Annotated in this window: 122 protein-coding genes, 4 tRNA genes and 2 pseudogenes (2 of these 128 running past the window's edge); 52 read left to right on the top strand and 76 right to left on the bottom strand. The window is 39.8% G+C overall.

Going from position 1 to position 115,343, the window contains the following annotated elements; translation table 11 throughout:
* The 7 genes from PBV53_RS06410 to PBV53_RS06380 all read left to right on the top strand — a co-directional run.
* Window positions 1-1,764, top strand: the 3' portion of a protein-coding gene (locus PBV53_RS06410) for a FlaD/FlaE family flagellar protein (protein WP_270096327.1). The gene continues 177 nt to the left of window position 1, outside the view; only the last 1,764 of its 1,941 coding nucleotides appear in the window; its start codon lies beyond the left edge, outside the window; its stop codon occupies window positions 1,762-1,764.
* Window positions 1,754-2,314, top strand: coding sequence for a DUF7287 family protein (locus tag PBV53_RS06405; RefSeq protein WP_270096326.1), 561 nt, complete (start codon window positions 1,754-1,756; stop codon window positions 2,312-2,314). The genes PBV53_RS06410 and PBV53_RS06405 overlap by 11 nt, the downstream gene beginning before the upstream one ends.
* A 1-nt stretch (window position 2,315) precedes the next feature.
* A complete protein-coding gene (locus tag PBV53_RS06400; protein ID WP_270096325.1) occupies window positions 2,316-2,930 on the top strand; it encodes a DUF7288 family protein in 615 nt (204 codons plus the stop codon).
* 82 nt (window positions 2,931-3,012) lie between these two features.
* A complete protein-coding gene (locus PBV53_RS06395; RefSeq protein ID WP_270096324.1) occupies window positions 3,013-3,780 on the top strand; it encodes a hypothetical protein in 768 nt (255 codons plus the stop codon).
* Window positions 3,781-3,790: 10 nt separating this feature from the next.
* Complete coding sequence (locus PBV53_RS06390) at window positions 3,791-4,264, top strand: DUF7266 family protein (protein WP_270096323.1); 474 nt, start codon at window positions 3,791-3,793, stop codon at window positions 4,262-4,264.
* Window positions 4,265-4,285: 21 nt separating this feature from the next.
* Window positions 4,286-5,068 carry a DUF7289 family protein gene (locus PBV53_RS06385; protein ID WP_270096322.1) on the top strand — a complete coding sequence of 261 codons (783 nt, stop codon included), beginning with the start codon at window positions 4,286-4,288 and terminating at the stop codon, window positions 5,066-5,068.
* Between the two features lie 12 nt (window positions 5,069-5,080).
* The gene (locus tag PBV53_RS06380; RefSeq protein ID WP_270096321.1) at window positions 5,081-6,505 is read left to right on the top strand and encodes a DUF7289 family protein; all 1,425 of its coding nucleotides are present in this window, start codon (window positions 5,081-5,083) and stop codon (window positions 6,503-6,505) included.
* 90 nt (window positions 6,506-6,595) lie between these two features.
* On the opposite strand, the gene tnpB is transcribed toward PBV53_RS06380, so the two are convergent.
* The 3 genes from tnpB to PBV53_RS06365 all read right to left on the bottom strand — a co-directional run bounded on the left by tnpB (window position 6,596) and on the right by PBV53_RS06365 (window position 9,814).
* A complete protein-coding gene (tnpB, locus tag PBV53_RS06375; protein WP_270096320.1) occupies window positions 6,596-7,714 on the bottom strand; it encodes an IS200/IS605 family element RNA-guided endonuclease TnpB in 1,119 nt (372 codons plus the stop codon).
* A 357-nt stretch (window positions 7,715-8,071) separates the two neighbouring features.
* A complete protein-coding gene (locus PBV53_RS06370) occupies window positions 8,072-8,659 on the bottom strand; it encodes a glycerophosphoryl diester phosphodiesterase membrane domain-containing protein (RefSeq protein ID WP_270096319.1) in 588 nt (195 codons plus the stop codon).
* A gap of 69 nt (window positions 8,660-8,728) precedes the next feature.
* Window positions 8,729-9,814, bottom strand: a complete 1,086-nt coding sequence (locus PBV53_RS06365) for a mechanosensitive ion channel family protein (protein WP_270096318.1) — start codon at window positions 9,812-9,814, stop codon at window positions 8,729-8,731.
* Window positions 9,815-10,085: 271 nt separating this feature from the next.
* Here PBV53_RS06365 and PBV53_RS06360 point away from each other — a divergent pair, with 271 nt between their 5' ends.
* Window positions 10,086-10,409 (top strand): hypothetical protein, encoded by a 324-nt coding sequence (locus tag PBV53_RS06360; RefSeq protein ID WP_270096317.1) that lies wholly within the window; start codon window positions 10,086-10,088, stop codon window positions 10,407-10,409.
* A gap of 183 nt (window positions 10,410-10,592) precedes the next feature.
* Here the strand turns inward: PBV53_RS06360 and dut are convergent, their stop codons facing one another.
* Window positions 10,593-11,024, bottom strand: a complete 432-nt coding sequence (gene dut / locus PBV53_RS06355) for a dUTP diphosphatase (RefSeq protein WP_270096316.1) — start codon at window positions 11,022-11,024, stop codon at window positions 10,593-10,595.
* 32 nt (window positions 11,025-11,056) lie between these two features.
* Window positions 11,057-11,857: a dCTP deaminase/dUTPase family protein gene (locus tag PBV53_RS06350; protein ID WP_270096315.1), complete on the bottom strand. Its 801-nt coding sequence runs from the start codon at window positions 11,855-11,857 to the stop codon at window positions 11,057-11,059.
* 219 nt (window positions 11,858-12,076) lie between these two features.
* On the opposite strand from PBV53_RS06350, the gene htpX reads away from it, so the two are divergent.
* Together htpX and pspAB are read left to right on the top strand one after the other, a co-directional pair.
* Entirely contained in the window at window positions 12,077-12,961 is an 885-nt protein-coding gene (gene htpX / locus PBV53_RS06345) for a zinc metalloprotease HtpX (protein WP_374708514.1), read from the top strand.
* Window positions 12,961-13,533, top strand: coding sequence for a PspA-associated protein PspAB (pspAB, locus tag PBV53_RS06340; RefSeq protein WP_270096314.1), 573 nt, complete (start codon window positions 12,961-12,963; stop codon window positions 13,531-13,533). The genes htpX and pspAB overlap by 1 nt, the downstream gene beginning before the upstream one ends.
* 8 nt (window positions 13,534-13,541) lie before the next feature.
* Here the strand turns inward: pspAB and pspAA are convergent, their stop codons facing one another.
* Entirely contained in the window at window positions 13,542-13,820 is a 279-nt protein-coding gene (gene pspAA, locus PBV53_RS06335) for a PspA-associated protein PspAA (RefSeq protein ID WP_270096313.1), read from the bottom strand.
* Window positions 13,817-14,515 (bottom strand): PspA/IM30 family protein, encoded by a 699-nt coding sequence (locus PBV53_RS06330; RefSeq protein ID WP_270096312.1) that lies wholly within the window; start codon window positions 14,513-14,515, stop codon window positions 13,817-13,819. The genes pspAA and PBV53_RS06330 overlap by 4 nt, the downstream gene beginning before the upstream one ends.
* A 227-nt stretch (window positions 14,516-14,742) precedes the next feature.
* Between PBV53_RS06330 and PBV53_RS06325 the strand changes: the two genes are divergently transcribed.
* On the top strand, window positions 14,743-15,240 hold the full coding sequence (locus PBV53_RS06325) for a flavodoxin family protein (RefSeq protein ID WP_270096311.1): 498 nt from the start codon (window positions 14,743-14,745) through the stop codon (window positions 15,238-15,240).
* A gap of 63 nt (window positions 15,241-15,303) precedes the next feature.
* Window positions 15,304-15,498: a hypothetical protein gene (locus PBV53_RS06320; RefSeq protein ID WP_270096310.1), complete on the top strand. Its 195-nt coding sequence runs from the start codon at window positions 15,304-15,306 to the stop codon at window positions 15,496-15,498.
* Between the two features lie 247 nt (window positions 15,499-15,745).
* Here PBV53_RS06320 and PBV53_RS06315 read toward each other — a convergent pair.
* The 7 genes and pseudogenes from PBV53_RS06315 to PBV53_RS06285 form a co-directional block, all read right to left on the bottom strand.
* Window positions 15,746-15,817: transfer RNA gene (locus PBV53_RS06315), tRNA-Thr, on the bottom strand.
* 62 nt (window positions 15,818-15,879) lie between these two features.
* Window positions 15,880-16,401, bottom strand: coding sequence for a chorismate--pyruvate lyase family protein (locus PBV53_RS06310; RefSeq protein ID WP_270096309.1), 522 nt, complete (start codon window positions 16,399-16,401; stop codon window positions 15,880-15,882).
* Window positions 16,402-16,434: 33 nt separating this feature from the next.
* Complete coding sequence (locus PBV53_RS06305; RefSeq protein ID WP_270096308.1) at window positions 16,435-16,746, bottom strand: DUF5611 family protein; 312 nt, start codon at window positions 16,744-16,746, stop codon at window positions 16,435-16,437.
* Window positions 16,747-16,797: 51 nt separating this feature from the next.
* Window positions 16,798-17,013, bottom strand: a complete 216-nt coding sequence (locus PBV53_RS06300) for a sensor histidine kinase (protein ID WP_270096670.1) — start codon at window positions 17,011-17,013, stop codon at window positions 16,798-16,800.
* A gap of 38 nt (window positions 17,014-17,051) precedes the next feature.
* Window positions 17,052-17,831: pseudogene (locus PBV53_RS09655) on the bottom strand (PAS domain-containing sensor histidine kinase); the annotation flags it as partial.
* Between the two features lie 15 nt (window positions 17,832-17,846).
* A complete protein-coding gene (locus tag PBV53_RS06290; RefSeq protein WP_270096307.1) occupies window positions 17,847-18,482 on the bottom strand; it encodes a nitrogen regulation protein NR(II) in 636 nt (211 codons plus the stop codon).
* 421 nt (window positions 18,483-18,903) lie between these two features.
* Window positions 18,904-19,599 (bottom strand): radical SAM protein, encoded by a 696-nt coding sequence (locus PBV53_RS06285; RefSeq protein ID WP_270096306.1) that lies wholly within the window; start codon window positions 19,597-19,599, stop codon window positions 18,904-18,906.
* A gap of 158 nt (window positions 19,600-19,757) precedes the next feature.
* Here PBV53_RS06285 and PBV53_RS06280 point away from each other — a divergent pair, with 158 nt between their 5' ends.
* Window positions 19,758-20,060, top strand: coding sequence for a hypothetical protein (locus tag PBV53_RS06280; RefSeq protein ID WP_270096305.1), 303 nt, complete (start codon window positions 19,758-19,760; stop codon window positions 20,058-20,060).
* A 38-nt stretch (window positions 20,061-20,098) separates the two neighbouring features.
* Here the strand turns inward: PBV53_RS06280 and PBV53_RS06275 are convergent, their stop codons facing one another.
* From PBV53_RS06275 to ala, 9 genes are all read right to left on the bottom strand, one after another.
* Window positions 20,099-21,094 (bottom strand): methanogenesis marker 2 protein, encoded by a 996-nt coding sequence (locus PBV53_RS06275; RefSeq protein WP_270096304.1) that lies wholly within the window; start codon window positions 21,092-21,094, stop codon window positions 20,099-20,101.
* Window positions 21,095-21,134: 40 nt separating this feature from the next.
* A complete protein-coding gene (gene nifB / locus PBV53_RS06270) occupies window positions 21,135-22,025 on the bottom strand; it encodes a nitrogenase cofactor biosynthesis protein NifB (protein WP_270096669.1) in 891 nt (296 codons plus the stop codon).
* Window positions 22,026-22,152: 127 nt separating this feature from the next.
* Window positions 22,153-22,503 carry a 6-carboxytetrahydropterin synthase QueD gene (gene queD, locus PBV53_RS06265; RefSeq protein WP_270096303.1) on the bottom strand — a complete coding sequence of 117 codons (351 nt, stop codon included), beginning with the start codon at window positions 22,501-22,503 and terminating at the stop codon, window positions 22,153-22,155.
* Window positions 22,503-23,219, bottom strand: coding sequence for a 7-carboxy-7-deazaguanine synthase QueE (locus PBV53_RS06260; RefSeq protein ID WP_270096302.1), 717 nt, complete (start codon window positions 23,217-23,219; stop codon window positions 22,503-22,505). Before PBV53_RS06260 ends, queD begins: the two co-directional genes overlap by 1 nt.
* The gene (locus tag PBV53_RS06255) at window positions 23,219-23,776 is read right to left on the bottom strand and encodes a DUF366 family protein (protein ID WP_270096301.1); all 558 of its coding nucleotides are present in this window, start codon (window positions 23,774-23,776) and stop codon (window positions 23,219-23,221) included. The genes PBV53_RS06260 and PBV53_RS06255 overlap by 1 nt, the downstream gene beginning before the upstream one ends.
* A gap of 13 nt (window positions 23,777-23,789) precedes the next feature.
* Complete coding sequence (gene queC / locus PBV53_RS06250) at window positions 23,790-24,488, bottom strand: 7-cyano-7-deazaguanine synthase QueC (RefSeq protein WP_270096300.1); 699 nt, start codon at window positions 24,486-24,488, stop codon at window positions 23,790-23,792.
* Window positions 24,489-24,678: 190 nt separating this feature from the next.
* Window positions 24,679-24,828, bottom strand: coding sequence for a hypothetical protein (locus PBV53_RS06245; protein WP_270096299.1), 150 nt, complete (start codon window positions 24,826-24,828; stop codon window positions 24,679-24,681).
* A 12-nt stretch (window positions 24,829-24,840) separates the two neighbouring features.
* On the bottom strand, window positions 24,841-26,040 hold the full coding sequence (locus tag PBV53_RS06240) for a PKD domain-containing protein (protein WP_270096298.1): 1,200 nt from the start codon (window positions 26,038-26,040) through the stop codon (window positions 24,841-24,843).
* 255 nt (window positions 26,041-26,295) lie between these two features.
* Window positions 26,296-27,276: an alanine dehydrogenase gene (ala, locus tag PBV53_RS06235; RefSeq protein ID WP_270096297.1), complete on the bottom strand. Its 981-nt coding sequence runs from the start codon at window positions 27,274-27,276 to the stop codon at window positions 26,296-26,298.
* A gap of 319 nt (window positions 27,277-27,595) precedes the next feature.
* Between ala and PBV53_RS06230 the strand changes: the two genes are divergently transcribed.
* On the top strand, window positions 27,596-27,916 hold the full coding sequence (locus tag PBV53_RS06230; protein ID WP_270096296.1) for a DUF5658 family protein: 321 nt from the start codon (window positions 27,596-27,598) through the stop codon (window positions 27,914-27,916).
* Window positions 27,917-28,032: 116 nt separating this feature from the next.
* Here PBV53_RS06230 and PBV53_RS06225 read toward each other — a convergent pair whose 3' ends face one another.
* The gene (locus PBV53_RS06225; RefSeq protein WP_270096295.1) at window positions 28,033-28,452 is read right to left on the bottom strand and encodes a hypothetical protein; all 420 of its coding nucleotides are present in this window, start codon (window positions 28,450-28,452) and stop codon (window positions 28,033-28,035) included.
* Between the two features lie 291 nt (window positions 28,453-28,743).
* On the opposite strand from PBV53_RS06225, the gene mptN reads away from it, so the two are divergent.
* From mptN to truD, 4 genes are read left to right on the top strand one after another with little or no spacing between them, the layout of a single operon-like run.
* Window positions 28,744-29,670, top strand: coding sequence for a tetrahydromethanopterin:alpha-L-glutamate ligase (gene mptN / locus PBV53_RS06220; RefSeq protein WP_270096294.1), 927 nt, complete (start codon window positions 28,744-28,746; stop codon window positions 29,668-29,670).
* Between the two features lie 42 nt (window positions 29,671-29,712).
* Window positions 29,713-30,060, top strand: a complete 348-nt coding sequence (gene pth2, locus PBV53_RS06215; protein ID WP_011499344.1) for a peptidyl-tRNA hydrolase Pth2 — start codon at window positions 29,713-29,715, stop codon at window positions 30,058-30,060.
* Between the two features lie 15 nt (window positions 30,061-30,075).
* Entirely contained in the window at window positions 30,076-31,242 is a 1,167-nt protein-coding gene (locus PBV53_RS06210; protein WP_270096293.1) for a transglutaminase domain-containing protein, read from the top strand.
* An 11-nt stretch (window positions 31,243-31,253) separates the two neighbouring features.
* A complete protein-coding gene (gene truD / locus PBV53_RS06205) occupies window positions 31,254-32,573 on the top strand; it encodes a tRNA pseudouridine(13) synthase TruD (RefSeq protein WP_270096292.1) in 1,320 nt (439 codons plus the stop codon).
* Window positions 32,574-32,691: 118 nt separating this feature from the next.
* On the opposite strand, the gene pyrG is transcribed toward truD, so the two are convergent.
* The 5 genes from pyrG to PBV53_RS06185 all read right to left on the bottom strand — a co-directional run bounded on the left by pyrG (window position 32,692) and on the right by PBV53_RS06185 (window position 36,831).
* The gene (gene pyrG / locus PBV53_RS06200; RefSeq protein ID WP_270096291.1) at window positions 32,692-34,302 is read right to left on the bottom strand and encodes a glutamine hydrolyzing CTP synthase; all 1,611 of its coding nucleotides are present in this window, start codon (window positions 34,300-34,302) and stop codon (window positions 32,692-32,694) included.
* A gap of 250 nt (window positions 34,303-34,552) precedes the next feature.
* A complete protein-coding gene (locus tag PBV53_RS06195) occupies window positions 34,553-34,681 on the bottom strand; it encodes a hypothetical protein (protein WP_270096290.1) in 129 nt (42 codons plus the stop codon).
* An 18-nt stretch (window positions 34,682-34,699) separates the two neighbouring features.
* Window positions 34,700-34,864 (bottom strand): M48 metallopeptidase family protein, encoded by a 165-nt coding sequence (locus PBV53_RS09650; RefSeq protein WP_369123346.1) that lies wholly within the window; start codon window positions 34,862-34,864, stop codon window positions 34,700-34,702.
* Window positions 34,842-35,003, bottom strand: coding sequence for a hypothetical protein (locus PBV53_RS06190; RefSeq protein WP_270096289.1), 162 nt, complete (start codon window positions 35,001-35,003; stop codon window positions 34,842-34,844). The genes PBV53_RS09650 and PBV53_RS06190 overlap by 23 nt, the downstream gene beginning before the upstream one ends.
* A 1-nt stretch (window position 35,004) precedes the next feature.
* Window positions 35,005-36,831: an AAA family ATPase gene (locus tag PBV53_RS06185; protein ID WP_270096288.1), complete on the bottom strand. Its 1,827-nt coding sequence runs from the start codon at window positions 36,829-36,831 to the stop codon at window positions 35,005-35,007.
* A 138-nt stretch (window positions 36,832-36,969) separates the two neighbouring features.
* Between PBV53_RS06185 and PBV53_RS06180 the strand changes: the two genes are divergently transcribed.
* On the top strand, window positions 36,970-37,293 hold the full coding sequence (locus PBV53_RS06180) for a hypothetical protein (RefSeq protein ID WP_270096287.1): 324 nt from the start codon (window positions 36,970-36,972) through the stop codon (window positions 37,291-37,293).
* Window positions 37,294-37,435: 142 nt separating this feature from the next.
* Entirely contained in the window at window positions 37,436-39,424 is a 1,989-nt protein-coding gene (locus PBV53_RS06175) for a hypothetical protein (RefSeq protein WP_270096286.1), read from the top strand.
* Between the two features lie 84 nt (window positions 39,425-39,508).
* Here the strand turns inward: PBV53_RS06175 and PBV53_RS06170 are convergent, their stop codons facing one another.
* Window positions 39,509-39,661 carry a hypothetical protein gene (locus PBV53_RS06170; RefSeq protein WP_270096285.1) on the bottom strand — a complete coding sequence of 51 codons (153 nt, stop codon included), beginning with the start codon at window positions 39,659-39,661 and terminating at the stop codon, window positions 39,509-39,511.
* 390 nt (window positions 39,662-40,051) lie between these two features.
* Here PBV53_RS06170 and PBV53_RS06165 point away from each other — a divergent pair, with 390 nt between their 5' ends.
* The 7 genes from PBV53_RS06165 (at window position 40,052) to PBV53_RS06135 (ending at window position 51,595) form a co-directional block, all read left to right on the top strand.
* On the top strand, window positions 40,052-42,055 hold the full coding sequence (locus tag PBV53_RS06165; protein ID WP_270096284.1) for a type I restriction-modification system subunit M: 2,004 nt from the start codon (window positions 40,052-40,054) through the stop codon (window positions 42,053-42,055).
* Window positions 42,052-43,329 (top strand): restriction endonuclease subunit S, encoded by a 1,278-nt coding sequence (locus tag PBV53_RS06160; protein WP_270096283.1) that lies wholly within the window; start codon window positions 42,052-42,054, stop codon window positions 43,327-43,329. Before PBV53_RS06165 ends, PBV53_RS06160 begins: the two co-directional genes overlap by 4 nt.
* Window positions 43,326-45,122: a GmrSD restriction endonuclease domain-containing protein gene (locus PBV53_RS06155; protein WP_270096282.1), complete on the top strand. Its 1,797-nt coding sequence runs from the start codon at window positions 43,326-43,328 to the stop codon at window positions 45,120-45,122. Before PBV53_RS06160 ends, PBV53_RS06155 begins: the two co-directional genes overlap by 4 nt.
* Window positions 45,123-45,166: 44 nt before the next feature.
* The gene (locus PBV53_RS06150; RefSeq protein WP_270096281.1) at window positions 45,167-48,160 is read left to right on the top strand and encodes a type I restriction endonuclease subunit R; all 2,994 of its coding nucleotides are present in this window, start codon (window positions 45,167-45,169) and stop codon (window positions 48,158-48,160) included.
* A 45-nt stretch (window positions 48,161-48,205) separates the two neighbouring features.
* Window positions 48,206-48,664: a C2H2-type zinc finger protein gene (locus PBV53_RS06145; RefSeq protein WP_270096280.1), complete on the top strand. Its 459-nt coding sequence runs from the start codon at window positions 48,206-48,208 to the stop codon at window positions 48,662-48,664.
* A 42-nt stretch (window positions 48,665-48,706) separates the two neighbouring features.
* Window positions 48,707-49,267: a hypothetical protein gene (locus PBV53_RS06140; RefSeq protein ID WP_270096279.1), complete on the top strand. Its 561-nt coding sequence runs from the start codon at window positions 48,707-48,709 to the stop codon at window positions 49,265-49,267.
* Window positions 49,268-49,504: 237 nt separating this feature from the next.
* Window positions 49,505-51,595, top strand: coding sequence for a KAP family P-loop NTPase fold protein (locus tag PBV53_RS06135; RefSeq protein WP_270096278.1), 2,091 nt, complete (start codon window positions 49,505-49,507; stop codon window positions 51,593-51,595).
* Between the two features lie 8 nt (window positions 51,596-51,603).
* Here PBV53_RS06135 and PBV53_RS06130 read toward each other — a convergent pair whose 3' ends face one another.
* The gene (locus PBV53_RS06130; protein ID WP_270096277.1) at window positions 51,604-52,236 is read right to left on the bottom strand and encodes a recombinase family protein; all 633 of its coding nucleotides are present in this window, start codon (window positions 52,234-52,236) and stop codon (window positions 51,604-51,606) included.
* A gap of 244 nt (window positions 52,237-52,480) precedes the next feature.
* Here PBV53_RS06130 and PBV53_RS06125 point away from each other — a divergent pair, with 244 nt between their 5' ends.
* From PBV53_RS06125 to PBV53_RS06110, 4 genes are all read left to right on the top strand, one after another.
* Complete coding sequence (locus PBV53_RS06125; protein ID WP_270096276.1) at window positions 52,481-53,638, top strand: COG1361 family protein; 1,158 nt, start codon at window positions 52,481-52,483, stop codon at window positions 53,636-53,638.
* Between the two features lie 108 nt (window positions 53,639-53,746).
* Window positions 53,747-53,992 (top strand): hypothetical protein, encoded by a 246-nt coding sequence (locus PBV53_RS06120; protein WP_270096275.1) that lies wholly within the window; start codon window positions 53,747-53,749, stop codon window positions 53,990-53,992.
* A 339-nt stretch (window positions 53,993-54,331) separates the two neighbouring features.
* On the top strand, window positions 54,332-54,835 hold the full coding sequence (locus tag PBV53_RS06115; RefSeq protein ID WP_270096274.1) for a BglII/BstYI family type II restriction endonuclease: 504 nt from the start codon (window positions 54,332-54,334) through the stop codon (window positions 54,833-54,835).
* A 142-nt stretch (window positions 54,836-54,977) separates the two neighbouring features.
* Window positions 54,978-56,042 (top strand): C2H2-type zinc finger protein, encoded by a 1,065-nt coding sequence (locus tag PBV53_RS06110; protein ID WP_270096273.1) that lies wholly within the window; start codon window positions 54,978-54,980, stop codon window positions 56,040-56,042.
* A 29-nt stretch (window positions 56,043-56,071) separates the two neighbouring features.
* Here the strand turns inward: PBV53_RS06110 and PBV53_RS06105 are convergent, their stop codons facing one another.
* Both PBV53_RS06105 and PBV53_RS06100 read right to left on the bottom strand, forming a co-directional pair.
* The gene (locus PBV53_RS06105; RefSeq protein ID WP_270096272.1) at window positions 56,072-56,794 is read right to left on the bottom strand and encodes a hypothetical protein; all 723 of its coding nucleotides are present in this window, start codon (window positions 56,792-56,794) and stop codon (window positions 56,072-56,074) included.
* 354 nt (window positions 56,795-57,148) lie between these two features.
* Window positions 57,149-57,706, bottom strand: a complete 558-nt coding sequence (locus PBV53_RS06100) for an exonuclease/endonuclease/phosphatase family protein (protein ID WP_270096271.1) — start codon at window positions 57,704-57,706, stop codon at window positions 57,149-57,151.
* 308 nt (window positions 57,707-58,014) lie between these two features.
* On the opposite strand from PBV53_RS06100, the gene PBV53_RS06095 reads away from it, so the two are divergent.
* Together PBV53_RS06095 and PBV53_RS06090 are read left to right on the top strand one after the other, a co-directional pair.
* Window positions 58,015-58,611 (top strand): KwaA family protein, encoded by a 597-nt coding sequence (locus PBV53_RS06095; protein WP_270096270.1) that lies wholly within the window; start codon window positions 58,015-58,017, stop codon window positions 58,609-58,611.
* A 1-nt stretch (window position 58,612) separates the two neighbouring features.
* Window positions 58,613-59,626: a hypothetical protein gene (locus PBV53_RS06090; RefSeq protein WP_270096269.1), complete on the top strand. Its 1,014-nt coding sequence runs from the start codon at window positions 58,613-58,615 to the stop codon at window positions 59,624-59,626.
* 274 nt (window positions 59,627-59,900) lie between these two features.
* Here PBV53_RS06090 and PBV53_RS06085 read toward each other — a convergent pair whose 3' ends face one another.
* The 3 genes from PBV53_RS06085 to PBV53_RS06075 form a co-directional block, all read right to left on the bottom strand.
* Window positions 59,901-60,719, bottom strand: a complete 819-nt coding sequence (locus PBV53_RS06085) for a DUF8426 domain-containing protein (RefSeq protein ID WP_270096268.1) — start codon at window positions 60,717-60,719, stop codon at window positions 59,901-59,903.
* 8 nt (window positions 60,720-60,727) lie between these two features.
* Window positions 60,728-61,048, bottom strand: a complete 321-nt coding sequence (locus PBV53_RS06080) for a hypothetical protein (protein WP_270096267.1) — start codon at window positions 61,046-61,048, stop codon at window positions 60,728-60,730.
* 194 nt (window positions 61,049-61,242) lie between these two features.
* Entirely contained in the window at window positions 61,243-62,382 is a 1,140-nt protein-coding gene (locus PBV53_RS06075; protein ID WP_270096266.1) for a transglutaminase-like domain-containing protein, read from the bottom strand.
* A 655-nt stretch (window positions 62,383-63,037) separates the two neighbouring features.
* Between PBV53_RS06075 and PBV53_RS06070 the strand changes: the two genes are divergently transcribed.
* Window positions 63,038-63,946, top strand: a complete 909-nt coding sequence (locus PBV53_RS06070; RefSeq protein ID WP_270096265.1) for a hypothetical protein — start codon at window positions 63,038-63,040, stop codon at window positions 63,944-63,946.
* A 374-nt stretch (window positions 63,947-64,320) separates the two neighbouring features.
* Here PBV53_RS06070 and PBV53_RS06065 read toward each other — a convergent pair whose 3' ends face one another.
* The 6 genes from PBV53_RS06065 to PBV53_RS06040 form a co-directional block, all read right to left on the bottom strand.
* Window positions 64,321-64,788, bottom strand: a complete 468-nt coding sequence (locus tag PBV53_RS06065; protein WP_270096264.1) for a hypothetical protein — start codon at window positions 64,786-64,788, stop codon at window positions 64,321-64,323.
* Between the two features lie 712 nt (window positions 64,789-65,500).
* Window positions 65,501-68,413: a hypothetical protein gene (locus tag PBV53_RS06060; protein WP_270096263.1), complete on the bottom strand. Its 2,913-nt coding sequence runs from the start codon at window positions 68,411-68,413 to the stop codon at window positions 65,501-65,503.
* Window positions 68,414-68,854: 441 nt separating this feature from the next.
* Window positions 68,855-69,211, bottom strand: a complete 357-nt coding sequence (locus tag PBV53_RS06055) for a hypothetical protein (RefSeq protein ID WP_270096262.1) — start codon at window positions 69,209-69,211, stop codon at window positions 68,855-68,857.
* A 709-nt stretch (window positions 69,212-69,920) separates the two neighbouring features.
* Window positions 69,921-71,576, bottom strand: coding sequence for a site-specific integrase (locus PBV53_RS06050; RefSeq protein ID WP_270096261.1), 1,656 nt, complete (start codon window positions 71,574-71,576; stop codon window positions 69,921-69,923).
* Between the two features lie 71 nt (window positions 71,577-71,647).
* Window positions 71,648-72,322: a DUF7524 family protein gene (locus PBV53_RS06045; RefSeq protein ID WP_270096260.1), complete on the bottom strand. Its 675-nt coding sequence runs from the start codon at window positions 72,320-72,322 to the stop codon at window positions 71,648-71,650.
* Between the two features lie 20 nt (window positions 72,323-72,342).
* Entirely contained in the window at window positions 72,343-72,525 is a 183-nt protein-coding gene (locus PBV53_RS06040; RefSeq protein ID WP_270096259.1) for a methytransferase partner Trm112, read from the bottom strand.
* A 142-nt stretch (window positions 72,526-72,667) separates the two neighbouring features.
* Here PBV53_RS06040 and PBV53_RS06035 point away from each other — a divergent pair, with 142 nt between their 5' ends.
* A complete protein-coding gene (locus tag PBV53_RS06035; protein WP_270096258.1) occupies window positions 72,668-73,612 on the top strand; it encodes a nucleoside recognition domain-containing protein in 945 nt (314 codons plus the stop codon).
* Window positions 73,613-73,659: 47 nt separating this feature from the next.
* Here the strand turns inward: PBV53_RS06035 and PBV53_RS06030 are convergent, their stop codons facing one another.
* The 15 genes from PBV53_RS06030 to PBV53_RS05960 form a co-directional block, all read right to left on the bottom strand.
* On the bottom strand, window positions 73,660-74,010 hold the full coding sequence (locus tag PBV53_RS06030) for a F420H2 dehydrogenase subunit FpoO (RefSeq protein ID WP_270096257.1): 351 nt from the start codon (window positions 74,008-74,010) through the stop codon (window positions 73,660-73,662).
* Window positions 74,011-74,024: 14 nt separating this feature from the next.
* The gene (gene fpoN, locus PBV53_RS06025) at window positions 74,025-75,467 is read right to left on the bottom strand and encodes a F(420)H(2) dehydrogenase subunit N (protein ID WP_270096256.1); all 1,443 of its coding nucleotides are present in this window, start codon (window positions 75,465-75,467) and stop codon (window positions 74,025-74,027) included.
* Window positions 75,468-75,470: 3 nt separating this feature from the next.
* Complete coding sequence (gene fpoM / locus PBV53_RS06020; protein ID WP_270096255.1) at window positions 75,471-76,958, bottom strand: F(420)H(2) dehydrogenase subunit M; 1,488 nt, start codon at window positions 76,956-76,958, stop codon at window positions 75,471-75,473.
* Window positions 76,958-78,955 carry a F420H2 dehydrogenase subunit FpoL gene (gene fpoL, locus PBV53_RS06015; protein ID WP_270096254.1) on the bottom strand — a complete coding sequence of 666 codons (1,998 nt, stop codon included), beginning with the start codon at window positions 78,953-78,955 and terminating at the stop codon, window positions 76,958-76,960. Before fpoL ends, fpoM begins: the two co-directional genes overlap by 1 nt.
* A gap of 2 nt (window positions 78,956-78,957) precedes the next feature.
* Window positions 78,958-79,260, bottom strand: coding sequence for a F420H2 dehydrogenase subunit FpoK (gene fpoK / locus PBV53_RS06010; protein ID WP_270096253.1), 303 nt, complete (start codon window positions 79,258-79,260; stop codon window positions 78,958-78,960).
* Window positions 79,260-79,610, bottom strand: a complete 351-nt coding sequence (gene fpoJ, locus PBV53_RS06005) for a F420H2 dehydrogenase subunit FpoJ (protein ID WP_270096252.1) — start codon at window positions 79,608-79,610, stop codon at window positions 79,260-79,262. Before fpoJ ends, fpoK begins: the two co-directional genes overlap by 1 nt.
* Complete coding sequence (locus PBV53_RS06000; protein ID WP_305064592.1) at window positions 79,603-79,872, bottom strand: NADH-quinone oxidoreductase subunit J; 270 nt, start codon at window positions 79,870-79,872, stop codon at window positions 79,603-79,605. Before PBV53_RS06000 ends, fpoJ begins: the two co-directional genes overlap by 8 nt.
* Before the next feature lies 1 nt (window position 79,873).
* Window positions 79,874-80,281 carry a F420H2 dehydrogenase subunit FpoI gene (gene fpoI, locus PBV53_RS05995; RefSeq protein WP_270096251.1) on the bottom strand — a complete coding sequence of 136 codons (408 nt, stop codon included), beginning with the start codon at window positions 80,279-80,281 and terminating at the stop codon, window positions 79,874-79,876.
* Between the two features lie 4 nt (window positions 80,282-80,285).
* Window positions 80,286-81,320 carry a F420H2 dehydrogenase subunit FpoH gene (gene fpoH, locus PBV53_RS05990; protein ID WP_270096668.1) on the bottom strand — a complete coding sequence of 345 codons (1,035 nt, stop codon included), beginning with the start codon at window positions 81,318-81,320 and terminating at the stop codon, window positions 80,286-80,288.
* Between the two features lie 5 nt (window positions 81,321-81,325).
* Window positions 81,326-82,450, bottom strand: a complete 1,125-nt coding sequence (gene fpoD / locus PBV53_RS05985) for a F420H2 dehydrogenase subunit FpoD (RefSeq protein ID WP_270096250.1) — start codon at window positions 82,448-82,450, stop codon at window positions 81,326-81,328.
* 10 nt (window positions 82,451-82,460) lie between these two features.
* Window positions 82,461-82,937: a F420H2 dehydrogenase subunit FpoC gene (gene fpoC, locus PBV53_RS05980; protein WP_270096249.1), complete on the bottom strand. Its 477-nt coding sequence runs from the start codon at window positions 82,935-82,937 to the stop codon at window positions 82,461-82,463.
* A gap of 9 nt (window positions 82,938-82,946) precedes the next feature.
* Window positions 82,947-83,501: a F(420)H(2) dehydrogenase subunit B gene (gene fpoB / locus PBV53_RS05975; RefSeq protein WP_270096248.1), complete on the bottom strand. Its 555-nt coding sequence runs from the start codon at window positions 83,499-83,501 to the stop codon at window positions 82,947-82,949.
* A complete protein-coding gene (fpoA, locus tag PBV53_RS05970; RefSeq protein WP_011499360.1) occupies window positions 83,489-83,884 on the bottom strand; it encodes a F420H2 dehydrogenase subunit FpoA in 396 nt (131 codons plus the stop codon). Before fpoA ends, fpoB begins: the two co-directional genes overlap by 13 nt.
* A 244-nt stretch (window positions 83,885-84,128) precedes the next feature.
* Window positions 84,129-84,635 carry a hypothetical protein gene (locus PBV53_RS05965; protein ID WP_270096247.1) on the bottom strand — a complete coding sequence of 169 codons (507 nt, stop codon included), beginning with the start codon at window positions 84,633-84,635 and terminating at the stop codon, window positions 84,129-84,131.
* A 22-nt stretch (window positions 84,636-84,657) separates the two neighbouring features.
* Window positions 84,658-85,077 carry a DUF22 domain-containing protein gene (locus PBV53_RS05960; RefSeq protein ID WP_270096246.1) on the bottom strand — a complete coding sequence of 140 codons (420 nt, stop codon included), beginning with the start codon at window positions 85,075-85,077 and terminating at the stop codon, window positions 84,658-84,660.
* Window positions 85,078-85,351: 274 nt separating this feature from the next.
* Between PBV53_RS05960 and PBV53_RS05955 the strand changes: the two genes are divergently transcribed.
* From PBV53_RS05955 to cofC, 6 genes are all read left to right on the top strand, one after another.
* On the top strand, window positions 85,352-85,513 hold the full coding sequence (locus tag PBV53_RS05955; RefSeq protein ID WP_270096245.1) for a 4Fe-4S binding protein: 162 nt from the start codon (window positions 85,352-85,354) through the stop codon (window positions 85,511-85,513).
* The gene (locus PBV53_RS05950) at window positions 85,510-86,787 is read left to right on the top strand and encodes a phytoene desaturase family protein (RefSeq protein WP_270096244.1); all 1,278 of its coding nucleotides are present in this window, start codon (window positions 85,510-85,512) and stop codon (window positions 86,785-86,787) included. Before PBV53_RS05955 ends, PBV53_RS05950 begins: the two co-directional genes overlap by 4 nt.
* A 125-nt stretch (window positions 86,788-86,912) precedes the next feature.
* The gene (gene cofG, locus PBV53_RS05945; protein WP_270096243.1) at window positions 86,913-87,905 is read left to right on the top strand and encodes a 7,8-didemethyl-8-hydroxy-5-deazariboflavin synthase CofG; all 993 of its coding nucleotides are present in this window, start codon (window positions 86,913-86,915) and stop codon (window positions 87,903-87,905) included.
* Window positions 87,902-88,969 (top strand): 5-amino-6-(D-ribitylamino)uracil--L-tyrosine 4-hydroxyphenyl transferase CofH, encoded by a 1,068-nt coding sequence (gene cofH, locus PBV53_RS05940; RefSeq protein ID WP_270096242.1) that lies wholly within the window; start codon window positions 87,902-87,904, stop codon window positions 88,967-88,969. The genes cofG and cofH (PBV53_RS05940) overlap by 4 nt, the downstream gene beginning before the upstream one ends.
* A gap of 2 nt (window positions 88,970-88,971) precedes the next feature.
* Entirely contained in the window at window positions 88,972-90,042 is a 1,071-nt protein-coding gene (gene cofH, locus PBV53_RS05935) for a 5-amino-6-(D-ribitylamino)uracil--L-tyrosine 4-hydroxyphenyl transferase CofH (protein ID WP_270096241.1), read from the top strand.
* Window position 90,043: 1 nt separating this feature from the next.
* A complete protein-coding gene (cofC, locus tag PBV53_RS05930; RefSeq protein WP_270096240.1) occupies window positions 90,044-90,691 on the top strand; it encodes a 2-phospho-L-lactate guanylyltransferase in 648 nt (215 codons plus the stop codon).
* Here the strand turns inward: cofC and cutA are convergent.
* Window positions 90,668-90,946: a divalent-cation tolerance protein CutA gene (gene cutA / locus PBV53_RS05925; protein WP_270096239.1), complete on the bottom strand. Its 279-nt coding sequence runs from the start codon at window positions 90,944-90,946 to the stop codon at window positions 90,668-90,670. The genes cofC and cutA overlap by 24 nt on opposite strands.
* A gap of 356 nt (window positions 90,947-91,302) precedes the next feature.
* Between cutA and PBV53_RS05920 the strand changes: the two genes are divergently transcribed.
* Together PBV53_RS05920 and PBV53_RS05915 are read left to right on the top strand one after the other, a co-directional pair.
* Window positions 91,303-91,476: a 4Fe-4S binding protein gene (locus PBV53_RS05920; RefSeq protein WP_270096238.1), complete on the top strand. Its 174-nt coding sequence runs from the start codon at window positions 91,303-91,305 to the stop codon at window positions 91,474-91,476.
* Window positions 91,473-92,696, top strand: a complete 1,224-nt coding sequence (locus PBV53_RS05915; protein ID WP_270096237.1) for an NAD(P)/FAD-dependent oxidoreductase — start codon at window positions 91,473-91,475, stop codon at window positions 92,694-92,696. Before PBV53_RS05920 ends, PBV53_RS05915 begins: the two co-directional genes overlap by 4 nt.
* A 46-nt stretch (window positions 92,697-92,742) precedes the next feature.
* Here PBV53_RS05915 and PBV53_RS05910 read toward each other — a convergent pair whose 3' ends face one another.
* The 6 genes from PBV53_RS05910 to PBV53_RS05885 all read right to left on the bottom strand — a co-directional run bounded on the left by PBV53_RS05910 (window position 92,743) and on the right by PBV53_RS05885 (window position 99,986).
* Window positions 92,743-94,182, bottom strand: coding sequence for a TrkH family potassium uptake protein (locus PBV53_RS05910; protein ID WP_270096667.1), 1,440 nt, complete (start codon window positions 94,180-94,182; stop codon window positions 92,743-92,745).
* A 21-nt stretch (window positions 94,183-94,203) separates the two neighbouring features.
* Window positions 94,204-95,538, bottom strand: a complete 1,335-nt coding sequence (trkA, locus tag PBV53_RS05905) for a Trk system potassium transporter TrkA (RefSeq protein WP_270096236.1) — start codon at window positions 95,536-95,538, stop codon at window positions 94,204-94,206.
* A gap of 118 nt (window positions 95,539-95,656) precedes the next feature.
* Complete coding sequence (gene dnaJ / locus PBV53_RS05900) at window positions 95,657-96,838, bottom strand: molecular chaperone DnaJ (RefSeq protein ID WP_270096235.1); 1,182 nt, start codon at window positions 96,836-96,838, stop codon at window positions 95,657-95,659.
* 66 nt (window positions 96,839-96,904) lie between these two features.
* Entirely contained in the window at window positions 96,905-98,767 is a 1,863-nt protein-coding gene (gene dnaK, locus PBV53_RS05895) for a molecular chaperone DnaK (protein WP_270096234.1), read from the bottom strand.
* A 78-nt stretch (window positions 98,768-98,845) separates the two neighbouring features.
* Window positions 98,846-99,421: a nucleotide exchange factor GrpE gene (gene grpE / locus PBV53_RS05890; RefSeq protein WP_270096233.1), complete on the bottom strand. Its 576-nt coding sequence runs from the start codon at window positions 99,419-99,421 to the stop codon at window positions 98,846-98,848.
* Window positions 99,422-99,572: 151 nt separating this feature from the next.
* The gene (locus PBV53_RS05885) at window positions 99,573-99,986 is read right to left on the bottom strand and encodes a heat-shock protein (RefSeq protein WP_270096232.1); all 414 of its coding nucleotides are present in this window, start codon (window positions 99,984-99,986) and stop codon (window positions 99,573-99,575) included.
* Window positions 99,987-100,118: 132 nt separating this feature from the next.
* Here PBV53_RS05885 and PBV53_RS05880 point away from each other — a divergent pair, with 132 nt between their 5' ends.
* The 6 genes from PBV53_RS05880 (at window position 100,119) to PBV53_RS05855 (ending at window position 103,324) form a co-directional block, all read left to right on the top strand.
* Window positions 100,119-101,042: an ATP-grasp domain-containing protein gene (locus PBV53_RS05880; protein WP_270096231.1), complete on the top strand. Its 924-nt coding sequence runs from the start codon at window positions 100,119-100,121 to the stop codon at window positions 101,040-101,042.
* Window positions 101,039-102,016, top strand: a complete 978-nt coding sequence (locus tag PBV53_RS05875; RefSeq protein WP_270096230.1) for a hydantoinase/oxoprolinase family protein — start codon at window positions 101,039-101,041, stop codon at window positions 102,014-102,016. The genes PBV53_RS05880 and PBV53_RS05875 overlap by 4 nt, the downstream gene beginning before the upstream one ends.
* A gap of 15 nt (window positions 102,017-102,031) precedes the next feature.
* A complete protein-coding gene (locus PBV53_RS05870; RefSeq protein WP_270096229.1) occupies window positions 102,032-102,664 on the top strand; it encodes an amino acid kinase family protein in 633 nt (210 codons plus the stop codon).
* Window positions 102,665-102,768: 104 nt separating this feature from the next.
* Window positions 102,769-102,933, top strand: a complete 165-nt coding sequence (locus tag PBV53_RS05865) for an HVO_2753 family zinc finger protein (RefSeq protein WP_011499381.1) — start codon at window positions 102,769-102,771, stop codon at window positions 102,931-102,933.
* A gap of 9 nt (window positions 102,934-102,942) precedes the next feature.
* Window positions 102,943-103,212 (top strand): elongation factor 1-beta, encoded by a 270-nt coding sequence (locus PBV53_RS05860; protein ID WP_270096228.1) that lies wholly within the window; start codon window positions 102,943-102,945, stop codon window positions 103,210-103,212.
* Between the two features lie 41 nt (window positions 103,213-103,253).
* A tRNA-Ala gene (locus PBV53_RS05855) sits at window positions 103,254-103,324 on the top strand.
* A 56-nt stretch (window positions 103,325-103,380) separates the two neighbouring features.
* Here PBV53_RS05855 and thiI read toward each other — a convergent pair.
* Window positions 103,381-104,559: a tRNA uracil 4-sulfurtransferase ThiI gene (thiI, locus tag PBV53_RS05850; protein WP_270096227.1), complete on the bottom strand. Its 1,179-nt coding sequence runs from the start codon at window positions 104,557-104,559 to the stop codon at window positions 103,381-103,383.
* Between the two features lie 332 nt (window positions 104,560-104,891).
* On the opposite strand from thiI, the gene PBV53_RS05845 reads away from it, so the two are divergent.
* Window positions 104,892-105,029, top strand: a complete 138-nt coding sequence (locus PBV53_RS05845; protein WP_270096226.1) for a hypothetical protein — start codon at window positions 104,892-104,894, stop codon at window positions 105,027-105,029.
* A 9-nt stretch (window positions 105,030-105,038) separates the two neighbouring features.
* Window positions 105,039-105,206, top strand: a complete 168-nt coding sequence (locus PBV53_RS05840) for a hypothetical protein (protein ID WP_270096225.1) — start codon at window positions 105,039-105,041, stop codon at window positions 105,204-105,206.
* Here PBV53_RS05840 and PBV53_RS05835 read toward each other — a convergent pair.
* On the bottom strand, window positions 105,191-105,667 hold the full coding sequence (locus PBV53_RS05835) for a toprim domain-containing protein (RefSeq protein ID WP_270096224.1): 477 nt from the start codon (window positions 105,665-105,667) through the stop codon (window positions 105,191-105,193). The genes PBV53_RS05840 and PBV53_RS05835 overlap by 16 nt on opposite strands.
* A 143-nt stretch (window positions 105,668-105,810) precedes the next feature.
* Between PBV53_RS05835 and PBV53_RS05830 the strand changes: the two genes are divergently transcribed.
* Window positions 105,811-106,017, top strand: a complete 207-nt coding sequence (locus PBV53_RS05830; protein ID WP_270096223.1) for a hypothetical protein — start codon at window positions 105,811-105,813, stop codon at window positions 106,015-106,017.
* Between the two features lie 63 nt (window positions 106,018-106,080).
* On the opposite strand, the gene PBV53_RS05825 is transcribed toward PBV53_RS05830, so the two are convergent.
* The 10 genes and pseudogenes from PBV53_RS05825 to PBV53_RS05780 form a co-directional block, all read right to left on the bottom strand.
* Window positions 106,081-106,371 (bottom strand): acylphosphatase, encoded by a 291-nt coding sequence (locus PBV53_RS05825; RefSeq protein ID WP_270096222.1) that lies wholly within the window; start codon window positions 106,369-106,371, stop codon window positions 106,081-106,083.
* Window positions 106,372-106,393: 22 nt separating this feature from the next.
* Window positions 106,394-108,301, bottom strand: a complete 1,908-nt coding sequence (locus tag PBV53_RS05820) for a threonine--tRNA ligase (protein WP_270096221.1) — start codon at window positions 108,299-108,301, stop codon at window positions 106,394-106,396.
* A 300-nt stretch (window positions 108,302-108,601) separates the two neighbouring features.
* Window positions 108,602-108,922 (bottom strand): DUF6951 family protein, encoded by a 321-nt coding sequence (locus tag PBV53_RS05815; protein WP_270096220.1) that lies wholly within the window; start codon window positions 108,920-108,922, stop codon window positions 108,602-108,604.
* Window positions 108,923-109,030: 108 nt separating this feature from the next.
* Window positions 109,031-110,095: an AI-2E family transporter gene (locus PBV53_RS05810; RefSeq protein ID WP_270096219.1), complete on the bottom strand. Its 1,065-nt coding sequence runs from the start codon at window positions 110,093-110,095 to the stop codon at window positions 109,031-109,033.
* Window positions 110,096-110,183: 88 nt separating this feature from the next.
* Window positions 110,184-112,187, bottom strand: a complete 2,004-nt coding sequence (locus PBV53_RS05805; RefSeq protein ID WP_270096218.1) for a phosphoadenosine phosphosulfate reductase domain-containing protein — start codon at window positions 112,185-112,187, stop codon at window positions 110,184-110,186.
* A 110-nt stretch (window positions 112,188-112,297) separates the two neighbouring features.
* Window positions 112,298-113,659 (bottom strand): NADPH-dependent glutamate synthase, encoded by a 1,362-nt coding sequence (gene gltA / locus PBV53_RS05800; RefSeq protein WP_270096217.1) that lies wholly within the window; start codon window positions 113,657-113,659, stop codon window positions 112,298-112,300.
* The gene (locus PBV53_RS05795; protein WP_270096216.1) at window positions 113,650-114,501 is read right to left on the bottom strand and encodes a sulfide/dihydroorotate dehydrogenase-like FAD/NAD-binding protein; all 852 of its coding nucleotides are present in this window, start codon (window positions 114,499-114,501) and stop codon (window positions 113,650-113,652) included. The genes gltA and PBV53_RS05795 overlap by 10 nt, the downstream gene beginning before the upstream one ends.
* Window positions 114,502-114,724: 223 nt before the next feature.
* A tRNA-Asp gene (locus tag PBV53_RS05790) sits at window positions 114,725-114,797 on the bottom strand.
* A gap of 79 nt (window positions 114,798-114,876) precedes the next feature.
* Window positions 114,877-114,985: transfer RNA gene (locus PBV53_RS05785), tRNA-Tyr, on the bottom strand.
* A gap of 303 nt (window positions 114,986-115,288) precedes the next feature.
* Window positions 115,289-115,343 (bottom strand): annotated as a pseudogene (locus PBV53_RS05780) (methionine adenosyltransferase); it runs 1,152 nt beyond the window's last position.

The raw sequence follows: 115,343 nt of genomic DNA, 5'->3' as shown, positions 1-115,343 counted from the left end.
GGTCCGGATGTAACCGTACATCCGGCATTTCTTCCAAAGATGACATCAAATCCCACCGATGAAGATGATAATATAACCGCCATCACATCCTTTGAAAATGATGATGTCCACATCGATACGATAGAACAGAATGTATCGAACATAGCGGTCGTTGATGAGATCAAACCCACAGAGGAAAACCATGAAAGAGTGGACATTTCCAACAGAATATCAACAACCGAAAACGAAGCAAAAAAAGCACCTTTGCCACTATTCGAACCAGATATACCAGGCAATGATACAGCGCCATTCAATCCCAGCGAACACATCGGGATAGAAAAGCATTCCCATATGTCTGAAAAGACAAATCCTTCAAATAACATTACCCATAACAATTCTTCTTTTGGTGATAGATCTACTCAAGGACCATCAAACCCTATGCCCGACAAAAAAGGGAAGGGATTCTTATTTTCAATAACGAATACATTGAAAAGGATCACTCAAAAGAGAAAATTGATAGACAGAATGGAAGAACTAAAGCCAATTACACCTGAAAATGTAAATGGAGAGGAAACACATAGCCCATTCTCGGAAGAAGGTCATAGGACCATAGATCCTGGGAACAGGATCGAACATCCAATCACCACCACTGAAAATTTCCCTTTGGAAGATATAAGGACAGTAGTGCCAGTAGAGAACAACACTACAAATCCAAACATAAAACTTGATGAGTTCGAAATGCCCATTGATATGATGGAAAGTCCAGTCCTCGATGTTTCTTCAGAAGAAATGAAGGAAATGAAAAATGAACTCGCTGACTCAAGGCATTCTCAAGAGAATATTATTACTAACATCGATGAACTTGCCGGAACTATTGAGGAACTGAAAAGATCACTAAACATCATCCAAAATGAGAGTGAAGGTACAAATTCCAGTATTGATGTCAAGATCGATAGATCAACAGGTCACATCAACATGATCGAAGAACGATTGAGTGAACTGGAAGATACTCTGCAAAATATTCACGCTGATAATAGCGAACTTAAGACCGGACTTTCCTCCATTGAAGAGAACATTGCCGAACTTACAAGCTCACATACAGTAATACTCTCCCAGATACAGAAAATAACAGAATTCGGTAATTCAAGATCTGCAGAAATATTTGCAACGAACGACCGCATCGACAAAATGGAAGAGTCCCTAACATCACTTACCCAGATACAAAGTGAATCCCAAAAAAGTGTGCAAGAGTTAAGAAACGTGGCTTCTGACCTTATCAAGGGCTTAGAAAAGGCACACAATACAAACAAAGAGTTCAAAACTGATACCGATGAACAGAATGAACTTTTAAAAGATCAGCTGGAAGAACTAACTGATTATGTAGAAAATGAATTAAAAGCGATCGGAGCCAGAAGCTACAAAGGTAACGGCGCAAATGTTCAGCTGAACAACATTATTAAAAATTCCACAAATATGAAACTATGTATGGAATGGCTGGAATTCCTTATGGAACTCGTGGGATGTAATCACCTTTCAGACCTTCTTTCCTACTATGAAGAGCTGGGATGGATAAACGAAGATATACGAATTGAACTTCTCAGGTATGCAGAAGGGATCGATTACTATATTGAAAAATCCGATTGGAAACTCGCCCCTGATGACCATGTGAGATCCATATGGTTCATTGAACAGCTTGTAGGTCTTAAGGTAGATAAGAACAGGCTCTCTATTATAGATAAGGACATCAAAAAAGTGATAAAAGGTACAGAGATATATGGGATATGATCAACCGATTACCGGAGATCGTATTGAACACACAGACCGGATAAATGAAAGACCATTCAAACGATCAGGTAATAAACACCTGAGAACAGACAGGGCTCAGATAACTATTGATTATCTGATAGCAATTACCATATTCCTGTTTGCTGTCTTTTTTGTTTTCCAATACACCTCTGGTCTTTTCACCCCCTTCCAATCAGATTCAGATGAAGTCACACTCGTAGCAGATCGCGTTGCAACGTCGATAACAGAAATAGAATTAGCTTCCGGAGATATCAACACCCCGAATCTCGTAGACCAGAACAATACTGATACATTATTCTATTCTTTAACATATGATTATGAAGATACAGTATCAGATCTGGGATTAAGAGGAGGGTTCCAAAGCTATGAGCTCAACATAACCATGGCTAATAGCACATCTCTGATGTACATTGCTGGCAAACCATTACCAACTACCGGAAATATAGGACAGACCAAAAGAGTTGTCCTTCTTGAAGATATCGGATCCAGTAAAAGAGAAAATGCGATCCTTTCAGTTCGGGTGTGGTAAGGTGAGACACAGTAAAGGTCCCGACATAAAGGAAGATGAACAAGGCCAAATGCATACCCTTGAAGCTATCATGGCCGCCACTATAATGATCGCAGTACTCGTATTTGCTGTGCAGGCAACTGCCCTTACTCCACTTACATCTTCCACTGCAAACGCCCACATCGAATCACAGATACACACAATCGGGCAGGACATGTTAACAGTTCTTGACCACTCAGCGTATGGAACAAATTCATACCTGAAAGATCAAATCATCGATTGGAATGGCGATGAATACGTTTGGACTGCAACAAATTATCGTTCCAGAACAAATAGCAGTGATATTTTGACAGGTCCTTTAAAAGAAATGCTCGAACTTGTAGTGATCGAAAATGGAATTGCACACAATATAGAGTTCACTTTCAATACCGAAACAGGATCAAGCCAGACAATGCCTTTCATTTATAATGGTGATCCGTCCGACAATGCAGTGATAATTTCGAGAAAAGTACTGATCTCCAATACAGACATAGAAGATGCTGTCACCTTTGCATCAGATACCGGCATATCTGACATGGACAGCTCAACTGATTACTATAACATAATTGATGTTAAGCTCACCATGTGGCGTATGTGAAAAACGAAACGAGATGAAAAAGATGAAACATTGCGATGAATCCGGCCAAATATTGTTACTTGCAGCCTTTGCAATAGGTTTCATGATAGTAATATCAACAGTGATGCTGAACAACATAATATATGCAAGCAATATGGCATCTGAATCAAGCAACGACATAAACCATTTCGAGATATCGAACATTGCCCAGATCACGCAAGACGCATCAAATGCTGCCTATTATAACGCTACAACTGGCAACCAATTTGAGAATGATGTTTATTTCAATTATCTTGAAACTTATAGCCAGGAGATCTCAACCCTTTATGCTCATCGAGGTTTTTCATTATCCCTTGGAAACGGTACCCTTAATGATGCATACTTTACAAAAAATGGATTGATTACAGGAAGATCGAACTGGACGATCATAGATAACATTGACCAGACAAACAAATTTACAATAGAGATGGAGGATACAAGCAAACTTTCAAACTCTTCGGATCCCTTTGAGATACATGCCATAAACCAATCCGGTGTTCCGATCTGGAAAATGAAGCTGTACGATGATGGTAGCAATATCAATGTATCCGTGGACGATCAGACATACCCAATAGGGGCATCCAATAACAGTATTAACCTCAGCATAATTTATAACGATCCAGTTTTCCATTTTGCCACATCAACTACAGGTGAGACCTACAGGATCGATTATTTCAATTCAAGCAATGCCATGGGTCTGTATTCGATCACCGGAACTCTGGCCGATGGACGTGATTTTACCCGTGAAAGGTATAAAGTGATCAATACAACGATCAGCATCGCTTCAAGCAAGAACAGTATCAATGTATCCCTTCCAATTACCGTACCCTGAAGTGTGAAAAATGAAGCAGTTATATACAGACAATAAAGCAGTATCAACTTCAGTTGGATTCATACTTACATTTGTAATAACAATTATTACATTCATACTTGTCATGCAATCCTCATATGGCCTAATGGACCAGGCAGAGCATACAGTCATGCGCGAAGAATTTGAGATACATGGAAACAATATCGCACTTCAACTTACAAAGATCGACACAATGGTAGGTATCGTAAACAACGGCGGTGGAGAGATCGTTGAGCATCGATCAGAACTCATGGTACCAATAAAGATCGCAAATGAATATTATTATGTTGAATTCTCGAACCAGACCCGTGAGATCATATTCGAGTCCAATGAACGTTCTGAAACAAGAGTACAGGTTGCTTTCGACATTGAAAATACTAACATAATGTCCACAACATTGAGTAGTGCTTCAGGCGACCATTTCCTACTTTACAATAGCACCTCGAATGTGATCGAGATATACTGAAGAAAAAAAGGTACTGAGACAATGATACCAAAAAGGCTGTCCAATTCAGAAAATGCAGTGTCAGAGGTCATCGACGTAGTGTTCATACTCGGCATAATGTTCATTGCAATATCCCTAATTGGAACCTCAGGATATCCACTTCTTCAGAACATGCAAGAGAATGGTCACACAGAGAACATAAAACAAAGCTACATCGTTCTTTCAGAGAACATGAACAAAGTCGTTTTTGGCAATGCGCCTTCCCAATCAGTAGAACTGAAAATGTATGGAGGGGGAATATGGGTTACCGGAGATAGTGTCATCAACATAACCGTTCAAACATGGAACTCATCGCTCCTGCCCCCTGCAATCGAATCACAGTCATTTCAGCATCAAACAAGGGAAATACAGAATGAGTATGAGGGGACTCTTATTTCCTATGAGAATACAGGAGTCTGGGCCAAATATGAAAACGGAGCAACTGTGATAGTAAAAGAACCAGAATTTGTGTTCTCCGATAACACGCTGTTCATACCTTCCAGTACGATCTCCGGAGTTAGCGGTCATGCCGGAGAGGGACTTGTGCGTGCAGTTGCGGATGGTGGAGAATCTTCAGTATATAAGTACACAAATGTTTCCGCAGTGAATATCACCATAATGAGCCAGTACTACGATGGATGGGAAAAATATCTGAATAATACTTTTGGAATGAAAATTATTAGCAGGGATGAGAACAACAATACTATCCAAGTACGAAAAGATGATTATTTGGAGAACACTGATGTCTATATTCTGTATTCACCCCTGAGTGTCAGAATCGAATAAGGAGGAGAAAGGATGGAGAAGAACTGTAAGATACATGAATGCAACTTTGCTGCATCAGACGTTATCGGAGTACTGCTTATGTTCGCACTCACCATCGTTTCAATAAGTGCAATGCTTGTTTACAGTGTACCTATGATCTCTGACCTACAGGATGATGCACAGGCACAGAAAATAGAACAGGGTTTCACGATCCTGGACTCTCGTACCAGTAAAGTTGCCCTTGGGGAGTCACCCCTTCAGACAACATCAGTTTCACTCATAGGTGGAAGTATTAACGTGAACGATGATACTGTGGATGATAAAAGCAACATTCGAATTGTCATTACCAATCTAACTAACCCCGGCGCATCAGAGGATTTTAACTGCTCTTTTGGTACAATAGAATATACAAAAGATAACCAAAAGATAGCATATGAAGGTGGAGGAGTATGGTCTAAACATGAAGGTCGCGGAGGATCAGTTATGATCTCACCACCAGAATTCCATTACAACGGAGAAACACTCACCCTTCCAATAATGTCCATCACTGGCAGATCATCATCATCCGGCAACGGCGACATCAGTATTGCAGTTTCATCGGACAATAAACCTTCCATACTATTTCCTAACACCTCAATATCACCTTCAAGGAAAAATCCCATTAATTCAGATAAAGTATATATCTACATCAAGAGCCAGTATTATGACGCCTGGGCAGATTATGCTGATACAATGATCTACACAACTGCAACTCTCGACCATGAGAACACGACTGCGATCATCGAACTCGATGTCATGCCCCCAATGGGAACATCGACACTTACCAACATGCTAAAGGTCGGTGCAGTGAATGAATCAAACCCATTGCCAGTATATGATTTTTCCTTTTATCTTGAAGCAGAGAATTCCAATAATAATGGATTGAATCCTGCAAAATATGAGATAGGAGCAATATCCGGTACAAGGACACTCACATACAACCTTGCAAAAAAAGGTGGTGCAAATCAGCTTCAAGTCCATGTAACTTATAAGGATACAGCAGCTGGAGCTGACTATATTGAAGAATGGGAAGGAGTGGACGTTTACCCGGTAAGCAGTACTAAGGCAGACCAATATGCCACTGTAGATTACCTGGACCCTACATTCATGATGAGATATGTTCCTGGCACAAATGGTGCTACCCCTGACTTTTCATGGGGTCCTTCCGGACCCATAAGTGAACTTCCTGATGTTGAGATAAATAGTGGTAATGTTTCATTCTCGATGAACGACCTGACACAACATTACATGAAACTGATCACAAAGGATGGAGCGGTCATATTCGATATTGATGGTGGGAAGCAAGACCCTGTGGATTATGAGACATCAAAAATAACGATCAATTACGATGGAAGGCCCGGAGCTATCACTTTCCTGCACATTACCAGAAATGATATGGATGTTGCAATAACAGAGTGAACTACTCCACGCTTACGCATGGAGCTTCCTGCTTCATTCTTTGAACTATCGTTCACAAGTCCACAAGCTCTTCCCCTCGTTCCGAAGGTGTCAAATATTTAGTAGATTTTGATTTTGAAGTGCAAACTTCTTGATATTGATTGCGGCATTTATGTCCCTGTCATGTTCTGTATTACATTCAGGACAGCACCAATCTCGATCTTTCAAAGTCATTTTACCATTATGATATCCACAAACATTACATAATTTCGAAGATGGCTCAAATTGACCTATCTTCAATAGTGTATTTCCGTACCAATCAGCTTTATATTCGAGTTGTCGGAAAAACTCACTCCAAGAAACATCACTGATTGCTTGTGCAAGACAATGATTTTTTAACATACCTGAAACATTCAAGGATTCTACTGCAATTGCTTGGTTCTCGCTTATTAATTTAGAAGAAGTTTTGTGCAGGAAATCGTTTCTTTGGTTTCGGATTTTTTCATGAAGTTTTGCTACATTATGTCTGGCTTTATTTCGGTTCTTTGAACCACTTTGTTTCTTACTCATTCGTTTTTGTAAGATTTTCATCCTATCCATACTATTTCTAAGGTGTTTGGGATTGTCAATTTTTTCACCATTGGAAAGTATAGCGAAGTGAGTAAGTCCAACATCGATTCCTATTGTTGATTTATCATCGAAAAACTGTTTTTCAGGCACTACCTTTCCATCATCTACAAGAATACTGAGATAGTACTTTCCAGTAGGTGTTCTTGATAACGTAGCGGTTTTTAATTTACCTTCAAATTTCCTATGCAACTTTGCCTTTATTGGTTCCTTTATTTTTGGAAGTTTGATTGTATTAGTTTCAAAATCCACTGAATAATGTTGTGGTATCTGGAATGATTGTACGGGATTTTTCCTTGACTTGAAATTTGGGAAGCCTTTTTTCTCCCTGAAAAAACGAGTGAAAGCAGATTCGAGATTGATGAGTGTATTTAGTAATGATTGAGAATTGACTTCCTTCAACCAATCATTGTTTGGTTTCAAGTCATGGACAAGGCGGTGCTGTAATTCGAATCTCGACAAGTGTTGTTTATCAACTTCATACGCTTTATTTTTCTGCTCTAAAGCCCAATTATATGTAAACCTACATGCACCAATATGTTTTACAAGAATCTCGGTTTGAGATTCAGAGGGGCACAGTCGGTATTTGTAGGCTTTAAGCATCAATATACATCATGTTTTAACAATATATCAATGTTTTGTAAAATGAGGTTGTATGCGGATAGTACGGCTCCCATCTCCCACCTTACGGAAGGGGACTTCACGCCTTATAAGTTAAAAAAGAACCTAATATTGGAAGTGTGATGTGAATATCATTTCCAACACCTTTCCCACTTTCCATCCATATCTTTCCTTTATGACTAAAAGCATGTTTTCAGATTACAGACCGATACCAAAACCCCTTTTTACAAAAATATCTTTTTCCTTAGAGGCGTCTGGCGGTAATTTCCCATAAAACAATATGCAGAAACGAAATAAATTAAAAAAGATGAGGACATCGATATCCACATCTGTTAAAGATCACTGATTTTCATCATCCTGATCTGATACATCTGTATATTCAGCAGTATAATTGCCCTCAGACCCAAGGTAGGACTCAGCAGCTGCAACTAATGCAATTGTTATGATCGGAATGGTTACAAAGGATACGATGTAGGTAATTCCACCAATCGTACTGATGATAGCCACAATGATAAACAATACCAGACTATCCACAAAATTCTTCTTTGAAATATCTATACTTTCCTTTATTGCATCCATGGCGCCATAGTCCTTTATGACAAGCAGAGGGAAGGAATAGATAAGGAGAATTGAAAGGATCAAGCCTGGAAGTATCAGGAATATGTAGCCTATACCAATAAGGATAACAGAGACAAGCAAAAGGACCCAGCTTTTCACAAAACGATTGAAACCTTCGAACACATCATTGATCTCGACCTTTTCTCCCCTCAGACCTTTCACAGCCATATAAGTAAGACCATAGAATAGCGGAGCTATTGTCACAATGAAGATGGAACCGAATACCACGATGATCGTAGCTACGATAAAGGCAGCAACGTTGTCCTTGAAAGCGTTCCAGGATCTACTAAATATATCTTCATAATCCAAAATGTCACCTCAAAAATAGATTGGTTCCCACACATATATAATTTTGTTAATGAGGGAACTTATAGTGGATCATTCCGGCTTCAACAAGGTATATGTGGGAAATGGTATCCCGATACCTGCTTTTTTGAACTCTATGTCTATCAAGGTATTTACATCGTTGATGACACTGAACTTCTCGGAAGGATATTTTACCCAGAGTATCAAAGCAAAATCAAGACTGAAATCTCCATGATTATCAAAACGAACAGAGGGTTTCGGATCATCCAGAACGAGATCGATATCATTTCCGATCTTAAGCAGGACCTCCTTTACCTTTGAAACATCAGAGCCATATTCGACCCCTATCATTATTTTTACCATCATCTGTGGCTGGGGAGAAGTGTAGTTCACTATCTTGTTGTTCGCAATGATGCTATTCGGGATTATGATCATATTGTTGTAAAAATCAAGTATACGGGTACTTCTGATCCCTACTTCCTGTACGAGCCCTATCTGACCATCACCGATCTCGATACGATCTCCATTCTTGAACGGCTTGTCATAGTAGATGGAAAGACCACCAAAGAATTGGGATATGGCATCCTTTGCAGCAAAGGCAATGGCGATACCAACGATCCCGGCAGATGCAAAGAGAGGACCTACATTGATGCCCCATACCCCTTCGAGAACCATACCGATTCCGACAACTATGATGATGATATCAGACAACCCTTTTAGCAATGGCAGGAGCTCATCATCCATTTGGGTTTCCGTTTTCTGTACAAGTCCTGGGAAAACGTTGTCAAACAATATCTTGTTTATATTGACCAATGCAAATAGCCATATCAGAGCCAGAAGTGTCAGCAAGAGATTATTGATAACGATCAGGAAATACGCTCCAATACCCACTACGGAAAGGGCAAGAAATATCCCGAAGAATATCAACGTATAGTAGATCGGACGTTTTACAGCCTTGAGGACAAGATCATCGATCTTGAATCGGGTCTTTGCCGTGTAATGCAAAAGCACTTTTTTAAAAACGAGATCCACAGCGAAAGCAAGGATTATTGAGGAAATAATTATCAGTGCAGCCACAGCCAGTTTAGATCCAATTGTATCAAAAAGGGGTCCTGCCATCTGCTGGGCGTACAAGGATATGGTATTATTGATTTGCATAACAATGATACAATTGAAAAGAGACTATATATTTATATGGATACACCCTCCGGAACAACATTCCGCATTGTCTTAAGTATCTCTTTGCTTGTTGCAGCAGCCCTCTTATTTTAAACCGAAAAGTCTGGGGTGCTGCCCATGTGCAGCCACATAAATGAGCACAGATAAAATAGCTCCCACAAAGCATCATTAAAGATACGGGCTTGTGAATTCTTGAAGTAGCTATATTATATAATGATAGAACTAATAGCTCCATAGAGGATTGGACAAAATGTACACCGTATATATAAAAGCAGCTAAAGATGAAAATATCTTCACCCCTTGCAATGTCAATGTTGATGCCATCAAATACATCCATTGCATAGAGAACAAAGTTTTCCTGGCTCTAAATCCTGAAGACGTAGGGTCCATGATCTGCATATATGCCGGAAAGCCCATCAATGCAGAAGAACAGATCGATAACATCGTATCCCTCATTGCATCAGCAAAAGCAGAATCTGAAACATACGATATGCCAATCATACTTGACTTTTCAGAACAGATCGACCAGCCAAAGGCCACCATGATGCGTGGTCCCCGTGTTGTTGCAAAGTGAGATTCTATTTTTAGTTGTGCCAATGGCACAACTCTTTGTTATTAAATTGTCTTTTTGGGAACCTAGCTAAAGGTAAGTGATTTAAGGCGCCTTCCACTTTAGCGGCGCCAGACAATCACTTAAAGATTCATCAGAGTTATGAATTACATTCTATTGAAATTTTAAAGATGGATGTTACATCCATTAATAACCTGTAGAACCGAATCCACCTTCTCCTCTTTTTGTATCATTAATTTCATCCACATTAACGATATCAACCCTAAGTACTGGTTTTATTACCATTTGTGCAATTTTCATTCCTTCTTCAACTTTAAAGCGTTCTTTTCCATGATTGATGAGAATAACCCCAATTTCGCCCCTATACCCTTCATCTATGGTTCCAGGAGTGTTCAACACAGTTATTTTATGTTTAAGAGCTAGACCACTTCTAGGCCTTACCTGTGCTTCTGTATTTTCTGGCAATTCAATAATAATTCCAGTTTTTATTAGTGCTGTATCTCCGGGTTCAATTTCAACATTTTCAACCGAAAATAAATCAAGTCCGGCATCACCTGGATGAGCATATTCAGGTAATTTTGCTTTTTTGTTGATACATTTTATTTTTAATATATTCATAAAATTCACTCCAATGATTTTTTTTGGTTATGTTATAAATTATCGATAAATGAGAATGCTCTTGGTAACAGAAGAGTAAATAGGGCTAACATGAATAAAATATAGCTGCTTGTATCTGTTAGTTCATAAGTATTTTTAACATACACAAATATGATTATTGAAATACCAATTAAAACAGACTTAGCAATATATCCTACTGATGGATGATTATGCAATAAATTGATATGGAATTTATCTTCATAATTTTGCCGTTCTAGTTCTTTATATTGTATCGAATTAAGCATTTCACTTTCTAATTCGCCTTGCATTTTAATCCAATTGTTCTCTTCACTCCACTCATTGAATTTGTCGAGTTCTTCTTCTTTCAAAAGCTCAATTTGGCCAGGAGTATTGTCATGTCGCTTTTTGTTATCTGTCGGTGTATTTAAATAATGAAACATTAGTGAAACGAACGTACTTCCTACTTTCAATTTATATGGCTTACCTGAATGATTATGTATTGCTATTAAAGATAAACCTAAATACATAGGGTCTAAAGTCGTACCTATGTGCCCTAATCCCTTTGATACCATAGAAACTTTAGAGTGATAAGTGCCACCTATTTTATTTGATACATAGAGGGCTTCATTTGTGTAAATCAGTGCAGTATCATTTTCTGGAATGATAATAGTTTTTTCATCCTCACAAATATTATGACTTGTCGAAACAGACCATGCAAATTTGCTAGCTGTTAAATTAATAGTATTGTCATTGATGTTTTCACGTTTGAGAGGATGAATAAAAATATTTTTTCCAATTTCTTTCTTTAAATCTTTGATACTTAAAACTGACATGTTGCAGACCTTACCCCACATCATTTAAAATCTTTACTATTTCTGAATTTTCTACAAATCCCATCGACTTAAGCATAAGTTCCTTGGCAACTTTTACTACCAAACTACTCAAATACATTGCATATATTCATAAACTGTCAATTCCGTATAAGCATACTATAACATACATTTATGAATACGATGTAAACATATTTTATGTGAGGATAAGGAGTTATCAATTTGAAATGGAAACATGACAGGGGACTTGAGGTAAGGATGTTGTTGACACTGTTCCTGCTGGCGGCGGTGTACCTAGGATTTCTGGCTTTCCTGGTATATTCAGGTACGCCTCAGATGTTCATGGTGCTGTTCATAGGCGCATTCATGGGATTACAATACTATTACTCGGACAAGCTGGTGCTCTGGACCATGCATGCCAAGGTCGTTACTGCGCATGAAGAACCTGACCTTCACCAGACCATCACAAGATTATGTGCCATAGCGGACCTGCCAATGCCCAGGGTGGCAGTGGTGACCACCTCGATCCCAAATGCCTTTGCAACTGGACGAGGTCCCAAAAATGCGGTTGTTGCCGTGACCACAGGTCTGATGGACCAGCTTAACCAGGGTGAGCTTGAAGCTGTGCTTGCGCATGAGCTGAGCCATGTGAAGAACAGGGATATGGCCATACTGACCATAGCCAGTTTCATATCTACCTTGGCATTCTACATAGTAAGGTACAGTTTCTACTTTGGGGGCATGGGGGGTATGGGTGGCAGAAGGAAAGAATCAGGCGGTATCATTGCGATATGGATCGTCTCACTGCTGGTATGGGTCATAAGTTTCCTGCTGATACGCGCCCTTTCGAGATACAGGGAATTTGCGGCGGACAAGGGTTCTGCTGTCATCACAGGGCAGCCCTCCAACCTGGCATCTGCACTGACCAAGATAAGCGGGATCATGCCTCGTATTCCCAAGGATGATCTGAGGGAAGTGGAGGGCATGAACGCCTTTTTCATAATCCCGGCAGTCTCGGGTTCTTTCATGAACCTGTTATCGACCCACCCTTCCACAGAAAAAAGGATCGCAGCACTCGAAAAGATACAAAGGGAGCTTGAACTATAATGGGATTTAAAAGCATGTTCGATTCCCTGCTTGGCAGAAGCAAGTTGCCGGAATCGAATACGGACCGATTGTTCTCTATCTCGACAGCAGTCGTTACAATGGAAGTGAACCTGAACCTCCAGCCATCCGGTCAGGCAGGCATCTGTTTTAAGTCCATGTCCCTTTCCCAGTATGAGAACACCAGAAAGGAGATAGAAGACCTGTTAAGTTACAGCACAAAGGAAACAGGGACAAAGTATCACATCGAGAAGGATAAATACAACTTTCTCTGGGTGATGCTGGATGATAAGGATTTCGAGGACCTTGTCACAAACATACACATGATCAGCCAGACCCTGATAGAGCAGGGTTTTTCAGAACAGATCCTGTGCGCTGTTTATAGGTTTGAGAGCAAAGGACCGGTCTACTGGATATATAGTTTCAAGCAGGGTAACTACTATCCTTTCGTACCACTAAAGAAACAGGAAAGGGACAATTCCATGGAGTTGCGGCTCAAGTCCCTCATAGAGGGCGAGCTGCCAATTGAGAAAAATGTGGAGAAATGGTATCCCCTCTGGGGGATGCCATTCTAAATCTTTTTTTAATCTTCGAGCAGACCGCTTCCGGTAAAGATCTCCGTTGCTTCTTCCAGACTAAGGTCCTCAGGCGGAACGATGATGTTGGATTCCACAATACTTGAATCATCAATTGGCTTTCCATTTGACTTGACCACATTGATGAGCTTTAAAAGTTCAGTTCTGTAATCAGCTTCATTTCCCTTGCCTACAAGCTCCACTATCCTGTTATCAATGCTGTTGAGCTCATCGAACAGACTTCCAGGGACCTCATACTGCCCTTCACCCATTATCCTGATTATCATTTACCTTCCTCCTGCCTGAGTTTTGCCAGCTCCGTTTCGACATTCGATTCTGCACTGATCTTTGCAAGTTCCCTGTCAATGTCATCCCCACTGCTTGTGATATCATCAAGGGTCCCTGTATCAATGAGTTCATCAAGGGCAGAGGCACGTGCCTTCATATCTTCGGTCTTATTCTCTGCTCTCTCAACGGCAAGACCCACATCCGCCATCTCTTCACTGATACCTGATACTGATTCACTGATATTTACCTGGGCCTCAGCAGCTGTATATTGTGCCTTGATCGTCTCCTTCTTTGTCCTGAACACCTCTACTTTGGTTGAAAGACGTTTCTCAGCAGCCACAAGCTTATCTTGCTCCTTTCCAAGGTCCGCGATCTGCTGGTCAAGTCCCTGAGCCTGGACCTCCAGTGCTCCCTTGCGCTCAAGAGCAAGTCTTGCAAGATCTTCCCTGTCACTCTTGATGGCAGCTCTTGCCTGCCCTGCCAGTTTATCAATACTCTGCATCAGCTTTGAACGTTGTAGCTGAAGTCTTTTCTTTGAGGTTGCGACATCAGCCACCCCTCTTTTTACACCCTGTAACATTTCCAGTTGTTTCTCATAGGAATAATCAAGTGTCTCTCTGGGGTCCTCCATGCGATTGACGATCTTGTTCATCTTCGCTTTGAGGACGGTTTCCATCCTGTTAAATAGACTCATATTTTCCCTCCCATTATTATGTGCATGTTAGTCCACAGGACTAACTATCATATTGTTATTTGACACGTTTACTATTTCTAATTTTAGCTTCAGTGAATATTCGATACAATTCCAAAAAGAAGGTTATAATTTTGTACCGAAATTGAAAAAGTATATTTTACTAACCCTTGCCTATATAAATGTGTAGAGAGTAATTCTTATTGAAATAATAAGGAAGGTGGGATTACATGAAAACATTAGTAACATATTTTTCACAGACAGGAAACACAAAGAAGATAGCCGAAGCTATTTATGATGAGATTACCGGTGAAAAGGATATTAAAGAGATCAAGGACGTAAGCAATTTTGAAGGCTATGACCTTGTATTCGTAGGTTCTCCAGTAATGGAATTTAACATACCTCAGAAAGTTACAAATTTTATTTCAAAGAATGTGGCTGGTAAGAACATGGCATTCTTCATGACCCATGCTGCTCCTGAAGGATTTGAAGCCATACATTCATGGACTGGCTCCATCGAGGATTTTGCAGCTAGCGGAAATTACCTTGGTACATTCGAATGTCAGGGAGAACTTGCACAGCCTGTTATGGAAATGCTCGAAAAGTCCGATGACCCAGAGATGAAGGGTTTTGCTGCTATGGTGGCTCCTGGTAAGGGACAGCCTGACGAAGCTCATGTACAGAAGGCAAGGCAATTTGCAAAGGAAATTCAGGCAAAGGCACAGTGACCTTATATCTCTGATAATCTGCAATTCATGCGGATCCATAATTAAGAAAAGGGGATAGATAAGATGGCAGACCAAAAAAAAGCTCCCGTGTTCTGTGAGAAATATTGCCTAATATGCAAAGGAGCACGTTCAGGCAATGGCTTTTGCAAAGCACTTCAGAACCTTGAATTGAAGATAGTTGGGAAGAAAGGTTGTATCTGGGGTAAGGCAAGAACTGAATACTACGGTGTCACGCCCGATCAGCCAATTCCAAAATGAATATTAAAAAATAGAAGGCCATAAAGCCTTTTATTCTCTCCTTTTTCTACTTTTAATGTGTTTTCCAGGCACATACATTATAGTCTTCAGTATACTAAGGAGAATTCCTTTATAGATTTCAGAATAAGTCACATCCTCAATGCGTTTTTCGATAGCCTTGAGGCTTTTGTTGAAGTTACATAGAAAAATTTGTTTCACCTTCCTTGAACTTGTCAAGGCAGGTGAGGGATTTATACTGTAATTAGAAAGCCTCGGGCGTGATTTGAACACGCGACCTCGTCCTTACCAAGGACGCGCTATACCCCTAAGCCACCGAGGCATCATTATTAATGGGTACAACTCCCTGATACACAGAATCAAATATGAAGCTTTCGGTTGGGTTTATAAATCCCAGCGTTCATCCACTGGAAACCTCTCATTTATCCACATCATGGTACTGTTGTCATGTACTATGTGATAGGAGCGTGAAAGTACTCTGTTGATATCGAAAAGTGGGTCATTTTCGGTAATATTGATATTATCGAAATCCCTGCGGGTCTCAATGCCACTTTTCCTCAATATCTTGCCAATGGGTATATCTGCGCGCATCAGGTCCTGGCGTATATTTTCGGGCATCCTATCTATGGGAGACAGGGACAAGGCTCTCACAAAAGGAATATCGCCTGCAAGAAGGGTGACCAGACGATAGTTAACGTCTGACCCTTCAGGGACCTTCAACAGAGAAGACATCTCAGTATCCGCTTTAACGATATGCTGTGCTTCAGTGACCACTGAAACGTCCTTACGGGTCATTATCTCCAAAAGGAAAGTCACAGAGCCATCTGTACCGGCACATACCCTCAGGCATGTAGGGATGTCAAATGCCTTGAGATCCCTTAAGAATTCCGAATTAACGAATGTCACTACTGATCAATATCCGAACTTTTTTTAATATCATCACTTTGCAACTGCTTTCTTTGCCTGGTTACGGCGTTCCTTAGCAGTATATCCGGTCGCGATCAAAAGGAAATCCCGGAAACGTTTGTTCGTATCAAGGATAAGCTCATCGTCAACAGAAGAAACATCCATGTCCGTATCCACTACAAGCATCTTGCCATTCATAGAAACAGACAACTCCTTGATAACACCATACGAAACAGAGAGCTTATCGCCATCTCTCTTGATGTCAACTGGGAAACATTTGCCTACTTCTTCATAGATCCGTTCGATATCCGGAGAAAAACCACGTTTTAACTTATATTCCTGCATTGCAATCCCTTTCGTAAATACATTGAACACGAATAAATATTCCGGTGAGAATCAGCCTAATTTCTTCAAAGTCACCCAAAAAGCACATCCTTTTCCATCAGGATTGTCATCGACACCCACCTGACCCTTATGAAGTTCAGCAATCCTCTTAACAATTGCAAGCCCCAGACCCGCACCTTTGATATGATCACAATTAAACCTTGTGAACCTCTCAAACAAAAAGGGTTTGTCAGCATCAAGAACTCCAATACCATTGTCCCTGACCATCACTTTCCAATGATCACCAAGTTCCGCAACATCCAGCTCTACCCTGGAGCCTTCCGGACTAACTTTATCGCATTGGAAAGATAGTTGACAAACACCTTATCAACCATCGGATTCGCATAAGCATGACATTCCCCTTTAAAAATTAGCGAGACATCTATCGACTTCTTGCGTGAATACGGCTCAAGGTCCTCGATCACATTCTTCAAAATGGAAATAATATCAATCATCTTAAAGTCAATATCTTCGATCGACTCCAGCTTTGCATATTTCAATGAAGATTCAATGAGATCGATCATCTTAATGTTGCTTTTGCGGATCATCCGTACCGATCTTTCCATCACAGGATCATCTATTTTATTGGACAAGAACTTGGAATAACCCTTAATAATTCCAGCCGGATTCATCAGATCATGACTTAACATATCAACGAAAACATCCTTGGTATCATGCAGGCACTTCAACTCCTCATTGACACGTGACAAATGTTCAATACGTTTTCTATCGGACAGATCTCTGGAAGTAATAAGGACTACTGGTTTTTCCTCATGATCAATAAGCCTGCAATTGAGCTCGACAGGAATACATTTTCCATCTCTTGTATTGCAGCAAGACTCTAAAAGAACAGAATGGATATTATCGGAACTGTTCAGAACATCTATCGTTTCCATAATTGAGGCATCATCAAAAATTATAGAGTTATCCATACCAAGTAACTCGAAATACGAGTAGCCCAGCCCATCACATGCAACCTGATTGAGCTCCCATATCTTACCATCAAGATCAAGGATGATCATGGGATCAGTTGCTTTTTCGAAAAAGGTCTTGAACTTGAATTAGGTCTTGTTCACATACATAGTAGCAGACAGAACAAGTCCGTTCAGTTTTTCAGAATTTGCTTGTATCGCTTCGATCGCACGTATTCGTTCTTCATTGACCTCACCATCAAGGAGAAGATCAGTATATTTTTTGATCGAAGCTGAAGGACTCAGAGGATAACACTCTGACCGCTCACAAAAGACCTTATCAGAAGGAATAGGTTCGTGCTTTTCAAAGAACGCTACAGGATCATTGTATTTCATCTGCCCGGTTATATCATAGAAATAACCCACCCAGCCTTCATTATAAATATCAGACTTAATAGGATATAGTCGGTGTTCCAACCACCTGTGGACTGCACCTTTTTTTGGAGGTATGTGTAGAAATATCTTTTCACCTTTGCAAAGCTGACCGGTAACATTCGAATAACCGGAACTTACCCCGGATCCTGAGACCGAGGAAAGTATCTGGCATAGATCCATCCCAACAACAGGATCATTCTGCCCACATAGATCATGGATCAAGAAGTGATTTGCCCATTTTACCTTCAGATCACCATCTAATACGACCACACCGACTTTCAGGTGATCCAAAACATCACTGGTCAATAAGCTGTAGATGCATTCTATATGTTTTAATGCATCTGATTCCACCTTTTGACCTCCCAAATTATAATTAAAAGATATTAACTAACTGTTTATTTAAAATAAATAAATGCATCTTAATATTAAAACATATCCATTTAACTTTAAGTGTCATCCCTATGCACAAATTGTAGCATTTCATAGCCATAAATATATACCACACTCATTTACATTGAACAAATTTGATATTAATAACTACATATAACACCCCGGAGCACAACGTAAATAAATAAGAGATTACATATTATTACAATGAGTAAGGTTATATGATCGGTTCATACCGTACTAACACCAACCACCACAACAATTTTTTTTCCGTCGTTCAAAACCTTACTCATTCCTAAATCGATCTTATAAATGTCGATAAACATTATCACCCATTTTGATCAATTTTACACATCTCTTCGGAAACCTGTGGCCAGAACCAGCCTTATTTATCAAGGACCACTTTCCCATTTACACCCATCAGAATAACGTGGGGTACGACCAAAAGAGCCTTCTTTCCGATCTTTTCCATATCCACCCATCCAGGGACAGCACTGTCATAGTCTTGAAATGGAAGATCGAAATCGGGATTGCTCAGGAACTGATAGAACAGTACTTCAGAAGCACCCTCCATATATGGGAACAAAGAAGGTAAAGTAACAAGGTTCACATAACCTGGAATTACGCGCACCCATATACGCAACCACTTTTTGCGAGCGATCTCGAGGGAGGCTCTTAACAAGGTCACATATTTCTTAGTTCTCTCTTCAGACATGCCTGTCAGCTCCATAATAGCCTTCAAGTCATCAAGAGGTGCTTTCAATTCCAGGACAAAACCATGTACGTAAGGCAATGCTCCTTCCAGAACCTCAGGTTTCATCCCATTTGATTTTAACAGAACCTCTTTTCCAGCATCATTAAGTGCTTTTATGAGAGGAATAAGCTCTTTTTGCAATGTCGGCTCAGCCCCACCAAGGTGAACGGTCTTAGAATAGGACTTTTTGGCAAGATCGACCACTTCCTCCACAGACATTTCTTTGAAAGGCTGATGAATGTGAACACAATAAGGACATTTCATATTACAACCAAAAAATTCCACACGCATCATTCCATTAGAATCAGATATATCGACCAAACGCATCCATACCCTCCAGTTACAAGATTACCTACCTTGAATAGTAAGTTTTTCGGCAAAGAATATTAACCTATGTAACTACCCCCAGCCTTTCAGATAGGCATCACAGCGATTACTATTTATGCAGAACATGCCATCAATTCATTAGATCCAAGGTGACCATAATGCCAAAAAAACTAACAATTGAAGATCTCGAAAGAAGGAAAGAGAAGATAGAGATAGAAGAAGAACTTGGCGAAAAGCTTGAAGACCTTTATGACATCATAATGCCTCCGGGAACTCCATCTTACATAATGTATGATATGATCGAAGAGTTCGAACTGGAACCGGTCGAAAGGAAACTTACTGTCAACATCGTGGAATGTGACGAAAGGAACGTTATAGTCCTTAGAGGAAAACTCGAGGTCGTAAAGGAAGCAGAACAGTATTACTTCAAAGAGATGAAAGAATATATCAACTCAGACTGATCTAATAAAAGGAATGACCTGATGGCAGTGCCACAGAGTCATTCAACATCTTTTGCACTCAATTCAATTCCGGTTATAGTATCAGAGTTCAGGTCAAAGACAACTGCTTTTTGCTCACCCGAGTATATATCCACGAGACCCGAATCATTGATGCTTCCAACAACCGCTGCGGTTATACCGACCTCTTCAAAGATACGTATACATTCATCACAGTTCTCCGGTTTTGTGCTAATGACATAACCAGTAGCAGGGTATATCTTAAGCCATTGTTCAAGCTCAAGCTCGTCAGGGATCGGGATCATATTGAGGTCCACGGATGCACCTACCTTGCTGGTCTCACATAACATACCCAGAGTTCCGATAGTACCGGGATTGCTGATATCCTTTCCTGCGATCGCCAATTTCCTTTCAGCAATGGTCTGCATTACAAGGAAACGGTCACGAACTGTTTGAGCATCCTTGAAAGATGTGGTATCCCAGCTGTAAGGAGAATTTTTCCCAACCCGACCATCCATATCATAAGCAACTATTATCGAATCTCCGGGTTTTGCCATATCACTTCTGATGATACAGTCCTTTTTGGCGACTCCGATTATCGCGACCCCAAGGGAATTGTAAGGGGTGTCAGGGTGAATGTGACCACCCACCATGGGAACGCCGAACTTCTTCACGCCGTCCTTTATGCCCCGCATCATCTCTTTGCAGGCCTCCGTGTCACAAGAGGACATGACATTGACCATTGCAACTGGCCTTCCACCCATTGCGGAGATATCATTTACATTGACAACTACGGAAGTGTACCCTGTCCACCATTGGCTTTCCATTGCGATCTTGCCCCAGATAGCATCAGCAGCGAACAGGATCACCTCATCACCACCAGTATCTAAGACCGCAGCATCATCGCCAAAGTCAACGATCGTCTCGCCGTATTCACTGCGGACATCCTCGAACATATTCACGATATCAGCAATGGGCTTTTTACGGGTCACACCTTCAAAATTACAAAGTTTCACGGCTAATTGTTCAATATCCAATCGGATCCACCCTTAAATGTCCTTAAAAAAGAATGAAAGATCATTCACTGTGATCTTTCTTTTCGATCGACTCCATCTTAATGACGTTCCTGCGCTCTTCGCTCATCTGTGAAAGGTCCTTACCGATAAGACCGTAAGCATCAGACCTGCATTGGCGACAGTGCCTCATCTGCTGTACGTAAGGTTCACAGGAGTCCTGCATCTCTTTACGTACTTCATTGGATGGAGGTTCCATGTCCGCGAACTTTGCCTGACATATGAGAGGCATGATGTTCATGATGAAAACACCCATTTCGCGTATCTTCTTTGCAACCTCTATAATATGGTCTTTATTGATCTCCGGGATCAGGACGGTGTTCACCTTTATGACCATCCCTGCCTTAACAGCTTTCTCTATTCCTTCAAGCTGGTTGGCAATGAGGATCTCTGCAGCTTCAACGCCTGTGTAGTATTTGCCTTTGTAAGATATATGGTCAACTATCTGTGCCTGGATCTTAGGATCGATGGCATTAAGGGTCACAGTAAGTGTACTGACCCCTACCCTGAGTAGCTCGTCCATTTTCTCCGGCAGAGCAAGACCATTAGTACTAAGACAAAGAGTTACATCCGGGAACTCGTTCCTGATAAGTTCGAGGGTCTCAAAGGTCTCATCGTTAGCTAAAGGATCACCTGGACCTGCCACAGCTACCACCTTAATGAAAGGATGGTCTTTGAGAACCTGCCGAGTCTTTTCAAGGGCTTCCTGTGGAGTTAATATTTCACTTGTCACACCAGGGCGGCTTTCGTTCACACAATCGAACTTACGGTCACAATAGTTGCACTGTATATTGCATTTTGGAGCAACAGCCAAATGTATTCGGCCAAATTTATGCTGCGCGTTCTTATCATAACAAGGATGTTCTGAGATCTTACGCATAGTCTCTCGATCCATATCATTTACATCATGACATTCTTCAGTGATTTTATTTGTATCAGGCAAAATATGTCCTCCGGCAGTAATAAAGCATCTGAACTTAAATTAAGATTCTTAAAGATATAGATATAGGTTTTGGAATGTATCAGTCAAACCCATTCAATTCGCACCATTTTCCATGACCTTCCCATACCTTTACAGATACTGGAAGCCCAAGCTGCTCAAAAAGCTGACCATGCATGTGTTCACAGATATTTTCGGCACTTGGGAAAGGAAGAACGTCATTCAAGAGCTTATGGTCGTATGTTTTGAGGATCTCCTTTACGATCTTCTTAATAATGTAAAAATCCATGACCATTCCATTCTCTTGTTTCTCGCCTTCCAGAACTATCTCTATTTTATAGGTGTGACCGTGGACTATACCACAGGTCTCGTGTTCCGGCAAATAGTGTGCACTGTCAATGTATTCTATTATTCCAAGTCTCATTTTTGTCATTATAAACAACCCCACATTTTGTGTGTCTGAGGAATTATTAATGTATCCACTGAATCAAGCAGGTCTTTTTGCAATTGAAGCAAAAATTCAATGCCTGATGAAAAATGTTTTTGTGTTACCGGTTGAAGCACAACACAGGAAACATAGTCGGATATAGCATCCACCATCCTGTATACATCATCCGGAACAGTATCCTTTGTGACCACCAGTTTACAGAAACATTCCCTGTCCTTTGTCTGTCTGAGTGTTCTAAAACATTCGATGGTCTGTTCAAGATGTGTCACAAGGTCCTCACCTTCGAACTCATCTATGAGTTTAATGTCTCCTGAAACGTAAGAGACCTTATCTTTGATCTTTTCCGCCATATTAGGCAATGTCATATTCGATTCCAGATACAATGGATGAGGGATATCCATCTTGGAAATGAAATCCGCATGGAGAAGAGGTTCACCCCCAGTCAGGGAAACTGAATGGATATTGCCATAATTGCCAAGGAGTTCACTGACCTGAGAGATCACAAGAGGATTCGGGATGTTCTCAAAGCTGTTCGAACCCGGTGTTCTTTCAAACATGCAGACACTGGGGTCTACCGGTTCGGTATCACAATAGGAACAATTCAGATTGCATCCAATGAAACGCACGAATGCCTGCCTCACACCAACATGAGGACCTTCGCCCTGAACTGAACAGAATATCTCACTTATGGGAGCTTCCATCAGATCACATCCAAGGGCCTTGATTTTCGCAGGTCTTTTTCAATATCATGGATCTCAGCAACATATCGATCACCAATGTCAGCAAGTAAGCTTACTGCCCTGGCCTCATCGATACCGACATCAGTGAGGTTACCATAGAAATCATGGTAGACATTTATCCCAAAATGGATCTTCTGGGATACTGCCGAAGTGCTGGCAATCGATATCGTCAGTTTTTTGCCATTTACAAAAAGGTCATCCCCCTGACGGGTGGTAACGATACCATTAGCAAACAAAGATTCTGCAACAATTGAAGTAAAGAGCCGCTGTCTCGCATATACCAATTTAAGGTCAGTGGAATCGAAGTGCTCTATTAAGAAATGCAGCATATCCGTAGAATAGATGGAATCGCCCATCCTTTTGTCTTCAAGGTCTATCATATGTTCTATCTTGACATCGCATCCGCCTCTGAAGGCAACGATGGAATCATACTGAACACCTTTCAGGTTATACGCCCAGAGCGAAGATATCTGGCTGCCATCATAATGTACTTTTTCATCTAGAACGATACATTCCATTACAAACACCTTATCATTTTAAGTCAGCTCGTTTTTTAGTAAGAGGATCTTCGAACTCAGAGACCAGGAATGCACGCTTCCTCCTCATGCAACTTTCACAAACCCCACAAGGCACTTCAGCCCCATGGTAGCAGCTCCAGCTCCATTCAAGTGGTGCACCCAATTCCATTGCTTTGCGCACTATTGAGACCTTATCCATATCAATAAGTGGTGCGAGTACTTTTACACCGTTAGCAGTTGAATAGGAAAAACATTCATCCACTGCGTTCACGAACTCTTTGGAATTATCTGGAAATGTTTTTGCCTCTTCACCATTGAAGCCTGCGATGACATATTCACATCCATAGTTTTCAGCAAAGCTTGCTGCAATATTAATGAAGACCCCATTCCTGTTGGGCACCCAGACGTTCTTTGCAGAATCCACAGTGATGTTAGAAGCATCATCCACAATGTCTTCAATAGACAGTTCCGGAACATCAAGCTCCTTGTTCACAAGAGAGGTGTTCGTTATGGAACCAAGCCATTTCAGTGGAATGATCCTATGCTCGATATCATAGTGCTCACAGACAGCTCGGGAATTTTCGATCTCCTTTTCAACGGAGCGTTGACCATAATCGAATGTCAGTGCCATTACAACTTCATGGTCCTGTAATGCAATTGCAAGAGCGGCTACTGAATCAAGACCACTGCTCAGTAATAATATTGACCTCATGACAAAACTCCGAAATAATATATTATGCAGATATTACCTTAGTAATATCCCAGTATTATTTAAAGTTGCCGAGAATAAAAAATAGCAGCAGATCGATCCATGAAAACGTGATCATCAGACCATTAAAAAAGAGAAAATAGATTTTGTAAAAATATATTGAAACTAAATTTGAAAAAAGAAGGGAAAAGGATCAGCATGCCATCCTGACTGGGATGATCCCTGACTGGTCCACCATTGCGGATTCAAGACAGTGGATCGTACAATACTGCTCCTTCATGCGAGTATCATAAACGACCATCTCACCACCACAATTCTTACATTTTACTTTTACAAGTTCCATATCGTACCACCTTTATTTTTTTCTTTGAAAAAGGAACATCGATCCCAACACAATAAGCACAGGAAGTGCTATCGTTGGGAATTCAGGGACCTCTTCTGAAAAATATGATATAACCGTGTCAACCTTGACATCATTAACATTGAAATTGGTAGCTGTCAATGACACATCGTAAGTGCCTGAAGTATTGTACACATAAACAAACTCCGATGCATTGGAATCCTCAACCTCATCCCCATTCACATCCCAGGAAATGCTGGTAGCATTTTGGGAAAGATCAGTGAACATGACACTGAATGGGGGTACCCCGGAAGACACATTTGTAGTGAAATCAGCGATCACCACAAGCGATTGTAAAGAACTACCATAATAATGGCTTGGGTCACCATCCTGGATAGTTTCTTCACCGTAGGCATTTAGCCCATCAGTACCAGATTCTGCACTGACATAACCTATGTTCGAATACTGCCCTTCTGTAGAGACACCGGACTTGAAAAGGGTATGATTCTCACCAACGCCAAGGGTACCGATCGATCCAATATGCCCTTCAATGTCATCAGTCACATTAACAGAGGTCAATGCGATAGTACCAGTATTCGTAACCACATATGTCCAGTTAACCTCAGAACCGACCGGTATAATTGGACCCGTACCAGTATCTGCATCCTGTCCGTTAGTAAACTTCTCAATCGATATTGAAGGACCAACTTCAGAGATACTTACTGAGATATGGCCAACAATTGTCTTTGTATCACTGCCGTTTGTATTGGTTGCATTTATCGAGACATTATAGGTACCTGCTGAATTGTAAACATACACGAACTCAGAGGAGCTGGAATCTTCGATACCATCTCCATTAACGTCCCAGGAAATACTGGTAGCATTTGAGGAACGGTCAGTAAACTTAACGCTAAGAGGAACAGAACCAACTGTCACATTGGAAGCAAGATCAGCCACAGGTAGGATCGATGCAGTAACCGGACTCAATGGACTTGCAGGTTCTTGAGGAACATAGTCTCCATTTGACACCATAATAGGAAGAACTTCATCGACCTTTAATGTGGTTTTATTATACGACTCGGTGAAATTACTTTCATGACTGCCGCTACCCGGATTCTGCGGAAGTTCAGGAGGAACATTTGTGATTGTAGTGAAGCCACTCAAAAGTAAAGTGATAAACAATAAGAGTAACACAGGTATTATAACTGATTTCATATACACCACCAACAAACTATTTAATCGCTACTTAATTGCAGGGATAAAGATGAATAATATATAAATATATCTATATCAAACAATATAATTATAATTATAATGACATGCGTGGCTGCAATGTTTTTATTTCAAAAAAAAGGATGCGAAAAGCATCAGAATATATATTCACCAGGAATATTTAAATCGGCTTATCGTATAGAATAGATAATCAGCAATATATAATAGTGTAGAATTAACTGGCAGATATAACATATTTTAGAACATTGAAAGAGATCTACCCAATCCCCTTTCCTTTGCAGCATTATAAACGATAGTTGCAGTTGCAATATCCTGAATTGCAAGCCCAGTGGAATCAAAAACAGTAATTTCCGACTCATTCTCCCTGCCAGCTTTGACCCCGGCGATCACTTCCCCAATTTCAGCCCAGATGTCATCGGAGGTTATGACCCCATCTGACAAAGGAACATTCACTTCCCCTGAATGTGATGCCTGAACAATATCATCCACGACCACCTTTGCACGGGTCAGAAGCATCGGATCAAGTTCTTCTTTACCAGCAGCATCCGCACCTATGGCATTGATATGAGTGCCAGGTTTGACCCATTTGGACATAACGACCGGTTCTCTGACAGGGGTCACAGTAACAAGGATATCACAATCACAGACCTCCTCCACAGAAGATGCCACAATTATTTCAGCACCTATCTTTTGCATCATATCCCCCCTGAACCCTTCAGCCCGGTCCGTGCTTCTATCATAGGCTTTTACTTGATGAATATCAAAGACAAGAGAAAGTGCCATCAACTGGGTCTTTGCCTGATTTCCAGTACCAACGATACCTACAACATGTGAATCCTTACGCGCAAGATATTTTGCAGCAACCCCTCCGGCAGCACCAGTACGCAGATCAGTAAGATAGGTCCCATCCATCACCGCAAGAGGCTGACCGGTCTCTGTTGAGTTCAGGACTACCAGAGCCATCACCGAAGGCAGACCTTTAGAACGATTATCCGGGTGAACATTGACTATCTTCACACCCGTAACATCCTGCTCCTCAAGATAGGCAGGCATTGTTCGAAGGTCACCGTTGTGTTTATCAAAATACAGATAGGATTTAGGAGGCATTTGAACTTTCTTTCTACCATGTTGTTCAAATGCCTTTTCAACAGCTTCCATTACCGCAGAAAGCTCGAGAATCGATCTTACGTCATTCTGATCCAACCATAGAATATCCATGTTATATAACCCCAATAATTAAATGGCAGTGAAAGCTATAAACTTACTGGAGAATTTTTATTTCTCGGTTTTAACTATAATATGCATAATTGGCGTAATTATATGAGTATATTTATATTTTCAGTTTTTTTGAATGTAATAAGACATAAATAGAATTTGTAACATAGTTGATATATCCGACTAAATATCGGAAAGTGGTGTGGTTGATTACGGCATTAAACAATTAAGAGAAGAATTGAAACACGTTTTAGTAGAGATTCTACTCTCGATAATGGCAATACCCCCCGTAGCCAACAGGCTCTTTCCCGGAGGCAATGTTATGAGTAAGTTATTATCTTTCTTACATGACATCCGATACGTCCTTTTGTTCTACATAGTCGGGGATCTCCTGACCACATACATAGGAATAAATGGAGGACATGGGTTCGAATCGAATCCATTCCTTCCATCCTTTGGCCTGACCTTTCTATTAAAGCTCTTATACATATGCCTGTTAGGTATCCTCTACATCAGAACGCTTGAAAGACCGATCTTATGGAATTTCACAAGGCACACAATAGTATTGATCGGAATATTTGCCACAGTGAACAATATTATAGTCATTTATTATGGGTATTCACCCATTCAGCTGGTTATCTAATGGCAAAGGTCAAGTATTGAATTCACCAGAACGGGAATCGAACCTTTGACGCACTTCCTCAAAAACTCGGATTTTTGGTGTTAGCCATATCCCCGACTTACTATGCGTTGACCTCATTAATTTTTATTTGATGGTAAACGAGCTGGTTCAAAGGATTCATCATAAACATCTTTAAATTCCAATTGTTCAATTGCTGAGAATGAAATGATTTTTTCTTTTGTTTCTCGCACTACAAACTTCGCCTCACCACTAGGGCGAACACGCCCTCCTGTCCCACTTAGTGGGTAGTACAGGATATACTTACTTTCTCTATACCTTTCTTTAACATTTTTTAACTTAAATCCAGCAGGCAAAAGCATGACATCATCAATAGTGCCTTCGATTTCAAAATATTGGTTAATCAGTTCAGCATCATGATCTTTGCGTGGTTGTTTAAGCGAATGAGTGATTATTATAATCTCTTTACCTTTCATATCATTCCAATATTTGTAATATGAATAGACATCTTTGAAAATTCCAAAAATATCACCAAGCATTTAAAATCACTCCTTATTGTCCCATAATGTGAAATACATATTTGTTACTTGTTATTGCTGCCATATTCATGATATTTCGTCAAATTGTCTATTCTTAACTTATTATTTTGGATAGAAACACTGGGACCAATTTGTACTAATGGTCCTTTTATCCAAATATAGTATTATCCTTACCAAACATGGCGAAAGTATTACAGATTTAAACTTTTTGAGAATGGATACTTGAGAACTTTACATAAAGATCGATCACTTTGCGATATATTGATGTACTCATAAAAGAGATTTATTCCAATGAAACATATTGGAATCATCATCACGGACCAGAGCGATCCAACGGCTCAGGCATTTCAAAAAGGTTGTGAGTCTAACAATATAAGACCTCACATGATCGACCTTCGGAGAAGGAACGTCACCGTTGGAGAAAGTCTAAGTTCACAGATCACAGATATTGACCTTCAACAATTGGATGCGATAATAGTAAGAGATGTTGGAGCAGGGGCTTTTGATGGGGTTTCGTTCCGTTTCGATGTACTAAGGCAGCTGGAACAGGAAGGTGTGCTGATAGTGAATTCACCGGGATCGATACAGAGCGCTGCCAACAAGTATTATGCATCCAGCCTCATGGCAAAGGCAGGACTACCCATACCCAAAACAATGGTATTTCAGGACACAGGAGATGCATTGAAGGTCATTGACACGCTGGAAGATGCGGTGATCAAGCCTATTTTCGGATATAAGGGTAAAGACATTGTTCGAATAAAGGACGGAGCTATCATCAACAATGATGGAACCATAAATGACTCCGACTTGGAAGGGACGATCGATTCGATCCTTGAGCAGAGAGGAATGTTACACATACAGGAATATATTGTCAATCCGGGAAGGGACATACGTGCCTTCGTGGTCAATGGAAAAGTGATAGCATCGATATACAGGACTGCGCCGGAAGGTGCTTGGATCAATAATCTGAGCCAGGGTGGCAGCGAGTCCCGCTGCGAACTGTCCTCGCAACAGATAGAACTTTGCATAAAGGCTTCAAGATCAATAGGTACACACTTTGCAGGGGTCGATCTGATAGAGGACTTGAATGGGAACGATGACAGTGATAAAAGCCTGATACTGGAGATAAATGCCACACCTTCTGTGGCAGGCATTTATAAAGCATGGGGAATTAATGCTGCAGAATATATAGTCAGCGATATTAGCAGCGAGCTATAATAATGGAGATACCATATTCGTTGTTAACCGGAGAACTTTTAGATGGTAGAATATAAGCAGTGTATCATTATCAGGGATGACCTGAAACTTTCAAAGGGAAAGCTTGCAGTACAGGTAGCTCATGCTGCTGTATCTGCTGCAGAGTGGGCAAGCCGATCAGACCTTGAGAACTGGAAAGAAGGCGGACAAAAGAAAGTGGTCTTGCGTGTGGAGAAACTTCAGGACCTTTTCGAACTTAAAGAAAAGGCAAGACGGGAAGGATTATCTACCGCACTGATAACAGATGCCGGACTTACCGAGATAGCTCCCGGAACAGTTACCGTATTGGGCATCGGTCCTGCCAGAGCGGACTACATAGATAAGGTCACAGGTAACCTTAAACTGGTTTAAGAAAGAGGCTATAGAATGGTAGATGGTAGGTCATTGCTGACAGCATTGGCTACTGTAATGGTAGTTGTAATTGTTGCATTGTTCCTGACATTCACTTCCACCGTGGATATCACAGATGTAAAGGACCTGTCTATCAACAGTTTATTTACAGGAAATGGCAAGAATATTCTGGAGAACGGTGAACTGACCATCCCGACAGTGAATGGAGAACGTAGTACACCAATAGAGAATAAACCACATGCCAGCTCAACATTTTCACCGGGTTACGCAATATCTACATCTTATCAGCACACTGGACTTTACAAGGGAAGTACAGGGGTGGTTGACATCACGGTTGAGAATTCAGGAGAAACGACCCTTTTCATATACGAATACGGTATAGAGCCCTATGGCGGAAGTTTCAGGAGCTATTCCACAGGTTATACCATCGAACCGGGAGATGAAGAGCACATAGGGTTCATTTGCATAGATGTCCCAACAAATACAGATACTGTTGAGATGAAGATCGGACTGGGAATTCTTGCAAAAGGAAGCTCAGGTACATGGTACGATTACGGAACTGAGTTCTTCGAAGAGATAGAGATAGATATCGAGCCCATTCCACCAACTACCGATATAGAATACTTTTACAATACAGAACCATTCTTTACGGCTACCAATGACAAGATCGATCCACGCAACGAGGATGTTCGGGCAGTCGCTGCATCTGCAATTGCCATGTATCCGGGAGAATATAATGTTTACCAGCTCTGTGCTTTGTTCGATCATGTAAAGAACGATGTCAAATACATGAGCGATCCAAGGGGAAATGATTACTGGGCAACTCCAAATGAAACCCTTAAAGTTAAGGCCGGTGACTGCGATGATTCAGCGATCCTCCTTTCATCCCTTATTGAGGCCATTGGAGGTACGAGCCGGTTATATATCACCGACACCCATGTCTTTGCTACTGCATATATAGGAAAAGGTGAAGAGGCCTCGAAGATAACCGATGCTGTGAAAGATAAGTATGGTTGTATACCCGTATATTATGCCACCGATGAATATGGTTCCTGGCTTATAATGGACACAACATCAGGACTTTATGCAGGCGGTCTTTCTGCAGATGCCACGCCTTCCGCAGATGGCTGGAAGTTCACCGATACTGAAGAAGTAATTATCATCGACATAGTCCCCAAATAAAGGAGAGACACATGAATAACGTTCCAAATGTAGAAAAAAAGATAGGAATTGACCTATACACAACTAAAACTCCAGGTATTGGAGGTAAACTGCGCCAACAGACCGAGGACTTCGGGGTCATAGAGATCACGAACAGGGAAGAAGGTGCCGAAGGTAAATATCTGATAGTAGAACTTACAAAACGCAACTGGGAAACCCATCACCTTATCAGGGACCTGACACGAATATTAAGGATCAGCCAGAAACGTGTTGGTTTTGCAGGTACCAAGGACAAGAGAGCTGTGACAACTCAGAAGATCAGTATCTATGACATGGACGAGGAAGAACTACAAAATGTCCATCTTAAAGACACAGAGTTGAAGATACTGGGCCGATCAAATAAGAGTCTGGAACTTGGAGATCTGACCGGAAATGAGTTCATCATCACGGTAAGAGATATCGACATCGATGAGAATGAGCTTGAGAGCAGGCTTTCCCAGACCACTGCATCCATTAAAGAACAGGGCGGCGTACCTAACTTTTTCGGGATACAGCGCTTCGGTGCATTAAGACCCATCACGCATGTGGTCGGCGAATCAATTGTAAGAAATGATATTGAAAAAGCGGCACTGGCATATATTGCAGCATCATATCCCGATGAACCTGAAGATACACAACAAGTACGCGACCGCGTGTTCGAAACAAGGAACTACGTCGAAGGGCTGAAAGAATACCCTCTGCAATTAAGGTATGAACGTGCAATGATGCATCACCTTGTCTCCAGCCCTGAAGACTATGCAGGTTCTTTTGAGACACTGCCAGCAAACATCAGGAAGATGTTCGTCCATGCTTACCAGTCGTACATATATAACACCATAATATGTACCAGGATAAAGAAAGGATTACCTTTGAACCGTGCTGTCGTGGGAGATATAGTCTGTTTTAAGAACAAGGCAGGACTGCCTGACAAATCTAGAAATGAAAGGGTCACAGAAGACAATATCGATGGCATGAACAATCTTGTCAGAAGGAACAGGGCCTTTGTCACAGCACCTCTTATAGGACATAGCTCAGAACTTGCAGCTGGAGTTCCCGGAGAGATAGAGAGAGAGGCCATTGAGGAGTTGAACGTGCCCATAGAAGGTTTCAAGGTGCCTTCCATGGAAGAGCTGAGCTCAAAGGGATTGAGGCGAGAGATATTGTTATCAGCAGATCCGAAATACACCATCGGAGAGGATGAACTCAACGAAGGGAAATACAAGGTGACACTTGATTTCAGTCTCCCAAAGGGCAGTTACGCCACGACCATACTAAGAGAATATATGAAGGTCGAGCCTTTGAAGATGAGCTGAGCCTTGGCCCTAAAAGATAAAGAGCATTTCGAGAAGACAGAGATACATAAATAAATAGAATTGTAACACTGGTCAAAAAGTGTTACAAATAATATAATATGAAAGGAAGAAAGATCGCTTACTGATCTTTCATTTCTTTGCTCTTTTTAAGCATTGCATCCATAAAGGCCTTGAAGGGTGGGGAAGGTCTGCCAGGTCGGGATTTGAACTCCGGGTGGAATTGGGATGCGAAGTAGAAATCATTTGAAGGAACTTCTGCAATTTCCATCCTGTTCTTGTTCTTTCCGGAAAAGATCATGCCAGCTTCTTCGATCCTATCCACATAGTTAGGGTTTACTTCATACCTATGCCTATGGCGCTCGGTAATGACCGATTCGCCGTATATGGATTCAGCAAGGGAACCCTCCTTAAGAGTGGCCTCATAATCACCAAGACGCATGGTAGCTCCCATGTCCACCACATCCTCCTGTTCAGGCAACAGATCGATCACCGGATAAGGGGTGTTCTCATTGAACTCACTGCTATTTGCACCTTCGAGTCCAGCGACATTCCTTGCAAACTCTATGACAGCAAGCTGCATACCCAGACAAAGTCCAAGATACGGGATGTTGTTCTCACGGGCATACTGGATAGCAAGCATCTTTCCTTCGGTCCCACGTTCGCCAAATCCTCCGGGAACGAGAATTCCGTCAAAACCAGTCAATTTTTCGACCTCACTGGGATCGTCATCGAACGCTTCAGCATCGAACCAGGTTATATCGAAATTACAACCGGTTTCAATCGCTCCGTGTTTGAGGGATTCCACAATACTGATATATGAATCCTCGAGGTGTGTATATTTACCGACAATTGCCACATTCACTCTGCCCTTGCAATTGTTCATCCTCACGACCATCTCTTTCCATCTGGTGTCCTCGACCTCAAGTTTGGATTCGAGGAGTAGCTTCTTTAAGAGGAAATTGCTCATCCCCTCATTTTCAAGCTGGAGGGGCACTTCATAAATATCTGCAGAATCATGTGCACTAATGACAGCCTCTACAGGCACGTCACAGAAAAGAGCGATCTTGGACCGGGTACTTTCCGTAAGTGCTTTTTTGCCTCTTGCAACAATTACATGCGGGGTCAGACCCAGTTCCCTTAGTTCTTTAACAGAATGCTGTGTTGGCTTTGTTTTTTGGTCCCCTTGAGAGTCAATGGGTACCAGGGTCACATGAAGGAATGCAATATTCTCAGGTGATTCTTCCCTGTACATCTGCCTTACTGCTTCAAGGAAAGGCATACTTTCAATATCACCGACAGTTCCACCTACTTCAATAAGACAGACATCAGCACCACTTTTAGCAGCGATCCTCCTAATACGACCCTTGATCTCGTTCGTTATATGAGGGATGATCTGTACGGTCTTACCCAGGTATTCACCTTTTCGTTCCTTGTCAATGACCGTCTGATAGATCTTTCCAGTAGTTAGGTTGTGGTCCCTTGTGAGTTCAGTATCAAGGAACCTTTCATAATTACCCAGATCAAGATCGACCTCGCCCCCATCTTTAAGGACATAGACCTCACCGTGCTGGTAAGGACTCATTGTACCTGCATCAATATTGATGTAGGGGTCGATCTTTATTGCTGTTACCTTATAACCTTTGTTTTTCAGATTCCTGCCGACTGAAGCCGTTGTGATCCCTTTTCCAAGACCACTCATGACACCGCCGGTAACTATGATATATTTCATTTATGCTTTTCGGTACACATGATAGACATTCCCTTTATGGTGTACCTACTTCCTCCTGTGTGAATAGATGATTTTAACATGAGTACAATATCACACGATAATAAAAATGTACTGTCAAAAAAAGTAGAACCAGGAAGCTCATAAAATGTTAATCTAAGCTCATTGTAGAGATGCTATAATATCAAAATATAAATATATGTTACAGTATGAAATGTCTACTGTGTGGCTGTGAGATTAGCTCTCACGCACATCACATATTCCTAATCTTGTTCTTAGTTTCAGCAAATAGTAGATTATTTGCATCCATTTCTCTTTCAGCCCATGTTACTATTTTTTCAAGATAATAATGAAGCTTTTCTTTTAAAATTATTAATTTCACATACCTAAAAAATACTCATCAAACATTCAACATTTTCCCATTGACCCTCAACCATTCTTTCCTTATCTTATAATCTGGCAGAATGGTCTTAATGGAATTACAATATTTTTTTGAATGGTCTTTGTACTTCAAATGGCACATTTCATGAACAACCACATAATCAATAATGGATGTTTTTGCCATCACAATCTTCCAATTGAATCGCAATTAGTTCTTCTTGGGGCAGTTGCCCCATTCCCCCTTTCAAATCCTGAATATAAATCAATACTGACTCTTCTACAAGGGCATATTCATTCATCTGGATTTGGGGTTCATCAGGCATTTTATTCAACTTCTTTTATTTTAGCGTGTATGTTTGTAAGGAACTGAACGTATGTTGGATATTCATCTTTTAGTTGTCCAACAGATTTGCTTCTTATGTCATTAATTACTGTTTGTACAATATGTTTTTTCAAAACTGTAGGGTCATATTTAGATTCAGATTGTGTTCTTAATATTGCTTTTATCTGGCTCATAATGGGCTTATCTTTTGTAGGGGTGAAACTCAGTCCATACAGTCCATTCACAGAGCTAATAACAAGATTTTCTGGAAGAATATCTTCCATTTCTGCATCCCTTTTAGAAATATCAACAAAATCTTTTAACTCGAAAGAATTATCTGTAAATTCAGCATTAGCCACACGTATTGATTCTAATGCTCCTCTGCCAGCATTATCTGAATCTACTAAAACAAATCCATTGATAAACCTACTATGGAAAAAATTTACATATTTGGCAATTTCACCAGTACCTGTGGCTACTATTGTTTGAATTTTTGCAGGCTGGATTTCATCTTCAAATTTGTCTGTAAATATATCAAAAATATCTTTGTCCGTCCTTCCTTCTAATACCAAGATATTGGGTTGAATCAATTCAAAAATAGAAGTTCCTAATGCATTATATATAACTTCATCCTCAAGTGGATTTTTTGGGTCAACCTTTTTAATAACTGTTTTTGAGTTATCTTTTTTGACAGTATAATGTCTATCCAGATTCTTTTTGTCAACCATAAAAATGGAGTGTGAAGAAGCAAGAACAATATTCCTGATTCCAATTTGCATTAGTTCATCACGGAGACACTTGATGCTTCCAGGATGGAGACTTATTTCAGGTTCATCCAATAGAATTATATTATTCTTTAATTGTTTTGCCTTATTTTTTATTGATATAGAAAGTAGTATGGAGATAAATTGTTTGAAACCATCACTTCTTTGTTCCATACTGAATGTTTGGTTAGTGTTGTCTTTGTCTTCAACATAAATATCGCACAGATTGTTGCTTTCCATCCTTATTCCGATATTTATTGGATGGTCTGACCAAATTTCATTTATGTGGTCAGTAATGGCTTTAGACAAATCCCTTTCAACTTCTCTTCGAATATCAAAACTCGTTTGTATTCTAGCCACAATCTTTGCAATATCCTCTCCATTGTAACCAAACAATTGAAAAATATGCTTCAGTGGAATGGATGTATCTGGATTGTTTTTGAAATTTTCTAGGTTGATAGGATTGGTTATAAGATATTCATCGGAATATTTCCAATAGATGATTTGTGGAATTAATGTATCGATAGCTGCTTTTGCTTGCTCGTTCACAATTTTTTCAAGGTTAGTCCTATCAGCATAGTCAGCTACTCCCACTATCAACTTTCCAAGAAATGTCCCCCAATTTTCTTCATCATCTGGTTGTAGAATGTCTGAGACTCCTTTTGATTGATGAACGACATAACCTTCTTGCCGATGTGAATTTTCACCAAATTGAATTATTTTTTCAATATAATAAGGCTCAGATACATTGGTTAATCCTGTTGGCAAAGTAAGTGAAATATCATAAGAAGCTAGCTTCTTCTCTAGTTCGTCTTCTTTTGTTATTCCAAAAATATATCTCAAAATTATTGGTTTGCTCTTTTTTAATGCAGATTTATTACAATCATTATTGTATTCCACTTTTTTATCAGGTGATAGCAGAGCAATTGCTTTTAGTATGTTACTTTTCCCAGCTTCATTTATCCCAAAAAAGGAATGGAACTTACATCCTGCAATTTCTCTAATATCGATTTCAAGATGTTCAATGCTCCGATAATTTTCAATAATTATTTTCTTCAGTAACAATTAATTCACATCCACTCTGACTTTGCCTGTTAGTAAATCTTGCATGAGACCTTTTTTAAGTTCTTCCAGACCATACAAATATTTTTTTGTTGCTAACTGACCACAAAATTTAAGCTTAGTCCTAATATATTGTTGTACATGAATGGGAAAATATATTTAGATGACGAAAGAAAGTGTTATTTTTGTGGACGAACTGATGAAGACGGAAAAGACCTGTTCCACGTATTTAGTGAAAATGTGACTCAAACCGATTCTTTTGCTTTTTTTGATTTATGTGGCGTGTTCGAAATAAAGGAATATGACATTCAATTGTCTGATTTTATCAAAATGTATAGCCTCGAAAGAAGTGCATTTACGGATTTAAGTCCGTCTATGCAGGAGTCATCTATAACCATTTTCGCCTGCCCAGTATGTCTATCTGTTCTCCGGCAAATTGGTAGTTGTCAGGGAACGGTTGTTTAATCAATCGAGATTAAACTTTGATATCTTGTTTGGTTAGTTTTAGGGATATTTCTAAAACATATTTTATCTTTGTAAACGAATTAAAAAACAAAATGATTTTGAGTTGGTTCATACGAATAGCAAATCACAGAGAGAGCATCGAATGGATAGAATATTCTCATTCCTGAATATTTTGAAAATTATTTCAAATACGGATGGATTTAGGAACTGGATTAATCAGTATCATCAGATAGAAGAAGATTCTTTTTTGCTTGATGGATATAATTTCTTCATAGAAGTTGTTACAAGTGATTTACTTGAATCATTACATCTATCTTCCGCATTTGATTTAGAAGATGATATGACCTATTATAGGGCACAATTTGTTGGTGTCAACATAGATGACATACCTAATACAAGCGAAAAAACAGTTTTTATAAAGAATATATGGAACAACTTAAAGGAAATAGAAAATGCATCTTCCTGGGATGATATCAAGTGTTATTGGCAAAATAACCATGATTTTTTTTCAATATTTGATTCCATATATAGAAACAACATAATCTGCACCAAAGATATTGGTAAGGATTTGGTATTAAACGCAACAAGTATTTTTTACAATTATATTTTTTTGAATGATACGGAAAGAGGTAAACCTCATACATATCCTGCTTCAATTCTTAAAAACAAGATGTCTCCTGAACTAATGGAAAAAAGCTATTATGGCTACATTTTTTGTTTACAATATGTTTGGTATGTCTTATTGGGAGAAGAACAGTTTGAGATATGTTCCCTAACAGAACTACATCGAGCTTATGAGAAATTTTCAAAAAATGTAATAGAGGATTATGAACATGACCCATTTGGCATTGATTATAGTGATGCGGAATTATCAGCATTAATTAAATGGGAATCTATTGACTATTTTTTCCCCATTATTAAATCTGAGATTATTGAACCATTGGAGGATAATATTGGAATAAACTTGTCCAAAAATAGCATTTTAGTTTTGGATGGCACATTTAATAAAAAGGTGCTGAGCTTTCTGCTATCTCCAAAAAAGCTTTCTAATCCCGATTATATGAGCAGCAGTGACAATGAATCTAAAATTAAAAAATTAGATTCTTACTTCTTGTGGCAAATGTTTTTTAAAATGGACTGCAAACAGATTATTATCGATGGAGCTGCTGTATTTACTGATTTATTGATAGGTGCTGTAGAAAAAAACAAATATTACGAAGTTGAAGATAAAATTCAAATTCTTCGAATTAAGCATCCTTCTATAGATTTGGGTAGATTTGATTATAGCTATGCAATATTGATTGAAAGCTATTCTACTTTTAGTGACTATTCAGTATGGTATGCCTTCTTTGATTGTGCAACAGATTACTCAGGATTTGGAGGAAGTTTACAGCAGAACATTGAACTTTTCATTAATGAAAATTTAGAGAAAAATTTAATTGATGTAACTGAATTTACGATTGAAAAGGAATTTTTTGAAAATTATTTGGATAAAGGAATTTTGTCAAGTATCACAAGAATTCGCAATGAATCAGAAGGTATACTTGAAAACGCAAAAGGAACAGCTCTTGAACATGTTGCATGTGAAGTTAATAGGCAAATTAAACAGTGGACTATTGGAAATCAAGTAACATTGAAGCAAAATATCAATAATCTAATTTTTATTTTAAAAGAAAACATACCAAAGAATAGAGATAATGAAAATATTTTGAAAAAAATCGATGAAATTGAACTTACTAATGACGTAAGCAACCATTATTCTATTATCTCTTTGCTAATCCCGCAACTACTGAAATTAAATTTAGAGGAAACGGTTCAACAGTTAAATTCGATTGATAAAAAGATTGATGGTGTCAACTTAAAAGTGGATGAACTTACTAATAACCATGAAGCTTTAGATTTCATAATTCAGAACTTAGAAATAATTAAAAATGAAATCCCAGAACTTAGCACTCAGATTAATGATGTATTAGATGGATTTATTGATAAATCTAAATCAACTGAGCAAAAATTAAAATTTAGTATACCAATTATTCCAACTTTAATTGCATATGAAATAGAAAAGGAAGTTCCGAAAGACATTTCTAAAAGGATTAGAGAACTAATAAAATTGAACAATAAATTAAGGTGATAATAAAGTATTGGCAACTTACAAATAGAGTATGTCCCTGCTTTGTTACTTTTGAAGCCCATAAATTCTAAAAAGTTAAGAAGGTTATGTTTTCTTAATCTTCTCTTTCATTTCCATTGATAATAAAGGATTTGCATCAAGTTCAATTTCAGCCCATGATACAAGCCTTTTAAGATAATACTGATGCCTTAAATTAGTAATTTCATACCTAAATAATAAATAATACTCATCAAACATTCAACATTTTCCCATTGACCCTCAACCATTCTTTCCTTATATCATAGTCCGGCAAGATGGTCTTTATGGAATCCTAATACTGTTTTGAATGAAAAAAGAGTTACATAGAAGTTATATCGCCTATTGTAAAGTCCCATCATTCAGCAGGCGGTATTTGACCATTGCATATGGGTACACGACCAAATTTATTCTCAAAATGCAGTATTATACCATCTTCCCATCATTCAAAGCTTGAACCTAAATTAATAGGATTGGGAGAGATGTTGATATTGAAATAAAATCAATAAATTTATAATGCTTAGCAATCAGTATCAGCCATCATAAAATATTCACTTTAATTTTATTATTAATAATAATCAAACATACCCTTTCATCAAAGAGATTGTTAACATGGTCAACGTAACAGAAAACGCTAATTTCCTTTGGAGCATCGCTGACCTTCTTAGGGGCGACTACAAACAGGCAGATTATGGTAAGGTCATTCTTCCACTCACTGTATTGAGAAGGCTGGATTGTGTCCTTGAACCCACAAAACAGAAGGTTCTGGATTATCTTCCAAAAATGGCAAGTATGAATATCGAGAACACTGACCCCGTACTCAATAAGGTCGCAGGCTTTAATTTTCATAACCAAAGCAAGTATGATTTCCAGAGCTTGAAAGCAGACCCTAACAACATTGCTGCCAATCTCTCAAACTACATCAACGGTTTTTCAGAGGATGCTAGAAATATCATTGAGTATTTCAAATTTGATGAGCAAATAAGAGAATTAGATAAAAAAGACCTTCTCTATCTTGTTGTCAAGAGATTTGCCGAGGTAGACTTACATCCTGATAAAGTAAGTAATGTCGAAATGGGATATCTCTTTGAAGAACTGATACGCAAATTCTCTGAGCTTTCCAACGAGACTGCTGGACATCATTTTACACCAAGAGAAGTTATCAGACTAATGGTAAACCTACTTTTCGTAAATGATAGAGACATACTTACACAGGAAGGTATTGTTAAAACACTCTATGACCCTGCCTGTGGTACCGGAGGTATGCTCTCTGTTGCAGAAGAATATCTTAAAGAGCTCAATCCTGATGCAAGGCTGGAAGTATTTGGACAGGAACTCAATGATGAATCCTATGCAATATGCAAATCAGACATGCTCATCAAGGGTCAGAATGCTTACAACATGAAATTCGGTAATTCCTTTACAGAAGATGGGTTAGAAGCTGAAAAATTTGATTATATGCTTTCCAATCCTCCGTTTGGTGTCGAATGGAAGAAGGTGGAGAAGTTCATCAAAGCCGAGAGTGAAGGTAGGGGACATGATGGAAGATTCGGTGCAGGTTTGCCAAAGATAAATGATGGTTCGTTCCTTTTCCTTCAGCACATGATTTCAAAGATGAAACATGACAACATCGGTTCACGTATAGGTATCGTCTTTAATGGTTCTACGCTTTTCACAGGAAGTGCTGGAAAAGGTGAAAGTGAGATTAGAAGATGGATTATCGAGAACGATATGCTTGAGGCTATCGTGGCTTTACCTAACCAGTTGTTCTATAACACCCCCATCTCTACCTACATATGGATAGTTACTAACCGAAAAGAAGCTAAAAGGGCAGGAAAAATACAGCTTATCAATGCCGTGGACTTCTACAATAAGATGAAGAAAAGCCTAGGTAACAAACGCAATGAGGTTAGTTCTGACAACATCAACACTATCACTAAACTCTATGGCGATTTCAAGGAAAGCGAGTTCTCTAAGATTTTCGACAATGAGGATTTCGGATATCAGCGAATTACCATAGAAAGACCTCTGAAGCTCAATTTCCAGGCAAGTGAAGAACGAATCGAGAGGCTGAAGGAAGAAAAGGGTTTCGTCAATATTGCTTCGAGCAAGAAGAAAGGTGAAGCGGCAGAGAAGGAAATAGTGGAAGGCAAACGTTTGCAGGATTCCCTCCTTAAGATGCTTTCGTCCATGGATTCCGACAAGCTCTATAAGAACCGTGATGAATTCACAAAAGTTCTGAAACAGCATATCAAGAAGTCTGGCATCGATATCAATCCACCACTTCTCAAGACCATTCTCAAAGCTCTCTCCGAACAGGATGAAACTGCTGATGTCTGCACAAAGAAAGGTGAACAAGAACCCGATGCAAACCTCCGTGACTATGAGAACATTCATTTGAAGGAAGATGTACAGGCATATTTCGAGCGTGAAGTCATCCCACACATTCCTGATGCATGGATTGATGATAGCAAGACGAAGATTGGCTACGAGCTTAATTTCACAAAGGAATTCTACAATTACACTCCACTTCGCAGTCTCGATGATATAAGGACAGATATCATGGTTCTTGAAGAAGAGATGGAAGGTCTGCTTAAGGAGGCTGTAAGTGAATGAAGCCATATCCTGCATACAAGGATTCGGGTATTGAGTGGCTGGGAGAAGTGCCGGAGCATTGGGTAGTTAACAAACTTGGTTATCATACACAAATGATAGTCCCAATGCGCGACAAACCCACTTTTTCTAACATTGGCACCCCATGGATTAGAATTGAAGATTTTGAAGGAAAAGATATCTCAAAATCAAAATCCAATCAACTTGTTAGTAATGAAGTAATTGAATCAATGAACCTCAAGGTTTATCCTATTGGAACAGTCCTTTGTTCTTGCAGCTGTACTATGGGTTCAACAGCAATTGTAAAAGAACCTCTTCTCTCCAACCAGACATTCATTGGGATAGTACCTGATAGTAAATTAAATTCCAACTATCTTTATCATTTAATGAATGCAAGTAGTGAAAGACTACAATCACTTGGTTCAGGTGCAATCCAACAATATCTCTCAAAAGAAAATTTTCAGAACCTCCGATTAGCATTTCCACCTCTTACTGAACAACAATCCATCGGCACCTTCCTCGACCAAAAAACATCTCAAATTGGCGCCCTCATCGAAAAGAAGCAGAAGCAAATCGAACTGCTAAAAGAGGAACGAACTGCAATTATCAATCAGGCAGTGACGAAGGGACTTAATCCAGATGTGCCTATGAAGGATTCGGGTATTGAGTGGCTGGGAGAAGTGCCGGAGCATTGGGAGATTAAGAAATTAAAGTATTTGGCAAATCAAACAAGGGAAAAACAAGAAGCATATGGTTCTTTAAAAATTGCCTTAGAAAATATTGAAAGTTGGACTGGAAAATTGGTTAATTTAGATTCTGATAATGCTTTTGAATCTGAAGGTATTGTTTTTAATGAAGACGATGTTCTATTTGGAAAATTGAGACCATATCTTGCAAAAGTCTATAAAGCTCAAGAGGCTGGAATTTGTGTAAGTGAAATATTAGTTTTAAGACATAGTAATCTCATTACCTCTGATTTCTTGTACTATCGATGTTTATCTGAAGATTTTATAACAGAAGTAAATAGTTCCACTTATGGTTCAAAGATGCCACGTGCAAATTGGGATTTTATTGCTAATCTATTAATTCCATTTCCAACTTGTTCCGAACAGAATTTAATTACAGATTTAATAAATTCAACTATCATAAATTCAACTAGAATGATAGCCAAAATCCAAAGTCAAATCTCCTTCCTACAAGAATATCGCACATCACTCATCTCTGAAGCAGTAACAGGTAAAATTGATGTTAGAAAAGAAATTGGGGTACTTGAATGAAAACTCAAAAATATACAGTAAACCCACAGTCAATTGAGGCAGTATTGAGCTGGGTAAAGTCTGGTGAGATAGCAATACCTGAGATTCAGAGACCCTTTGTATGGAATTCTACACAGGTCAGAGACCTTATGGATTCATTGTATCAGGGTTATCCGATTGGTTATCTCATTGCATGGAGAAATCCAAATGTTAAACTTAAGGATGGAACCGTTTCCGAAGGAAAGAAAATTCTGATTGATGGTCAACAGAGAGTGATGGCTCTAAATGCTGCCATTCTGGGCAATTATATTATCGATAGTAATTACAAAAAAACAAAGATAAGGATAGCTTTCCATCCTATTAAAGAACGATTTGAGGTTCTAAATTCTGCAATTGAGAAAGACAATTCTTGGATTCATGATATATCTCCACTTATCAATAAAGAAGTGGGATTAATTCGGTTTTTCAAAGATTATTGTGAGAAAAATCCAGATGTTGATGAAATACATGTTGAAAATACCCTTGAAAATCTGAAGAATATTACCAACAAACAACTCGGTCTGATAGAATTGGATTCTGACCTTGACATTGAAACAGTAACTGAGGTTTTCATAAGGATAAACTCCAAGGGAGTAACTTTAAGTCAGGCTGATTTTGCAATGTCAAAGATAGCTGCAAATGAAGATTATAATGGTTCCACTATCAGAAAAGCTATCGACTACTTTTGCCATATGGCTGTAGCACCGGAATTTTATGAACAGATAAGAGATGTTGATACGGAGTTCTCTTCAACAGAATACTTCCGAAAAATGTCCTGGTTGAAGAATGAGAATGATGACCTTTACGACCCAAGGTACACAGATATGCTAAGGGTAGTTTTCACATCGGAATTTGAAAGAGGAAGACTTTCTGACCTAGTAGGTTTGCTTTCAGGAAGGAATTTCGAAACCAGAACCTATGAAGAAGAGATTGCAAAACAGTCATTTGAGACACTGGAACAGGGTATTTACAAGTTTATGAACGAACATAGTTTCCAGAGATTCCTGATGATAATAAGGTCGGCAGGATTTATTTCTTCCAAACTTATCCGTTCACAGAATTCCCTAAACTTTGCCTACATAGTTTACTTAAAATTAAAATCAATGGGTTACAAACCAGCTGACATCGGGAAATATGTACGTAGATGGTTTGTACTTTCAGTTCTCACCGGAAGATACTCCAGTTCTCCTGAATCTGAATTTGACCGAGATATCAAAAACATCGCTACCAAGGACTTTGGAGAATATCTGAGGAGCGTTGAACAGGCAGAACTTTCAGACACCTTCTTTGATGTCGGACTGATACAGAATCTGGACTCCTCAGTTTCAAGCAGCCCTTATTTCAACGTATATCTTGCATCACAGGTAAAGAACAAAGACCAGGGTTTTCTGTCAAAAGACATCACTGTAGACGATTTAATCAGTCATCATGGAGATATCCACCATATATTTCCAAGAGAATATCTGAAGAAAAACGGTCTCAAAAGAGGACGCTACAATCAGATTGCCAACTATGTTTACATGCAGAGTGAAATCAATATACAGGTTGGTAGCAAAGCTCCAGACATATATTTCAATGAATTGAAAGAGCAATGTGCTACAGGAAATGCAAAGTATGGTGCAATCTGTGATGAAAACGTTTTCCATGAGAACCTGAAGATGAACTGTATTCCTGAAGATGTATTCTCAATGGACATCAAAGATTATGATGAGTTCTTGATAAAAAGAAGAGAATTGATTGCAAAAAAGATTAAAGAGTATTACTACTCTCTATAACATCATAATTTGTCAATAATTCCTCATGTATGGAGTATTTATTAATGACTTCAACTCAGATTCACACAGAAAAAGCCTTTGAAGAAGCTATTGAAAGCCACCTCCTTGAAGAAGGCGGGTACAAACAAGGGAACCCTGCTAATTATGACAAGGAACTTGCATTGGATAAGGGTGTGATGTTATCGTTCCTGAAGGAAAGCCAACCAGATAAATGGGATAAGTCAGTTTCCATACATGGAGGAATCGTTGAGACTAAGGTTCTGAAAAGGCTCCAGAATGAACTTGACAACAAGGGGATGTTGGATGTACTTCGCAATGGGTTCACAGACATGGGTGTCCATTATGACACTGTGTTCTTCAAGCCCGTGAGCGGTCTTAATCCTGAAACCCAGAAGCTGTATAGGATGAACAATCTAACTGTCACCAGACAGGTTCATTATAGTCTTAAAAGCGAGAAATCCATTGACATGCTGTTAAGCATCAATGGGTTGCCTGTAGCTACTGTGGAATTGAAGAATCAGTTCACAGGACAGAACGTGGATAATGCCAAAAAGCAGTTCATGTTCGACAGAGAACCGAACGAGCTTCTGTTCAAGTTCAAGAAGAGGGCTCTTGTACACTTTGCAGTTGATACCGATGAAGCGTACATGACCACAAAATTGACCGGTAAAACCACACGATACCTTCCATTCAATCGTGGATGTGATGGAGGAGAAGGTAATCCGGTCAATCCTCACGGTTACAGAACATCATATCTCTGGGAACAAGTGTGGGAGAAAGATAGTTGGCTTGATATCATCGGTCGGTTCCTGCACTTGCAGGTTGAAAAATATGAGATGGACGGAAAACTTCTCAAAAAGGAATCCATGATTTTCCCACGGTTCCACCAGCTCGATGTGGTACGCAAACTTTCAGCAGACACACACAAGAACGGTTCAGGCAAGAACTATCTCATAGAGCACTCCGCAGGCAGTGGGAAAAGCAATTCAATCGCATGGCTTGCCTACCATCTATCGTGCCTCTATGACAACGATGACAACAGGGTATTCGATTCAGTAGTAGTCATCACCGACCGTAGGGTGCTTGACAAACAGCTTCAGGATACTATTTTCCAGTTCGAACATACACAAGGCGTTGTCCAGAAGATTGACAAGGATTCAAAGCAACTGGCATCCGCTCTCAATTCCGGTACAAACATCATCATTACTACATTGCAGAAATTCCCATTCATCATCGACAAAGTGGAAGATATGCCTGCAAGGAAGTATGCCGTAATCGTTGATGAAGCTCACAGTTCTCAGGGTGGCAAATCCTCGGAAAAGATGAAGGTAATACTTGCAGCTACCGACATGGATACTATTTCTAAAGAGGGTGGGGAAGAAGATGACGATGCTGAAGACCAGATGCGAAAGGTGATGGCATCTAGGGGACAACAGAAAAACCTGAGCTTCTATGCCTTTACAGCAACCCCTAAATCCAAAACTCTCGATGTTTTTGGAACAGAGGATGAATCCGGTCAGAAAAAGCCATTCCATCTCTACTCTATGCGACAGGCAATCGAAGAAGGGTTCATCATGGACGTTCTCAAGAACTATGTCACCTATAAGACATTCTTCGAGCTCTCTAAGACTATTGAGGACGACCCCTCTCTTAACAAGAAGAAGGCAAAACGAGCAGCTGCAAGGTTTGTATCACTTCATCCTTACAACATTGCCCAGAAAACAGAGGTCATGATAGAACACTTCCGCCAGGTCACCATGAAAAAGATTGGTGGGCAGGCAAAAGCGATGGTCGTTACATCTTCACGCCCACACGTTGTTAAGTACAAACAAGAATTCGACCGCTACATCAAAGAAAAAGGTTACTCCGATATCAAAGCACTCGTTGCATTTTCAGGAACAGTGACTGACGAATATAGCAACTCATTTACAGAACCTGAAATGAACGGATTCAGTGAAAAAGAACTGCCTGAGAAGTTCAATACTGAAGAATATCGTTTGCTTCTTGTAGCTGAGAAGTATCAGACCGGATTCGACCAGCCTCTTCTTCACACAATGTATGTTGACAAGGCACTCTCTGGTGTCAAAGCCGTACAGACCCTTTCCCGACTGAACAGAACTCATGCAGGTAAGGAAGACACTTTCATTCTCGATTTCGTAAATGACAAAGATGATATCCTGTTGTCATTCCAGCCTTACTACCAGCAAACGAGTCTTAGCGAAAGCACAAACCCAAACCTTCTCTACGACCTTAAGGGTAGACTGGAATCTGCACAGGTATTCTGGCAGACCGAGGTCAACAATTTCTGCAATGTTTTCTTCCGCTCAGAGAACAGACATACTCAGAAGGACAATGCACAGCTTAATGCTTACATAGACCCTGCCGTTGAACGTTACAGGGGAATTGCACCCGAAGAAGAACAGGAAGACTTCAGGCACACACTCACATCCTTCGTCAGACTCTATTCGTTCCTGTCACAGATAATGCCATTCCAGGATATGGAACTGGAAAAACTCTATGCATATGGTCGCATGCTCCTGAAGAAGTTGCCACGAACAGATAATTCCAAAATGCTGAAGCTTGACGATGAAGTAGCATTGGAGTATTACCGCTTGCAGAAGATAAACGAAGGTTCAATCAGTCTCCAGCCCGAAAATGGAGTACTTGACCCTACTTCTGAAGCAGGTATGAGGAAAGAAAAGGAAGAGCTAGCTCATCTTTCCGAAATCATAAAAGTGCTCAACGACCGCTTCGGAACAGATTTCACTGATGCAGACCGCCTTTTCTTTGAACAGATAGAAGCAGACCTTGTAGCAAATGAAGGTCTTTCAAAGCAGGCAAGGAACAATACCGTAGACAATTTCAAATTTGGGTTTGAGGACGTTTTCACAGATGTTCTGATTGGTCGTATGGAACAAAATGGGGACATCTTTGCGAAGATAATGGATGATACTGACTTTGCGAGTAAGGTGAAAGAGATACTCATTCGGAGCGTCTACAAGAAGCTGAATGAAGAAGTCGTGGCTTTGTCTTCATGAAAGTAGAACTGGAAGCGATATCGACTAAGTGGGAGAGTGAGTATTTTGACTAAATGTCCACATTGTGGGGATACAACAATAACAGGAACGACATCGGAATTGGGACATTTCTGTCGGAAATGTGGTTGCTATGTATTCTTTTTTAGAAAAGCGGATTATGTGATAAAAGAATCGATATTCACGGAAATCAAACCTATATATAATTGCAAATATTGCAGTTTTTTATCGTATTCAAAAGAAGAATTTGAATCTCACTTAGATGCTGTTCATCCTATCACATACCAATGCCTTTTTTGTGACAAGTTAGAAATTAAAAATAAATCCGAAAGTATTAGTCACATAATAAAAGAACATCCTTTTGAAATTAAAAAAAGAAATGATGGAATTATTCCTTCACCAGTAATTTTAGAGCGATATCTGACAAAAACATGGGAATGTGTTGAGTGCGGTGAAACATTTGATTTTGAAGTGGGTTATAAAAATCATCTTCGTGAGATATGCTGACTGGAATTTAGTCATGAAAACGTAATAATTAGAGGATAAACAATGGCATTATGCAGACGCTGTGGGGAGCCAACAAGCTCGAATTCGGGAGCAGGACATTACTGTATGAATTGTTGCTGTTATGTAGATGTTAAACCTGAAGAAAAGCCATATTCAACAATCGAGCTGAAAGTTGGAACAAAAGACAATCCCGATACACGCTATAAGCCTATTGAAGGAACAACATCATCCCTATTCAACCGCTGCAAACATTGTAATCAGTTATTTCCGAGTGAAATTTCACTTAAAGAGCATGTGAAAGACAAACACACAAGTAAAAAAGTTATAAAATACAGCCCAAACTCTAAATTTGACAATATTTGCGGTTTTTGTGATTTGGAATTTACTGATAATAAGAGTTTTCATGACCATATTCTAAAAATGCACAATTCAAGAAAGTATAGGTGTGCACTTTGTGAAAAAATAGGAAACAATATGGAGGAGGTTGCTGCTCACCTTCGAAAAAAACATTCCATATATATTGAACTCGGGCGTTCAAAGAAAAAAAAGACATATATAATTAAGGGTTATGAATATATGCATTCGATATGGGTTTGTAAATAGTGTAACGAATCGTTTAGGTCAGTGGCAGGATATAACTATCATTGTAAAGTCCATAAAATGAAAAAAGCAAAATGATTTTCACCATCTCAGCATATAGTGGGCGTTCGAAGTATTCCATCTCCTATCAAACATTTCTGATTAATTTTATTGTGATTTTTGTTTATGCACCAATAAATTTTCGATAATATCTTATAACATGTGCATACTTCATCAATAAAGTAGAAGGTGTACTATATTATGTTCAATCCAGACAAACCAATTACGTCCATTGATGATGATGCTCTTGGAAGGAAAGGTGTTGCTAAGGAATTGGGTGATGCATTATTAGCAGATTCGAATAAAGAAAGTCATGTAATCGGCATTTATGGAAAATGGGGTTATGGAAAAACATCATTTATTAATATGGTTTTAGAGCATGTTGAAAATGAATCAACAAATTTTGATAAAAACAAAAGTCCAATTATCATAAACTTCAACCCATGGAATTTTTCAAATCAAAATCAACTGATAAGCCAGTTTTTTAATCAATTATCTAACGACTTTTGTAGAGAAGACAATAGTGAATGGTTAAAAAATAGTGGAAAAATGTTCAAAACGTATTCAAAAGCAATTTTGCCATTATCTATAGTACCACAGTTTCTTCCATTTGTGATTAGCACTTCAGTCGCATCAGGTCTTGTTGGCAAACTTGCTGAAATTGTTGGTCATCACAATAAAAGTATAGAAGAAATTAAAAATGAAATTTGTGAAAATCAGATTAAATACGATGGACGCATAATTATTGTGATAGATGACATTGACCGTTTGAATGAAATTGAAATCAAACAAATATTTCAACTTGTTAAATCTATAGCTGATTTCCCAAATACAACATATGTTCTAACTTTTGATAGAGAAGTTGTTTCAAAAGCTTTAGAAACTGAACAATGTGGAAACGGGAATCAATATTTGGAAAAGATAGTTCAAATTCCTTTTGAATTGCCAGAAATTTCAAGGTCAGAATTAATTTCCTTATTAGACACTCAAATTTCAAAAATCATTGTTAGAAATCCACACGACGACTTTTATGAAAAAGCTTACATCGAGATGCTTAATCGTGGAGTTTATCATTTTTTTAATAACATTAGGGACATAAACAGGTACATTAATGTTGCAAATTTCAACTATGAGGTATTAAAAGAAGAAGTCAATGTTATCGATTTCATTGGAATAACAGCAATTCAAGTATTTTTACCAGAATTATATCAAGAAATAAAATCCAACCGTCATGTCTTTTTAAGTACTGAAGTTTCTAGCAATTCACAAAATGATAATGACAAAGCAATTTGTGTGGAAATTCTCAATAGGTACGATATCAAACGTAGAAACATTTTGCAGAATTTCTTAACTATGTTATTTCCAAAACTTAGCTCTTTTTATGGAAATACCACCCATAGCTCTGAAGCTTATGTATTATGGAGAAAAAATCGTCGCATATGCAGTGAATATTTTTTTAATGTCTATTTCAGATTTGCTGTTTCAGAAACAAAAATCTCTCAAGCAGAAATGAAAATTCTTCTTAGCAAAGGAAACGATGTTGTGACAATATTGGAATCAATTCAAAATATTATCAAGGATGGAAAAGGTTCAGACTTTCTTATTAGTTTACTTGATAAAACCGATATAATTCCAGTCGAAGATATCGAATCGTTTGTTACAGCCATTTTTGTTGTTGGCGATTCACTTGAGGAAACGTCTACAAATTCTTTTTATATTCAAGAGATAATTTATTCTTTGCTCAAAAAAATTGAATCTCGAAAAGAAAGATATAATATCCTTAAAAAGAGTACCAATTATGCGAATAATAGTCTCTATATTGTTGCAAAAGAAATAGCTTCGCTTGAAAATGATGAAAATGAATTCATAAGTTATGAAGACCTTGATGAACTGAAGCAATTGATATGTAATAGATTTAGTGCATGTCTAAAAGAGGGAAAATTAATACATTCACCTCATTTCTACCCCATACTACAATTTATGGGTAAATGGCGTGCTAAAGATGAACTTGAGAATTACACGAAATTGATAGCTTTAGATGATGACGCATTATTACTGTTAATAACTAATGTTATGGAACATCATGCAATACAGCCTATCGATTTTACGCAAAAAAATTGGGCTAATTGGGTTCAACTTGTTATTAGTTTGAATCAACTTATTGAAGTGAGTTATATAAAAGAGAGACTTATCGAGATTAAAGAATCAGTAAATTATGTTGATTTAAATGAAAATATGAAAGTTGCTCTTGAAGCTTTTTTGAATGGAATTGAATTAGCAGAAGGGAATTGAAAATTATTTCAACTTCCCACACCCTTAACCTTCTCCACCCTGCTCCGTTCTTCCCAAATATCCCTGTACTTATACAACGTACTGGCTGGAATATTCAAAACCCTTGAAATCTCAGCCCAGGTCAACCCTTTCTTCCGGTATTTCATAACCTCTTTCTTATCGGGTTCTTTGGTAGGTCTACCCCATTTATCATTCTCTTTCTTATACCGCTCGATACCGACCTTGATACGTTCCTGTAGAATCCTCTTCTCATTCTCAGCCACCCATCCAAACAATGATGTCAGCAGCCTCCTGTAATGAGCATCCTCAATGGTAGACCACGATTCGCTTGGACTCAATGAAACGACCCTGACACCTTTATCTTCAAACTCCATCACCAAATTCAAGGTGTCAATGAATGTTCTACCCAACCTTGAGATTTCAAAAAGATAGATGGTATCGATATTGTTTGATTCAATGCATTTCAGTAATTGCTTGAACCCTGGTCTTTTGTCGGCAGGGACACTTCCACTGACACCCTCATCGAAAAATATCTGTTCAGCAATTATACCCTTGTTTTTCAATTGCAAAATCTGGGTTTCGATGTTCTGGTCTTTGGTGCTAGTCCTAGCATATCCAACTGCGTTTTTCAATTCTTCCATAAAATATGTTATATGTTACACAGTATATATATCTTTACTAGTTGTATAATATGTAACGAAATACACCTGTATTGTGTGATTAGGAATTTTAATATTCTTGAATATCTGTTTTTTTGATGAGAATGCAATTCAGCTACTATATATAATAAAAACGTGTGCAAAAACTATATATTATTATATCAAATTTGTTATATAGCTTTAAACTGTTGAACAATTGAATTAATAATTATGAGAGGTTATTTTTGTGAAAAGAGTGCATATACCAATTATCATTGGAATCACGTTATTTTTAATATTATATGTGTTTATTGTTCCTTGTTATGCCGCAAGTGGTTTTGATACTAACAATTCTTTTTCAGATATTATTTTACTATTATTTTTAATAATTGTTGCTGGGGTAAGTCTTCTAGTATTTATATATAAATCCATGGATAAAAAATCTTCATACTTAGTAACAGATGAAGTTGAAAATATTCAAAATGCTGAACCCACATTCAAATCAATTGAAAATAATAGAAATGTTAAAAATAAACTCAAGCCTTTTGTGAGGAGTGATGCTAATGAAATTCAGAATGAAAATGAATCTATAAACATTGCAACAAAATCGGCTTTCCATTACAAGGGTGCCACAATAATCTATAAGGTCAAAACAGAGAACAATACACCAGAACCAATTGCAGATTTACAGATATCACTCTTCGTTCCAGATGTATTCCTATTAGAGAATAAACAAAAAACCATTTCAATGTTGGAAGCAAACGAAAGCAAAACGGTAACGTTTGAAATTCGTCCAACCGGTGAATGTGGGGATTGTCATGTTTCAGGTAAGGTAAATTACTACGATTATTCAATGAAAAAGCGTAATGAGATTGACCTTGAAACAAAATCCCTTAGCATTGTCTGTCCATTACTTCATTCAAAATCAATTGCAGAAACAGAATGGCGTAGTTCTTTAACCAATTTTGCTAAAGCTGAAGAGACCACCAAAGAGATTGATATACCTGCATCCACACTCTTTGATGTCACATCTGATGTGTTACAGGATATGAATCTCTTTATGCTTGAACCAAAAGTGAATGATTCTGCCAACCTCTATCGGGTGGTAGCTAAGTTCTACGGTGAAGGTGTGAAAGAACTTCGCTATGCAGCACAGATTGAGGTCGTTGGTGGTTCAAAGAAGTCCAAGCTCATACTGAAGGCATGGGCAGAAGCTGAAGAAGCTCTCACGGGCTTCTATCACGGTATTCTTGATGAAATCGAGAAAAGGATTCATGTGAAAGGACTTATTGATAGCAATATTGTCTACAACTATCATTATGGGGATACTATTGGAACACAGATTACTGATTCACTTGTACAGCGTTCGAATATTGGAAATCCAACACCCGATTATGAAGAATGATAATTCCATTCTTCATTTATAATTCTGTTAAGTATAGTGGAATTTATAATAGATTATTACGTAATACATATTGTATATCCATTAATGGGCTAATACGTGGGGGCTAGTATGGCAAAATCATTAGTTGAAAACTTATGGATTACATTAACGGTATTAATTCCAGGTATCATTTTTTACACCATATTTAGAGTTCTAACACTTGTATTGGAAATAAACATACCCTTCCTTACATATGTGGATACATCAGATACTCTCTTTATTGGCGTCATAATTTCCTTAGGCTTCATAATACAATTATTTGGTATTGCTATAGAATCATTAGCTATCAAAACTGATATTTATAAGCATAAATAGCAAAAATATCAACATGCCTTTGAACAAAGATATGAAATCATTGCAACAGTGGATTCTGAAAAGGGTTACAATGTTGAACGTATCGTAGCCCAATTTTTTATGTCTCACAACATAGCAATAGGGGTTCTAATAAACTTTGAGTGGACTTTTATCTATCTACTTCTTGTTCAACGGTCTGATTCCATTGCAATTACTGTAGTATTGCTTCTAGCCATAATAACTATAGCTTCAATGTATGCACCAATAAATAGGTTTAATCATGCTTGTAAAGCATTGTATACTTACTCAACCAAACGTTATAAATAAATTACAAAAAGTATTCTTAAAGGATTAAAAGTTATGAAATTCAAAGAAGAATATTTCTTTTGCAGTCCCAAGCTTCTACGCAATGTCGATGAAGTCCATGAGATATTTGCTTGTATTGATGCTATAGAATGGGAACCTGAATTTGAAATTGAGGTTGGAAATAACACATTCCATCACCAAACGGCATATAATAAAGCATTTGAAGCTGAATTTTCAAAATATGATTGGCAAACGAAACCATTACTTCACGATAATCCGAAGCTGATAGGAGATTTTCAAAAGGATGATGTATTCATAGAAGTTCAATTTGGAAACAGTGCCACTATCTATCGTGATTACTATAAATTCCATTATGGATTATCAAAGAACTTGCTTTCGCTGGCGGTGTTGATTGTTCCAACTACTCCTAAAGATTTCTTCCCAACAAGACCATCAAGCGTTAGCAACATGGCAGAATTTGATTTCGCATACAGATATTTCAAATTATTGCCTATTCCAGTTCCCATATTATTACTTGGATTACTGCCAGAAAATTGATGTTTTTTCATATTTAACTTCCACCTGAACATCTCAATGATTTTCAGAAACCGTTATATGATTTTAAGTGATAGGCTATAATATGCTAATGTGTAGAAGTTGTGGGCAATCTGTTGGATTTAATGAATTTTGTAGCAATTGTATGACTTCTGCATACGTAAAGGAAGTAAAAGATGAAGATGAACTTGGTCTAGCAAAGACAGTATCATTATCAACTGTGAAACCTCCACTACCAACAATTCATGTAGAGGATGAAGGGAAGCACCTAGCATATTCTTCTAATATCCTGAATACTTATTTTTGCAAATATTGTGATGAAAAATTCCAATCAAAAGATATTTTGCAACGGCATATTGAAGACGACCATATCATATGCAAATATTGTCATAAATACTTCCAATCAAAAATTCTCTTGAAACAGCATATTAAAGACGTGCATACCACATGCAAATACTGTGGAGAATACTTCCAATCAAAAGATATTTTGCAACAGCATCTTATAAATGTGCATTACAATTGTAAATATTGTGACAACAATTTCCAGTCAGAAATTCTTTTGAAGCAGCACATTAAAGACAAACATAGCATCTGCAAATACTGTGGAGAATATTTCCAATCAGAAATTCTCTTGAATAAACATATTAAAGATGCCCACATCATATGCAAATTTTGTGAGAAAGAGTTCCAATCAATAAATAATTTGAAGAAGCACATTAAAGACGTCCATCGCAAATGCAAATATTGTCATAAAAAATTCAAATCAGCAAATGGTTTGGAGCAGCATATTAAAGGCGTGCATAATAATAACCAAACAAAAGAAAATCCAAAATCAAGTGTTCCGAAACTACATAGTATGAAGAAGTTGTATAATGATATACGATTAAGAGAAGCCAATAGAAATATTGATGAACAATTTTTCAGAGAATATGATGAACAAAAAGTAACAATACTTGCTGAAACTCAAATATATAGTCATAACGAAAATTGGATTAAGAAAGTCCATTTGGGATGCAAAATTATTGAATCAAACGATAATGGCATAAGAATACAAAAGTGGATTCAAGGAAGGATAAGCTACAACCACGAGGAGATTCCGAAATTTTATCGAAATGGGACTCCTTCAGCATATAGTTCCATAACTGCGGATGAAAATAATAGATGTTCTGGAACTCTTATTGTAAAAGATATTAAAAAAGGATGGATTTAAAATTATATTATAAATTCATCAATTTGTAGTTATTCATCATCTTCAATTTCAAGATATGACTCTCGTAATTTTCCTAATTTTTGTTCAATAATATTAATGTCAGATATCACTGTTTTTTCTAAATATTCTAATTCTTGTCTACCTTCTGGAGTATCAGATTCATAGGGATTAAACTCTCTTATCCTACCAAGAAATTCATCTAATGGGATTCTTAATTTGTCACTAGCAAGATAAAGATATGGAATCACGTCATCAATAGAATATCTTCTAGTGTTTTCATTAACTAACCACGACCGTGGTACTTCTCCATTATCACTATGACCATAATATTCTTCCAACATTAGTTCTTCATAATGTAGAGGAACATATACTTCGTCTGATTTCAAAGCATCCTGCAATGGATAGTAAAGTCTTTCAAGTCTTTTTTCAATATATAAGATGTTCTTTTCAACAATGCCTTGTCTAATCATTCTATCTGTTTGGGCATGACTATGTCCATTTTGTCTAATTATTTTTTTGTTTTGTTCAAGGCTATCTTGATTTTGCTTGATTATAGCATCAGTTTTTTTAAGACTAGCTTGATTTAGCTTGATTATATCATCAGTTTGCTCAAGTGCAGAATCTGTTTTTCTGACAATTAACCAAGTCAAAGTAGCATAAATTGCGGTAATCAATACAAGCGCTACTGTAGACCATTCCATGATTATCGAGCTTTCATCAATAAGTGGGATAATTATTTGCTGAATTAACATGGTATGAACCTTTACACTTTAATATTTTTTAAAAAAACTTACATTCAATATAAGTATTATCTGTTGGAATCGAAATTAATCTTCATATCATTGGTAGCACCTATCCATGTAATATATTTAAAAATTCCTCAAAATTTAATATTATGATTTCAATCAATAAGATTATCAAATGTACAATGATGATAACATCGGAGATTTGGTTTGATAATAAGTTATGGGGATACTCGCCTTCATTTACAATAATTCAATATTAGTACTCTGACAATGAAAAAATAGGGGAATACTCTTTCCCCATTCATCCCTCTGAATAAAAAATCCTTACAACCTTCTCTTTTCCTTGGAAACAAAGCAGCCTTAATCCACATCTCCACTAACATTGAACTCTGCATACACTGGATAATGGTCAGACACGGCTACAGTTTCCTCTTCTGTCAGTTGATACTCCAAGTCATACCTGAAAACACTGGCTTGACCATACAGGTCAGATGTGTCTGTCAGAATTATTCTGTCATAGGTATAGTCCGTTGACTTCGTTGTGGTGTCATGTGTGTCATCAATAGCCCAGTAGTAGTCTTCAAGGTCTGAACTTGAATCCTCATCGAAGTATCTCCCATCAGCATTGAAATCTCCTAGGATTATGAAATCCTGCTCATCAGGATATACATCCTGTGCATGTTCCAAGGCTTCGTCTAGGGCATTGATTTCTTCGGTGGCTTCGTCAGGGTCTGTGTGGATTACTATTAGAACAGCATCATAATCACCATGGAGTGACTTGAACGATGCTATGTAGGGTTGCCTGTGGAATGGGTCTGTTCCCTCTGGTTCTGAGAAACAACTTCTTTTCTGAATAATATAATAAAACCAATAACGAATTCTATCTTCCTTGAAAACATGCCCAATGAGGCATATCATCTTCATCGGGGTACATATGGTATGCCGAAATGGTTGCTTATACAATTTGTATCAAGGACGTTTTCAACCCTCTATAAGTATGACATACATAAAATTTGTGTACTCGATGCTATGTAACTTCATGCACCACCATGAAAGCCTAATAGAAATGAATCTATGATTATAGTTGACCTAAATACAGATTAAAATTATTAGCTGATTATAGGGATAAAAAATTATAAAAATTATATTAGTTTGTGATAGAAAACAGTTTTCCGATTCTTTAAGTTAATAGATAAATATTTATGCGTATTGTTCATGTACATCATATGAAGATAATTGGCAAAATATTGTTATTTTTTTCTTCATATTCATTGCTTTTTTTAATACTACTAATTGGAGAAATTGAACACTTTTTGTCACTTGAATCCAGTGTTTCAACAATACCGAATACAATAAAAATGATTGTTTATTCGGTATTATTCATATTTTCTTTGATTTCAATTTGGTACTTTAAATCAAGTTATCGCTTTGGTTCCTTTAATGATAAAACAACAATAACAATTAAATCAGTTTCAAATAGTAGTCAAGAAATAATATCATATTTGATTACAATTGTGATTCCACTTATTGGGAGCGTTTCATCATTTATAGTGGTTAGTGATTGGACCAATCTTTTTTCTACCTTCACTATATTGATTTTCATTTCTATATTATACGTGAATTCAAATCTCGTAGTAGTTAATCCAATGCTTATTATTTTTGGTTATTCCATTAATAAAATCAATTTCTGTTATGAGAACATCCCCGATATTGTGTTTGAAGGAGTTTTATTGTCCGATAATAAATTCGATATTCGAAAAATATCTTCTACAACTATTGTTAATAACATTGATGAAAATACTTTCATATTAAAGAGGGTTTAAAGTGGAAAGAGCAAAAATAGAATTAATTTATGATGAGCTTAAGAATTACATAATATCGAGTTCAAGAATTCCACCCTATGTTACCATAGTTGGTGAAGAGATTAAATCAGGTAACAAAAAAACAAGTGCTTTTACTATTGCCAGTGAAAATGATTTTGATGAGTTTATAAAAATATTAAATGGTTTCTCTCTAAATATCAATGGATATATTCAAGGGTCACTTAATATTGCTGAACTAAAAGGTGACGACAAAGATTCTGGTTTTTTTTATAAAAAAGTTGATGAATTTGATTTGGAAACACTTATTCAATTAACAAATTCCTCATTGATTGACCCCGATATAAAAGTAGTGGATTTCTTAAAACCATCCAGATTTAAACATGTTTTTTTGGTTATTGAACTTAATTTGGATGAAGCTAGTTCTAAAAAATTGGTTCTATTTAAAGGAATTTCTCAAAATTACTATACTGCTAAAAACAAATTCACTTTATCTCCTTACAACGAAAATCATTCCCTAAAGGTAAAATATCTAGATAATAAAAAAGACATTATATTCGATGATAATTTTGAAATAGCAGCATATTTGGATGATATGAACGCTTCTTTTATTTTTGTACAAAACCGTCGAAAATTTGAGGATTTGTTTGGTTATCATGAAAAATATGAAGATGCCTATTCAATGTTATCTTCCAAACTGGACTTTATTGAGTGGGGTAAAACAGAGCCAACATTGTACATTAAGAGGTACTGTTATTCAATTTCAAATTATGAAAGAGTTGAAGAATGTATTGAATTTATGCTACAAGATTTACGTTCAAAAGAAGATAATGAAATTAAAATGGCTTTCACTTCTAAGAAAATAGAATATAATGTGAAAACAGACGGTCAAGTGCATATTATTCCAGAAAATCCAACACAACTCAAAGCACTACTGTACATAATCAATGATGGTGTTGCAAAAACTTGCCTCCTTGGAAGAAATGTTATGGGAACAAAGTTTGAAGAACTTTTATAAATATTGTGATTCTAATTATTTCTAAATCTCAAATTGGTAAGGTTAAAAATATTATTTTAGCAGCGGTGATTATCTCTTTGAATTTCTATCTTCCTAAATGGCATGTCATCAATGGCATACCATTTCTGTTGATACATATAATATTCCGAAAACTACTGATGTATCAATTTTTCTTAAATAGAGAAGCTCAGTCAATGAAGACAAAACAGAATAAATTAGTCTGTTAAAAATCAATTCATCTTAAACTTCACAAGATATTAAGATACACAATATTTCATTTGTTTATTAGATTGGATAATTCTTCAATACTCAGTGGTGGCTTTTTTTTATGAATCATATTATGGCAATTTGAGCACACTAAAGCAATATCATCAATTGTTGTTGGAGATGAACCATCTCTGCTGCCAATCGGTTCTATATGGTGTGCAATTATGTAGTTCTTGCCTATTTCCCCATAGACCTCTTTATAATTCATATCGCAAACTTCACATCGATAATCTGATTTTTTCTTCTTTTTGTCAATGATTTTTTTGTTTCTTTTCCTAAATACAGCTTCTTTAATGTATTGTTCACCTTCATTTTCTTCAAAAATTTCATCAACGCAATCATACAAAAAATTTGTTTTTGATTCCATTGCATGTATTTTGTCAAGACGTTCCGTATCTAGTTTTAATACTGTATTTTGATTTGCCTCAAGATTAAGAGTGAATGGTTTGAAATTTTTGTCCCAATCAACTTCAACATAATGCTCCCAGAGAATACCTTTTTGTTTTACTATCCCTGGTCGATACTTGTATTTGCTTTTAACTGTACCTTTTCCCACGATTTGTGTTCCTTCTTTAGCATAAATTGTGTCACCCTTATCCATGTGGTAAGCCACATGTTTAAGACTACTCTGCCTAGTTGGTGAAGGAAGAGCTTTACTTCTCCATACGGTATAAAACTCTTTTTCATCAATTTCAGAACAGTCACCAACAACAGGTTCACCATTGAAATAGTATCCAATAGCTGCAATTCCTTGGTCACGACATTGTTCCCACACCTCAGTCCCTTGATTTCCCCATCGGAATGCCATTCTCCAATAATTTGTCATAGTATCACTTACTCTTGATTCTTCAGATATTCACATTCATTAAAATCAATTTCACAATTATGCATACATTCATCCAATCTGCCCATTGTTTGCCCTCTCATAATTTCATCTTTTTCAACCATCATAATCTTCCCACATTGCATTTCAAGGGGAACTTTTATTCCGATAAGACCTTGAATCAAAGCACTTGCTTCCTTTGTACTTAAAGTATCAAGTGAAGCTTCACCCAACTTTTCCATGAAATCATTGTAGAATATTTTATCATCTTCTACACTTGCATATTCCGAAATTAGAGCATTAATATAGTGTTCTTGTGCCTCTGTCGTCATTTTCAATCACATCTTCAATAATTTACCAATCAAAATTAATGCATATATTTTTGAAAGCTTCCCATTTGTTCTTAATTCAATAACTGTCCCCATTCATCAAAGAACGCATGAATCTTTCCCATATCATTATCGAAACAATTGGAAAGCAAGAACATCATTGTTTTCCCAACTTCATATCGAATCTTGGGAATGAATTACCTCCACTCGCTATATGAGGGGTCTGAAACAACATTATCTCCTCTTGCTTGAACAAGTATTCGATACAGTTCATCTGAATTTACTTTTAAGTCAGTTACTTCGTAAGTTATCGGAATATCAGTTGGTAACTTTGGCAGTTCTTCACTTGTTATGTGGGCATACACCGTATTCTCATCCAATGTTTGTAAAGCAACATATATTTCGACATTGTTTGCTTCTAATGAACCTACATTGGTTACAGTGACAGTAACATCAACGTAATCAGCATTCCCATTACTTCTTACAGTTGCATCAAATGTAGTAAAAAGTTCTGTTTTTTCATAAATTGGCAAAATTTGAGCATCTTCACTTTGGTACTCTTCAGGAATAGCTCCTACATTCCAACCAGTATTTGTTGTCTCTAAGTAGTAATAATTCTCATTATTGTATGTATAATAAGAACCTGATATGTCATCAGACCCCTTTATACCAATAGCTGCATGGCTGGGTAGCGTAATAAATACAACATCATATCCAAGTTCTCTAAGTATTGCTGCTGAGAGTATTGCAGTATCTTCACAATCTCCCCCTCCAAGGTATAAGGTTTCATAAGGAAATCGTGGATATTCATCGTATCCCGAACTAATACTGTCTGAAGTATATGGAAGGGCTTGAACAAAGGATATAGCAAGGTAAGGTATTTCAGAATCTGGCAGTTCCATTGTCATTGTTAAATTATCCAATGAGTTTGCAATGCTTTCAATCAGTTTGTCATCATATGGGTCAGTTATGAATGATGAATAATCCCTATCACGATTGCGATTCGAATAAAAATCATATATGTCGGTGTCATAAGTTGTATAAATTGAACATTCATACGTACGGTATTCCCACTTATAGGTCTTCTCTTGTGTCCGACCAGTATCATCCGGCATCTTAAAATCGAAATCATCAAAAGACCCATATGGTTCGTGAAAGGCAAGTGTCTTTGTAGCCTCTGCAATTGTAGTCATTGTTTCAATGTTGTTTTCATATATTTCAATAGGCTCTTCAGAAAGTTCGCTTAAATAATCTGCTAGCACTGGATACCCAATTGTAAAGAAAGTAAATATGGTGAAAATTGTAATTGATATTAGAACTGCTTTTGCAAAAGACATCAGTACCCAAAATTGCATCATTACTATAAATTTTTTGCGATTTTAATTTAGTATCACATTTTTGATTATAAGTGCATTAAATGATACAACATCTTCTTATCTTCAATCTTTTTTGACTAGATATTGAATCATTGGGATGGAATTTTCACAGGAACAAGTGCATATTCATATATTTCCTTGAATCAACACACAAATGTGAGTAAATGTATGAAATTGTTATAATATCTTGAATTCCATAAATCTATCATAAAACCAAAGAAATGTTGCAACTTTTAAGTAATCAGAATATTATTATTACTAATAAAATTCATTGATTTTGAAATATTATTACTAATAGTAACATCGATGTAAAATTCATTACCATCTATTCATTTTCAGATTCACCTTGGCAGCATATACAAAAAGGCATTGCTGCGACATTATAGTAATGTATATATCAGTTGAAAATTCTAAGTTAATCATATAAAGTTAACTTGAATAATAATTTGAATTTTTGAGATGATATGAAATGGTGAAATTTTCAAAAAACAAAATCTCTTCGAAAGACTGCCAAGTTAAGTCCATAGTTCTACAAGCCCTGTTACCGGCACCATTGAGGTCACGTGACCTCTTTGATGGTATCTCATATGAAAACTATAACTCATTCAAGGTGAGCTTGAATAAATACTGTAAACAAGGATACATTCAAAAGGAAGGCAGGAAGCCATACTATTATTCATTAACGGAAAAAGGCAAGCTCCATGCCCATAACCCATACATCTGCCGTGAAAGGTTTGCAAACAAGCTCGATGTTATTGTTTCCAAATATGGAACTGATATTGGGATGGATGTAGCTGTGAAGTACCTATCAGGTGATGATGATGCCAAACTCCAAATTGAAGAGTATCTAAAATCCATTCAGGACGATAAGCCTGATGTAGTCGAAACTGTTCAGAAGGTCATTGAGGTGATGCCTGTCCCACAGGAAATTGAACCCATTGATGATGAATATGGTGAAGTGCGTGTTCATTCTTATGAGGAGCTATTGAAGGGAAATGAGCTTGCCAATTCTAAAATCACTGAATTGAATGCTGAAATCAACCGCTTACGTAATCAATCACTTAATATGGGCTTGCAGATGCAAAAGCGGACGATAGCTCCAAAGAAACCAGCAAATGCACCACCAAAGTCCCCTGAAAGAAAAGACCCCTCTGTGGACATGATAAAGCGTTTCAATCTTATTAATGACTGGCAAAAGAGGTATTTGAAGAAAATATTTTTTGATAATCTCGGTCATTTCCAGCCGTATATCATTACAGGTTCATCCAATGTGAAAGAGTTGATGATGATGAAGCTGAAGCGGAATGAGATTGTTATTATGGACAAGCGTTCAGCTTCCAGCATGGTCAACAATCGTTTCTGTAGAGAGTTGAATGCGAAAGAGATACTGGAGCAAGCCTTCCACTTGGAATGGCAAAGGGATGGCACATATATAGCCTCTGAAGTGCCTGGGGTTAAGGCATACAGAGTAATGAAAAGGGCTGATTATAGCAAGTGTAGTTCATTGGAAAAGAAAAGGGTTTGAGGGCACTGCCTTCTCCTTCAGTAGATACAGACGACAGTAAGTAGCAGAAGTTCGTGGATGATTGGATGCTTCAAATAGCATCCCTGTCTACAATAGCATCTATCGCATATTCGTCCCATAATTCCACCGTTCATCCTCTATCTGACGATGTTCCTTCGCTTTTACCAAATAAGATTTGTATGAATCATCGTTGAAAATATCGAGATGGCATCTATGTAGGTTAGTAAGATATCTGGAATAATGAGGTCTGAAAAGCTCCAAATAGCAGGGAAGTGATAGACAATAGGTGATTGAGAGAAGGTGATAATTACATCACCTTATCTTTAATGGCTAGATAGAGGCATTTGCTCATTATGGCGATGACATACCATATTTCATTCCATACGCTCCCTATCGTCTTTAAAATGTGCTCGCCTGCGTAAATAGAATGAATAGGTGGAATCGTCAATGATATCGTTTAGAGATATGGGAGGATTCACGAAATCCTTCATTTTTCCCGCAAGCTTCTCTCGCATTGATACTGCATTTAACAGATTGTTTCTATCTTCAATAGTCAACTGAGATTCGAATATTTCATCACATTCCATTGTAGTATATGGTTTGGGAAAGATTTCCTCCATCTTTGATATGATAAAACGATAGGGCGGCAATAAAGATTGTTCATGAAAATCTTCCACGTTAATATCATCTGATACCTTGTCGTAATAATAATAGTTGTAAACACCGTCCACCACATCATTTTTTAACGTATCCATTTTAGATTCCAGTACTTGCATCTTCCCATTAAACTTTTTAATTTTTTCCAGCCCGTGCTTATGTAAAGCTTCATCATAATTCATCATTTTTTTTCACCTTTCTTAATTTTTAATGCTATTTTTATTTTTAAGTAATCCTCACAAATTTTCGCCAATAGCCCCTTACAAAAGGGATAGTATCCAAGAAATTCAAGAGCTAACGCTATCGTTTGTTGGTTACCCATGTAAAAGGAACTATCATGACGATATGCAAATCATATCATATTTAAGTTCACTAAATTTCGCCTCATTGCAACCTTTACGTCCCAAGGTTACAAAATCTTCATTCTCATGATAATATATAAGGTACACTATGTTAGTATATGTGGGGTGAGTTTTTCAGATTTGATAATGATGCTATATCCAGAACTCAACCGCTGACAGAGAATAGCTTTCAGTGGGTCATATTTGATTGTGATTGAAATTTTAGAAGCAAAACTGAGTATGGTATGTTGTATGGTCTGAAGATGCATGAGTAGCTTCTATGTTCTTTCAACGATAGTTGGAAATAAGATATCTTACGTAGCAGAAGTGTTAGTTAATGATGCTGAAGGTCAGGAATTGATGTAAGTGGACGATGGCATCACAACATTACATCGCTCATCCAAGTCTTCAACATCATTCCTGTCCATTCATTTCATAAGATTTCGACCTACTACCCCATCCATGAAAATGGATTCACCTCAGTTTTGGCAAAAGTCCATATATTAGTTACATGGGGTTTTCCTCGAACTCAGGTGAATGTGCAGCATTCATAAACTCAAAATGCTTCATCATCATATGCTTCCAGTTCTGGATATGGCATATCAATTTCATTTATTGACACTGGACAGACCACCATATCATCAAATTCATCTGTAAATGTCCCATTAATCCAAATTTTGGAATCGCTGGAAAATGGCAGAAGAACTTCAACACCTTTTTGTTTCTTGTTCTTGTTCCTTTTCATTATTGCAGATGAACGGACAACTTTTCCATCTCCTTCCACATTAAATCCGGCTTTTTTGATGGCTTCTTTTGCAAATTTATCAATGACACTTGCATCTGTTTCGGTTAACAATATCCAAATTTTGTAGGTATCATTGACCTTTTCAACAAAGGAAGGTATGTCCATTAAAAGGAAAAGACCATGCAATGATGACATTTGATTTTCATCAACTTCCAAGCGTACCCACATCATTTTGTTGGATTTTGACAGGGAATGTGCACTAATAGAAGTTTTTCCGTTGAGATGGTTATGAATATCATCGCTGGTTACATTTATTCCATCAATGGAACTTCCATTTATGGTGTAATCATAACCTTCTGAAATGAAAAATTCATTCAATATTTCGGCTTTATTTAACGACAAAGGACTTTCTTTTTCGATTGCAAATTGATTTTTGAAATTGGAAATCTTTTCTGCAAATGTTGTATCTCCGAAAGTATTCACGTAATTGTTGAACAGAGAGTCTTTATTTGCAATGTAATTCTCTTTGTAATGAAGAATTTTTAATACGCTCTTCTGATGGTTTTCCTCTTCGATAACATTCGGTTTTGTAATGTTATCGGGTTCTGGAATGACATCAATTCTTTTTCCCTTACCAGACTTCGAAGGTTCTGTTACTATTACTTGCTTGTTGACCCCATGTATGGATACATTTTTACAGTTATCAGCACGAACTCCAAAAGTCATTACTATTGATGCTTCTTTGCCTTCAGGGTCTTTGGCACGAGACCAAGCTTGCCAAGTGTCGGCATAGACATGTTCGAAATACAACTGTTTGATAAAATCCGATTGGTTTGCAATCGCCTTATAGAAATGCACAAACAAATCATATGAATCCAGAGGTGAGTATGCTATATCTACTGAAATGAATATCCTTTTACTTGAAGAAACTCCCATTAACTCTGAAGAACGATAATAATATACTTTGTCACCTTTTTCTTCATCAAACTCGCACCCCATTTTCTTAAGTTCTTTTTCAAGCTGACCTGTTTTTATCTTGTTACCTGCAACTATCATACACTTGGAAATACCAAATGTATCAATTAAAAATTTAATTTTATTCAACACATACTTGTTTTTACAAGGATTATCGTCAGGTTCAAATTTCTTTCTATCTGGGAAAATATACATATTCTCATTCGTTTTCTTAGGGTCGCCACCTTCTCCAAATGTAACCAAATTCATTCCATCAAGGTCTTCCCTTTCAGGATGCAAGAGCTTTTCATAGTCATAATATATTGGAGTGGCAGTAGTTATTAGAACAGTCTTCCTTCGTCTGACCAGCTCTCTAATGAAATTTTCAAAAGCCTCAATTTGATAAATTTTTAAAGCAGATATGGTAATATTATTTTTCTTGTTAAAGTTGATGAATATGATTTCAGAAGATACAATATCCACAATTTTGTATAATTGAAGGACTTTATCCATATCAAGTCCAATTTTGTTCCATATGATGTTTTCAATTTCTCTTAAAATCAAACCTGGTGTATCAGATTTTCTATTAATAGGACGGGGATTTTCAAATGTTTCAGTATAATAATCCTTCTTCGATTCAATCTTACCTTTTTCTACTTTTTCCCGTACATATTTTTCTTGATTTGACTCGATTACTTTTAATAACTCATTTATTTCGTTTTGAGTTTTTCCAAAATTTTCTAACATCCCTATAATTTCAGGAAACAATTCTTTATTATTGTCAGATTTCATTATTAAATTATAATCTTCAATGTCAAATTCAGACAAGTTAACTGAAGATATTTTCCCATTGAAAAAGGAATGGAATTCATCAATTATTACAGTTTGAACATCATTGATAATTTTATAAATTGATTTTCTTATAATTTTTGTTTTCCTGAAGTCTTTCTTGTTGTCCTCACTCTTTTCATCATCTTCCTCATCCAAATTAATATGGTCATCTCCATCTCCATCATAGACCAGATTTCCAAATTGTGAAGCCATCATTATAGCTTTGGTATAAGTGATGGTATAGCCGTCACAGGTGGGCTCATCAGGCAAATATTTATTGCTCTCAGTAACTAAGATTTCATTCATTTCACAAGTAAGGACACTATCACATTCTGAGCATTCTTCAGGCAATAGAATGAATGGAAGCTCTTCATATTTTTCGTCATCTAGCTTCATTTCTTGAACATATTTGCATGCCGAATTCGGATGAACATGTTGTATAAGTGCGTCTTTTGAACAGAACTTTTTTGCATCCTGGACGGTACCTTTAGCAATTTTATTGGTTGGTGCTATTAAGAGAAATTTTTCTCCATTTTCAATTGAATTCTTCACAAATGATGTTGTACCGCCTGCTCTTGTTGTCTTTTCAACGAAGAATATATTGTGTTTGTTATCCTCAACAATATTGTATGCATGTACAGAACGTTTGTCAGCTCCATCCTGAAGATACTCTTGTTTATCATCAATTAAATTAGTTTTAAGCGGAATATCTTCATCTTCATCTAAAGTTAAAAAAGATGCATTGCTTGTATAACGAGTGCGTTGTCTCACATATTCCTGTTTCCAAGTATCGTCAATGCATATTTCAATGCGGTTATACTGAATATAATCCTCAACAGCTTTCTTTATTATCTTGTTCTTGTCAGCAGGATTTGCTTTAGCTTTATTGACACCGTTTACCAATGAATTTTTCTTTCTTTCTTCAAAAATGGATGACATCTAATTCTCCTGATTGCACCAGGAACAAAAGCAGGACTTAGTGACAGAACATGAAAGAATGGTTTATATGCTAACCACTTATCAATTATATGGTATATTGTTCTGTCATGGTGGGAAAGGATTCGACAAATTTCCTGCCATTGGCACAATCTTTTATAATTATTTTAGAACATGCATATGTTCTTGTCAAGCTGTGGCAAATTTTGCTTAATCAGCATTGATATATTTGCTTTGTGGGGGGTCATCGTTTTGAATAATGGACAATATAAATCTTATAAAGTATTTTTATCCATCAGTCTCAATATTTATTATCTTTATCAATATAAACTTCAATATATATCGAGAGTACATATTAATAAATACATTTATACCTTTTGGAAAATGAATGGAGCGATACTGAAAAATGTATACTTGCGTATACTTGGAGAAATGTAAAAAAAATTATTCTCGTATTATATATGTTGTCTTTTCAGTTATTATTTTTATTTTTTCTGGAATGCATTTGCTAAATTCTGTATTACCCCCTCTTAGAGCATTTGCTTCTTTCAAGTCGACAATGCGCCTATCCTTTTCAGCTATCTGTGCCGCATGATGCTTGTCCTTTTCAGCTATTTGCAATTCATGATGTTTCTCTTGTGTAGCAAGCTTTTCCATCAGATGTTCCACATCTACATTCTTATCACCCCAAAGATATGCTTCAAGAGCAGATATAGTTGCTTGGGTCTTGTTTTCACCACGACTATCTAATTCGTTATGGATATTTTCAGGGATTTTTACATTTAGTGGCTTACGTTCCATTTTATTTCACCATAAGTTAAATGCATAGTATGAAATATATACTATTGTGTATACTTGCGTATACTTGTAGCACTTAAAAAAGCAGAACTGTAATTAATTTAGATAAAGATACAAGTTTTTATGATAAATAAAACCCATATTCTTCATTGATACAGTTAGTAGGGTTTTGCATAGAAATGTTGAATTTGGCAAAAACTTTTAGAGGTCGCAAAACCCTAATACAACTAGGAATTGCTTATATATAATCGTTCTTATTAAAATCAAATTCCTTCACAACGATGCGTTTTCACGATATTGGAAATATAGATTTAGAGCCATTCTAAGAAGAGTTGTTTTTAAATGAGTATTGATACATATATTAGATTCAAAGTCGATGGTGAAAGGATATGGGCTGTATGGAGTGTGTGACAGCCCATCTTATGGGCATGAAAGATTGGGTTCACCAATAGTAAGAAAACCGTTATAACCCATGTCAGAGCAACTATATTTAGTAACATATTATTAATATTTGCTATGTTTGAAGGGCTTTACCATCCCTATCATTTTCAATCGAATCTCTTACAACCTCGTTTTAAGAGCTTCTAATTTTCAAATGTGTATATGTATTAATTACAGGAATGAAGGTCATGATGGAAGCGTGTGGCTCATATGAGCAGTCATGTGGTCATAAATTGATTCGTAAAAAAAGAGGAAATACGAAAATCAATTTTCATTCAAATTCCTTCAACTGCTCCTGCAATGAATTGATTTGTTCAGAATATTTCGTTTTTATTTCAGCCATTCTTTCATTGTTGACCTCAATACTTCTATTATTGTTCTCAATATTGAATCTCAATTGAGCTTTATCCATCAGCTTCTTCTCACTGTCACTAGGAACGCCCTCACTCAATGATTCCACCAATTCCGCACATTCCTCTTCAAAGTGTTCGTTCTCTCTCTCAGAGTTCTTAATTTGAATATCATATGGTTGCAGTTCCATCTCCATCTTCAAGTTGAACATGTCAATCTGCCTTTCGATTTGGTTTTTAAGTTCAAATTGTTTGAAACCAGCTTTATTTTGTTTTTGAAGCTCTTCGTTTTGCCTTTGCATATCCTCATATCTAGTTGAGAGGTCAAGTTCACGGTTCTTATATTTTTCAAGTTCATATTTTGATGTTATAGCTAAAAATGACATTGATTTGAGGTATTGAGCCTTACTAACATCATATTTTCTTTCATCATAAAATTCTGACGTACCAACCGAATGACCAATCCAATATTCTTTCCAAATATGGTCACATGGACTATCCAAAAGTGACGATGAGAAGAAACCTCTTAAATTATTTGCTCTAAAAATACCATAATACTTTTTCTCACCTAATTCATTATGTTTGTTTGAAAGACATGCATGTTTTTCAGCATTCCTGTATGCCTTAGAAAGAGAACCCTCTTTAAATTGTCTAAAATGAACATCAACTATGACTTTCTTTTCATCATTCATTTTTTTAATGACATGATATTTTTCAGAATAATCGTCTTCGGATTCATTGATGTAATTTAAAAAATCATTACTATCAAGTTGTTTAGCAAATAAAATATCATCATCTGAATAGATTTTACGTTTCAAATAATCATTATATTCTTTAGTACCTTTTTCAGCAATCGGTTTATGGTTTCGCCATTCAATATATTCGTTAATATAATCACAACATTCAGACGATAACCATGTATGCCGTTTTACGCTTGTCTTTGGGCGTGGGCTTTCGGCAATGAAGCAGACATTATCTTTCTCATCATAACCATCTTTGAAAGTTGATACGGTTAGCCTGACTACTTCATCTCTACCCATACCTGATGATGTTTGGACTAGACAAATGCATTTATCACGTAGGCTCAAATTTTCAAAGCATTTCAAAATTTCATCTTTACTTAAATTATAAACATTTTTTTCATCAGGATATTTAGATTGGATAGTATATTTCTTAGAATTGATAGTTATTTTATTGGTATAGTAAAAGTCTTTGACCCCTTGCATATAATTATTAACGGTTTTAGGTCTGTAATTATCTATCAAAAAATCAAAAAATTCAGAAAGGTAAGTGTCAAGGGTTTCATCAAAACCATACATGGTATTACTAATTAGCTCATCTTTTGCTTCCATTATGAGCATCTCACCAGTAACATCTTCAAGACCATCAAAATTAGTTCTTAAATGATTGATATAATATGCAAAACCTCTTTTATAATTTTCAACAGAGGATTTTGCAATTTGCCCTTGTTCGACCTTTTTATCACTTATTCTCTCTTTAACCCACTTATTTACCGCTTTATCGGATTTTAGTTCATTGAATAGTGTCGCCACTGTGCCTTTTATGATGAGATTCATGATTAAAAGTCTCCTTTCATGTGTACCATATGTAACACATCATATATTTCATATGGACTCAACTACCTCAATTACTTTTTCAACGCTGGAAGTTTGATGAACAGATATGCCATCAGTGAAGTGAACAATATAGATAATGCTACGGCGGGATAAAAGCCGATATCAATGCTGTAACTCGTATCGCCTGAAGGTAATGAAAGTATCAACATGTAGATAAGAGCTACGATAACAATGGATGACAATACAACGATTATATGTTTTATATTAATTGACTGGTCAAAAGATGAAAGGAGCGTTGAAAACCTGTCTGAGAACTGCATATTGAGATCGTTCTTCCTTTGAACCGGAATTGCCTTCGAGGGTAACGAGAGACTTTCATCGATGTCAATTGGAGCAAGACCATCACCGGACCCTGAACCACCTATGCTCACAGAAAAGCTTTCGGTCTTTGAACCATAACCAACTGTGACTGCCACTTTGCCTTTGTTCACCAGACGACCATCATAAGGTATCCTTGCAATGACCGGAATATATTCTTCGTGTGAAACGTAAGGGTTGTCTTCAAGAAATGTCAGGTTGTCATAGAGATCGTCACTTGCAGACAGATGAACATGCGTTGGAGAGCCATAGTTGATTATCACTATCTCAAAGCTTTGTTCACCACCAGGAGACAGGGGTATATCCAATATATCTGTTTCAAATTCAATGGAATTAACACCAAGACGGTTAATGTGTACCTGCTGCAAGAATTCAACCTCAGTTTATATTATTCCCGCAATTCTGGCGGGAGCATGTTAGGAATCCCATCCGTGATCGGGTAATATTCATTACATTTTGAACAATAAAGAGTTCCTGAAATGATCTCTTTCTCATCTTCTTTGGTAATATTCAGAACAAGGTCACCTTTGCATATAGGGCACGCCAGAATATTCATGAGATCTTTCTTCATTTAATTTCACCAGACAAAAGAGCATTACAATTCATATCAAGGTTTTGGTTTTAAATTATCCATTATGATGCTACCTGATACCTGCAATTAGTAGAAACCATTGTAGATAAACTTAATTTACATCTTCTATAATCATACATATATGTTCGATCTACTCACCAGGGTTCTTGATTTTGCACTTCCGGTCATCATCACAATTTTCATTGGTCTTTTCGGGACAGGTGTTCTAATTGAAATGGGACTCATGCAAAAGTTTTCCCGTTTCACAGAACCCATTTTCAAACATACCCATCTCCCACAGTCCTGTGCATCCGCATTCATGGTATCCCTCGGATCCACAGTAGCTGCAAATAGTATGGTAATGAAAGTGAAGGATGAAGGGTGTATTGACGATCGTGAAACGATGTTATGCGCGATCCTGAACAGTACACCTGCCTATATAAGAGAGATATTGACCTACCAGATCCCGATCGTCCTTCCCGCACTCGGCCCTATTGTTGGTGGATTCTACGTACTCGTGTTCATTATCAGTGCGTTGGTGAAAATTAGTGTTGTAATGATCCTGAGCAGACTCTGGTTCAAGGAACATAACTGTCCATTAATAGAACCTGAAAAGAAAGAGAGACCAAAATTAAAAGAGGCTATTCGAAAAGCATTCAACAGACAAAAGAGACTTTTCACTAAAATAGCCATCATTTACCTTACGATGACCACACTTGTCTTCGCTTTGAGGGAAAGAGGTGCATTCGAGACACTCAACGTACTGCCACTGGCAGATATATTTGGGATCCCGGCAGAGAGCATAATTCCCCTTACTACCTATGTGGCAAGCCCGATAATTGGAATATCATTACTGGGACCACTGATAAGTGACGGTGGGATAACATATCTTCAGGCAATGATAGTGCTCATGCTTGGAAGTATGTTCATGCTACCCATACTAAGCATCAGGTCGATCCTCCCACGTTATGTATCCATATTCGGACCTAAGGTAGGTTTTAGGATAGTGGCGTTCTCCACAGGAATGAGCATGGCGATAAGGTTCATCATTTTGATAATACTGTTATCAATAGCGAAAATGCAATGAGATCAAAAAAAAGAAAAAAAAGGAAAGGTCAGTATTAGTACTGACCTTCAGTGATGTTCACCACACAGTTCATCCTTTTTCTCAAAAGATTCACTGGATTCTTCAAGGCATTTCAGGCATATCTTTCTTGTTTTGATAATAGACCCTTTTGAAAATGAGGGGACATTTACCCCTACATCTTGCAACTGGGTCTTTGTACCACAAAGATCACATTTTCCAAATGTGCCTGCAGCCACTTTTTCGCTAGATTCGTCATAGGCCTTTTTAGCAGCAGCCAGACAGCCGCCACAAAGACCTTTCCATACACCTTCAGGGTAGGATTGCTCAAACCTTGGTGAGAATACCCTTACAGGACATACGGTTGGAATCGATACTCCGCAAAGATCACAATCTGCCATATCTTATTCCTCCATTAGATCAATACACTTGCGGCTTCCATTGCCATATTTACGAAAGGCTCTGGCCAGATACCTATTACCAATACCCCTGCAACTGCAAGAAGCAGTGCAACGACGTATGGAAGTGGTTCTGAGACCCTATCTCCAACAGTTGGTTTTGCATACATGTACCTGACAACCCTTGCATAGTAGTACAGTGAAAGTGCGCTGTTAAGAATAGCGATCACTGCGAGCCATACAAGACCTGACTGGATAGTTGATGAGAACAAAATGAACTTGCTCATGTAACCTGCTGTTGGTGGGATACCGGACAGTGCGAATACGAACACGGTCATACTGAGAGCAGTTATTGGCATTCTTCTGCCAAGACCCTTGAAGTTGTCAAGATGGTCAGCATTTAGAATGTCCTTGTTCTCTGATGTTACCATGTAGACCACAGCTGCTGTTGCAATGAAAGCTCCTGCTTTCATGAAACCGTGTGATAATGCATAGAGGATACCACCAGTTAATGCCATAGGGGTCATGACCACAAATGCCATTGTGATGTATCCTGCCTGTGCAAGAGACGAGTAAGCAAGCATGCGTTTTACACTTGTCTGGGACAGAGCAACGATGTTACCATAGGTCATTGTCAGGACTGCGAGGATCGCAAAAGCGATCTGCCAGTCTGCCTGAAGGGCAATGAGAGCTCCTATGAACACTTTGAACGCTGCGATGATACCCATCTTCTTGGAACCTGCTGCCAGAAGCGCAGACACAAGAGAAGGTGCTCCCTGATAAGTGTCAGGTGCCCACATGTGGAATGGCACGAGAGCTATCTTGAAACCGAATCCTGCGATAAGCAGTACAAGGGAAAGAATACCCATTGGACTGTTAAGCAGAAGATCGATGTTCTGAGCAATTCCCTCAATGTTTGTAGTGCCTGTTGCACCATAAACATATCCGATACCAAGCAGCAACAGAGCAGCTGAAAGGGAACCTATGATGAAGTACTTCATTGAAGCTTCAATGGAAGCAGGGTTCTTTTTCTCGAAACCTGCAAGAGCATAGGTTGCAAGACTTGCTAGTTCGAATGCAACGAACAGGACCATGAGGTCATTCGCAGATGCTACCATCATCATACCGATGGTCGCGAAGAGCACCAGTACATAGTATTCATCTGCATGGTCGTTGCCATCAGTGTATTTTACGGATGCAATACACACAAGGGTCGTAACTGTAAGGAACACTATCTTAAAGAACTGCGATAGTGCATCGATGCTCAGTGAGTTCGAAAACATCACTGCAGTAGTACCAAAGCTGCTGATGGTCAGCAGCATGGCAACGAGACAACCAAGTGTTGCTATGTATCCGAGTATTTTCTTAGACTGGGCTGACAGGAAAAGACCTGCCAAAAGCACGATCAAACCTGTTACCAGGATTGTGATCTCAGGTGCAAGTAACATTAGATCCACCATTGCTTAGACCCCCATTACAGCCATCAGGCTGACAATATGTTCTGAATTCGTTATCATCATATCCAGCACCGGACTTGGGTTCAATCCAAAGTACAGTACGAGAAGGGCAATGATCCCCATGGAGAACGTCTGTAAGGACGAAATATCCACGATATCACCAAGCTTTTCATTGAAAGGACCAAACATTGCCCTTTGCAATGCCCACAGGTGATATGCTGCTGTAATTACAATAGCCAGCAGAGCGATCATCACGTAGATAGGCAAGTTAATGAAACTGAATGTCAACACAAGGAACTCTGCGATGAAACCGGTAAGTCCCGGTAATCCAAGTGAAGCCATGAAACCGAGTACCATGATCACTGTGAGCTTAGGCATCTTCTGTGCAAGCCCACCAAGATTATTGATGATACTTGTACCAGTTTTGGTCTGTATCACACCACATGACATGAACATAATGCTCATTATCAAACCGTGTGAGAACTGCTGGAACATTGCACCGGATATTGAAAGGCTCACAAGACCAGCAGCACCAAGGGTTACGTATCCCATGTGGCTGATACTGGAATATGCGATCATTCTCTTGAGGTCCTTCTGTGCGAGTGCAAGGAATGCACCGTAAATAATGCTTATTGCACCAAGAGCTCCCATGATAGTTATCATAAGGCTTGGAGTTGCTGTGAATGGCAACATTGGAAGCATTACCCTGAACAGACCATACCCACCGATCTTGAGCAATATAAAGAGCACACTGCCTGCGGTAGGTGCTTCGGAATATGCATCAGGTAACCAGGAATGGAATGGCACTACAGGCGTCTTCACAATGAAACCGAACAGCAATGCAAGGAAGATCGCATCCCTGGCAATTTCGGATTCCAAGAACTGGAACTGACCTATCAGGTAAGCCATATCCATATTTGGAACTCCGTTAAGAGACCATGCGTTATAGTACAATCCAAAGATACCCAAAAGCATCACAAGAGATGCTACGTGAGTGTAAATGAAGAACTTGATAGCTGCATGTTTCTTTTTGGCTCCTCCCCATATATTGACCATGAAGAACAATGGTACGAGGGTAAGCTCCCAGAATACGTAGAACAGGAAGAAGTCAAGTGATATGAAAACACCGATGACTGCACCCTGCATTGCAAGGATCAGAGCATAGAACCTGTTAGGTGCTGCTCTGACATCATTCCAGGTGTAGATGATCAACAGTGGAATGACTATTGCATTGAGCAATATAAGAGGCATGGAAACACCATCGACACCAAGGTGATAGGTGATACCCAATGAAGGGATCCAGTTAGCCGCTTCTTCGAACTGCATTGCTGCAGATGTACTATCGAAAGAGAAGTACATGTACATTGTCAGGACCAGGGTAATAAGAGTACCCACTAATGCAGATATCCTTGCCTGCTCCTTTGTTTTTGTAAAGAATGTTACGGCTGAGAACAAAATTGGGATCAGCACGATCAAAGATAATATTGGTAACATTAGAAGACCTCCATGATCAGCTTGACCAATATTACCAGTAGTCCGACTCCTGCAACAACTGCTGCTGCATAATCCTGTATAACTCCGGTCTGGAATTTCCTGAGGGAGTCTCCTGCCTCAATAAGGAAGGTACTGGTTCCGTTGACAAGCCAATCCAGCATCTTGTCTGAATAGAAGCTTGCAAGTGCAAGACCTTCATAGATGATCTTTACGGAAAAGATCTCAACAAATATCTGATGCTGATAATATCTGTTATAGAGCAACTTGTAAACAGGATTTTCACTTGATACGATCCTGCTCATGTCAATGACCCTCTTGTTGTAGATCAGATAAGCGATCACAAGACCTGCAACTGCTACGATCAGAGGCATCCAGAGGATAAGAAGTGGTTCATGCCCATGAGGACCAAGATGATAGCCACCGAGTTCTGCAAGTGCATTCATATCAAGATGTTCAAAGTTCGATTCAATGAACTTCATGAACGTACCTCTAGTGAGTGCACCGAAGATCACAGCGAGGACACCAAGTATCGCCAATGGAATTGTCATTGATGATGGGGACTCGTGGCCGCCATAATCGGTCCTTGGTTTTCCTGTAAAGGTCATGAAGATCAACCTGAAGATATACAGGGAGGTCAGGAATGCTGCTGTTATAGCGAACAGGTATGGCATCCAATTACCGGTCTCTGTTGCGAACACGTATGCATATTCGATTATCGGATCCTTACTGAGGAAACCACTGAAACCAATGCTGGTGCCAGGAATACCAAAACCTGCCAATGCAAGTGCTGCTGCGGTCATTGTAGCGAATGTTATAGGCATTACTTTACCTACACCACCAAGCTGCCTCATGTCATGCGTACCTACAGCGTGAATAACACTTCCTGCACAGAGGAAGAGCAATGCCTTGAAGAATGCATGGTTGATGAGGTGGAACATTGAAACTCCAACAGCCTCTGCACCAATAACTGCACCAAGACCAAGACCAAGCACCATGTAACCAAGCTGGCTGATAGTCGAGAAAGCAAGAACTCTCTTAAGATCGTTCATTACTATACCCATTGTTGCTGCGAACAGTGCAGTGAAAGCACCGAGCATTGCAACGACCATCAAAGTACCAGGTGCTGCAAGGAACATTGGGAACGTACGTGCTACAAGATAGACACCAGCTGTAACCATTGTTGCTGCGTGGATAAGTGCTGAAACGGTAGTTGGACCTTCCATTGCATCAGGAAGCCACACATGTAGTGGGAACTGACCTGACTTACCAACCGCACCACCGAAGAACAACAGTGTTACAATGGTCAAATGACTTACTTCCATACCAAGGATCGTTGAGTTGATCGCAACGAGTTCAGGTATGAACTTGAATATCTCTTCGAACTGAAGGAGATAAACGCCTTCTGGAAGCTTGCCTTCGAGTATTGCAAATATGTCTGCGAAAAGCAGAACGATACCTGCAAGGAACATGACATCTCCGATCCTGGTGGTCAAAAACGCCTTCTTTGCTGCTGAAGCAGCTCCAGGCTTGTGGAACCAGAATCCGATAAGCAGGTATGAGCTAAGACCAACAAGTTCCCAGCAAACGAACAGCTGAAGAATGTTGTCTGAAAGGATAAGACCAAGCATAGCTGCTGTGAAAAGTGCGGTCTCTGCAAAGTAACGTGGCTTTGCAGGGTCATGTGACATGTAACCCACAGCATAGATGTGGATGAGCAAGCTCACAAAAGAGACCATTGAAAGCATTACCGCTGCAAGCGGATCGATCAATATTCCGAGATTGAGTATTGCAAACCAGTGAACAGATTGTGTTACAACATGTCCGGGGTTAGCTAACAGACCTGCTGTGATCGAAAGAGAGATCACACAGGATATCGCGATTGCAATGATCGGAATAATTGCACCACCGGATGGCAACTTCTTCCCAAGGAAAAAAGTCAGCACAAAGGCGAGTGCAGGGAGTAGTGGTATTAAAAATGCAAGATTTTCCATTGCCATTTTTACCACCTCAATATGTTAAGTTTATCAACATCTATCATATCTCGCATCCTGTAAATTGACATGAGTATTGCAAATCCAATAGCTGCTTCTGCTGCAGCGAGTGCAATAGAGAACAGAGCAAATACCTGTCCCGTCATATCATCGTTGTAACTTGAGAAGGCAACAAGATTAATGTTTGCGGAGTTTAACATAAGTTCCACGCACATCAGCATCCTGATACCGTTCTTATGAGTCATCAAACCATAGAGCCCTATGGAGAACACGATAGCTGAAAGAGCCAGATACCAATTCAATGGGATCATCAGTTATCATCTCCTTTTGCCATGTAGATTGCACCGATCAATGAAGAGAGCAATACTATGGAAAGTATCTCAAATGGAACTACAAAGTCTGTGAATATCAATACACCCAGTGCTTTGATGTTACTTTGATCAGCAATATTCTGTGGAAGCTGGTCCACCGTTGTCCATCCAGTACCATATAATGATACAAAGATCACCGCAAGGAACAGAGCCGCGATGGTTAACCTGAACATCGTATCAAGGACCCCTCTCAAAGAAGGTGCCTCTATGTCCAGCAACTTTATTATCTGTTTCTTAGGATGGAACTGATGAATGAATGAATCCAAAATTGTTGGACGATCATTAGTCATTGTTCTCACGCCCCATTGTTTTCTTAGTCAGCATCACTGCGAACAGTATCAGAACTCCAATTGCTCCTACATACACAAGGATCTGGACAACACCCAAAAACTGTGCATTCAGCATTATGTAAACAGCGGCTACTGTGAACATAGAGATGATCAATGCAAGTGCTGCACGGACTATATCCCTTGTTACTACTGAAAGGATCGCAAATGAGATCAGTACAAGAGCAACGATCAAGAAAATGATGCCTTCGATTATACCTACCATTTCACTCACCATTCTCCCCTACCGGAGTTTCACGTGCTAACATGTCCGGAGTGTACAATAATTCTTCATGGGTCAATCTGATCACACCGGTTGTGTAGACCTTTGTGCTTGAAAGCGCATCCTGTGGACACTGATCGATACAAAGACCACAGAACATACAGTGGCTAATATCGATAGCAGGGAACCATCTTGTTTTGTCACTGTCTTTGCTTACCCTTGCCCTTACGATCTTGATCGCACTGTTGGGGCAGGTGTTTGCACAAATACCACAGCCTATACACTTACTTTTATCAAGTTTTTGAAGCCCTCTGAACCTGTCAGGTAATTCGGTGGGCACCTCAGGATACCTTCTGGTAATAGGGGGCTTGTAGATATTTTTAACAGCTCTAACAATATTTTTCAATACCATGGTATCACATTCCCAGGTAAATACCCAGCATTATTGCCCATCCAAGGTTCAATAATGAAAGTGGGAGAAGTCTTTTCCAGCTCAGGTCAACAACCTGATCGATCCTGAACCTTGGAACAGCCCATCTAAGCATGATGATGGTCAGTATAACAAGAGCAACCTTCAACAGATAGAACAATGTTGGAAGGAAGATTCCAAGTATCGTGACATTTGTCAGGAATGAAGGGAGGTTCCAGCCACCGAGGAACAAGAGTACAACAAGCATTGAACCAAGAATAAGGTGAATATATTCAGCAAAGAAACCAAGACCGAATCTCATACCTGTGTATTCTGTGATCCATCCTGCGACCAGTTCTTCTTCAGATTCGTTCTGATCGAACGGAAGACGACCCATATCGGCCATCAATGCAATAAAGAACACGATGAATCCGAGAGGCTGAAGGAATATGAACCAGATCGGGCTCTGTGCCTGTGCTATCTCGATAATGTTCAATGAACCTACCATGATCGCTACACTTACTATAGTGATACCGAGTGGAACTTCATATCCGATCATCCTTGCAAAGTTCCTGAAAGCACCAAGAAGTGAATACTTGTTGTTGGAACTGTATGCATACATGAAAGCACCGATAATAGAGATCGAAGACACTGCTTCAATATAAAGAATACTTATATCCATTTCCGTACCCACGATCGGATACTCGACACCATTGACAAAGACTGCACCGAATGGAATTGCCACAAGCATCAGGAACACTGAACCCATGAGCACGATAGGTGCTGATACGAACAGTAAACGGTCTGCCTTTGACGGAATAAGATCTTCTTTGGTCATCAACTTGATAGCATCGGCCACAAGCTGGAACATACCGAAAGGACCTACATATTTAGGGCCAAGCCTGAACTGAATATCGCCTGATAGTTTACGTTCGAACCAGACAACTACCATTGCGCCGCCGAAAACTACACCGATCAGACAAAGACCGATCAGAGTACGAACCCAGGGGTTGAAAAGAATATCTATAACTTCTGAAGACATCATGATCACCTGTCCGCCTCACTCGTACATCCGTCCATACTCCCTGCAATTGCAGCCACATCGGCAATAGTAGTGCCTTTGATCAGTGGAGGCAATGCCTGCATTGTTGGAAATACCGGTCCCCTTATCTTTACACGATATGGTTTGTCTGAACCATCTGATACCATATAGAATCCCATTTCTCCACGTGGATCTTCTACCCTGTGGAAAACCTCTCCTTCAGGAACCCTCATCACAGGTGTCCTTACACCGTATAATGAGTCCTCGAAGAAGATAGGGCCGCTTGGCATCTGGTCAAGACATTGTTCTATTATGTACATGGCCTCTAGCATTTCTTCGAGCCTCACATTGATACGGGCTGCGATGTCGCCGTCAGTAGCTGTACATACTTTGAAATCAAGGTCCTTGTAAACAAGATAAGGTTCATCTTTCCTTATATCGAAAGGAACACCTGTTGCACGAAGTGCCGGTCCTGATACCCCAAGGTCCCTTGCGGTCTTTGAATCAAGAATACCAACACCGAAACAACGTAACTTGTAGATCTCATCATGGTTGAACAGCTTATCATAATCTGCTATCTGTTCCCTGAGACTTGCAAATACGGCTACAGATTTTTCCTTGAATCCTTCAGGAAGATCGTCACGTACACCGCCAAACCTGAGGAATGTGTGTGTGATACGTGCTCCTGTCACCATGTCCATCAAAGAGAGAATTTCTTCCCTTTCCTTGATAGTATACATGAACATTGATACGAAACCAATGAACTCACCGAACTCACCCATTCCAAGAAGGTGGCTCTGTAATCTTGACAGTTCTTCAACAATAACCCTGATATACTGGGATTTTTCAGGAACTTCAATGTCTGCAAGTTTTTCAACAGCACCGACATAAGCCTCTTCGTTTGTCATTGCTGTAAGATAGCAAATTCTGTCAACGATAGGTATGCCTTGAAGGTACGTTTTGTTTTCTAAGATCTTTTCAATACCCTTGTGAATAAATCCCAACTCGATATCACCATCGACCACGGTTTCACCTTTAAGTTTCAGGTTTAACCTAAATGGTCCTGGTTGCATCGGATGTTGAGGTCCAAGGTGAACGATCATTTCTGATGGGCCAACTGTTTCATCCATATTTATACCCTCACACCAAATTTCTAGCAGTTCTGTTCGGGAAGCCTTCGTAATCCTTTCTCAAAGGCCAATCTCCCATCAATTCATCTGGAAGGACCAGAGGTTTGAGGTCGGGGTGATTGTTAAATTTAACACCGAACAGTTCGTATGTTTCTCTTTCATACCAATTTGCATTCCAATGAACAGGAACAATAGACTCGATCTCCGGAGCATCACGAGGAAGTTTAACTTTGATGGTCATTAGAACAGAATGGTCATATGAACCAATATGATAGACAACCACGATCTCGTTCCTTTTAGGATAATCTACAGCAGTCTCGCTTGAGAGATGATCAAATAAAAGTTCATCTTTCATGTACTGGCAGACTTCCACGATCTTTTCCGGTTCCAGATAAGCAGAGACTCTGATATCAGAATCCACTTTTGCATCCACGAGGGAATCCTGGAACTTATTAACCAATGAATCAATAATGGTTTTTGCATCCATGTGATCACCTCAATAATCCGTCCCACGGTCCTTTTTAGCCATGATCTTCTTCTGAAGCTCAATGAATCCCTGAAGCAGGGCTTCTGGCCTTGGCGGACATCCTGGAATAAAAACATCTATAGGGAACATTTTATCGATGTTCTGCACTGTGCTGTAAGATTCATAGAAAGGACCACCACTAATAGAGCAGTCACCCATGCAAATTACCCACTTTGGTGCAGCCATCTGTTCCCAGAGCGTATTAAGAGCAGGAAGGTATTTCTTTGTCACATATCCACTAATGATCATGACATCTGCAGCCCTTGGAGAATTACGTGGTATAATACCGAACCTGTCAGTATCATAGTGTGCACAACCTGTAGCGATCATTTCCACACCACAGCAACCCATTGGCTGAGTCAGGAACCACAAAGAGTTCTTCCTACCCCAGTTAATTACATCCTGAGCTTTTGTCTTTTTCAAGAATTCAGTGATAGCTATGGAAGTGGTGGTGATTACACCGGGGATCTCTTCCACATGCCCCTCCTGATTCTCGACTGTTTCGTTATCGTTTAATTCATCCATTTAAGAGCACCCTTCTTCCATAAGTATGCATATCCGAACAACAGAACAAAAATGAAGATAAGCATCTCAACGATCGCTGTTACCATATCGACAGAGGTACCCTGATAGATCATTGCCCATGGGTACAGGAAAAGAACTTCGATATCGAACAGAACAAATGCTATCGCATAAAGATAATACTCAACATTGAACTGTATTCGCGCATCTCCTAACGGATCTGAACCACATTCATAGGTCGTGTATTTGTTAGGTGATTTGCTTCTGGGGCTTACCAACTTAACCATAGCCATCGTTGCCGGAGGCATCAGAAGCGAAACAACAAGAAACACAGCAACCGGAATGTAACTATTGATAATACTGCTACTATCGATTATTACTGACATGATGAATCACCTGAAGATTAATAATCGTAGATATAGTAGTCTCTATATAACTATTTCCAAAAAACACACATACATAACAAAAGATGACTAAATATTAACAGGAGAAGAATAGAAGGACTGTGTGGATTTTGAATAGAAATTTAGCAGAAAAACGCATATTTAAGCTTATTAAAAGTACCAAAAGTACGTATTCAGTAAAATTTAAAAAAGTCAAAGAAAGCAGAATATACCTGCTTTACAAATATCAGATCATCTTTGGAGAGTAATACTTCTTGACCATTTCGCCACAATTGGAACAAGTTATCACAAGCCACTCCCCCACTTCTTCAGTTTCATACTTATCAAAGATCGAGGAATCACAGCTCGGACAGGTATAATATTCCCTGAAATAATAATGATAGAACTGTGGCGTCTTCTCAAGCCAATCAAGCACCTCATGCATTCGTTCAAAATAACGCTGCTTTGAGGGCATCTTACTCTCATTAAGAGCATCATCTGCGCGTTCAGAAGCATCTACAGTATACTTGTGTGATTTAGAGAGGATCTTCTTGTAATCACTCACATATCGACTGGTATTATCAAGATAGTGCAGATAGCCTTCATGCGCCTTCGGTTTTGTAGCATCACTCACCGTTTTCATGAAATACTCGCTCATCACATCTTCCATGATGTCGGCACAGGAGGTACAGATATTATAGCCCTCATATTGCTTGAAATCCTGATCATCTCCACAGATCACGCATTTTTCCATTTAAAGGCCCCCTTGGATCAGTTCATTTTACAAGCATAGGTTTCATAGCTTCCCTTGTGAACATGATAGGGAAGACATTCAGTACACCAAGCAGGTCCCCTGCCCTAACCTTTCCGGACTCCTGTCCGAATACATATGCATGATTGATGGTACGCGGGCTTTCAACAAGGCAATTCCCTTCCTTTGAAGAGACCTTCAGAACGGAAGCAACTGCATGATAAGTGAACGCACATGGAATTGCAAGTGTGTCAGCATCCAATATGACTTCCTTAATTGCGATCTTCTTATATTCGCCAGCACGAAGTTCCAGGTCCTCATTAGATATTACCATCTTCCACTTTGCGCGGGTGGCGATAGTAAATTCATAAGGCGCAGCCTTGAACTTTTTCGAAACCATTTCACCGTCTTTACGAGCTACTACTTGGATAGTTTCCGTGGACATGTATATCACCAAAGTATAATCAGACATATTACTATAAAAGGATTGTCATTATTGATAATGATAATTAGAGTACATTGCTAAATACAAAACAGAACAACAAAAGAACTATACTCCCACACATAATAGTACAATAAAGATAGAACGCATCAGTATTAATACATTGCTTATATTACCAGACGCACATAAGATAAATATAGGGATCACACTTCCGTAAATTAGAACAAAATACTTTTACTATTAAGGAACTAAAAGAACTCCAACTCGAGGAAGATTCATGAAGATCAACGACAACTGTGTTGGATGCGGCCAATGTACAGCATTTTGCAAAATAGATGCAATCATCGTAAAAAGTAAGGCACACATCACCGATGCATGTGTAAATTGTGGCGTATGTGCAACATATTGCCCCATGAAAGCGATTGAGGCAGATGAATGAAAGCGATCGTTATCGGATCAGGACTGGGAGGGTTGCTCAGCGCAGCCAAACTATCCGGATCAGGTTATGAAGTAGAAGTGTTCGAACGCCTCGCAATGATCGGAGGAAGGTTCACGAACTTCAACATCAACGGATATCAATTGACCACCGGTGCACTTCACATGCTACCCCATGGACCAACCGGACCCCTGGCACAACTTATTAAAGAGGTCAATGCCAAGGTCATCATTGAAAGACAGGATGATACCGCCTTCATGAGAATACATGAAGACCTTGAGAAAGGAATATACAAAGATGTACCATTTGGGAAGTTCGGTTCGACCTTTTCAGCATGGAACCGCATAAAACTTGCATTATTATTGATCTCGACCAGAAAATGGTCACCTAAAAACTGCTCTTTTGAAGAATGGATAACAAAGAACCTTAACATGCCCATTGCCCAACAGATGGCAGACTCGTTCTGTGGTTGGGCACTGAGCCTGAAAGCAGCAGATACCCCAGTAGAAGAGGCCTTCGAGATATTCGAGAACCTCTATCGACACGGAGGACCAGGAGTCCCCATAGGCGGCTGTAAAGCAGTCACCGATGCCCTTGCAGACGTTGTAAGGAAGAACGGCGGAAGCATTGAGACAAAAACAGAGGTCACAGAGATATTGGTGGAGAACAGAAAAGCCGTTGGTGTGCTAATTGATGGACAAAAGCACATGGCAGACATCGTCATCAGTAACATTGGACACCCATTCACAAATGACCTTTGCAAAGATGCACCCACCACACCCCAATATAAACAATACCTTGACAAGATCAGAACGATAAAACCCTCTGCCGGAGTGAAGATATGTCTTGCTGCCAATGAACCGCTCATAGGCCATGGAGGAGTGCTTTTCACACCATCGGCAAAGAGGGTCAATGGCATCAATGAGGTAACTAACATCGATCCAAAGCTCGCACCCCCGGGAAAACATCTGGTAATGGCACACCAGACAGTGCAATGGGACAGGATACCTTTCCTCGAGGAAGAGATCGATTTGGGGATAGCTGACCTCGAAAGGATATTCCCGAACAAGGACTACGAGATCCTTCTTGCACAATCATATTACGATGGCTGGCCTGTCAACAGGTCTTCATCAGGAACCGATATTGGCAATACCACTCCGATAGAAGGACTATACGTTGTCGGAGATGGTGCAAAAGGAAAAGGCGGGATCGAAGTGGAAGGGGTCGCCCTCGGCGTCAAGAATACAATGAACATCATTTTAGGCGAAGGAAATTGATCATTTCACCAATTTTCTTTTTTCTTTTTAGGTTTTCAAGAATATTATTTAGTTCCCAACAAAAATCCATCAGTTTCAACCTTCAATTAAGCTTATGTACTAAATCCTTCATTCATTGACCAATTATGCCCGAATTTGTGACATTCTCGCGCAATGTTTTCATCCCTGTTACCAATATTTGCAGGAACCGTTGCGGCTACTGCACCTTTAGGCGCGATGCCGGACATCCTGAAGCCCGCCTAATGAAAATGTCGGAGATCAGGTCGATCCTTGAAAAAGGAGAAAAGGCAGGATGTACTGAAGCCCTTTTTGTTTTTGGAGAATACGCTGAAGAAGTTCCGGAATATCTACTGGAACTTGAAAAGCTTGGATATTCCAGCACGGTTGAGTATGTTGCCGACCTTTGCAAACTTGCCATAGAAATAGGACTTCTGCCGCATACCAATGCAGGGATCCTTACCCAGCACGAGCTCGAGATATTAAAGCCTTTGAACATTAGCATGGGCCTTATGCTGGAAACCACCGCGGAACTGAAAGCACATTCCGAATCTCCTGGAAAAACGCCATCCACCCGCATAGAGATGATAAGGACTGCCGGAAAGTTACAGATACCATTCACCACAGGCATACTGGTGGGCATCGGGGAAACAAAGGCTGACCGCAAACGTTCACTCAGTGTCATTGCGGACATCCACAGGGAATTCGGACACATACAGGAAGTCATCATACAGAACTTCATGCCAAAACCTGACACCCCAATGGCAGACCATGCCCCACCATCAAAGGAAGAGATGATAGAGACAGTTTCCATTGCAAGGAAAATACTACCGGATGATGTTGCAGTCCAGGTCGCACCAAACCTCATCGACCCATATATATTGATAAAAGCAGGTGCATCTGACCTTGGTGGAGTCTCCCCAACAACCATTGACTGGATAAATCCGGAAGCTGAGTGGCCGGATGTCATCGAACTTCAAAGGATGACAAAAGAAATAGAACTTAGAGAAAGATTGCCTATATACCCACAGCATATAAAGAAAGGATGGTACAGCAGCAAACTTTCCGACCTGATAGAAACACTTACTGATAAAAACGGATTTAAGAGGAAGCAGCAATGATCCCCGAAGATATCTTAGAGAGAGCATATCAGGGTACTACTACCAAAGAAGATGCTCTTACCCTACTGAAAATAAAACCCTTTGAACTGTTCGCACTTGCAGACCAGATCAGAGCTGAAGCCGTTGGAGATGACGTTACGTACATCATCAACCGAAACATCAATTTCACAGACATATGCATTGGAACATGTGGTTTCTGTGCATTCAAAGATAAAAAAGGATATCTACTCTCCATTGATCAGATAAAGGAAAAAATAAAGGAAGCCCACGTTTCCGGTGCGACCGAAGTCTGTATCCAGGGTGGATTGCTACCTGATGCAAATATAGACCTCTATATTGATATTCTCAGAGCGGTCAAGTCCGAATATCCACACCTCCACACCCACTGCTTCTCCCCAATGGAGATCAATCATGCTGCAAGGGCCAGTGGTCTTTCAGTCGAAAAAACACTGAAAAAGCTCAAGGATAACGGATTGAACACAATGCCCGGAACCGCAGCGGAAATTCTTGTAGACAAAGTACGAAAGATCATCTGCCCGGACAAGTTAACAAGACAGGAATGGATAGACACTGTGACCCTTGCCCACAATATAGGGATTCAGACCACTGCAACAATGATGTACGGCCACGTGGATACGTGGGAGGACAGGATCGACCACATCATCACCATCAGGGAAATTCAGAAGGAGACAGGCGGCTTTTCTGAGTTCGTACCCCTTTCGTTCATGCCTTACAATAACCCCATAGGCGAGAAAATGCTGGAGGAAGGCCGATTCATGAACACCGGTATAGACGACCTAAAGGTCTATGCCATTGCACGCATATTGCTCAATACGCACATCAACAACGTACAGACAAGCTGGGTAAAACTTGGAAAGAAGCTTGCACAAATGGCTCTTTCCTGTGGTGCGAACGACATGGGCGGCACGCTCATGGAAGAAAGCATTTCAAAGTCAGCAGGAGCATCCAGTGGGGAAGTCATCTCTGTGGCAGAACTGGAATGGATCATCAGGGCCACAGAAAGGACACCAGTCCAGAGAGACACACTTTACAGGAGCATATGATAATGACCATTCCCGAAGAGATCATTGAACGGACCCACAGAGGAAAAGCAACAAAGGAAGATGCAATTGCACTTCTGGATGTAAATCCCTTCGAACTTTACACACTCGCAGACAACCTGCGTAAAGAAGCCGTTGGTGATACAGTGACCTATGTCACCAACAGGAACATCTACATCACCAATATGTGCAAGGGAAACTGCGGTTTCTGCGGTTTCAGAGAAGAGAAAGGGTACATACTGACCATTGAAGAGATACTTGAACAGGTCGGCCAGGCAGAAAAGGCCGGTGCTGTGGAGATCTGCATCCAAGGCGGCTATCTTCCACAACTGGACCTTGAATTCTATAATGAGATCGTGAAGAGCATTCACACAAAATATCCTAATATGACCATACATGGATTCTCACCAATGGAGATCTACTATGCTTCATCCCTTTCAAAAACACCCATCGAAGATGCCTTTAGCGAACTGAAAAAAAGCGGCCTGGGCACGCTTACAGGGACATCCGCAGAGATACTTGTGGACCGTGTACGAAAGATCATCTGTGAAGATAAGATCACAACAGCCCAGTGGATAGAAACCATCAAGGCATCCCACAGGGTCGGCCTGCGCACCAATGCCACCATAATGTACGGTCATGTGGAGACCTGGGAAGAAAGGTTCGATCACATACTAACAATACGTGATATACAAGAAGAGACCGGTGCATTCACCGAACTGATAACCATGCCTTTCATGCCCTACAACAACAGTCTCGGAGAGGAGATGCTACGTTCAGGGAAGTTCATGACAACCGGAATGGAAGACCTCAAAATGATAGCTATTGCAAGAGTACTGCTCAACAAACACGTGGATAACCTTCAGGCATGCTGGGTAAAACTTGGCAAGAAGCTTGCAAATGTAGCTTTGTCCTGTGGTGCAAATGATCTCGGAGGCACTCTTATGGAAGATCAGATCACCCTGGCTTCCGGAGGGGCGAACGGGGAATATCTATCACCAGAAGAGCTGGAATGGATCATCAAAAGTGCAGGTCGCAAACCGATGTTAAGGAATGCATTATACGAGGAAATATAATATGAGAGCGGTCATTCCTTATAAGAACGAAAATGCAAAATCAAGGCTATCTCCAGTCCTCTCAAAGGAAGAAAGAGAAGATTTCGTAGAGCTTATGCTAGAAGATGTCATTAAAGCCCTTAACGATGCAGGAATGAAAACTATAGACATCCTCACGACATCAACGGAAGGAATTCCAAAAGAGTTCAAGGGGGATCTCATTGTCACAAAACCCGGACTGAACGATTCTATAAATGAATACTTGCAAAATGCCAACGAACCCATATTGATAATAATGGCCGACCTGCCCCTTGTGACAGGCGATCATATCAGAAAGATAACATCAGTTTCAGAGGATGTTGTCATCGTTCCGGGAAAAGGCGGAGGAACTAACATCCTTTTCATACGCCATCCGAACGAGTTCACTGTAAAATATCACGATTGCAGTTTCACAAGCCATTGTGAGATCACTGAAGATCTCGACAAGAGCATGCACATATTCGATTCATTCCTTGCAAGTACCGATATCGATGAACCCCATGATATTGTCGAGCTCATGCTTCACGGAAAAGGAAAGGCAAAAAAATACGCAGAGAAACGGTTCGGTTCTGAGACCGGAAAAGGAAGAGTGAAGATCTCACCCTTATCAAAGCTTTCCAGTTTCATCTGAGACCCATTGCAAATACTCCTCATACCCGGAGATATCCCAGCAGACGACACATGGAAGCTCATAGCTATGCAGCGACCTTACTGTTTCTTTTAATTCATCAAATCTTTCAGAGATAGTTTTTAGCACGACTGCAACTTCCTGATCTTCAACGACCTTACCACCCCACCGGTAAACAGAGTCGATACGATGAAAGTTAGCACATGCTGCAAGATTCCTTGACACCAGCTCTTTCCCCAACATTCGAGCTTCATCCATACTTCCCGCAGAACGTAGACCATGATATGATGCATATAAAGAAAGACTGTTGTCAGAACATATCAAAATGTCGTTTAGCCCATCACAAGAAAATATTACGAACTGTTATGTACGGCACCATTAGCAATATTCTCTGCAATATTACCAAAAGCCACATACAATACGAACAAAATATAGATCCTGAATAACTGATATTAGTATTATTGACCTAAAAGAGAAAACATATCCACGATATTTAGCGTCTTATAAGTACTAACATATAAATATCACCATTATGAAAAATGGATGCCACGAAACATATATTATAATGGAAGTAATAATGATAGCAACACATCTGAACTATTCGGTGATAATCAATGAGCATCAGTGTAAATAAATATATATGTGGATACTGCGGTGCATGTGTAGGGGTATGTCCAACGGGAGCTTTGGAACTTGTCGAAACATGGATAGAAGTAGACAATCAATGTACTGGATGTGGCATTTGTCAGAAAATATGCCCGCTCGGAGCCATCGAGGTGAACAGATGAAAGACCACTACGATGTCATTGTTGTTGGCGCAGGCCCGGGAGGATCCATTGCTGCAAAAACCGCAGCAAAGGAAGGGCTCGACGTATTAATGATAGAAAAAAGGCAGGAGATCGGCGATCCCATCAGATGCGCTGAAGGCGTAGGCAAATTTCATTTAAAACAACATATTGAACCAGATCCACGATGGATATGTGCAGACGTAAAAGGATCATGCATAATTTCACCGGACGGAACAAGGGTCGAAATGGCAGAGGAGATGTCCGGCGGGGAAGTGGGATATGTACTCGAGCGGAAGATCTTTGACAGAGAACTTGCTAACGAAAGTGCATTGGCCGGTGCTGAGGTCATGGTCAAGACAAGAGCAACTGACCTGATAATTGAAAATGATACAGTCTGCGGAATAAAGCTCATGCATTTGGGAAAAATTCACGAAGTGCGCTCAAAGATAGTTATTGGTGCAGACGGAATGGAATCAAAGGTCGGACGTTGGGCAGGTATTGAAACGGCAGTAAAGCCATCCGATATGGAAACCTGTGCACAGTATCTTGTGAGCAATGCCAACATTGACCAGGAATTCTGCTATTTCTACCTCGGAAATGAGATAGCACCTGCCGGTTATGTATGGATGTTCCCCAAAGGTGGCAACAAAGCAAATGTGGGAATAGGCATACTGGGTAGCAAATCCGGAGAGGACAGACCCATAGACCTCCTCAATGACTTTATGGAAAAGAACATGCCTGATGCCAAGATAATCGAAATGGTCATCGGAGGCGTACCCGTTTGTGGGACTATCGATAGAACGATAGCCAATGGACTTATGCTTGTAGGAGATGCTGCACGCCAATCAGACCCAATAACAGGTGGTGGGATCATCAATGCCATGAATGCAGGCAAGATGGCCGGAGAAATAGCTGCCAAGGCGATCAGAAATGGAGATTGCTCCACAGATACCCTTCAGGAATATGAAGAACTCTGGAGAAAGACGATCGGAAAAGAGATTAACAATAGCCTTATTGTCAAAGAGACTTTCGTCAATTTCACTGACGAGGACCTTAATTCCCTTGCACACTCCCTCAAGGATGTTAACTTCACAAGCATGAGCCTTCTGGACCTGTTGAAGGCCTTGTTCAAAGCAAATAAGAAGCTTCTCTGGGACCTCAGAGGAATATTCAAAGATTTCATCAAGAACGACGTTGATTTCAAGTACAAAGCAGAATAAAGCATCTTTTCGCTTCATCCAAGGCTGATGAAGCAATATCTCTTTGTCACCGTTTCCAGAACTCAGGGGTCAGCATCACTATAACAGTGAATACTTCCAACCTTCCGACCCACATATTGGCAATAAGGACAAGTTTACCTATCGCAGGAACCGTGCTAAAGTTTGCCATTGGTCCCACCAGATTGAAACCCGGACCAATATTACCCAATGTTGCTATCGATGCAGTTATAGAACTTGTAAGGTCCATGCCAAGAATTGCAAGGATCGCAGAACTGAGTAAAAAGATAAGTAAATAGATGACAACAAAGGAAATGATTGCATTCATGATGTCCCCTGGCACACTTTTTCCATTGAACTTAACAGGCATTATAGCTTTAGGATGAATTGCCTTAAAAAGTTCACGTCGGGCATATTTCAGTAATAGCAGAACTCTGACGACCTTAATTCCCCCCGCAGTTGAACCGGCACATCCCCCGATGAACATTATAGCCAGTAGTATGACCTTTCCTGAATCAGACCATAAATTAAAATCAGCAGTTGCATACCCGGTCGTGGTCAGAATAGAAAGGATCTGAAATACCGCATATCTGAACGCTGTGGGTATCGTATCATAAGTATCCCTCAGAAGGATCCCCGTCAACAGAATAGTTGCGATGGCCACGATCACAAAATAGAACTTGAATTCGTTGTCTTTTAGGAGACTTTTTTTGTCAGAATAAAGGGTCTTATAATGCAAAGCAAAGTTTGCACCTGCTATGAACATGAACAATGTGATTATGCCTTCTATCAAAGGACTGTCAAAAGCAGCAACACTATCAGCATATGTGGAAAAACCACCACACGCCATTGTGGTGAACGTATGTGTAGAAGCATCGTAGAATGACATCCCTGCTGCAAGTAACAGTATAAGTTCAAGTACGGATATCGAGACATAGACCGCCCACAGTATCTTTGCGGTTTCCCTTATTCTCGGCTTGAGCTGATCCTCTTTTGGACCTGGAGCTTCTGCGCGGAACATCTGTCTGCCAGCAACACCCAATTTCGGAAGAATGGCAATGAACAACATAATGATACCCATTCCACCTATCCACTGGGTCATACTCCTCCAGAACAAAAGGCTTCTCGAATGACTTTCGATATCCACGAAGATCGTTGCCCCAGTAGTTGTAAAGCCGGACATGGATTCGAACAGGGCATTGAGCGGAGTTACACCATCGAACATGTAAGGTATAGAACCAAATAAAGCAGCTGCAAACCATCCAAATGCAACTATGGCAAAACCTTCCCTTCTTTCCCATTCGTCCTCACCGGTGGATACGAACCTAAAGGAAAGCAGAGACCCAACAATTGTCGTCACTGCGAAAGATACTGCAAAAGGATAGGGGGACTCGCCGTAATACATTGCGACTACCAGAGGTATAAGCATCAAAGGCCCAAGAAAACAAAGAAGAGAACCCAATACATTAAATACTACCCTATAGTTTATCAAAATATAGACCTTCCAATTTTACTTGAACAAACGTTCAACTTTTTGATGTGCAGAAGGTAATAAGAACACAAGGACACGATCCCCTTCTTTAATGATATAATTACCACGGGGAACGAACGTATCCCCTTTATGCACCACCATACATACCAAGGCACCCTCAGGGAACGGTACGTTCTTCAAAGGTTTACCGGTTACCTTGGAGGTACTGGATGCAATATACTCTATGATCTCGGCCTTTTCACCTTCGATCATTGTCAATGCTTCAATACCAGTACCCATCGTCAATTTCAGAACTTCATTGATCGTAGCTTCCCTTGGACTTACCGCACGGTCCACGCCCACCAATTCGAACAATGGCACATAATCAAGATGGTCAGCCCTTACAATAACCTTCTTTGCACCAAGTTGCTTGGAAAGAAGAGCACATAACAGATTTTTCTCATCACTGTCAGTAACGGAGATCACAACATCCATATCCTGGACACCCTCTTCTTTTAAAAGATGTATATCGGTCCCATTTCCTTTCAGGATAAGAACTTTTGGAAGGAGATCTGCAATAGCTTCACATCTATCCAGATTCTTTTCAATTATCTTGATACTCGTGTTGCTTTTCTCCAGAAGCTTTGCAAGATAGAAACCAACTGCCCCACCGCCAATAATGAGAACTCGCTTCACACTTTCCGTATGCCCGGCAAAGAGGTTACCAATGTCCATCATGGCATCGGATTTACCGATGACCACAACATGGTCACCTTTGTGAATGACATCGTCACCATGTGGAATAATAATATTAGATTCTCTATAGAGTGCACTCACGATACAACATTCGGAAAGATCAAGGTCTTTCATTTTTTTGTCAACAAGATCGCTTTCATCTGATACAACGAATTCCATCATCTTGACCTTTCCATCTGCAAACACCTCAGCATCTATTGCAGAAGGCATAGAAAGGATCTCAGCCACCTCAGAAGCCAAAGCAAGCTCAGGGCAGATCATGACATCGATACCCACCTGAGTGCGCGTTGCAACAGGCCTGTCGATATAATCAGGGTTCGTTACCCTCGCCATTGTCTTGAGCTGTTTGTGTAAAGGAGATATCAATTTGGCAGTCGTACAGGTAACAATGTTCAATTCATCTGAACCCGTTACGGCAACAAGGAGATCAGCATCATGTATCAGATGCTCAAGAATAGAAACGTTCGCACCATTACCCTGAATCACCTGTACATCCAGTTCATCAGCTCTCGCACATGCGTCCTCATCAATATCAATGACAACAACATCATTGTTGAGATAGAGAGAACTTGCAATATGAAATCCCACTTCTCCAGCACCTACGATAATTATCTTCATAAATTACACAGCCCTGTGAAAATAATTGAAATTATAAAGAATGATTAATGAAACATATCCATGTTAAAGGTTACTGCAAAAAGAAAAGAATAAAAAAGAAAATATTTAGGCACGTGCCTTAATCGACAGTGCCAACAGAATTATCAGAGGTAGAACTCTCAAATACATTCTTCAGCTTATCAAAGAAACCTTTTTTTTTCGAACCCTTATGGTCACCATCACTGAGCCTCTCAAGTTCTTCAAGTAGATCTTTTTGTTTACCTGTAAGGTTCGTAGGTGTTTCAACGATCACCCTGACAAGCTGGTCACCCTGACCATGCCCGTGAAGATGTGGCATACCTTTACCCTTTAAGCGTAATACAGAATGCGTCTGAGTGCCAGGTTTGATCTTCATATTCACTTTCCCATGAAGTGTAGGTACTTGTATCTCAGTACCCAAGGCTGCCTGTGAGAATGATATTGGAATTCCATAGACGATGTCATCGCCAACACGCTCGAACTTATCGTGCTGTTTGACATGGATGACAATATAGAGATCCCCCGGCGGTGCACCGGGACTGCCAGCTTCGCCTTCCCCGGACATCTTCAGTCGTAGACCTGTATCAGCACCCTTTGGAACCGAGACACCCATCTTGCGCACTTTCTTTTGTTTGCCTGAACCTCTACAAACAGGGCAGGGAGATTCAATGACCTGACCCTTGCCATGACAAGCACCACAAGTGGTTGTGGTCATGAAGTTGCCAAGCGGTGTTCTTCTTGCATGGGTTACCTGACCGCTGCCACGACATGTAGCACATGTTTTTGGACTTGTGCCTTCCTTTGCACCGCTGCCACCACAGGTTTCACAATTCTCTGCACGTGGGATATTTATCTGTACCTTTTCTCCGAAAGCAGCCTGTTCCAGCGTTACACCAAGGTCATACCTCAGGTCCGAGCCTCTTGTAGGTCCCTGCCTGCGGCGCCCTCCGCCACCAAAACCGCCACCACCTCCAAAGATACTGCCAAAGATATCACCGAGGTCACCAAAATCGCCAAAATCAGCATTTCTAAAAATGTCTTCAGTACTGTATCGACCATCGATACCCGCATGTCCAAAACGATCATACTGCGCCTTTTTCTCAGCATCTGAAAGAACAGCATACGCTTCGGAGATCTCCTTGAACTTCTCTTCAGCATCCGCTTCTTTGTTCTTGTCAGGATGAAATTTCATCGCAAGTTTGCGGTAAGCTTTTTTCAACTCAGTATCAGATGCATCTTTCGATACACCAAGTATTTCATAATAATCTCGCGTGGTCGACATTAGAACTCCTTTGAAGGTAAATAAAAGTGCAGATGGAAATCATCTGCACATATTGCCTTCAGGTATTTATTTGTCTTCGTCAACAACTTCATAGTCCGCATCAACGACATCATCATCTGATGCAGAGCCAGTTGATGAAGGACCACTTGCGCCTTCAGAAGCTTCAGCTCCGGCACCAGCCTCTTTCTGAGCTTTCTCGTACATTGCAGCAGAAACCTTATAGACAGATTCCTGAAGTGCTTCTGTTTTGCTCTTGATAGCCTCGAGGTCTTCCCCTTCAAGTGCAGTGTTCAACTCAGCTATCGCAGCTTCGATCTGCTCTTTCTGCTGATCGGTTGCAACATCTCCAGCTTCCTTCAAGGTCTTTTCAGCAGCATTGACAAGAGAGTCAGCATTGTTCCTTGTCTCGACCTCTTCCTTACGTGCCTGATCTTCCTCAGCGTGCAACTCTGCGTCCTTTACCATCCTTTCGATCTCATCATCGGACAATCCACCAGGTTTCTGTATGGATATGGACTGTTCTTTACCAGTTCCGAGATCCTTTGCATTAACATGAAGGATACCATTGGAATCGATATCGAATGATACTTCGATCTGTGGAATTCCTCTTGGTGCAGGTGGTATGCCGTCAAGCACAAAGCGACCGAGGGTCTTGTTCGCAGATGCGATACCACGTTCGCCCTGCAGGATATGGATCTCCACAGATGGCTGGCTATCTGCCGCAGTTGAGAATATCTGGCTCTTCTTAACAGGAATTGTAGTGTTTCTCTCGATAAGTGGTGTTGCAACCCCTCCGAGAGTTTCTATACCCATTGTCAGTGGTGTGACATCGAGAAGGAGAACATCGTGGACCTCTCCAGAGAGTACGCCTGCCTGAATAGCTGCACCAACTGCAACTGCCTCATCAGGATTGATGTTCTTGTATGGGTCCTTTTCGATGAAGTTCTTGACAAGATCATATACTGCAGGGGTCCTTGTAGAACCACCGATAAGAAGTACACGGTCAATGTCCTTTGTGGTCAACTTCGCATCACTAAGAGCCATCTTCATTGATTCGAGGGTCTTAGCCACAAGGTCTTCGGTCATCTTCTCGAACTGTGCTCTTGTAAGGTCAATATCGATATGTTTTGGCTGACCATTGGAATCCGCTGTAATGAACGGAAGATTCACATTTGTAGAAGCAACACCGGAAAGCTCGATCTTTGCTTTCTCTGCAGCATCATTGAGACGCTGGAGGGCAGCTTTGTCATTTGACAGATCGATGCCTTCAGCCTTCTTGAATTCCTCAACAAGGAACTCTGTGATCCTCTGATCAAAATCATCTCCACCAAGGTGAGTATCACCGCTTGTGGAAAGCACTTCAAATACACCATCGCCCAACTCAAGGATGGATACATCGAAAGTACCTCCCCCGAGATCGTAAACGAGGATCTTGTGGTCGCCTTCCTCTTTCTCAAGACCATATGCAAGAGATGCTGCAGTAGGCTCATTGATGATCCTTAGGACCTCAAGACCTGCGATCTGTCCGGCATCTTTGGTAGCCTGTCTCTGAGAATCATTAAAATAAGCAGGTACAGTGATAACCGTCTGAGTGATGGTCTCACCTATATAAGCCTCAGCGTCATCCTTGAGCTTCCTCAGGATCATAGCGGAAACTTCTTGCGGAGTGTAATCCTTACCGTTGAGATTGACATTATAGTCGCCTTCACCGATATGACGTTTGATAGAACTTACACTGTTCCCAGGGTTAGCTATCATCTGTCTTTTTGCTACCTGACCTACAAGCTTGTCTCCCTTCTTAGAAAAACCAACCACTGATGGAGTTGTTCTTCCACCTTCAGCGTTTGGAATTACAGTAGGTTTACCGCCTTCGATCACAGCCATACATGAATTAGTAGTTCCAAGGTCAATACCCAATATCTTTCCCATAATAATACCTCACTTATATTTGATTAAAATCAGATTAACGGTAGTCTAGTTAGTTCTTTCGTAAAAGATACGAAACGTTCATTCCTCATCCGGATTCTGTGCAACTGTGACCATCGCATGACGGATGACCTTTGAGTTTAGCTCATAACCAGCTTTACAGACATCAACAATATGCTGGTCAGCATGCTCAGTAGTCTGCACATGCATCATAGCCTCATGAAAATGGGGATCAAATTCCTTACCCTCGCAATCTACCATCGTAAGACCTTCTTTTTCAAGGATAGATGTGAATTGCTTGAACACCATTTCAACGCCTTCTATAATGGAGTTCACATCATCTGCCTTTTTAGCAGATTCGAGAGCACGCTCAAAGTTGTCACGTACCTCAAGCAACTCAACCATTATTTTTTCAAGAGCAAAATTTCGAAATTCTTCTTTTTCCCGCAGGCTTCGATTTCTGAAATTCTCAAATTCCGCCCTCTGGCGCATTATTTGTTCATTTAGTTCAGCGATCTGAGAATCACAGGAAGTTTGCAGATCCTCTGTGCTATCAGAAGCATTTTCCTTTAAGGCTTCTACATTCTCATCTGCACAGCACGTACAAGGATCGGACTTCTTCTCAGATTTAGATTTCTTTCCAAATTTACCTGTCATTTCTCACGACTCCGCCATAATTTGTGAGCGGTATAATAATAACAGCTGGTTGTTTGATGTTCTATAAATATGTATCGGTTAGAAAAAAATACGTAATAATAAATAGCATAGACAAAAAAATAATCACAAAGCCAGTCCCGATCCGATAGGATCAGGCATAATCGGTTTGCATCTTATAAGATAATAATTTGACAAGCAACATACTGGCGATCATACACAACGCAAGTGCGGAGACCATCTTATCCCAACCCAGTGCCTCAAGCCCACCAGTTCGCACAAGCTCAACGCCTCCAAAGAATGAGAAAATGGAGAGCGTAGCTGCAAATGAGACCACACACCCGCCAATAAGTGCACCGACCTGATCGGCACCCCTCATTTCAAAGAAGACAGAACCTACAATGAACAATACAGCAAAGATCAGTAATATCATTGAAGATGGCATCGGACTTTTACCGGTCGCGAAAATGTTCATTACACCCAAGGCCATGCCTATCATGAATAAAGACAATGTGCCTGAAACTGCCAGTGCCTGTACAAAAGGATTATCTGAAATATCGATATCCATCCCTTATCATCCCTCGTTCTGTAATTGTATTGCTTCTATATATATTAATTGTTAAGAATATAGCATTAAAAGAATTGAATATAGGATAAAGTCACAGTAACTAACAAATAAGATGATATAATCTCAGCTTATATGAAAATACTTCTTTCTGAATACGCTGTCAGCACAGGGATGAGCGGCACCTACCTCCTAGAAGGAAAAGCAATGCTATCCACCCTGGCATCCAGCTTTTCGCGTCTCGGGCACGAAGTGATATACACAACCTCCGATGTGACCATCGAGCATGGGAAACCTGTCAGATCATCCGAAGAAGATATCGAAGCAACGATAAGCAAATGTGCCAAAGAATGTGATGCGGGACTCGTCATAGCCCCCGAAGAGATCCTTCCGGGACTTACAGCAATAATCGAGGATAATACACTGAACCTTGGTTGTTCCCCGGATGCAGTATCCATCTGTTCGGATAAACTTGAATGTACCAGAATGCTCGAAAATGCAGGGCTTGCAGTACCCAGAACATATGCACCCGGACAAAAGATGCCACCGGAAGGATGCTGGGTAACAAAACCCAGATATGGTTGTGCATCTGAAGATACTTTTGTTTGCCACCGACCAGATATTAAAAGCAGCCATATTGCAACCGAATATATCAAAGGCGAACATCTAAGTGTTAGCCTGATCTGCGGAAAAGAACAGCTCCCCCTCACAGTGAACGCACAGAGGATGGAGATAGACCCCACAAAGGATGCTTCCAGGATAGAATATTGCGGTTGTACAACCCCATACAGGACAGATAGAGAACAAGAGCTCTATGATGTAGCAAAGAAAGCTACAAGAGCATTAGGGTGCAATGGTTACGTAGGCGTGGACATCATACTTGGGGACAGACCGTACATAGTAGATGTCAATCCAAGACCTACAACATCCCTTGTGGGCATTACAAAGATAATGGACAAGGAGATAGCAGAACTTCTCCTCAAGAACGGGATGGGAGAAACACTACCAAAAATAAAAATAACCGGAGAATATTCATTCACCAAAGAGGAACTGAGATGAAATATATAGGAATAGACATCGGCGGAGCAAACACCAAAGTTGCATCAAGTGATAGTGAGATTACAGAATTGCTCTACATTCCGCTCTGGAAAGACACGACCCTTCCATCCGCACTTAAGGAACTGGCAAATAGGCTTCGACCCGACGGATTGGCAGTTGTTATGACAGGAGAGCTGGCAGACTGTTTTGTCGACAAGGAAGAAGGTATCAAGTTCATAATGGATGCAGTGAACAACGCCTTCGAATGTGAAGTGAGATACGTCAACAACACAGGTAATTTCCAGGAAAGGACACAAAGCAGCAGAGAACTTGCCGCTGCAAACTGGGCTGCATCTGCCCGCCTGATAGGAGAAGAGGTAGGAGATTGCATTTTTGTGGACGTAGGCAGCACCACCAGTGATGTGATACCCATCAAGAACGGAAAACATGTTGCAGGACACACTGATTTTTCAAGATTGCTTAGAGATGAACTGTTCTATGCAGGCACATTGCGCACGAACCTTGCGGCATTACTTGAAACCGTGGACCTTGATGTTGGCACATGCAGAGTATCATCTGAGTTCTTTGCAAATACCGCAGATGCATATATGCTGCTTGGAGATATCGATAAAGAACTCTATACATGCGAGACCGCAGACGGTGCAGGCAAGAACATGATCGACTGCATGAGAAGACTTGCGCGCGTGGTCTGTGCAGACCTTACCGAAATAGCAGAAGATGACATATACAGGCTGGCAAAGAACGTAAAGGAAAGACAGATAGAACTGCTATGCAATTCAATATCCACAGTTGCCAAAAAGAATGACCTTGATATGATAGTATCGGCAGGTTTGGGAGAGTTCATGATAGAAGAGGCTGCAAACAGGCTCGGTATTGACTGCTTCTCAACTGCGGACAAGTGGGGCAAGGACATATCAAAGGTATTTCCCGCATATGCTGCGGCCAGATCTATGGATAAGGAAAAGAACGAATGAGAAGGGAAATTGCTCATGAAGGTCGTCCTTAAACTTGGAGGAAGTCTGATAGACAGATCAGCAGACCTCATAGAGGCCATATCTGACCACTTTGCCGGAACCGAAAAGGGTATGCAAGTGATCATCGTGCCTGGCGGCGGCATCTTTGCCGATAATATACGTAGGATATCCGAAGAGTATTCACTCACGGAAAACGCATCCCACTGGATGGCCATAGCAGCAATGGAACAATATGCACATCTCCTCGAAGATATTACAGGGATACCAACCATAGAGGATACCAGCAATGTCAACGAAAATGTATCAATTCTGCTCCCATACAGACTTTTAAAGGATACGGATGAATTACCCCATTCATGGGATGTTACCTCTGACACCATTGCCGCATGGGTAGCGCAAAGGATGAATGCAAGATTTGTCAAAGCCACCGATGTTGATGGCATTTTCAATGATGGGAAAATGATAGAGGAGATGACCCTAAGAGAACTTGAGAGAATGGGAGAAACATGCGCCGACCGGATGTTGTCCAAAATGCTGATAAAGCACGGTATGGACTGCATGATCGTGAATGGAGATTATCCGGAGAGGGTGGTTGCAGCTATTGACGGAAAAAAAGTTATAGGAACTTACATCAAGGGGAATATTTAAATTATATACCGCGTATGTACAGAAACCGTTAATAGCTTATAGCGATACAAAATGTTTCGTTCCAGCATCATACAATTTACTGAATTAAAAAGGAGATTTATAATATGGCAAAAGTTGAACAATGCACATCATGCGGAATTCACCTTGTTGAGAAAGGGTTCACAAGACTCCCTTGCCCAACATGCGAAACCGAACTTGGAAGATGTACCAAGTGCAGACAACAGAGCAACCCTTACACATGCCCAAAATGCGGATTTGTAGGACCCTGAGGAATCATAATGGGTGAAGTAGCAGCAACAATGAAGATCATGCCAGAGGGTGTAGATACCGACCTGGATGACCTTAAGATCAGGCTTGAAGCAGCACTACCAGAAGGCGCATCTATCTTTGGCTCAGAGATAGAACCTGTCGCATTTGGTTTGAAAGCACTTAAACTAGTAGTCCTCGTTGGCGACCTCGAAGGCGGCACAGAGCCTGTAGAAGAAGCTTTTGCAGCAGTTTCTGGTGTAGAGAGCGTACAGGTCACCGAATTGGGAAGACCTGTTTAATTTTTAATTTTTTTTATTTCTCTTTTTATTATTTATCTATAGGGCTCGTAGATCAGAGGGAGATCGTTACGTTCGCAACGTAAGGCCGCGGGTTCAGATCCCGTCGTGTCCATTAGAGAGATCATTGAAATAAAGCAATAAGAGGAATAAAAAAGAGTAATAAGAGGATCATTCATCCCCCATATGAATCACTTTTGCATTAGAGACCGATTCATTAACAAGAGCATCAATGTCCACTTTTTCTTCTTCTTTGACAATGGAACCAAATGTTGCTTTCACCTCTGGGTGAACAGGAACGGCACCACAGCCTGAAGTTGGCATTATCGAAATATCATAGGAACCAATGCGTCTGGCAATATCGATTATTTCGGTTTTGTCAAGCCCTATGAGAGGATGATAAAGCGGGATTCCCAGACCATATACCTCAGCGTGCATATTGGCAGCTGTCTGTGAGGCCACCTGGCCGATGGATGAACCTGTGATAATACCATCAGCATTCTCTTTTTTCATGATCTCATATGCCATGCGATACATGGTACGTTTACAGAGAAGACAGGTATTCTTCACAATACACTTCTTCATGAACTCGTCAAGGTTCTTACCATGAGGGACCTCATACATCTTCATATGATCAGCAGGAGACCATTTTTGAAGCAGTTCAGTAGCCTTGATCGCACGTTCAAGTGCCCTTTCATCAGAAAAAGGTATATTGTTCGCATACACCGGTATAACCTTCACACCACGCTTCATCATAAGCCATGCTGCAACCGGAGAATCGATGCCCCCTGACATTAAAACGATCATAGTACCCTGACTGCCAAGTGGAAGACCACCCACACCTTTGACGATATCTGTAAAAACATAGGCCTTGTTCTGCCTCATTTCAACAGAGATAGCACGATCAGGATCTGAAAGGTCCACCTTAGGAGTTCTTCCAATAGATTCAAGCCTGGTCCAGACCGCATCCCCGCATAATCTGCCAATATCTGTGGAAGAAGGACCTTCTTTTCCCACACGACGTGCACGAATTCCGAAGGACTCGCCTTCATTTATAATATCGGCACCAATATCAGCACAAAGCTTTGCAGCTTCATCAACATCAGCCTCTATAATTTTAGCAGCCGATGTGGAAACAACACCAAAGACATCCGCGGCTGCTATTGCAGCTTCCGGGTCATCGGAAGTAATGAAGATACGACCCCATTCACGATGAACTCTGGAAAACGATACGTTTTTCTGCCTCAACATAGCTTCAAGGTTCTTTACAAGAATCCTTTCATAGAGATTCCTGACACCCGGACTCTTGAGTGCTAGTTCTCCATACCTTACAATAACCACATCGAACATGGAGCATAGTAATCATACATCGGTTTTAAGCTATTTGGTAGAGGCAAATGATAGCAATTTTCAGAACAAAAAGCGCTTTGCCCGAAAAATCAATTTGACCGAAAAATCGTGATTTTGACTGATAAAATAGGTATTTTTCGGACAAATCGAACAAAAAGGAAAATTATATATATAGATGAATTCCCTATGTAGGGTTATCCATAAGGACGAAGAATATATTGGAATACAATTAGAAGAAAAGAGTGGGTTTGGGGAGTGGGATTTCCAATACACTTTTTTACGCCATATAAATGCAATATTACTTACATATCATTAATCTGTGGGGGAATATAATGAACAAATTAGACGAATGTCCAAAGTGCAACTCAGAGCTTGATCTAGAAAATGACAGCTTGCAGGTATGCAAAGTATGTAAATACTGGACAAAAGCAGGAACTGCAAGACTTGATTCGATAACAATAATGGAATAAGGCGATCTTATGACAGGTTCACTAAAATGCCATCGTTGCGAGATAGGTCTTAAGCGTATGAAGATAGGAGGCAATCTCATGTACTACTGCAGAAAATGTGGCAGTACAACATCAGTAGATACTGGTTATAAAAGTGCCACAAGATCGAATACACACCGTGATCAGATATCGATCTGATCACCAGTAACTATTTTTCTTAATTTTATAACATAAGTGTAAAGGCTTTCAACATCCTTGATCTCTTTTTTGACCAAAGAACTTAGCTTATCACGTAGCTGCATATCAACATCAGCACCGAGATATACCAGGTCCTCAGAAAGTTTCGCGGCAAGGATGTTGCCCCTCCGGTCCCAATCAGTAAGAACGATGACTCGTTTCTTCTCACTTGCAACCCTTTCAGAGATCTCTGTAAGAGGGGACTGAGTAACAAGTTCAATAGAACCATTTATCCCAAGTTTTTTCAACGAAATAATGTCACGTTTCCCTTCAGCCAGAATAATATCCCCATTATTGGAAGATTCTATCAGCTCAGCAAGTATGAGCTCGATCGACTTGAGCCTCCACTGATAGTCAGAAAAGGGAGCTTTCAAATGATCCTTAATTGCAGAGGATCCACTGCCAGGATGATATTTTGACATTAATATAGAATATCACATACAGACCTAAATAATCATCCCAAACTGGCATTATTTATTTCATCTCGAACGATAGTATTATATAGAGATATTTATGAAACTTGTAAAGGATGGAATAATTAATAGTGACATCAGGAGTGGTAGAAATGAGTTGTATATTTTGTGGGAAAACATGCCTTGAAGCAGGTGTTGAAGGGGACTATGGCAAAGACATGCCCGAAGGCAGAATAATAGGTCGCAGCCATGTTTGCATGGATTGTATCATAGAACTAAAAGAGGTTCTGGGATTAGAGGATATCGAAAAAAAGGTTGCTGAAGCTGAATATGAGATGTTCGAAGAGAGCGAAGACTAAATTATGACTATATCCTTTTGAAAAAAGAGATATTCCAGATAATAGTGACCACAGGTCAACCGATCATCTTTTGATAAGAAAGTCTGTGAAAGTATCGGAGAGAGCTACCCAGCTAACTTCAATACTTTCAACATTTGATAGCTCAGGACCAATATGTAAATGATCCAACAGTTCTGAAATGTCGGACCTTTTCCCCTGAGCAACCACTTTGACACGACCGTCCGGGAGATTTTGGGCATACCCCACCAGACCCAAACTGGTAGCGGTCTTCTGGGTAAACCCCCTGAAATATACTCCCTGGACCCTGCCAGAGACATATATCTCTGCACAGGACACGTCCTCTGTCGTATTCATAGATCCAACACCAGATAGACCATTAAATGAACTTTGGCCTCATGGAAAGCAGTTTAGCAAGAGGTAGACTGCGATATGGCATATCACCGATCTCATTGAATACGCGTTCACTCAACTCTTCAGCAGTCATTTCCACTTTCATCGGCTTCTTTGGCTCAGATTCTGCACGAATTGTCACAGTAACCTTACCGCTCTCGACCTCACTATCACCGATCACTGCCACATAAGGTATCCACTCACGGCCTGCATCACGTATCTTCTTACCAACGGTCTCTTCCCGGTCATCAATATCCGCACGACACAAGAGAGAATCAGCAACCTCTTGAGCGAAATCCATATGCCGTTCAGCAATTGGAATAACACGCACCTGAGTAGGTGAAAGCCAGACAGGAAGATTTGGAACCTTGCCATCCTCTGCATCCATTGCTGCCTTTTCAAGAAGGGCATAGATACACCTTTCTATGGCACCGCTTGGTGAACAATGCAATACAGTAGGATGGTTCATCTTGCCATTAGCATCAACGTAATTGATATCATAACGCTCTGCATTCTCCACGTCTATCTGCACAGTGGAAAGTGCACTCGCTTTTGCTGTCGCATCAACGAAATTGAACTCGAACTTGAGTACGAAATAGAAGAATCGAGTATCCCACATCTCCACAAGGACAGGCTTATCGACCTTCTTTGCAAGCTCGGTTATGAACTCCCTGTTATCATCATAGAACTCACGGGTAAAGCGAATAGCAACCTCAAAGTCACTAACATCGATACCGATCTTACGAAGGATGTCAATACACATGCTGTACTGTTCGCTGAACTGAGAGATAGCAGCTTCCATGTCAGGACAGAGAGTATGCATATCAGGCATTGTGAACGCACGGAGTCTGCGAAGACCCACAAGCTCACCACGCTGTTCCTTCCTGAAGCTGTACCGCGTCATCTCGATCATCTTAAGAGGGAGACTCTTGTAAGAGATCGTCATGTCATGGTTCATGAGGAACTGCCCGAAACATGCAGCAAATCTCAGGAACATACTACGTTTGTCAGACTCGATGGAGTACTGACGTGCCGGGAACCTGTCAAGGTACTTTTTCAAGGTCGGGTGATTCATATCATACATCAATGGGGTCTCAACTTCCATTGCCCCGATCTTTGAAGACTCCTCAAGAACGAAGTTCTCGATAAGTGATTTAATTAGCCTGCCTTTTGGATAATAGCGCATGTTACCGGAATCAGACCCGGGTTCATAATCCGCGATCTCGAGACGGCGCATGAGCTCAACGTGAGGAGGAGCTTTCTCGATGTTCCTATTCTTGGATATCTCATAGTTCACGAACTTCTGAAGATTATCGTGCCCTGTAAGATCAAAGGTTTCCGCATCGTGGAGCTCACCATCTGGTGTAAGGATACGCCAGTAGGACTTTGCAGAATCCTCTGCTTTAAGAGCTTCAGAAACAACCTCTTTCTTTTCAGCATCTATAGAGACGACCTTTCCGCAAGGTACAGCACCTTCCGGCCTGATAGTACGTGAAAGTTCAGAAAGCGGATGTCCTTTACAACTGATACTGAATGCCTTGTACCAGCCAAATGGAGCCCTCATGACATTGTACTTGCCCTCAAGTGCCTTTTCAATACTTTTCAGGACAGAAACAGCTACTTTCGGAGATGAAAGGTCGGAGCTTAAATGTGCATAAGGATAAAGCATTATGTTCTCTGCCTTGACCTGGCCTGCAACATTCTCGATCTCAGAGACTGCACGATCTATTATCTCCTGAGGGTTTGCCTCATCGAAGCTCTCAACGGCCATGAATGCCGTAAGTGCGTCCTCAAGACGACCCTGTTTAAAGGACTCTTCAATATCTTCCGCTACAGGAGTGCTCTTTTTTACTTCGTATTCGATATAATCGGAATGGATGAGTAATAATTGCATGATTTCACCGCTTGATGGTCCTGTGAACAGAACAACCTCTACAATGTTGAAGATTAATCAATATCTGAGTATCTCCGGTAAAGATCGTAAACACAGGATGATTACTTGATGTCTTGCGACATGTTATACATACATTCTTTAAATATCCTTTGTGATGAGAACGTAATGGAATTTAGAAGAAAAGGACTATTCGCCAATTAAAGACCATAACCCATATTTTTGCATTGGACTTAAATGAGAATAACAATGAAAGAATCCCTATTTTAGCAAGTCCTGAACAACAAGGAAAAAAGAAAATATTCAAGCATCTTTAAACTCTATGCTCAAACCCCCAGCCTTTTTGACAAGGGACCTAGCAAGAAATCCAGCCTCTATCTTGCAAACATTCAGAATAGCACACGGAACAAGGCAATTTGATGAACAGTTCTCTTTCTGAGCCCTAACAAGAACATAATTATCCTTAATGTCGAAGGTCTCCATAATAGGAACTTCCATGTGAGCCATCCTTTGTATCTTCTCACAAGGAGAATCGATATCGATCACAATATTCCCACCATCCAGGATACCACGTATATTATGTACGAAACCACATACTCCAGAATTTACTATAACCTCTGTCATAAAAACCAGCTTTTATTGTTAAAAATAAATATGATCCATTATATTAAGAGATAATCTCACTATCAGCAATAAACTGAAAGGGATATGAAAAATTCAATTGTAAATATTTTATTCATCTGACGAAGCCTCAGGCGGAACATACTCCAGATCTTCAACATAAACGCGGTAAGCCGAAACCAAAGTACCAAGAAGTATGGGTGCTGCAAAGAAACCTGCGATACCGCCAACAAATGCACCGCCGAGGAAGGCCAGCATTATCAAGAAAGGATGAATGCGTGACTTGATGCTTGCAAGATAAGGACGTAGGAAAAATTCAGGTGGAGCATAGATAATTATCGACGACACAGCAAAGAAGATCAGCGCACTTTCAAATCCCAAACTGAAATAACGTACGATCGTAAGCACTACCAGGACCATATAACCTGCAAACATTGGAATTGCCGATGCTACGAATATGAGAGTGGCCAGTGCAAGTACATGCGAAAGACCGAAAGCATAGAACACTATGATCGAAAGAGTGCTCACTGAGAGTGCTGCATAAGCATTCCCTATGAAGACACCACTAAGGATAATATCCATGTGATGGACATATCTTTTAACTAGATGCTGATTACCTTTTGGAATAATTCTAAGGACAGAACGATAAAGTCCATCCCCATCCGCAAGAAGGAAATAACAAACTAGAACAGCAACTAACAGATTGATCATGAACATTGCTATACCGCGGGCATAGGATACGAAGACCAGGTTTCCAAGAAGAGGGAGGATGGAGAGAGAGGAATTCCATATTGTTTGCTGAATGTTCTCGTAATAAGCATCCGGAATATTGAGATTGCGAATAAAATCGAGTAGAGACTCAATGACTGCCCCCTGATTCTCAGTTATCCAGATCAACTGATTCGCGATCTCGATGACGCCCATTCCAAATATCAGCACAATAGGTATCACAATGAACATTGTAGCCACCAGAGCACCGAGATGGCGTTTCATTTTTATAAAATTGTAGATCGGGCGGGCAATATATGCGAATACGAGCCCTAACATGATACCATCAGCAATGGGTAGGAGAATGATGATGAATAGTGAAAAAAGTAGAACTAAAGCTACACTAAGGACCATCTTCCATTTGGAACTAATTTGAGGGAACAATTCGCCCGATATATCTGTGACCATTGGATACACGCTAAATATGTGTGAATAATATTAATTATTATATAATATACAGCTGCACTGTATTAAAAGTTCACTCAAAAATATATGTTCACTTCCTGCCATTCAACATGGCAGAAAGGATCTTGTCCGAATATTTCAGCACCACACATCCATCAGTGCATTTCCCACAGCGTATACACGAATCATTTATGTATACCCTGCCTTTTTCCGAACCCAGTTCAATGGCATTTACAGGACAGACCTTCAAACAGATCCCGCATTCAGTGCACTTACTTGCACGCAGAAGTTGCTTAGCGGTCGCTTCAAGGCAGGAATGCGCATCTTCTTTGGAATTCGCTGTGACCTTCAAACTGCCTGATGAAAAGAATTTCACAGTTCCGGAATCCATTTTAAGGAGGACCATTCCGAGTTCTTCAGAAACGACAGTTGAACCCAGCATGTTCAGAATCGCAGAAGCTTCGCTGACAAGTACACCTTTGACACTTGCCTCCACAGTAAAGCCACCTTCCCTGCATGGTGAAAAACCAGATGTCAACGTAATATCGAAATCGTCAATTACACTGGAGGGTTCGGTCTCAATACCAAGTTCTCTCGCAAGTTTTAGCATTTTGGGAGGAAGTTCCTTCCAGCGCCACATACCGTGCCGCACATATTCATCAGAAAGGCCTTTGGACTTTGCCCATTTCAAAAGGAAACTGTTCCATCGATCATAGATAGAAGGATGGAGGTCTTTCAGCCTTTCATACTCAGCAGAAAGTTCCGCAGGACAAAGGTAGCAGCCCACACGCTCAAAACCAACATCATAGAGTGGATTATAATCGAGCTTCCTCCAATAGATATAAAGCCAGACCTCAATGGCACGCCAATCCCGAATAGGGAAGATGTTCAACTGGTTCGGAACAAAGGGGTTCTTTTCGCTGGCAGAGATATTTGACCTGGAAAATGATTCAAATTTACGCTTCCCATCAATGGTCAGACATACACCCCCATCCTCACTGCATTGATCAATGATAGCACCCGCAGGCCCAAGTTTACAAACCTTGCAGCACCACCGAAAATCCTTTGCAGGAGGACCAAAGCTCTCAAGATTCTCCCAAAAGGCATTTTCAGCTTTTGATTCAATAAGTTCGATACCCCTTTTTTCGCAATGGGAATGAACAAATTCTACGGTTTCAGGGAATTCGATACCGGTATTAAGGAAAAATGCCCTTACATCCCTACCTTTCAGGGCACTTAGGGTAAGGTCAAGAACAACAAGGCTATCTTTTCCACCACTGAATGAAACATGCACAGGAAGTTTGCGGTGCTCCTTCTGGCTCGCAATTCCTTTGATGGTATTCATTGCATTCTTACCAATTTTTCGCAGGTGAGGAAGATTAGCAGTAATGGCATCTTCGATGGTTGCTACTCTGGAGCTTAACTTAAGGTCACTACTGGATATCTTCCGAACCTTTAACACAGGACCATCTGCAGTTGCCATATTATCACCATCTACAAGTGATATCCCGACCCCAACGAGATTACCGGACACAACTATCACAGGGTCTCCTGTATTTATGTCATTGGTAGAACTTTCGACCAATTCAGAACTGACCTTTTTTCCGTTCAGATGCATTTTGGTCTTTTTCAGAGTAACGGTCCTGCTTCCGATCAGACCATGAAGTACCTGTGCCCCTGCTTCTGATATCTCGAAGCGGTATTCCATCAGGGACATATCAAAAAGAAGAGTACCGATGTTCAGACCGTCCACTATGACCTGAGCGGTCTTATCCTCCCCGGAGATCTTATTCAACAGGACCAGCTTTTCCCCCAGAGGATCACGGCCAAATTCAGAAAGCAAAAGCTTACCTAGAAGTTCACGTTCATACGGTGAACAGAATCTTATGTCACCAGGCCCGGATAGCTTAATTTCAAAGATCTCGCCTTCGCAGACGCCACACTTCTTATCGAGAAGGGGAACATTGCAATCTTTACACCAGTATATAATAGACTGCTCGTTAGACACTGGATTCCTTGAATGCTTCTTTTTATCAACTACGCCTTTTCTCGAAGGCATCTTGTGAATTCGGGCATCACTCTTTTTCAAATGCATTGAATTCAAGAATAGAATAGGCAGGTATTAAATACTTCCATATGGTCAGAAGCAAAATATAAAAAAAATAGAGGGCAGATCAATATATCTGCCATTCATCGAACTTATTTTCAAAGATAGTTGTTGATGGTATCAGCAGCCAACTTGCCTGCACCCATTGCACTGATAACGGTTGCTGCGCCGGTCACTGCGTCACCACCGGCACAAACGCCTTCGATAGAGGACATACCTGACTCATCTACGACAATTGTACCCCATGGCGTAACCTCGAGACCTTTTGAACCATCGAAAATGATGGGGTTCGGTGAAGTGCCTATGGCCATTATAACAATATCAGCATCGACTATGTGCTCAGAGCCTTCTACGACCTCAGGCCGCCTGCGTCCTGACTCATCAGGTTCGCCAAGTTCCATCCTGACACATTCGACGCCATTGACAGACATGTTCTCGCCTTCGATGATACGCACAGGATTGGTCAATAAGCGGAATACGATACCCTCTTCCTTTGCATGCTCGATCTCCTCACGCCTTGCAGGAAGTTCCTCATCACTGCGTCTGTACACAATGCTTACCTCATCTGCACCAAGTCTCAAGGCACTGCGGGCTGCATCCATTGCCACATTTCCGCCACCTACAACAATAACGTTGCTGCCCCGCTTTATTGGTGTGTCGAAACTATTATTGTATGCTTTCATCAGGTTCACACGCGTAAGGAACTCGTTGGCAGAATAGACACCATTGAGGTTCTCACCCTCGATCCCCATGAACTTTGGCAGACCTGCGCCGGTTCCGAGGAAGACCGCATCGAATCTGTCAGTTAGCTGGTCAAGGGTCAGTATGCGACCGATAACGTAATCCATTTTGATATCAGCGCCGAGCTTTCTGATATAATCTACCTCTTCCTTTACAATGGCCTTTGGAAGCCTGAACTCAGGAATACCATAGATCAGTACACCACCTGCCTCATGCAGAGCTTCGAATATGGTAACTGAATGACCTGCTTTTGCAAGGTCGGAAGCTGCAGTCAGACCTGCAGGACCTGAACCGACTATTGCCACGGTCTTACCAGTAGACGGTGCTACAACAGGGTCCTTTACACCAACTTCACGCTCACGGTCCGCACAGATCCTTTCAAGGCGACCAATGGCAATTGGCTCGCTTTTATTTCCGAGGATACAAAGTTTTTCACACTGCTCTTCCTGAGGACATACACGGCCGCATACAGCAGGAAGAGTATTAGTGGCTTTTATGATATTGATAGCTTCCTGGAAGTCGCCTTCCTTGATCTTTGAGATAAAACCAGGAATATCAATGTTCACAGGACAGCCTTCCACACATTTAGGGACCTTACACTCAAGGCAGCGCTCTGCTTCAAGGATAGCCTGTTCTTCAGTGTATCCTAAAGCGACCTCATCAAAGTTAGTGATACGATCATCAGGAGCTTGCTGTGGCATTTCCGGTCTTATTGACATTTGCAATCATCCCCACAACCTTTCTGGGACTTTGTGATAGCATCAGCTTCTTCTTTACGATAAAAGGACAGACGGCTCATCAACAGATTGAAGTCCACATCCTTTGCGTTGAACTCAGGACCATCCACACAAGCGAATTTGACCTCACCGCCGACATTGACACGGCAGCCACCGCACATGCCGGTACCATCGACCATTATCGGATTGAGGCTAACGAGAGTCTCAACATCATATGAGGCAGTAACACCTGCAACTGCGCGCATCATGATAGGAGGACCGATAGCGACTATCCTGTCGATATGCTCCTCACCATCAAGAAGTTGCTTGACAAGGTCCGTTACAAAGCCATGATGGCCCTTTGAACCATCATCAGTGGCCACAAGGACCTCATCACTGGCAGCGATCATCTCATCTTCAAGTATGAGCATGCCCTTATTGCGTGCCCCAATGATGGAAATGACCTTATTCCCAGCTGCACGATATTCTTTTGCCTGAGGATAGATAGGAGCGATACCAACCCCGCCGCCAACAAGCACAACAGTACCGATTTTTTCGATCTCGGACTTTTTGCCAAGAGGTCCTACAAAATCAAGAAGTTCCTCGCCGGCGCTCATCTTAGCGAGCTGTTTTGTCGTTTTCCCCATTTCCTGGAAGATAATGGTGACAGACCCTTCATCTGCGTTGTAGTCTGCAATTGTAAGAGGGATCCTCTCACCAGCTTCATCGATGCGAAGAATAATGAACTGCCCTGCCTTTGCAGCCGCAGCCACATCGGAAGCCTGGATGTTCATCAGGTGCACATCCGGCACCAACTGACGTTTCTCTGTTATTTTATATGCCATGTGATCACTTTCATGCTACAGTCGGAAGTAAGTGTACTTTATAATATTATAATAATGTTTCTCGGAAATTGCTCATGTTATATAAAGGTTTAATATAAACCAGAAAACCAAAGCAGAAGACAGTTTTAATATTTTAAAAGAAAAAAACAATGAGCTTAATGGTAACTCAAAATTTACAAAAAAAAGATGGGGTTTACCGGCATTTTCAGCCGGTAAAATTGTACGCCCGAACCGGGATTCGAACCCGAGTCGGAGCCTCGACAGGGCTCCATGATAGGCCTCTACACTATTCGGACATTGCGTTTGTTTGCTGTGTGAGCACACCCTTAATACGCTGCCAGGCATATAAACCTTTTGCGAATTTAGGATGTTAAGTCCCGCCTCCCAGACTCGAACCGGGGACATCGCGGTGCCTGCGCGTTATGTGCGACAAGTCGCATATTCCATACTACAGCCGCGCACTCTACCACTGAGTTAAGGCGGGTCATACTGAAATCAGCATCATCCCATCCCACTAGTGTGAGATACATCCCCTTCATTGCCACAATAATATTTAATCTTTTCGCCGCATTGCCCATGAAAGCGACAAATGTGAACATAATGATGATCAAAATGAACAAAGGACAGCTGGAATTGCAGAGATTACGGATGAAGTTGTGAAGGAAGAACAGAGAGAAACGTAGAAAAATAACAGAAAAGACGGAACAAAAGAAAAGATGGGGCAGCCTGGATCGAAGATCGATCTTGCTGACACCCTTATTATCCAATATATGCAGATATATCGGAATTAGAAAGTATCAAGTTCGCCTTTGACCACCATGTCAGTGATCTTGGTGATGTTC

This window comes from Methanococcoides alaskense (genome assembly GCF_027594145.1).
Lineage (GTDB): Archaea > Halobacteriota > Methanosarcinia > Methanosarcinales > Methanosarcinaceae > Methanococcoides > Methanococcoides alaskense.
Note: the sequence above shows the minus strand (reverse complement) of the source record. Positions and strands in the feature narration are given on the sequence as shown.

Excerpts from the sequence above, each read along its gene's own strand:
- PBV53_RS06405 (WP_270096326.1), top strand. The coding sequence starts at position 1,754 with ATGGGATATGATCAACCGATTACCGGAGATCGTATTGAACACACAGAC.
- PBV53_RS06395 (WP_270096324.1), top strand. The coding sequence starts at position 3,013 with ATGATAGTAATATCAACAGTGATGCTGAACAACATAATATATGCAAGC.
- PBV53_RS06390 (WP_270096323.1), top strand. The coding sequence starts at position 3,791 with ATGAAGCAGTTATATACAGACAATAAAGCAGTATCAACTTCAGTTGGA.
- PBV53_RS06385 (WP_270096322.1), top strand. The coding sequence starts at position 4,286 with ATGATACCAAAAAGGCTGTCCAATTCAGAAAATGCAGTGTCAGAGGTC.
- PBV53_RS06380 (WP_270096321.1), top strand. The coding sequence starts at position 5,081 with ATGGAGAAGAACTGTAAGATACATGAATGCAACTTTGCTGCATCAGAC.
- tnpB (WP_270096320.1), bottom strand. The coding sequence starts at position 7,714 with ATGCTTAAAGCCTACAAATACCGACTGTGCCCCTCTGAATCTCAAACC.
- PBV53_RS06365 (WP_270096318.1), bottom strand. The coding sequence starts at position 9,814 with ATGCAAATCAATAATACCATATCCTTGTACGCCCAGCAGATGGCAGGA.
- PBV53_RS06360 (WP_270096317.1), top strand. The coding sequence starts at position 10,086 with ATGTACACCGTATATATAAAAGCAGCTAAAGATGAAAATATCTTCACC.
- dut (WP_270096316.1), bottom strand. The coding sequence starts at position 11,024 with ATGAATATATTAAAAATAAAATGTATCAACAAAAAAGCAAAATTACCT.
- PBV53_RS06350 (WP_270096315.1), bottom strand. The coding sequence starts at position 11,857 with ATGTCAGTTTTAAGTATCAAAGATTTAAAGAAAGAAATTGGAAAAAAT.
- pspAB (WP_270096314.1), top strand. The coding sequence starts at position 12,961 with ATGGGATTTAAAAGCATGTTCGATTCCCTGCTTGGCAGAAGCAAGTTG.
- pspAA (WP_270096313.1), bottom strand. The coding sequence starts at position 13,820 with ATGATAATCAGGATAATGGGTGAAGGGCAGTATGAGGTCCCTGGAAGT.
- PBV53_RS06330 (WP_270096312.1), bottom strand. The coding sequence starts at position 14,515 with ATGAGTCTATTTAACAGGATGGAAACCGTCCTCAAAGCGAAGATGAAC.
- PBV53_RS06325 (WP_270096311.1), top strand. The coding sequence starts at position 14,743 with ATGAAAACATTAGTAACATATTTTTCACAGACAGGAAACACAAAGAAG.
- PBV53_RS06320 (WP_270096310.1), top strand. The coding sequence starts at position 15,304 with ATGGCAGACCAAAAAAAAGCTCCCGTGTTCTGTGAGAAATATTGCCTA.
- PBV53_RS06305 (WP_270096308.1), bottom strand. The coding sequence starts at position 16,746 with ATGCAGGAATATAAGTTAAAACGTGGTTTTTCTCCGGATATCGAACGG.
- PBV53_RS06300 (WP_270096670.1), bottom strand. The coding sequence starts at position 17,013 with ATGGTCAGGGACAATGGTATTGGAGTTCTTGATGCTGACAAACCCTTT.
- PBV53_RS06285 (WP_270096306.1), bottom strand. The coding sequence starts at position 19,599 with ATGCGTTTGGTCGATATATCTGATTCTAATGGAATGATGCGTGTGGAA.
- PBV53_RS06280 (WP_270096305.1), top strand. The coding sequence starts at position 19,758 with ATGCCAAAAAAACTAACAATTGAAGATCTCGAAAGAAGGAAAGAGAAG.
- nifB (WP_270096669.1), bottom strand. The coding sequence starts at position 22,025 with ATGGATCGAGAGACTATGCGTAAGATCTCAGAACATCCTTGTTATGAT.
- queD (WP_270096303.1), bottom strand. The coding sequence starts at position 22,503 with ATGACAAAAATGAGACTTGGAATAATAGAATACATTGACAGTGCACAC.
- PBV53_RS06260 (WP_270096302.1), bottom strand. The coding sequence starts at position 23,219 with ATGGAAGCTCCCATAAGTGAGATATTCTGTTCAGTTCAGGGCGAAGGT.
- PBV53_RS06255 (WP_270096301.1), bottom strand. The coding sequence starts at position 23,776 with ATGGAATGTATCGTTCTAGATGAAAAAGTACATTATGATGGCAGCCAG.
- queC (WP_270096300.1), bottom strand. The coding sequence starts at position 24,488 with ATGAGGTCAATATTATTACTGAGCAGTGGTCTTGATTCAGTAGCCGCT.
- PBV53_RS06245 (WP_270096299.1), bottom strand. The coding sequence starts at position 24,828 with ATGGAACTTGTAAAAGTAAAATGTAAGAATTGTGGTGGTGAGATGGTC.
- PBV53_RS06240 (WP_270096298.1), bottom strand. The coding sequence starts at position 26,040 with ATGAAATCAGTTATAATACCTGTGTTACTCTTATTGTTTATCACTTTA.
- ala (WP_270096297.1), bottom strand. The coding sequence starts at position 27,276 with ATGGATATTCTATGGTTGGATCAGAATGACGTAAGATCGATTCTCGAG.
- PBV53_RS06230 (WP_270096296.1), top strand. The coding sequence starts at position 27,596 with ATGAGTAAGTTATTATCTTTCTTACATGACATCCGATACGTCCTTTTG.
- PBV53_RS06225 (WP_270096295.1), bottom strand. The coding sequence starts at position 28,452 with ATGCTTGGTGATATTTTTGGAATTTTCAAAGATGTCTATTCATATTAC.
- mptN (WP_270096294.1), top strand. The coding sequence starts at position 28,744 with ATGAAACATATTGGAATCATCATCACGGACCAGAGCGATCCAACGGCT.
- pth2 (WP_011499344.1), top strand. The coding sequence starts at position 29,713 with ATGGTAGAATATAAGCAGTGTATCATTATCAGGGATGACCTGAAACTT.
- PBV53_RS06210 (WP_270096293.1), top strand. The coding sequence starts at position 30,076 with ATGGTAGATGGTAGGTCATTGCTGACAGCATTGGCTACTGTAATGGTA.
- truD (WP_270096292.1), top strand. The coding sequence starts at position 31,254 with ATGAATAACGTTCCAAATGTAGAAAAAAAGATAGGAATTGACCTATAC.
- pyrG (WP_270096291.1), bottom strand. The coding sequence starts at position 34,302 with ATGAAATATATCATAGTTACCGGCGGTGTCATGAGTGGTCTTGGAAAA.
- PBV53_RS09650 (WP_369123346.1), bottom strand. The coding sequence starts at position 34,864 with ATGGCAAAAACATCCATTATTGATTATGTGGTTGTTCATGAAATGTGC.
- PBV53_RS06190 (WP_270096289.1), bottom strand. The coding sequence starts at position 35,003 with ATGCCTGATGAACCCCAAATCCAGATGAATGAATATGCCCTTGTAGAA.
- PBV53_RS06180 (WP_270096287.1), top strand. The coding sequence starts at position 36,970 with ATGAATGGGAAAATATATTTAGATGACGAAAGAAAGTGTTATTTTTGT.
- PBV53_RS06175 (WP_270096286.1), top strand. The coding sequence starts at position 37,436 with ATGGATAGAATATTCTCATTCCTGAATATTTTGAAAATTATTTCAAAT.
- PBV53_RS06170 (WP_270096285.1), bottom strand. The coding sequence starts at position 39,661 with ATGTTTGATGAGTATTATTTATTATTTAGGTATGAAATTACTAATTTA.
- PBV53_RS06165 (WP_270096284.1), top strand. The coding sequence starts at position 40,052 with ATGGTCAACGTAACAGAAAACGCTAATTTCCTTTGGAGCATCGCTGAC.
- PBV53_RS06160 (WP_270096283.1), top strand. The coding sequence starts at position 42,052 with ATGAAGCCATATCCTGCATACAAGGATTCGGGTATTGAGTGGCTGGGA.
- PBV53_RS06155 (WP_270096282.1), top strand. The coding sequence starts at position 43,326 with ATGAAAACTCAAAAATATACAGTAAACCCACAGTCAATTGAGGCAGTA.
- PBV53_RS06150 (WP_270096281.1), top strand. The coding sequence starts at position 45,167 with ATGACTTCAACTCAGATTCACACAGAAAAAGCCTTTGAAGAAGCTATT.
- PBV53_RS06140 (WP_270096279.1), top strand. The coding sequence starts at position 48,707 with ATGGCATTATGCAGACGCTGTGGGGAGCCAACAAGCTCGAATTCGGGA.
- PBV53_RS06135 (WP_270096278.1), top strand. The coding sequence starts at position 49,505 with ATGTTCAATCCAGACAAACCAATTACGTCCATTGATGATGATGCTCTT.
- PBV53_RS06130 (WP_270096277.1), bottom strand. The coding sequence starts at position 52,236 with ATGGAAGAATTGAAAAACGCAGTTGGATATGCTAGGACTAGCACCAAA.
- PBV53_RS06120 (WP_270096275.1), top strand. The coding sequence starts at position 53,747 with ATGGCAAAATCATTAGTTGAAAACTTATGGATTACATTAACGGTATTA.
- PBV53_RS06115 (WP_270096274.1), top strand. The coding sequence starts at position 54,332 with ATGAAATTCAAAGAAGAATATTTCTTTTGCAGTCCCAAGCTTCTACGC.
- PBV53_RS06110 (WP_270096273.1), top strand. The coding sequence starts at position 54,978 with ATGACTTCTGCATACGTAAAGGAAGTAAAAGATGAAGATGAACTTGGT.
- PBV53_RS06105 (WP_270096272.1), bottom strand. The coding sequence starts at position 56,794 with ATGTTAATTCAGCAAATAATTATCCCACTTATTGATGAAAGCTCGATA.
- PBV53_RS06100 (WP_270096271.1), bottom strand. The coding sequence starts at position 57,706 with ATGATATGCCTCATTGGGCATGTTTTCAAGGAAGATAGAATTCGTTAT.
- PBV53_RS06095 (WP_270096270.1), top strand. The coding sequence starts at position 58,015 with ATGAAGATAATTGGCAAAATATTGTTATTTTTTTCTTCATATTCATTG.
- PBV53_RS06085 (WP_270096268.1), bottom strand. The coding sequence starts at position 60,719 with ATGACAAATTATTGGAGAATGGCATTCCGATGGGGAAATCAAGGGACT.
- PBV53_RS06080 (WP_270096267.1), bottom strand. The coding sequence starts at position 61,048 with ATGACGACAGAGGCACAAGAACACTATATTAATGCTCTAATTTCGGAA.
- PBV53_RS06075 (WP_270096266.1), bottom strand. The coding sequence starts at position 62,382 with ATGTCTTTTGCAAAAGCAGTTCTAATATCAATTACAATTTTCACCATA.
- PBV53_RS06065 (WP_270096264.1), bottom strand. The coding sequence starts at position 64,788 with ATGATGAATTATGATGAAGCTTTACATAAGCACGGGCTGGAAAAAATT.
- PBV53_RS06060 (WP_270096263.1), bottom strand. The coding sequence starts at position 68,413 with ATGTCATCCATTTTTGAAGAAAGAAAGAAAAATTCATTGGTAAACGGT.
- PBV53_RS06055 (WP_270096262.1), bottom strand. The coding sequence starts at position 69,211 with ATGGAACGTAAGCCACTAAATGTAAAAATCCCTGAAAATATCCATAAC.
- PBV53_RS06050 (WP_270096261.1), bottom strand. The coding sequence starts at position 71,576 with ATGAATCTCATCATAAAAGGCACAGTGGCGACACTATTCAATGAACTA.
- PBV53_RS06040 (WP_270096259.1), bottom strand. The coding sequence starts at position 72,525 with ATGAAGAAAGATCTCATGAATATTCTGGCGTGCCCTATATGCAAAGGT.
- PBV53_RS06035 (WP_270096258.1), top strand. The coding sequence starts at position 72,668 with ATGTTCGATCTACTCACCAGGGTTCTTGATTTTGCACTTCCGGTCATC.
- PBV53_RS06030 (WP_270096257.1), bottom strand. The coding sequence starts at position 74,010 with ATGGCAGATTGTGATCTTTGCGGAGTATCGATTCCAACCGTATGTCCT.
- fpoN (WP_270096256.1), bottom strand. The coding sequence starts at position 75,467 with ATGGTGGATCTAATGTTACTTGCACCTGAGATCACAATCCTGGTAACA.
- fpoM (WP_270096255.1), bottom strand. The coding sequence starts at position 76,958 with ATGTTACCAATATTATCTTTGATCGTGCTGATCCCAATTTTGTTCTCA.
- fpoL (WP_270096254.1), bottom strand. The coding sequence starts at position 78,955 with ATGGCAATGGAAAATCTTGCATTTTTAATACCACTACTCCCTGCACTC.
- fpoK (WP_270096253.1), bottom strand. The coding sequence starts at position 79,260 with ATGATCCCATTGAATTGGTATCTGGCTCTTTCAGCTATCGTGTTCTCC.
- fpoJ (WP_270096252.1), bottom strand. The coding sequence starts at position 79,610 with ATGACTAATGATCGTCCAACAATTTTGGATTCATTCATTCATCAGTTC.
- PBV53_RS06000 (WP_305064592.1), bottom strand. The coding sequence starts at position 79,872 with ATGGTAGGTATAATCGAAGGCATCATTTTCTTGATCGTTGCTCTTGTA.
- fpoI (WP_270096251.1), bottom strand. The coding sequence starts at position 80,281 with ATGGTATTGAAAAATATTGTTAGAGCTGTTAAAAATATCTACAAGCCC.
- fpoH (WP_270096668.1), bottom strand. The coding sequence starts at position 81,320 with ATGTCTTCAGAAGTTATAGATATTCTTTTCAACCCCTGGGTTCGTACT.
- fpoD (WP_270096250.1), bottom strand. The coding sequence starts at position 82,450 with ATGGATGAAACAGTTGGCCCATCAGAAATGATCGTTCACCTTGGACCT.
- fpoC (WP_270096249.1), bottom strand. The coding sequence starts at position 82,937 with ATGGATGCAAAAACCATTATTGATTCATTGGTTAATAAGTTCCAGGAT.
- fpoB (WP_270096248.1), bottom strand. The coding sequence starts at position 83,501 with ATGGATGAATTAAACGATAACGAAACAGTCGAGAATCAGGAGGGGCAT.
- fpoA (WP_011499360.1), bottom strand. The coding sequence starts at position 83,884 with ATGTCAGTAATAATCGATAGTAGCAGTATTATCAATAGTTACATTCCG.
- PBV53_RS05965 (WP_270096247.1), bottom strand. The coding sequence starts at position 84,635 with ATGGAAAAATGCGTGATCTGTGGAGATGATCAGGATTTCAAGCAATAT.
- PBV53_RS05960 (WP_270096246.1), bottom strand. The coding sequence starts at position 85,077 with ATGTCCACGGAAACTATCCAAGTAGTAGCTCGTAAAGACGGTGAAATG.
- PBV53_RS05955 (WP_270096245.1), top strand. The coding sequence starts at position 85,352 with ATGAAGATCAACGACAACTGTGTTGGATGCGGCCAATGTACAGCATTT.
- PBV53_RS05950 (WP_270096244.1), top strand. The coding sequence starts at position 85,510 with ATGAAAGCGATCGTTATCGGATCAGGACTGGGAGGGTTGCTCAGCGCA.
- cofG (WP_270096243.1), top strand. The coding sequence starts at position 86,913 with ATGCCCGAATTTGTGACATTCTCGCGCAATGTTTTCATCCCTGTTACC.
- cofH (WP_270096242.1), top strand. The coding sequence starts at position 87,902 with ATGATCCCCGAAGATATCTTAGAGAGAGCATATCAGGGTACTACTACC.
- cofH (WP_270096241.1), top strand. The coding sequence starts at position 88,972 with ATGACCATTCCCGAAGAGATCATTGAACGGACCCACAGAGGAAAAGCA.
- cofC (WP_270096240.1), top strand. The coding sequence starts at position 90,044 with ATGAGAGCGGTCATTCCTTATAAGAACGAAAATGCAAAATCAAGGCTA.
- cutA (WP_270096239.1), bottom strand. The coding sequence starts at position 90,946 with ATGGATGAAGCTCGAATGTTGGGGAAAGAGCTGGTGTCAAGGAATCTT.
- PBV53_RS05920 (WP_270096238.1), top strand. The coding sequence starts at position 91,303 with ATGAGCATCAGTGTAAATAAATATATATGTGGATACTGCGGTGCATGT.
- PBV53_RS05915 (WP_270096237.1), top strand. The coding sequence starts at position 91,473 with ATGAAAGACCACTACGATGTCATTGTTGTTGGCGCAGGCCCGGGAGGA.
- trkA (WP_270096236.1), bottom strand. The coding sequence starts at position 95,538 with ATGAAGATAATTATCGTAGGTGCTGGAGAAGTGGGATTTCATATTGCA.
- dnaJ (WP_270096235.1), bottom strand. The coding sequence starts at position 96,838 with ATGTCGACCACGCGAGATTATTATGAAATACTTGGTGTATCGAAAGAT.
- dnaK (WP_270096234.1), bottom strand. The coding sequence starts at position 98,767 with ATGGGAAAGATATTGGGTATTGACCTTGGAACTACTAATTCATGTATG.
- grpE (WP_270096233.1), bottom strand. The coding sequence starts at position 99,421 with ATGACAGGTAAATTTGGAAAGAAATCTAAATCTGAGAAGAAGTCCGAT.
- PBV53_RS05885 (WP_270096232.1), bottom strand. The coding sequence starts at position 99,986 with ATGGATATCGATATTTCAGATAATCCTTTTGTACAGGCACTGGCAGTT.
- PBV53_RS05880 (WP_270096231.1), top strand. The coding sequence starts at position 100,119 with ATGAAAATACTTCTTTCTGAATACGCTGTCAGCACAGGGATGAGCGGC.
- PBV53_RS05875 (WP_270096230.1), top strand. The coding sequence starts at position 101,039 with ATGAAATATATAGGAATAGACATCGGCGGAGCAAACACCAAAGTTGCA.
- PBV53_RS05870 (WP_270096229.1), top strand. The coding sequence starts at position 102,032 with ATGAAGGTCGTCCTTAAACTTGGAGGAAGTCTGATAGACAGATCAGCA.
- PBV53_RS05865 (WP_011499381.1), top strand. The coding sequence starts at position 102,769 with ATGGCAAAAGTTGAACAATGCACATCATGCGGAATTCACCTTGTTGAG.
- PBV53_RS05860 (WP_270096228.1), top strand. The coding sequence starts at position 102,943 with ATGGGTGAAGTAGCAGCAACAATGAAGATCATGCCAGAGGGTGTAGAT.
- thiI (WP_270096227.1), bottom strand. The coding sequence starts at position 104,559 with ATGTTCGATGTGGTTATTGTAAGGTATGGAGAACTAGCACTCAAGAGT.
- PBV53_RS05845 (WP_270096226.1), top strand. The coding sequence starts at position 104,892 with ATGAACAAATTAGACGAATGTCCAAAGTGCAACTCAGAGCTTGATCTA.
- PBV53_RS05840 (WP_270096225.1), top strand. The coding sequence starts at position 105,039 with ATGACAGGTTCACTAAAATGCCATCGTTGCGAGATAGGTCTTAAGCGT.
- PBV53_RS05835 (WP_270096224.1), bottom strand. The coding sequence starts at position 105,667 with ATGTCAAAATATCATCCTGGCAGTGGATCCTCTGCAATTAAGGATCAT.
- PBV53_RS05830 (WP_270096223.1), top strand. The coding sequence starts at position 105,811 with ATGAGTTGTATATTTTGTGGGAAAACATGCCTTGAAGCAGGTGTTGAA.
- PBV53_RS05825 (WP_270096222.1), bottom strand. The coding sequence starts at position 106,371 with ATGAATACGACAGAGGACGTGTCCTGTGCAGAGATATATGTCTCTGGC.
- PBV53_RS05820 (WP_270096221.1), bottom strand. The coding sequence starts at position 108,301 with ATGCAATTATTACTCATCCATTCCGATTATATCGAATACGAAGTAAAA.
- PBV53_RS05815 (WP_270096220.1), bottom strand. The coding sequence starts at position 108,922 with ATGACAGAGGTTATAGTAAATTCTGGAGTATGTGGTTTCGTACATAAT.
- PBV53_RS05810 (WP_270096219.1), bottom strand. The coding sequence starts at position 110,095 with ATGGTCACAGATATATCGGGCGAATTGTTCCCTCAAATTAGTTCCAAA.
- PBV53_RS05805 (WP_270096218.1), bottom strand. The coding sequence starts at position 112,187 with ATGCATTTGAAAAAGAGTGATGCCCGAATTCACAAGATGCCTTCGAGA.
- gltA (WP_270096217.1), bottom strand. The coding sequence starts at position 113,659 with ATGTCAATAAGACCGGAAATGCCACAGCAAGCTCCTGATGATCGTATC.
- PBV53_RS05795 (WP_270096216.1), bottom strand. The coding sequence starts at position 114,501 with ATGGCATATAAAATAACAGAGAAACGTCAGTTGGTGCCGGATGTGCAC.